This window comes from Caballeronia udeis, from assembly GCF_044909315.1.
GTDB lineage: Bacteria > Pseudomonadota > Gammaproteobacteria > Burkholderiales > Burkholderiaceae > Caballeronia > Caballeronia udeis_A.
Window position 1 is genome coordinate 1 of the sequence record NZ_JBIYEB010000034.1, and the last position, 108,980, is coordinate 108,980.

Annotated in this window: 98 protein-coding genes, 1 other RNA gene and 3 pseudogenes; 70 read left to right on the plus strand and 32 right to left on the minus strand. The window is 60.3% G+C overall.

Annotated elements, in window-relative coordinates:
* Nucleotides 1-760 precede the first annotated feature (760 nt).
* Together ABH944_RS36845 and ABH944_RS36850 are read left to right on the plus strand one after the other, a co-directional pair.
* On the plus strand, nt 761-1,069 hold the full coding sequence (locus tag ABH944_RS36845; RefSeq protein WP_404614351.1) for a MarR family transcriptional regulator: 309 nt from the start codon (nt 761-763) through the stop codon (nt 1,067-1,069).
* A 94-nt stretch (nt 1,070-1,163) separates the two neighbouring features.
* Nucleotides 1,164-2,102 carry an alpha/beta fold hydrolase gene (locus ABH944_RS36850; RefSeq protein ID WP_404614353.1) on the plus strand — a complete coding sequence of 313 codons (939 nt, stop codon included), beginning with the start codon at nt 1,164-1,166 and terminating at the stop codon, nt 2,100-2,102.
* Between the two features lie 615 nt (nt 2,103-2,717).
* Here the strand turns inward: ABH944_RS36850 and ABH944_RS36855 are convergent.
* Nucleotides 2,718-3,023: a hypothetical protein gene (locus ABH944_RS36855; protein ID WP_062086657.1), complete on the minus strand. Its 306-nt coding sequence runs from the start codon at nt 3,021-3,023 to the stop codon at nt 2,718-2,720.
* Nucleotides 3,024-3,542: 519 nt separating this feature from the next.
* Nucleotides 3,543-3,932: a hypothetical protein gene (locus ABH944_RS36860; protein ID WP_062086659.1), complete on the minus strand. Its 390-nt coding sequence runs from the start codon at nt 3,930-3,932 to the stop codon at nt 3,543-3,545.
* Nucleotides 3,933-4,664: 732 nt separating this feature from the next.
* Here ABH944_RS36860 and ABH944_RS36865 point away from each other — a divergent pair.
* Nucleotides 4,665-7,328 carry a DEAD/DEAH box helicase gene (locus tag ABH944_RS36865; protein WP_062086663.1) on the plus strand — a complete coding sequence of 888 codons (2,664 nt, stop codon included), beginning with the start codon at nt 4,665-4,667 and terminating at the stop codon, nt 7,326-7,328.
* A gap of 18 nt (nt 7,329-7,346) precedes the next feature.
* Entirely contained in the window at nt 7,347-8,363 is a 1,017-nt protein-coding gene (locus ABH944_RS36870) for a hypothetical protein (RefSeq protein ID WP_404614356.1), read from the plus strand.
* A gap of 629 nt (nt 8,364-8,992) precedes the next feature.
* Here the strand turns inward: ABH944_RS36870 and ABH944_RS36875 are convergent.
* Both ABH944_RS36875 and ABH944_RS36880 read right to left on the minus strand, forming a co-directional pair.
* On the minus strand, nt 8,993-10,174 hold the full coding sequence (locus tag ABH944_RS36875; protein ID WP_404614413.1) for a multidrug effflux MFS transporter: 1,182 nt from the start codon (nt 10,172-10,174) through the stop codon (nt 8,993-8,995).
* A 141-nt stretch (nt 10,175-10,315) separates the two neighbouring features.
* Entirely contained in the window at nt 10,316-11,995 is a 1,680-nt protein-coding gene (locus ABH944_RS36880; RefSeq protein ID WP_404614357.1) for a 2-isopropylmalate synthase, read from the minus strand.
* Nucleotides 11,996-12,266: 271 nt separating this feature from the next.
* On the opposite strand from ABH944_RS36880, the gene ABH944_RS36885 reads away from it, so the two are divergent.
* Nucleotides 12,267-13,076 (plus strand): AraC family transcriptional regulator, encoded by an 810-nt coding sequence (locus tag ABH944_RS36885; protein WP_404614359.1) that lies wholly within the window; start codon nt 12,267-12,269, stop codon nt 13,074-13,076.
* Nucleotides 13,077-13,374: 298 nt separating this feature from the next.
* Here ABH944_RS36885 and ABH944_RS36890 read toward each other — a convergent pair.
* Nucleotides 13,375-13,721: pseudogene (locus tag ABH944_RS36890) on the minus strand (LysR family transcriptional regulator substrate-binding protein); the annotation flags it as partial.
* A gap of 163 nt (nt 13,722-13,884) precedes the next feature.
* Between ABH944_RS36890 and argC the strand changes: the two are divergent.
* The 27 genes and pseudogenes from argC (at nt 13,885) to ABH944_RS37025 (ending at nt 38,157) form a co-directional block, all read left to right on the plus strand.
* Entirely contained in the window at nt 13,885-14,811 is a 927-nt protein-coding gene (gene argC, locus ABH944_RS36895) for an N-acetyl-gamma-glutamyl-phosphate reductase (RefSeq protein ID WP_404614361.1), read from the plus strand.
* 156 nt (nt 14,812-14,967) lie between these two features.
* Nucleotides 14,968-16,347: pseudogene (locus tag ABH944_RS36900) on the plus strand (IS1182 family transposase); the annotation flags it as partial.
* A gap of 721 nt (nt 16,348-17,068) precedes the next feature.
* Nucleotides 17,069-17,365 carry a type II toxin-antitoxin system Phd/YefM family antitoxin gene (locus ABH944_RS36905; RefSeq protein WP_404614363.1) on the plus strand — a complete coding sequence of 99 codons (297 nt, stop codon included), beginning with the start codon at nt 17,069-17,071 and terminating at the stop codon, nt 17,363-17,365.
* Entirely contained in the window at nt 17,365-17,733 is a 369-nt protein-coding gene (locus ABH944_RS36910) for a type II toxin-antitoxin system RelE/ParE family toxin (protein ID WP_404614415.1), read from the plus strand. The genes ABH944_RS36905 and ABH944_RS36910 overlap by 1 nt, the downstream gene beginning before the upstream one ends.
* 493 nt (nt 17,734-18,226) lie before the next feature.
* The gene (locus tag ABH944_RS36915; RefSeq protein WP_404614365.1) at nt 18,227-18,469 is read left to right on the plus strand and encodes a helix-turn-helix transcriptional regulator; all 243 of its coding nucleotides are present in this window, start codon (nt 18,227-18,229) and stop codon (nt 18,467-18,469) included.
* Nucleotides 18,466-18,792 (plus strand): hypothetical protein, encoded by a 327-nt coding sequence (locus tag ABH944_RS36920; protein ID WP_404614367.1) that lies wholly within the window; start codon nt 18,466-18,468, stop codon nt 18,790-18,792. Before ABH944_RS36915 ends, ABH944_RS36920 begins: the two co-directional genes overlap by 4 nt.
* A gap of 474 nt (nt 18,793-19,266) precedes the next feature.
* Nucleotides 19,267-20,145, plus strand: a complete 879-nt coding sequence (locus ABH944_RS36925) for a ParA family protein (RefSeq protein WP_404614369.1) — start codon at nt 19,267-19,269, stop codon at nt 20,143-20,145.
* A 31-nt stretch (nt 20,146-20,176) separates the two neighbouring features.
* Nucleotides 20,177-20,704, plus strand: coding sequence for a hypothetical protein (locus ABH944_RS36930; RefSeq protein WP_404614417.1), 528 nt, complete (start codon nt 20,177-20,179; stop codon nt 20,702-20,704).
* A gap of 2 nt (nt 20,705-20,706) precedes the next feature.
* Nucleotides 20,707-21,405: a lytic transglycosylase domain-containing protein gene (locus tag ABH944_RS36935; protein ID WP_404614419.1), complete on the plus strand. Its 699-nt coding sequence runs from the start codon at nt 20,707-20,709 to the stop codon at nt 21,403-21,405.
* Nucleotides 21,406-21,453: 48 nt separating this feature from the next.
* Nucleotides 21,454-21,795 carry a TrbC/VirB2 family protein gene (locus ABH944_RS36940; protein WP_404614371.1) on the plus strand — a complete coding sequence of 114 codons (342 nt, stop codon included), beginning with the start codon at nt 21,454-21,456 and terminating at the stop codon, nt 21,793-21,795.
* A 23-nt stretch (nt 21,796-21,818) separates the two neighbouring features.
* Nucleotides 21,819-22,139 (plus strand): VirB3 family type IV secretion system protein, encoded by a 321-nt coding sequence (locus ABH944_RS36945; protein ID WP_404614373.1) that lies wholly within the window; start codon nt 21,819-21,821, stop codon nt 22,137-22,139.
* A 1-nt stretch (nt 22,140) separates the two neighbouring features.
* Nucleotides 22,141-24,609, plus strand: coding sequence for a VirB4 family type IV secretion/conjugal transfer ATPase (locus ABH944_RS36950; RefSeq protein ID WP_404614375.1), 2,469 nt, complete (start codon nt 22,141-22,143; stop codon nt 24,607-24,609).
* Nucleotides 24,606-25,787 carry a TrbL/VirB6 family protein gene (locus tag ABH944_RS36955; protein WP_404614377.1) on the plus strand — a complete coding sequence of 394 codons (1,182 nt, stop codon included), beginning with the start codon at nt 24,606-24,608 and terminating at the stop codon, nt 25,785-25,787. The genes ABH944_RS36950 and ABH944_RS36955 overlap by 4 nt, the downstream gene beginning before the upstream one ends.
* Nucleotides 25,788-25,803: 16 nt before the next feature.
* A complete protein-coding gene (gene virB5 / locus ABH944_RS36960) occupies nt 25,804-26,508 on the plus strand; it encodes a P-type DNA transfer protein VirB5 (RefSeq protein ID WP_404614379.1) in 705 nt (234 codons plus the stop codon).
* A gap of 11 nt (nt 26,509-26,519) precedes the next feature.
* The gene (locus tag ABH944_RS36965; RefSeq protein WP_404614381.1) at nt 26,520-26,696 is read left to right on the plus strand and encodes a hypothetical protein; all 177 of its coding nucleotides are present in this window, start codon (nt 26,520-26,522) and stop codon (nt 26,694-26,696) included.
* Complete coding sequence (locus tag ABH944_RS36970; protein WP_404614383.1) at nt 26,693-27,406, plus strand: VirB8 family type IV secretion system protein; 714 nt, start codon at nt 26,693-26,695, stop codon at nt 27,404-27,406. The genes ABH944_RS36965 and ABH944_RS36970 overlap by 4 nt, the downstream gene beginning before the upstream one ends.
* Complete coding sequence (virB9, locus tag ABH944_RS36975) at nt 27,403-28,227, plus strand: P-type conjugative transfer protein VirB9 (RefSeq protein ID WP_404614385.1); 825 nt, start codon at nt 27,403-27,405, stop codon at nt 28,225-28,227. Before ABH944_RS36970 ends, virB9 begins: the two co-directional genes overlap by 4 nt.
* Nucleotides 28,220-29,488, plus strand: a complete 1,269-nt coding sequence (gene virB10, locus ABH944_RS36980) for a type IV secretion system protein VirB10 (protein WP_404614387.1) — start codon at nt 28,220-28,222, stop codon at nt 29,486-29,488. Before virB9 ends, virB10 begins: the two co-directional genes overlap by 8 nt.
* Complete coding sequence (gene virB11, locus ABH944_RS36985) at nt 29,485-30,606, plus strand: P-type DNA transfer ATPase VirB11 (RefSeq protein WP_404614388.1); 1,122 nt, start codon at nt 29,485-29,487, stop codon at nt 30,604-30,606. Before virB10 ends, virB11 begins: the two co-directional genes overlap by 4 nt.
* A 25-nt stretch (nt 30,607-30,631) precedes the next feature.
* Nucleotides 30,632-31,120, plus strand: coding sequence for a hypothetical protein (locus ABH944_RS36990; protein WP_404614390.1), 489 nt, complete (start codon nt 30,632-30,634; stop codon nt 31,118-31,120).
* On the plus strand, nt 31,117-32,934 hold the full coding sequence (locus ABH944_RS36995; protein ID WP_404614392.1) for a type IV secretory system conjugative DNA transfer family protein: 1,818 nt from the start codon (nt 31,117-31,119) through the stop codon (nt 32,932-32,934). The genes ABH944_RS36990 and ABH944_RS36995 overlap by 4 nt, the downstream gene beginning before the upstream one ends.
* Complete coding sequence (locus ABH944_RS37000; RefSeq protein ID WP_404614394.1) at nt 32,934-34,922, plus strand: PriCT-2 domain-containing protein; 1,989 nt, start codon at nt 32,934-32,936, stop codon at nt 34,920-34,922. Before ABH944_RS36995 ends, ABH944_RS37000 begins: the two co-directional genes overlap by 1 nt.
* A 59-nt stretch (nt 34,923-34,981) precedes the next feature.
* Nucleotides 34,982-36,028 (plus strand): LPD7 domain-containing protein, encoded by a 1,047-nt coding sequence (locus tag ABH944_RS37005; RefSeq protein WP_404614396.1) that lies wholly within the window; start codon nt 34,982-34,984, stop codon nt 36,026-36,028.
* 8 nt (nt 36,029-36,036) lie between these two features.
* Nucleotides 36,037-36,579, plus strand: a complete 543-nt coding sequence (locus tag ABH944_RS37010) for a plasmid stabilization protein (protein ID WP_404614398.1) — start codon at nt 36,037-36,039, stop codon at nt 36,577-36,579.
* 1 nt (nt 36,580) lies between these two features.
* Nucleotides 36,581-37,594, plus strand: coding sequence for a relaxase/mobilization nuclease domain-containing protein (locus ABH944_RS37015; RefSeq protein WP_404614400.1), 1,014 nt, complete (start codon nt 36,581-36,583; stop codon nt 37,592-37,594).
* Nucleotides 37,595-37,611: 17 nt separating this feature from the next.
* Nucleotides 37,612-37,769 (plus strand): annotated as a pseudogene (locus tag ABH944_RS37020) (DNA adenine methylase); the annotation flags it as partial.
* Between the two features lie 100 nt (nt 37,770-37,869).
* Complete coding sequence (locus ABH944_RS37025) at nt 37,870-38,157, plus strand: hypothetical protein (protein WP_404614401.1); 288 nt, start codon at nt 37,870-37,872, stop codon at nt 38,155-38,157.
* Nucleotides 38,158-38,288: 131 nt separating this feature from the next.
* On the opposite strand, the gene ABH944_RS37030 is transcribed toward ABH944_RS37025, so the two are convergent.
* Nucleotides 38,289-38,603, minus strand: a complete 315-nt coding sequence (locus ABH944_RS37030; RefSeq protein ID WP_404614421.1) for a GIY-YIG nuclease family protein — start codon at nt 38,601-38,603, stop codon at nt 38,289-38,291.
* A gap of 166 nt (nt 38,604-38,769) precedes the next feature.
* On the opposite strand from ABH944_RS37030, the gene ABH944_RS37035 reads away from it, so the two are divergent.
* The 5 genes from ABH944_RS37035 to ABH944_RS37055 all read left to right on the plus strand — a co-directional run bounded on the left by ABH944_RS37035 (nt 38,770) and on the right by ABH944_RS37055 (nt 46,264).
* On the plus strand, nt 38,770-39,909 hold the full coding sequence (locus ABH944_RS37035) for a GNAT family N-acetyltransferase (RefSeq protein WP_404614403.1): 1,140 nt from the start codon (nt 38,770-38,772) through the stop codon (nt 39,907-39,909).
* 185 nt (nt 39,910-40,094) lie between these two features.
* Nucleotides 40,095-42,146 (plus strand): NAD(+) synthase, encoded by a 2,052-nt coding sequence (locus ABH944_RS37040; RefSeq protein WP_404614423.1) that lies wholly within the window; start codon nt 40,095-40,097, stop codon nt 42,144-42,146.
* A gap of 163 nt (nt 42,147-42,309) precedes the next feature.
* Nucleotides 42,310-42,648, plus strand: a complete 339-nt coding sequence (locus ABH944_RS37045) for a P-II family nitrogen regulator (protein WP_031361078.1) — start codon at nt 42,310-42,312, stop codon at nt 42,646-42,648.
* 212 nt (nt 42,649-42,860) lie between these two features.
* Nucleotides 42,861-44,621 carry a cation:proton antiporter gene (locus ABH944_RS37050; RefSeq protein WP_404614405.1) on the plus strand — a complete coding sequence of 587 codons (1,761 nt, stop codon included), beginning with the start codon at nt 42,861-42,863 and terminating at the stop codon, nt 44,619-44,621.
* Nucleotides 44,622-44,740: 119 nt separating this feature from the next.
* Nucleotides 44,741-46,264: a gamma-glutamyl-gamma-aminobutyrate hydrolase family protein gene (locus tag ABH944_RS37055; protein WP_404614407.1), complete on the plus strand. Its 1,524-nt coding sequence runs from the start codon at nt 44,741-44,743 to the stop codon at nt 46,262-46,264.
* Nucleotides 46,265-46,446: 182 nt separating this feature from the next.
* Here ABH944_RS37055 and ABH944_RS37060 read toward each other — a convergent pair whose 3' ends face one another.
* Nucleotides 46,447-47,724, minus strand: coding sequence for a hypothetical protein (locus tag ABH944_RS37060; protein ID WP_404614409.1), 1,278 nt, complete (start codon nt 47,722-47,724; stop codon nt 46,447-46,449).
* 356 nt (nt 47,725-48,080) lie between these two features.
* Complete coding sequence (locus ABH944_RS37065) at nt 48,081-48,623, minus strand: GNAT family N-acetyltransferase (protein ID WP_404614411.1); 543 nt, start codon at nt 48,621-48,623, stop codon at nt 48,081-48,083.
* 292 nt (nt 48,624-48,915) lie between these two features.
* Between ABH944_RS37065 and tcuC the strand changes: the two genes are divergently transcribed.
* Nucleotides 48,916-50,214, plus strand: coding sequence for an MFS transporter (gene tcuC, locus ABH944_RS37070; protein ID WP_404659654.1), 1,299 nt, complete (start codon nt 48,916-48,918; stop codon nt 50,212-50,214).
* An 87-nt stretch (nt 50,215-50,301) separates the two neighbouring features.
* On the opposite strand, the gene ABH944_RS37075 is transcribed toward tcuC, so the two are convergent.
* Nucleotides 50,302-52,161, minus strand: coding sequence for a tetratricopeptide repeat protein (locus ABH944_RS37075; protein ID WP_404614081.1), 1,860 nt, complete (start codon nt 52,159-52,161; stop codon nt 50,302-50,304).
* Nucleotides 52,162-52,288: 127 nt separating this feature from the next.
* On the opposite strand from ABH944_RS37075, the gene ABH944_RS37080 reads away from it, so the two are divergent.
* The 3 genes from ABH944_RS37080 to ABH944_RS37090 all read left to right on the plus strand — a co-directional run bounded on the left by ABH944_RS37080 (nt 52,289) and on the right by ABH944_RS37090 (nt 55,483).
* Nucleotides 52,289-52,618, plus strand: coding sequence for an ArsR/SmtB family transcription factor (locus ABH944_RS37080; protein ID WP_062091205.1), 330 nt, complete (start codon nt 52,289-52,291; stop codon nt 52,616-52,618).
* Nucleotides 52,619-53,677 (plus strand): cation diffusion facilitator family transporter, encoded by a 1,059-nt coding sequence (locus ABH944_RS37085; protein WP_404614078.1) that lies wholly within the window; start codon nt 52,619-52,621, stop codon nt 53,675-53,677.
* A gap of 78 nt (nt 53,678-53,755) precedes the next feature.
* A complete protein-coding gene (locus ABH944_RS37090) occupies nt 53,756-55,483 on the plus strand; it encodes an FAD-dependent monooxygenase (RefSeq protein ID WP_404614076.1) in 1,728 nt (575 codons plus the stop codon).
* Between the two features lie 234 nt (nt 55,484-55,717).
* Here the strand turns inward: ABH944_RS37090 and ABH944_RS37095 are convergent, their stop codons facing one another.
* The 4 genes from ABH944_RS37095 to ABH944_RS37110 are packed head-to-tail and all read right to left on the minus strand — an operon-like array spanning nt 55,718 to nt 60,960.
* The gene (locus ABH944_RS37095; RefSeq protein WP_404614074.1) at nt 55,718-55,969 is read right to left on the minus strand and encodes a formate dehydrogenase subunit delta; all 252 of its coding nucleotides are present in this window, start codon (nt 55,967-55,969) and stop codon (nt 55,718-55,720) included.
* A gap of 2 nt (nt 55,970-55,971) precedes the next feature.
* Nucleotides 55,972-58,893, minus strand: coding sequence for a formate dehydrogenase subunit alpha (gene fdhF, locus ABH944_RS37100; RefSeq protein ID WP_404614072.1), 2,922 nt, complete (start codon nt 58,891-58,893; stop codon nt 55,972-55,974).
* Between the two features lie 16 nt (nt 58,894-58,909).
* Complete coding sequence (locus tag ABH944_RS37105) at nt 58,910-60,466, minus strand: formate dehydrogenase beta subunit (RefSeq protein ID WP_404614070.1); 1,557 nt, start codon at nt 60,464-60,466, stop codon at nt 58,910-58,912.
* Nucleotides 60,463-60,960: an NAD(P)H-dependent oxidoreductase subunit E gene (locus ABH944_RS37110; RefSeq protein ID WP_404614089.1), complete on the minus strand. Its 498-nt coding sequence runs from the start codon at nt 60,958-60,960 to the stop codon at nt 60,463-60,465. The genes ABH944_RS37105 and ABH944_RS37110 overlap by 4 nt, the downstream gene beginning before the upstream one ends.
* Before the next feature lie 139 nt (nt 60,961-61,099).
* Between ABH944_RS37110 and ABH944_RS37115 the strand changes: the two genes are divergently transcribed.
* The 3 genes from ABH944_RS37115 (at nt 61,100) to ABH944_RS37125 (ending at nt 64,192) form a co-directional block, all read left to right on the plus strand.
* Nucleotides 61,100-62,188 carry a substrate-binding domain-containing protein gene (locus ABH944_RS37115; protein WP_404614068.1) on the plus strand — a complete coding sequence of 363 codons (1,089 nt, stop codon included), beginning with the start codon at nt 61,100-61,102 and terminating at the stop codon, nt 62,186-62,188.
* 179 nt (nt 62,189-62,367) lie between these two features.
* Complete coding sequence (locus ABH944_RS37120; RefSeq protein WP_404614087.1) at nt 62,368-62,631, plus strand: hypothetical protein; 264 nt, start codon at nt 62,368-62,370, stop codon at nt 62,629-62,631.
* A 484-nt stretch (nt 62,632-63,115) separates the two neighbouring features.
* On the plus strand, nt 63,116-64,192 hold the full coding sequence (locus tag ABH944_RS37125; RefSeq protein WP_404614066.1) for a glycosyltransferase family 4 protein: 1,077 nt from the start codon (nt 63,116-63,118) through the stop codon (nt 64,190-64,192).
* 98 nt (nt 64,193-64,290) lie between these two features.
* Here ABH944_RS37125 and ABH944_RS37130 read toward each other — a convergent pair whose 3' ends face one another.
* On the minus strand, nt 64,291-64,881 hold the full coding sequence (locus tag ABH944_RS37130) for a phosphatase PAP2 family protein (protein ID WP_404614064.1): 591 nt from the start codon (nt 64,879-64,881) through the stop codon (nt 64,291-64,293).
* Between the two features lie 647 nt (nt 64,882-65,528).
* Here ABH944_RS37130 and ABH944_RS37135 point away from each other — a divergent pair.
* Nucleotides 65,529-65,726 carry a hypothetical protein gene (locus ABH944_RS37135; RefSeq protein WP_404614062.1) on the plus strand — a complete coding sequence of 66 codons (198 nt, stop codon included), beginning with the start codon at nt 65,529-65,531 and terminating at the stop codon, nt 65,724-65,726.
* 119 nt (nt 65,727-65,845) lie between these two features.
* Here the strand turns inward: ABH944_RS37135 and ABH944_RS37140 are convergent, their stop codons facing one another.
* The 5 genes from ABH944_RS37140 to ABH944_RS37165 form a co-directional block, all read right to left on the minus strand.
* A complete protein-coding gene (locus ABH944_RS37140; RefSeq protein ID WP_404614061.1) occupies nt 65,846-66,244 on the minus strand; it encodes a hypothetical protein in 399 nt (132 codons plus the stop codon).
* A 673-nt stretch (nt 66,245-66,917) separates the two neighbouring features.
* A complete protein-coding gene (locus ABH944_RS37145; RefSeq protein WP_404614059.1) occupies nt 66,918-67,130 on the minus strand; it encodes a helix-turn-helix transcriptional regulator in 213 nt (70 codons plus the stop codon).
* A gap of 250 nt (nt 67,131-67,380) precedes the next feature.
* On the minus strand, nt 67,381-67,827 hold the full coding sequence (locus ABH944_RS37150) for a hypothetical protein (protein WP_404614057.1): 447 nt from the start codon (nt 67,825-67,827) through the stop codon (nt 67,381-67,383).
* Nucleotides 67,824-69,020: a transcriptional regulator gene (locus ABH944_RS37155; RefSeq protein ID WP_472975144.1), complete on the minus strand. Its 1,197-nt coding sequence runs from the start codon at nt 69,018-69,020 to the stop codon at nt 67,824-67,826. The genes ABH944_RS37150 and ABH944_RS37155 overlap by 4 nt, the downstream gene beginning before the upstream one ends.
* Nucleotides 69,021-69,169: 149 nt before the next feature.
* Nucleotides 69,170-69,415 (minus strand): hypothetical protein, encoded by a 246-nt coding sequence (locus tag ABH944_RS37165; RefSeq protein ID WP_404614051.1) that lies wholly within the window; start codon nt 69,413-69,415, stop codon nt 69,170-69,172.
* Nucleotides 69,416-69,616: 201 nt separating this feature from the next.
* Between ABH944_RS37165 and ABH944_RS37170 the strand changes: the two genes are divergently transcribed.
* The 5 genes from ABH944_RS37170 (at nt 69,617) to ABH944_RS37190 (ending at nt 73,162) form a co-directional block, all read left to right on the plus strand.
* Nucleotides 69,617-70,018 (plus strand): nuclear transport factor 2 family protein, encoded by a 402-nt coding sequence (locus ABH944_RS37170; RefSeq protein WP_404614049.1) that lies wholly within the window; start codon nt 69,617-69,619, stop codon nt 70,016-70,018.
* A gap of 176 nt (nt 70,019-70,194) precedes the next feature.
* Nucleotides 70,195-70,566 (plus strand): hypothetical protein, encoded by a 372-nt coding sequence (locus tag ABH944_RS37175; RefSeq protein ID WP_404614048.1) that lies wholly within the window; start codon nt 70,195-70,197, stop codon nt 70,564-70,566.
* A gap of 24 nt (nt 70,567-70,590) precedes the next feature.
* Nucleotides 70,591-70,980, plus strand: coding sequence for a hypothetical protein (locus tag ABH944_RS37180; RefSeq protein ID WP_404614046.1), 390 nt, complete (start codon nt 70,591-70,593; stop codon nt 70,978-70,980).
* A gap of 82 nt (nt 70,981-71,062) precedes the next feature.
* The gene (locus ABH944_RS37185; RefSeq protein WP_404614044.1) at nt 71,063-72,013 is read left to right on the plus strand and encodes an endonuclease domain-containing protein; all 951 of its coding nucleotides are present in this window, start codon (nt 71,063-71,065) and stop codon (nt 72,011-72,013) included.
* A 468-nt stretch (nt 72,014-72,481) separates the two neighbouring features.
* Nucleotides 72,482-73,162 (plus strand): hypothetical protein, encoded by a 681-nt coding sequence (locus ABH944_RS37190; protein ID WP_404614042.1) that lies wholly within the window; start codon nt 72,482-72,484, stop codon nt 73,160-73,162.
* A 434-nt stretch (nt 73,163-73,596) separates the two neighbouring features.
* Here the strand turns inward: ABH944_RS37190 and ABH944_RS37195 are convergent, their stop codons facing one another.
* From ABH944_RS37195 to ABH944_RS37220, 6 genes are all read right to left on the minus strand, one after another.
* On the minus strand, nt 73,597-73,791 hold the full coding sequence (locus ABH944_RS37195) for a hypothetical protein (protein WP_031361403.1): 195 nt from the start codon (nt 73,789-73,791) through the stop codon (nt 73,597-73,599).
* A 51-nt stretch (nt 73,792-73,842) separates the two neighbouring features.
* On the minus strand, nt 73,843-74,106 hold the full coding sequence (gene flhD / locus ABH944_RS37200; protein WP_404614085.1) for a flagellar transcriptional regulator FlhD: 264 nt from the start codon (nt 74,104-74,106) through the stop codon (nt 73,843-73,845).
* Nucleotides 74,107-74,921: 815 nt separating this feature from the next.
* Nucleotides 74,922-75,806: an NmrA family NAD(P)-binding protein gene (locus tag ABH944_RS37205; RefSeq protein ID WP_404614040.1), complete on the minus strand. Its 885-nt coding sequence runs from the start codon at nt 75,804-75,806 to the stop codon at nt 74,922-74,924.
* A 148-nt stretch (nt 75,807-75,954) separates the two neighbouring features.
* Entirely contained in the window at nt 75,955-77,124 is a 1,170-nt protein-coding gene (locus ABH944_RS37210; protein ID WP_404659656.1) for an alpha/beta fold hydrolase, read from the minus strand.
* Nucleotides 77,117-77,953 carry an aldo/keto reductase gene (locus tag ABH944_RS37215; RefSeq protein WP_472975145.1) on the minus strand — a complete coding sequence of 279 codons (837 nt, stop codon included), beginning with the start codon at nt 77,951-77,953 and terminating at the stop codon, nt 77,117-77,119. The genes ABH944_RS37210 and ABH944_RS37215 overlap by 8 nt, the downstream gene beginning before the upstream one ends.
* A gap of 186 nt (nt 77,954-78,139) precedes the next feature.
* Nucleotides 78,140-79,234: an alpha/beta fold hydrolase gene (locus ABH944_RS37220; protein ID WP_404614034.1), complete on the minus strand. Its 1,095-nt coding sequence runs from the start codon at nt 79,232-79,234 to the stop codon at nt 78,140-78,142.
* 228 nt (nt 79,235-79,462) lie between these two features.
* On the opposite strand from ABH944_RS37220, the gene ABH944_RS37225 reads away from it, so the two are divergent.
* A complete protein-coding gene (locus tag ABH944_RS37225; RefSeq protein WP_404614033.1) occupies nt 79,463-80,410 on the plus strand; it encodes a GlxA family transcriptional regulator in 948 nt (315 codons plus the stop codon).
* A gap of 266 nt (nt 80,411-80,676) precedes the next feature.
* Here ABH944_RS37225 and ABH944_RS37230 read toward each other — a convergent pair whose 3' ends face one another.
* The 5 genes from ABH944_RS37230 to ompA form a co-directional block, all read right to left on the minus strand.
* The gene (locus tag ABH944_RS37230; RefSeq protein ID WP_404614031.1) at nt 80,677-81,888 is read right to left on the minus strand and encodes a tyrosine-type recombinase/integrase; all 1,212 of its coding nucleotides are present in this window, start codon (nt 81,886-81,888) and stop codon (nt 80,677-80,679) included.
* Between the two features lie 196 nt (nt 81,889-82,084).
* Nucleotides 82,085-82,453: a transfer-messenger RNA gene (ssrA, locus tag ABH944_RS37235) on the minus strand.
* A 92-nt stretch (nt 82,454-82,545) separates the two neighbouring features.
* Nucleotides 82,546-83,262: a phosphoglycolate phosphatase gene (gph, locus tag ABH944_RS37240; RefSeq protein ID WP_404614083.1), complete on the minus strand. Its 717-nt coding sequence runs from the start codon at nt 83,260-83,262 to the stop codon at nt 82,546-82,548.
* A 77-nt stretch (nt 83,263-83,339) separates the two neighbouring features.
* Nucleotides 83,340-84,038, minus strand: coding sequence for a bifunctional 2-polyprenyl-6-hydroxyphenol methylase/3-demethylubiquinol 3-O-methyltransferase UbiG (gene ubiG / locus ABH944_RS37245; RefSeq protein ID WP_404614029.1), 699 nt, complete (start codon nt 84,036-84,038; stop codon nt 83,340-83,342).
* 195 nt (nt 84,039-84,233) lie between these two features.
* Nucleotides 84,234-84,887: an outer membrane protein OmpA gene (ompA, locus tag ABH944_RS37250; RefSeq protein ID WP_062091216.1), complete on the minus strand. Its 654-nt coding sequence runs from the start codon at nt 84,885-84,887 to the stop codon at nt 84,234-84,236.
* A gap of 711 nt (nt 84,888-85,598) precedes the next feature.
* Here ompA and gyrA point away from each other — a divergent pair.
* The 17 genes from gyrA (at nt 85,599) to cysM (ending at nt 104,909) form a co-directional block, all read left to right on the plus strand.
* A complete protein-coding gene (gene gyrA / locus ABH944_RS37255; RefSeq protein ID WP_404614027.1) occupies nt 85,599-88,295 on the plus strand; it encodes a DNA gyrase subunit A in 2,697 nt (898 codons plus the stop codon).
* 118 nt (nt 88,296-88,413) lie between these two features.
* Entirely contained in the window at nt 88,414-89,019 is a 606-nt protein-coding gene (locus ABH944_RS37260) for a DUF2059 domain-containing protein (protein ID WP_404614025.1), read from the plus strand.
* 204 nt (nt 89,020-89,223) lie between these two features.
* A complete protein-coding gene (gene serC, locus ABH944_RS37265; protein WP_404614023.1) occupies nt 89,224-90,306 on the plus strand; it encodes a 3-phosphoserine/phosphohydroxythreonine transaminase in 1,083 nt (360 codons plus the stop codon).
* 65 nt (nt 90,307-90,371) lie between these two features.
* Nucleotides 90,372-91,454: a prephenate dehydratase gene (gene pheA / locus ABH944_RS37270; protein WP_404614021.1), complete on the plus strand. Its 1,083-nt coding sequence runs from the start codon at nt 90,372-90,374 to the stop codon at nt 91,452-91,454.
* 26 nt (nt 91,455-91,480) lie between these two features.
* Entirely contained in the window at nt 91,481-92,596 is a 1,116-nt protein-coding gene (gene hisC, locus ABH944_RS37275) for a histidinol-phosphate transaminase (RefSeq protein ID WP_404614019.1), read from the plus strand.
* 87 nt (nt 92,597-92,683) lie between these two features.
* Nucleotides 92,684-93,607, plus strand: a complete 924-nt coding sequence (locus ABH944_RS37280; protein WP_404614017.1) for a prephenate dehydrogenase — start codon at nt 92,684-92,686, stop codon at nt 93,605-93,607.
* A 42-nt stretch (nt 93,608-93,649) separates the two neighbouring features.
* Complete coding sequence (gene aroA / locus ABH944_RS37285; protein WP_404614015.1) at nt 93,650-94,954, plus strand: 3-phosphoshikimate 1-carboxyvinyltransferase; 1,305 nt, start codon at nt 93,650-93,652, stop codon at nt 94,952-94,954.
* A 76-nt stretch (nt 94,955-95,030) separates the two neighbouring features.
* A complete protein-coding gene (gene cmk, locus ABH944_RS37290; protein WP_404614013.1) occupies nt 95,031-95,711 on the plus strand; it encodes a (d)CMP kinase in 681 nt (226 codons plus the stop codon).
* A 183-nt stretch (nt 95,712-95,894) separates the two neighbouring features.
* Nucleotides 95,895-97,610: a 30S ribosomal protein S1 gene (gene rpsA, locus ABH944_RS37295; RefSeq protein ID WP_062091223.1), complete on the plus strand. Its 1,716-nt coding sequence runs from the start codon at nt 95,895-95,897 to the stop codon at nt 97,608-97,610.
* Between the two features lie 21 nt (nt 97,611-97,631).
* Nucleotides 97,632-97,970, plus strand: a complete 339-nt coding sequence (locus tag ABH944_RS37300) for an integration host factor subunit beta (protein ID WP_062091224.1) — start codon at nt 97,632-97,634, stop codon at nt 97,968-97,970.
* A gap of 369 nt (nt 97,971-98,339) precedes the next feature.
* Nucleotides 98,340-98,633, plus strand: a complete 294-nt coding sequence (locus ABH944_RS37305) for a LapA family protein (protein WP_404614010.1) — start codon at nt 98,340-98,342, stop codon at nt 98,631-98,633.
* 91 nt (nt 98,634-98,724) lie between these two features.
* Nucleotides 98,725-99,900 (plus strand): lipopolysaccharide assembly protein LapB, encoded by a 1,176-nt coding sequence (gene lapB / locus ABH944_RS37310; protein WP_404614008.1) that lies wholly within the window; start codon nt 98,725-98,727, stop codon nt 99,898-99,900.
* 138 nt (nt 99,901-100,038) lie between these two features.
* Nucleotides 100,039-101,430 (plus strand): UDP-glucose dehydrogenase family protein, encoded by a 1,392-nt coding sequence (locus tag ABH944_RS37315; RefSeq protein WP_404614006.1) that lies wholly within the window; start codon nt 100,039-100,041, stop codon nt 101,428-101,430.
* Nucleotides 101,408-102,397 (plus strand): D-glycero-beta-D-manno-heptose-7-phosphate kinase, encoded by a 990-nt coding sequence (gene rfaE1 / locus ABH944_RS37320; protein WP_404614004.1) that lies wholly within the window; start codon nt 101,408-101,410, stop codon nt 102,395-102,397. Before ABH944_RS37315 ends, rfaE1 begins: the two co-directional genes overlap by 23 nt.
* Before the next feature lie 31 nt (nt 102,398-102,428).
* Nucleotides 102,429-103,421, plus strand: coding sequence for an ADP-glyceromanno-heptose 6-epimerase (gene rfaD / locus ABH944_RS37325; RefSeq protein WP_404614002.1), 993 nt, complete (start codon nt 102,429-102,431; stop codon nt 103,419-103,421).
* 74 nt (nt 103,422-103,495) lie between these two features.
* Nucleotides 103,496-103,825: a ComEA family DNA-binding protein gene (locus tag ABH944_RS37330; RefSeq protein ID WP_404614000.1), complete on the plus strand. Its 330-nt coding sequence runs from the start codon at nt 103,496-103,498 to the stop codon at nt 103,823-103,825.
* A 181-nt stretch (nt 103,826-104,006) separates the two neighbouring features.
* Nucleotides 104,007-104,909: a cysteine synthase CysM gene (cysM, locus tag ABH944_RS37335; RefSeq protein ID WP_404613998.1), complete on the plus strand. Its 903-nt coding sequence runs from the start codon at nt 104,007-104,009 to the stop codon at nt 104,907-104,909.
* Between the two features lie 93 nt (nt 104,910-105,002).
* On the opposite strand, the gene mltB is transcribed toward cysM, so the two are convergent.
* Nucleotides 105,003-106,175 carry a lytic murein transglycosylase B gene (gene mltB / locus ABH944_RS37340; RefSeq protein WP_404613996.1) on the minus strand — a complete coding sequence of 391 codons (1,173 nt, stop codon included), beginning with the start codon at nt 106,173-106,175 and terminating at the stop codon, nt 105,003-105,005.
* A 305-nt stretch (nt 106,176-106,480) separates the two neighbouring features.
* On the opposite strand from mltB, the gene ABH944_RS37345 reads away from it, so the two are divergent.
* Nucleotides 106,481-107,404: a histone deacetylase family protein gene (locus ABH944_RS37345; RefSeq protein WP_404613994.1), complete on the plus strand. Its 924-nt coding sequence runs from the start codon at nt 106,481-106,483 to the stop codon at nt 107,402-107,404.
* A 35-nt stretch (nt 107,405-107,439) separates the two neighbouring features.
* Here the strand turns inward: ABH944_RS37345 and ABH944_RS37350 are convergent, their stop codons facing one another.
* Nucleotides 107,440-108,336 carry an alpha/beta hydrolase gene (locus tag ABH944_RS37350; RefSeq protein WP_404613992.1) on the minus strand — a complete coding sequence of 299 codons (897 nt, stop codon included), beginning with the start codon at nt 108,334-108,336 and terminating at the stop codon, nt 107,440-107,442.
* A 312-nt stretch (nt 108,337-108,648) separates the two neighbouring features.
* Between ABH944_RS37350 and ABH944_RS37355 the strand changes: the two genes are divergently transcribed.
* A partial coding sequence (locus ABH944_RS37355; RefSeq protein ID WP_404659658.1) for an electron transfer flavoprotein subunit beta/FixA family protein occupies nt 108,649-108,980 on the plus strand: 332 nt, incomplete at its 3' end.

Sequence of the window (108,980 nt, forward strand, 5' to 3'; positions counted from 1 at the left end):
GCAGCAGATGAGCCTCGGCCAGCGCCTCATAGGCGCCGATGTGATAGGCGCCGAGGCCGCCCCCTCCTTGCAAGGCGAGCGCGATGGCAGGTGTCGTGTCAGGTGAAGCCGACCCGTTAGTCGTGGCCATACGGGACCTCCGGTCTCCGATTACGAACGTGTATTCCCTATGATGGCTCATGATACGGCGATTGGCGTCGTCGCGGACGGACGCTGCCCGGGACGCGCAGCCTCACTGCTGCGGTTCCCGCGGTGCATTGCGCCCCGGCCAACAGAAACGTGCACCGAGAGGGCAAGCGCGCCCCGCGGGGATGTGCAGCGCCCCGAGCGCAATCGAAACCCGAGCGTTCCGGCGTGCGCAGCCGGATTCCTGACGCAGACCCGGGAAACACGGCAGCGGCATCCGGGTGCGCCCACAACATTTCCGAACGGTTGCGCGACCGCTGATGCGCGAAACGACCGATCGGTGTCTGATGCAATTTGTATACGCATGTCCCCGCACGGCGAAACAGCGATTGGCACTGACCGCCCCTCAACTGCCTATCAAAAGAGGCTTCGGAAGGTCTCAACCTCGGAATAATGCGGACGGTCGCGAGGGGTGACTACGGTGTTTTCGTCAGCCGCGCTTGTCGGGAGGCTCCCTAACTCCTCGCGCGCGGATCGACCCGGCGCAGAGCTTACGCGCCCCGTACTGTTCGCCAGATGGGCGGCTTGGAATGTTTCGTCCGCAAAAATAAGCTAGGATTTGCAGTAACTGGTCATGTCGCTGCTGTGGGAGCACGATGGCATAACGTTGAGGGCGGTCGCCGAGCGAGTGTTCCTGGACTCCGCCACGCTTACCCCACTTCTTAAACGTCTGGAAGCGGCCGGGCGCGTCAATCGTTCAGGCGAATCCACTGACGAACGTCGGGTGCTGATTACCCGGGACGAAGATGGGAGAGCGCTCAAAGCAGCGGCCGCAATCATTTCGACGACTGCCCTGAGAGCTACCGGCATCAACCGTCAGTCATTTGGACAATTGCGGGCTGATCTGATTCGATTACGCCGTAGCCTTGATATCGCCAGCTGATGTCGCGCACTGAAGGGCAATGTCGTCTGCTTCGAGGGAATGAAGGGTGCAGACTTAACTTGCCGCTCCAACGTTGCCTAATAACGGAGTCACCATGAATACAAAGAGTCCGCCTACCGATTCCCGCCCACGCAGGACTGATCCGAGCGGATCGTCCTCATCGACCCTCACTTATCACCGAGCGGAAGTTAAAGGTGTTGGCGTCTTCTATCGAGAGGCGGGTCCCAAAGACGCACCAACCATCGTGCTTCTTCACGGGTTTCCGTCGTCGTCGCGGATGTTTGATAGCCTCATTCCGCTGCTCGCGACACACTACCGCCTTATCGCACCGGACTATCCTGGCTTCGGCCACAGCGACGCACCGCCGCCTTCGCAGTTCGCCTACACGTTCGATCACCTCGCCGAGACGATCGATGGCCTACTCGAACAGCTTCGCATCGACCGTTTCAGCTTTTATCTGCAGGACTACGGTGGTCCGATCGGATTCCGAATCATGCTGGCACATCCCGAGCGTCTTGAAGCGCTAGTGATCCAGAACGCCAATAGCCACGAGGAAAGTCTCGGGCAAAAGTGGAAGGCCATCAAGGAGTACTGGGCCGATCCTGCCGCGCGTCCAGAAGTGTTCACCGCGTTCACATCGTTCGAAAGTACAAAATATCGTCACGACGGTGAGAGCCCTAACCCCGAACGCTACAGCCCGGACACCTGGACGGACGAGTACGCGTTTCTCAATCGTCCGGGCCAGTCTGAAATCCAGGCCGCGCTGCTTTATGACTACCGTACGAACGTGGCGGCCTATGGAGCTTGGCAAGAATGGATGAGAACGCAACAGCCTCCCGCGCTCATCCTGTGGGGCCGCTACGACAGATCCTTCATTGCGGCCGGAGCTGCTGCCTACCAGCGTGATTTGCCAAATGCGCAAGTCCATCTGCTCGACGCAGGCCACTTTGCACTTGATGAAAAAGTGGATGACATAGCGGCACTGATGAACGAGTTTCTCGACGCGTTCTATCTGCGACAAGCGGATGAATGACCATCGACTCCGGGCATTGATCGGGCACGCCAGCACCGGCGATTAGTTGCTGACTGACTAACCGCGGGGAGTCGGCGCGGATGCCGGCGGCACGCTTGAGGTGCGCGCCGAGCGTCTAATGCAGCACCAGTGAGAACTCAGTTCAGGGGTATCAGGTAGCTGGACTGGTCCCACCAACGTGGGGGCTTGGCTAAAGAAAGGTCTGCACCCAGCAAACAAGTCCACAAATTATCTGGCGCAAGTCCCGTAGAAGACAGCTTGCAGCTTATCAGCAGACGTTCACAGGCCCAACCCGAAAGGCCCTTCTTGGCCGAACGCGGGCCGACGATGTACCGGTGAGGCGTGCCTGCATTGATCGGTCCGCGTCGGGCAGAACTCGACCCTCTCCGGCCGTTGGAGCCAGCGCGACGTGAACGGCGGCTTCCGAGGTCCAGCGGTCATTCGTGCACGCGTGCTGCCCGTCAAGTCATCGGCCGCCGTTCGGGTAACCACGAATTTTATCTCTCGCGAGTGGCGGCTTACGCGACGACCATATGATTTGCTCGCTTTCGACCCATCTCCGACACTCGAGAATCGAAAACTGGATACCGTAGTGCCGCCCCTTTGAGTGACCGCTTACAGGTGTCGGCACTGTCGTTGGCCCAACGCAGTCTGATCTATGACGCGCGCCAAAGCGCGTGACGGAACCCATTGGCCTCCCTGTGCAATGAATCGGGAGGTTGCGTCGACGACCGTCTGGTTGCTGTCATCATCGAACACGGCAAAGACAGGTGCGACGGCCGACTCCACGAGGGCAAATTGCTGCTTTTCGAATCTACTCGGGTCGATGCGGCCTTCGTCATCGAAAGTGAGAATGGAAAACGTGTTCCGAACGACGCGCACCGGGTTTCTGGCCACAAGCTCGACCACGACGCTGGCCATTCGCGCTCGTTGCCCCGCAAAAACGGGCAGACAGTGGCTTGCCGGATCTCGCAGCATCCGGTCGAACTTAGTACTTGACAGCCGCCAGAGGGTATCGTCTCGAGCGATCAGAAACGTTCGGCAAGAAAAACCCATGGTTCTGCCCCTTGCATTAACGGTGATGCTCACCACGCTCGGCAAGATCCCACAACGTGCCTTCCCAGCAGGAGATTCGCCCCTGTACCTTACACCGCGGGCATGACCAGGCTTCGTGTCGTCTCGGTCGATGTCCGGCTCCGCTAGACCTTTCCTCCACGTGAAGCACGTTGCAGTCATCGCGCTCGTGGAGTCGAAGTCATTCGCGGAGGCGATCACGGTTGCGTGGAACCACGCCACGGGCTTGGCCGCGCCCCGCTGAGCGCCACACGCGACCTTCTCGTCCAGAAAGTGTCCTGCGTTAATGAATGCATGACTAAGGTCGGAATGAGGCGAGTAAGGAACGCCTTGACGCGAGGATAGAAGCGCTTGCCTCTTGACGTCTCACTGGATGATCTCGCCGCTCCACCGATCACGGTTGGCCCAGAACGAACACTGCGTGCATTTTTCGCCTTCCGGGTAGTCAATGCCTTCCTCATGCGGGCAGCCGATGATGCGGTCGACGGCCACCACCGATTTGGCACCATGATGATCGATGAATCGAACGATTGCTTCGGTGACTTCTGGATCGATTCTCGCATCGGTTGTTTCGCAGAACCACCGCTCAACAGGGTCCGCGTCAGCACCTTCGTGCGCGACGATGCAAACAGAGACCTTCGTCGCTCTCGTGTCGTCTGGCCCGTAGAAGGCAACCGTTGCCACCGGATAGCCACAGAAGCCTTTGCCACGTTTTTTCGCAAACTTGCCTTGGTACCACTGAGCCTTGAATGTCATGACCCCTCCCTCGCATTCCTTGCCGGGTGACGTAAGCGGCGTCACCGAAATACACAAAGCGTCCCACTTTTCTACGCCTTCACCGTCCGCCCGACAAGCGGGTTCGGGAAGTAATGGCTGCGTGGGCCGAGCAAGGGGCGTTTGAAGCATAGGCGCGAGCGACCGCGATGGAGTGACTCACACCGGTCGGTGATCGGCGGTAGTCCGCCATGAAGGGACGTCCAAAGGAGCAGCGTTGAACGTCCGTAGGTCGGTCCAACGAGACACTCTGCCATTTAGTCGTTTGCAACAAACGCGCCGACTGATTTTCGCCACGCGGGCGGGAGCCGCCATCGGCATCCCATCTCGTATGACTCAGGTTTTGGTACCCTTTCATGGTGGGTCGTGTTTCTTTTGGCAGAATTCGGAGATTCGCGGGGACGGCCTTGAAGGTTGGCCAGCCGGCGGTAGAGCCGGGGCGAACTTCCGTGAGTTAATACGCAGCAATCAGGTTGTCCTACAGCAGATGAAAAGACAGTTCACAAGACATGCCCAACACAGCGGCCGCGCATACCACGGCAGCTTGGCTCACCCCACAATTCGATCGGATCAGGCGCAAACAGAGCTTCGCCCAGTTCGCACCGGGCCGGTGGGTCTGCTGGTTGATTGCGAAGCCGGGTTCCGTGAAAACAGGCGGCTGCAGCGCTTGCTGCGACCGCGCGACGGGGACGGGCATTCTTGACTGCTCCCGACATGTTCTCGCCACACCTGACGCCTGGTGGTCACCTGCTCGCGGTGCCGGAGGATGCCGCGCCACTATCGGCGGATGAAGTACAACTGGGGCTAGGCAGTTCTTTTACGCTTGGCGCGGGGCATGGCCTGCTGCATTTGGGAACGGCGGAAATCGGCCGCATTCTCCCGCCCGCATGGGCCTGGTGGCGTGATTTTGCCGCACGCTACGTCACCGCCTTGTGCACGACCCCCGAAGGCGGCGAGATCGCGGTCGTCACGCCTGCTGCCGAGGATTTCGATGCCCTGATTGCCGATGCGCCGCCGATGACGGGCGGGGAATATCTGACGCCGGATGTGCTGGCCACGCTGTGGGGCGACATTGATGCCGCCTTGCACCAGGAACTGGCTACCGCAAAGGTCTCGCTGCAGGATTTCCTTAAGTTGCGCCACCCGGCCTGGAATCTTGTCGGCCGCGTGCATTTCAACCTCGCTGAGAACCGCAAGGATCCGGAGTCACCGTTCGCCTTCCTTGCGACTTACACCTCGCGCCTGTCGGCCCATGGCAAGGCGCAGCATCAGCCGCTGTCGCAAGCCCTGGCGGAATTTTCGGGGGCCAGGAGCAAGGCGCAGCTCTTGTCGCTGCTGCTGCCAGTGCAGCGCGCCGCGCAAGACTGCGATTGGCTTCGTGAAATGGTGGATACGGGTGAGATATACCATCCGCTGCGCTGGACGCCGCTTGACGCCTACCGCTTTCTCAAAGACCTGCCCAAACTCGAAACCGCCGGCATTGTCGTTCGCACGCCAAGCGTCTGGCAGGCGGGCCGTCCTGCTCGTCCCGTTGTGAAAGCCAGCGTCGGCGCACGACCGCCTTCGCTCTTGGGCAAGGAGGCGTTGCTCGATTTCAGCATGGAGGTGTCCCTCGACGGCGAGCATCTCAGCGCCTCCGAGGTCAGGGATCTGCTCAAAGGCGCCGACGGCTTGCAACTCATCCGTGGTCGCTGGGTCGAGGTGGACCAAAAAAGGCTCGGTCGCCTCCTGAAGCGATTCGAGGCTATGGAAAAGGCGGCGAAAGCCGGTCTGCCCTTTAACGAGGCCCTACGTCTTCTGGCGGGTGCTTCACTCGACGATAGCGGCGACCCCGCTGACCGCGACTGGTCGCAGCTTGTTGCTGGGCCTTGGCTGGCCGACATCCTGCAGGAGTTGCGTCAGCCGGAGGGGTTGGCGCAGATCAGCCCGGGCGCGGAACTCAAGGCGAGCCTGCGGCCCTACCAGCAGGCAGGCGTGCGGTGGTTGTATCTGCTCACCCGGCTCGGCCTGGGCGCTTGCCTGGCGGACGATATGGGCCTGGGCAAGACCATGCAGGTACTCTCCCTGCTGTTGGTGCTGAAGCGCGAAAGCACCGAGGCGCAACCTAGCCTGCTGGTTGCCCCAGCATCGCTTCTGGCCAACTGGGCGGCAGAGGCCGAGCGCTTCGCCCCCGGCTTGCGCCTGCTGATCGCCCATCCGTCGGCCATGCCGGCGGCCGATCTGCGTGCGCTGGACGCCGCGCGGCTTGCAGACATCGATCTCGTCATCACCAGCTTTGGCACGCTTGTTCGCCAGCCGGTACTGGGGACCATCCAATGGCGCGTTGCCGTCGTTGATGAAGCGCAGGCGATCAAGAATCCGAGCGCCAAGCAAACGCGACAGGTCAAGCAGCTCCATGCACAATCGCGCATCGCGCTAACCGGAACCCCCGTGGAAAACCGCCTGTCCGACCTGTGGTCCATTTTCGATTTTACCCACCCCGGTTTGCTGGGCTCGGACAAAGTTTTCGCCAACTTTACCAAGCGGCTAGCGAAGGCCGAGAACTTCGGCCCGTTGCGTACGCTCGTACGGCCCTACATCCTGCGTCGCCTGAAGACCGACAAGCGGGTCATCAATGACCTTCCGGACAAGACCGAACTCAAGGCCTGGTGTCACCTGAGCCCGAGCCAGGCGGCGCTTTACCAGCGGGCGGTGAAGGAGCTGGCCACCGCGCTCGAGGACGCCGAAGGCATTGGCCGCAAGGGTGTGGTGCTGAGCTTTCTGATGCGCTTCAAACAGATATGCAACCATCCCTCGCAATGGCTGGGCGACGTGGCGTGGAAGGCCGAAGACAGCGGCAAGTTCGCCCGCCTGCGCCAACTCGCCGAAGTCATCGCCGCCAAACAGGAAAAGGTTCTGGTCTTCACCCAGTTCCGCGAGACCACTGAGCCGCTGGCGGCATTTCTGGGTTCAGTCTTTGGTCGCGAAGGCCTGGTGCTCCACGGGGGCACCCCCGTGGTCAAGCGCCGCGAACTGGTCAAGCGATTCCAGGAAGATGAGTTGATACCCTTCTTCGTGCTCTCGCTAAAGGCGGGCGGGACGGGATTGAATCTCACCGCCGCGTCCCATGTGATCCACTACGACCGCTGGTGGAATCCGGCCGTGGAAAATCAGGCGACCGACCGTGCGTTTCGTATCGGTCAGCAGAGGAACGTCCTAGTGCATAAGTTTATCTGCCGTGGCACGATTGAGGACCGAATCGACCAGTTGATCGAAGCGAAGCAGCAATTGGTGAAGGATGTGCTGGAGGGCGGTGCAGAACTCCTGCTCACCGAGATGAGCAATCGCGAATTGCTCGATCTTGTGAAGCTCGACATCCATGCCGCTCAAGAAGACTAATCGTCAAGAGGAAGCGCAATGGATTATGGGGGGTGGAAGCCGTACGTCTCGGTCGCCGAGCGCCGGAAAAAGGCCGAACTGGCCGTCGCCAAGGCAAAGAAGGCTGGTGCGATGCTGTCACCAATCACATCGTATCGCGGCGCCATCGCCAAAACCTTCTGGGGCAAGGCCTGGTGTGACAATCTGGAACGCTACAGCGACTATGCCAGCCGCCTGCCGCGCGGTCGCACCTATGTTCGCAACGGTTCCGTGATCGACCTCCAGATTACGGCAGGCGAAGTCCGCGCGCAGGTAATTGGGTCGAGCCTCTACAAGGTCGCCGTGACCGTCGCGGCGTGTCCTGAAAAGCAATGGCGAGCAATCGGAGCCGATTGCTCGGGGTCGATCGATTCGATTGTGGAACTCTTGCAGGGCAAGCTCTCGACAGCCGTCATGGAACGCATCTGCAAACCTGGTATCGGTCTTTTCCCAGCGCCGAAGGAAATCACGTTCAATTGCAGTTGCCCGGACTGGGCATCAATGTGCAAGCACGTTGCTGCCGTGCTCTACGGCGTCGGCGCACGGCTCGACCAACAGCCGGAATTCCTCTTCGCCTTGCGCCGGGTCGATGCCAATGATCTCGTCCGTCAGGTCAATGCCGGCCTTCCTGAATCGAGAAAACGCCCGGCTACCGGCAAGGTGCTTGACGACGCGCTGCTGGCTGACGTGTTTGGCATCGAGATGGCCGAAGCTTACCCACTGGCCAAGCCTGCTGCCGGACGTAACAAGCCATCGGCAGGTAAGGTGACAGCGAAGAAGGCAGCCAAGCCGGCTGTTTCGACAGCCCGGAAGCCACCCGCGAGCGCGAAGACTGCGGCGGACAACAAAGCAGTAACAAAGAAATCGCCAGTCAAGTCATCTGCTGGGCCACGTAAATCAACATCTGGAGACGTCGTTGCCGGTAAAGCAAAGGTGGCGAACTCGCCTGCAACGCCGAACGAGGCTGCAACAAGGAAGCGCGCCAGTGTTCGAGCGGTGAAGGGTAAGTCCCGCTGAACCCCGATTCCATCTCGCATAGCACGCAGGAAGCGAGTGACGTTGAGGAATGAAATTCTTTTCAGCGGGAAACCTCCGGCGTCTGGTGAGGTCTCCGGGTCATCTTGAACGTTAGTGGACGTATCCGGTGCGGGATTTCACAGACAAGATTGAACCTCTTGAGCATTCGAGTTCGACCTTAACGTCGCGTTGAAGATGCCGGATGATTGACGGGATTTTCAATACTTGAACGGCCGCTTCGTGAACGTTGCGAACGGCCGGAATTGCCGACGACCCCGACTGACATCTTCTGCGCACGAAGGTCCGTTGTCTGGGCGGAACCGACGTTCAAATGTCCGCGCGAAGGCATGAGTCAACGTCCGAAGATGGCCGATGAACGAAACCGCTCGCGCGGAACCGACGGAGCGCTCTGCCCCTGATCCGTTCACGGAAGGCGGGAGTCGACCCTTTGCTGACCTTCGCATATAACCAGTGAGGGTCTGCTCAACACCCTTCAGACGCCCATCCGCGCTACCGTGAACCTTTGCCGCCAAGACATTTTCCGTCTTTGGGCGAAGCCAGGCAGAGTGGTGACATCAGTTCCCATTTCGTGGTTACTGATGGCGGCGAGCAACTGTCGAGCGCACTCGTCAATACCTTCCAGAAACATGCACGTACACTGCGATGGACAGCGCAACTAGTGAAGAAAGCAACATAAGACAAAGCGGCGCACAGACCGCGTTGTTCTCCGTCAGCAGTGCGCCAGTTGCCGAGGAAAGTGCAGAACCGCCTGCTATGGTCATCGCACCAATCAAACCGGAAGCACTGCCCGCCAAATCCGGTCGCAGCGAAATTGCGCCCGCATGGGCGCACGGATTTGAGAGGCCATTGCCAATACCAACGAGCATGCATGGACCGAACAGCGCGATTGCGTGCTTGACCCCGGCCAGGAAGAGGGCCAAGGCGATAAGAGGGCCCGCGCACGCTATGACGCGACCGACTATCAAGATCGCGGTGAGCGGATAACGGGTAGCGTACCGGGCGGAGACGAAGCTGCCGAGTACGAATCCGGCCGTGATGGTGCCCATATAAAAACCGAGCTGTGCGGTTGGTAGTTCAAACGCGACCTTTGCGGCCAGTGGTGCACCGGACAGAAAGGCATAGAAGGTACCGGTCGAGAACGCCATGCACAAGGAATAGCCCCAGAAGCGACGCTCGCGAAGAAGCGCCGTATAGGCCAATAGCCGTTGGCGGGAAGTGTCCGACGTCTTCGTGTGAGTTTCTTCCAGATCGAACCAGCATATGACGAGCAGCGTGGTGCCGAGCAGCGCGAGGCTCCAGAAGATCGCGCGCCAGCCAGCAAATCGGTCAAGAGTGCCTCCAAGTGTAGGACCAAGCATTGGCGCAAGCGCGGCTGCCATCACGACATAACCGATCCGGCTCGCTGTTTTCTGCCTGCCAGTCGTATCCCGGATGACAGCCATCGAGAGGGGATAGCAGGATGTGATCGGGGCCTGAAGTGCTCGAAAAACAAGGAACGTCCACGCATTGGTGGAAACTGCGCAGCCGATAGATCCGACAACAAACACCGCGAGACCGGTCAGCAGAAGCGGTCGTCGCCCGAACCTGTCGGATAGCGGCCCCGTCACTAATTCGATACCCGCAGAGATGAGCGCATATCCCGACAACGCTAGAGTTGCGAACGCGTAGTCGGTGTGAAAATCCGCGGCAATATTCGGCAGCGACGGCAGGAATATGCTCAACGGAAGAACTGAGATTGCACACAGCGAGACCAACGTGCAGAGCGCAGGAGGCGATGATGTGGAAGTCATTGACGCTTTGAATGAAGGCAACGTGAGCTGTCCGGCATCGCGTTGCCCGACCTGACGAGCAACGCTGCCGATTCCGGAACGGAGATCAGCGGTCGGCGCCAGTGTTGCAATCGACAGCACTGGGGAAGCTTTCCAGCACGACTATCCAGCCATGGAAGGTTCTGCTAGGGGGAATCTGGCGACAGCACTCAATACGGCCAGAACCGATGCCGTGACAATATTCGGGTGAATTCCCACACCGAAACGTGTACCTGGCAAACCGGACCATGCAGTTTCCACAATGGCCATTGCCGATGCTCCCGCACCGCTGCCAAGGCTGCGCTCCTCATAACTATCTATTCGCAATGGCAAGCCAAGCGCCGCTACGGTTGCAGCAATGGGACCATTCCCCGCACCGCGCAAGGTCTTAACGGAGCCATCAGGCGCCACCAATTCCAGCTCGATGCCTTGTCCTTCGGCCGCGTCGAATAAATGGTGTCGCCGATAGGCGAGACGGGACATTTCTTGATCGTCGGGAAAATAGGTTTTCTCGAAGACAGACCAGAGTTTTTCGCTCGTCAATTCCGTCTCACTGGCCTCCGCAAGCGACTGCACGATGGCACTGAACTCGATCTGCATGCGGCGCGGCATTACCACTCCATGATCCCGCTGGAGAAGAAACGCAATCCCGCCCTTTCCTGACTGGCTATTGACACGCACGATGCTGTCGTAGGTGCGGCCCAGATCATGCGGGTCGATGGGAAGGTAAGGAACCCGCCACAACGCGTGGGGGTTCTGCGTAGCAAAGCCTTTGGCGATGGCGTCCTGATGAGAGCCGGAAAACGCGGTGAAGACCAGATCGCCGACATAGGGATGGCGCGGGTGAATGGGCAATGCCGTGCATTCCTCGGCAATGCGCGCCACGCCGGAAATATCGGAGAAGTCGAGCCCAGGCGCGATGCCCTGCGTGTACAGATTCAGCGCGAGCGTCACGACATCCAGGTTCCCACTGCGTTCGCCATTGCCAAACAGGCAACCCTCGACCCGCTGTGCGCCTGCAAGCAATGCCTGTTCGGCACAGGCCACGCCCGTGCCGCGATCGTTATGCGGGTGTACGGACAGCACGATGTGTTCACGGCGGTCCAGATGGCGATGCATCCATTCGATCTGGTCTGCAAAGACATTGGGAGTGGAGACCTCGACTGTCGTGGGCAAGTTGATGATCATGGATCGTTGTGGTCCCGCATCCCACGCCCGGATCGCTGCGTTGCAGACCGACAGCGAAACGTCCAATTCCGCCATACAGAATGTCTCGGGGGAGTATTGGAGCACCCACTCCGTTTCGGGATGTTGTGCTGTGAGTTTCCTGAGCAAACCAATATGGTGCTCAACCATTTCGATAATCTGCGGCACGCTAAGACCGAACACGATCTCACGCCAAGCTGGCGCGATTGCATTGTAGAAATGCACGGTGACGCGCCGCGCCCCCTGTACGCTGCGCACCGTTTCCTCGATCAGATCATCGCGTAGTTGCGTGATGACCATAGGCGTCACGTCTTTGGGTATCAGGTCGGCATCGATGAGATGGCGCACGATCTCGAAATCGGTCCGCGACGCAGACGGGAATCCAACTTCGATCTCCTTGAACCCGATACGTACCAGCTCATGAAACAGCCGAAGCTTGCGCTCCCTGTTCATCGGTTCAAAGAGCGCCTGGTTTCCGTCGCGCAGGTCAGTGGATAACCAGATCGGCGCCTGGTTCAACGTTCGCGAGGGCCACTGGCGATCCGGCATGTCGACGACCGGGGACGCGCGATACTTTTTGGAAGGCATTGTCAGCATTACGACCTCGAAAAGGGAATCAACGGTGTTCTGATTCCCCTGCTCCAAGGGATCTGACTGAGGTCGGGGTCAGGGGGAATCAGAGTGGATCGTGACGCGGGCGAACGCGTACCGACCCCGACCGGAGGTCAGGCCTAGTAGCAGTCGCGAGGCAGAAGAAGCGGTACGCATGAATAGGTCGAACAGAGCAGTGGCGACGGGTCCACTATAAGGTTGACCCGCTCTGTCCTTCTACATAAAAATGGACATACTTTTTATCCAGACAGACACCATGAATTCGACTCCCGCCGCGACAGAACGCAAGTTGTTCGATCTGGCCGACCTCGAGTCATCTGCATTGGCCGTTGTGGGCGTCGTTGCCCGCTACGAGGCTGGTCAGGTTGTGCCGGAGCACCGGCACCGTCGAGGGCACCTGATCTATGCCGCCGAAGGCATTCTGCGGATCGAAGCCGCAACGGGCCGTTGGTTGGTACCGCCAACGGCGGCAGTCTGGCTGCGGCCCGAGACCCCTCATCGGCTGATGACGCCCGTTACGGTTCAGGCGCAGGGCATCTATATCCGCGAAGACGTCGCAGTAGATCTGCCCTTCGAGGACTGTGTCCTCCATGTTTCGCCGTTGCTCCGGGAATTGATCAACGCCATTGCGCATCTTGAGGACCAACACACACAATCGAGACGCACGACGCTGCTGGGCGATCTACTCGTGGAGGAACTGCGCTCCAAGCCCCGTCTTCCTTTCCATCTGCCCTGGCCTGTCGACCCCGAGATGCAGCAGGTTTGCCAGGCGTTGGCTCACGACCCAAGCGACTCCACCACTGCCGATATGTGGGCTGGCCGACTGGCTATGAGCACGAAGACGTTTTATCGCCGCTTTCAGAGGAGCACCGGCGTGACATTCGGAAAGTGGCGTCAGCAGATGCGCTTGATGTCTTCGCTGGCGATGCTGCTACAGGGAACGCCGATCACCCGGGTCGCTTTAAGTAGCGGCTATGAAAGCCACAGTGCATATGCCACATCGTTCAGGAAGCAGTTTGGATGCTCGCCCTCGGCCTTCGTCGCTGCAAGTGAAACGGAACTGTAGTTCCCGCCAGGGAAATTGATTGCCGGGTTTGGCGCCGAAGCGTCTACTGCGCAGCGTATTACGGACACTCGAGGACTCGTCTTGAAGGTCGCTTCATGGCCGGTTGCCGAAGATCGCAGTACGAGGTCCCCGCATCCCCGGGGACCTCGGCCCGAACTTCCGGACCCGACCCTCAGGGGTCTGTCAAATTTCTACGAACCGGTCATTCGTTCGTTGTGGCGTGCAATAGGCTACTGTCCCATCGCGAGAACGAACCGAAGCAACAAATGGCAAAATCCTACGCCAATCGCAGATCCCACTACGCATCGAGTACATGTTGCGTGGAACGCTCGACGTGCCCCGCATGATGCGCAATGCCGAGCCGACGCCACAACGCCGCACGCAGCGGACGCATGACAATGCGCCTGTCGGGTAATGACGTAGTGGCCTCATGAGGCAACAGCGCCGTGCCATAACCTGCCGCTACCAGACTCTTGATCGCATCGTTGTATTGAGCTGAGTGCGCGGCGCGGGATGGTGCCCTCCGGTCGCAAACCACTCCACAGTCAGACACGAGAGGCGCGTGGTCGCATCATTAAGAATGAGAGGTTGAGCGGCGAACCATTCAGGCGTAATGCGAGCCGGACACCGCCAATGCACCGGCACAGGGTGCGCAAGCGGTCCGGGCTGATCTCTCGCGTGTCGGCGTCCAGATTCAGAAAAACTGAATGTCCAGGTTATAAAATTCAACTTTCGCTATTCTAGTGGTGCGCGGAAGATGGCAGGCTCGTTCTACTTGCTATTACCCAGTTACCGGAGTATTCCGCGCATGAGCTCTCCCCTTGTTTTCATCGACGGCGACCAGGGCACCACCGGGTTGCAAATTCACGAACGGCTTCGCGACCGGACCGATCTGAAACTGGTCACGCTTCCCCCGGCGGAACGCAAGGATTCCAGGCGTCGCGCCGAAGCCATCAACGCCTGCGACATCGCCATCCTCTGCCTGCCCGATGCCGCCGCGCGCCAGGCAGTGGACGCCATTGTCAATCCTGCCGTCAGAGTAGTCGACGCAAGTTCCGCCCATCGCACACGGCCGGACTGGACATACGGCTTTCCGGAAATGACTCTGGGACAGGCTGAGCGCATTGCGAACGCGCGTCGGGTCACCAATCCAGGTTGCTATCCGACCGGTGCAATTGGCTTGCTGCGGCCCCTGCTGCAGGCCGGGCTCATACCAGGCAACTACCCGGTCAGCATTTACGCGGTGTCTGGTTACTCCGGACGCGGGCGTGTCGGCGTCGAAGAACACGAGGGGCCGGGTGCTGTCAACGCACCGTCGTATCAGGTATATGGTCTGGAGCTTGCGCACAAGCACGCCCCGGAGATCCAGCAGCACGCCGGACTCGCGCAGCGTCCGATCTTCGTCCCTGCGTATGGTGCGTTCCGCCAGGGCATCGTGCTGACGGTGCCCTTGGATGTGCGGCTGCTGGCACCCTACGTAGACGGCGCCACGTTACATGCGTGCCTCGCGCGCCACTATGCCGAGGCGGCCCACGTACATGTCTTGCCGCTACACGAATCGTGCGTCTTAAAGCGGCTGGATCCGCAAGTACTGAACGGTACGGACGATATGCGCTTAAGTGTGTTTCCTAACATGGAACACGGGCACGTTCTGCTATCCGCGGTTTTCGATAATCTCGGCAAAGGCGCAGCCGGCGCTGCGGTTCAGAACCTGAACCTGATGCTCGCGCAGTAATGGTGGCCGATGGCTTACGCTAATGTTCGGCTGCACCTATATGCCAATGATTGTTGGCAATCTGGTTGTGGCCCTCGAATGTCTCAAACTGGCCGAGCCTGTGTGAAAACGCATTGATCGCCTAAACTGAATCAACGCACTGAGATTGGGTGACTCATGAAGCGATTCGTTGAAGGCGATGACCGCAAGCAGGTCGCACTACTTCCCGAATGTGTTGATGACTACATCGAACAGGACAATCCAGTCAAGGTCATAGATGCCTTCGTCGACGAGTTGGACCTTGCGGAACTTGGTTTCAACGGTACCACGCCGGCGCTCACGGGCCGCCCGTCCTATCATCCGGGCGTGATGCTCGAGATCTATATCTACGGGTATCTGAACCGTGTGCCCTCCAGCCGGCGTCTTGAGCGCGAATGCCAACGCAACGTCGAACTGATGTGGCTGACAGGACGTCTGGCACCAGACTTCAAGACGATCGCTGACTTTCGCCGCGACAACGGCCCGGCCATTCGCAATGTATGCCATCGTTTCGTTGAACTGTGTCGCGGACTGAAGCTACTATCCAGCGACATGGTGGCCATCGATGGCAGCAAGTTCAAGGCTGTGAACAGCCGTGACAGGAACTACACGGCCGGCAAGATCGACAAGCGTCAGCAGCAGATTGAGGAAAGCGTTCAGCGATATCTCGACATGATTGAAACCGCGGATCGGACCAGTCCGAAAGGTTTCGATGTGAAGACTGTGCGTCTGTACGAGAAGATCGCCCGCTTGCGCCAGCGGATGCGTGAGCTCGAACAAATCAAAAGGCAGTTGAAGAAGCAACCGGACGGACAGTTATCGCTTACGGATCCGGACTCCCGTTCCATGACCAGTGGTGGCAAAAGAACCGGAACGGTTGGCTACAACGTTCAGGCCGCCGTGGACACGAAGCATCATCTGATCGTCGAACACGACGTGACGAATGTCGGAAGCGATCAAGGCCAACTCAGCAGGATAGCTTTGTCGGCGAAGAACGCGATGGGCAAGCCGAAGCTGAAGGTGCTGGCTGACCGGGGCTACTTCAGCGGTCCAGATATCCGCGCGTGCGAACTGGCCGGGATCAAAGCGTATGTCCCGAAACCACTTACCTCGGCATCAAGGAAGAAAGGGCTCTTTACCAAGCGCGATTTCGTCTACGTTGCAAGGAACGATGAGTATCAATGCCCCGCAGGCGAGCGCGCAATTCATCGATTCACGACAGTTGAGCATGACATGAATCTGCGGGTGTACTGGCCCAGTGCCTGCCCGCATTGCCATCTCAAGGAGCGATGTTCGCCCAGCGCCTATCGACGCATCCGACGCTGGGAGCACGAACATATACTGGAAGCCATGCAGCGTCGGCTCGACCGGAAGCCTGATGCAATGACCATCCGCAGAAGTACTGTCGAGCATGTATTCGGTACGCTCAAGCAATGGATGGGTGCCACACACTTTCTGACCCGGACGCTCGGACGGGTGAGCACCGAAATGAGTCTTCAGGTATTGGCCTACAACCTGTAGCGTGTCATGAATATACTTGGGGTTGCCAGGACGATGAAGGCCATGAAGATGGATGGAAGCTGAGGCCCTGAGGGGCTTTTTTGCGCCCCAGACGTTACGTTAACGCGACTCGACCTACCAAACTCGATTGGTCAGGCTGCCGCCGCTCGCATCCACCGATAAAAAACAGTTTCCACACGCTCTCGGCCGCACGCAGCCTTTCGAACCGGCGCAACGCGGGCCGCTCTCACACTCCGGCAAATCCAACGAATTCGCGTCACAAATCCGGTGAGTCCAGTTTATTCGGTTCCGCGTCATCTGGCGCGTGACCGAATTTGTTGCCAAGTCCTTGATTTTTGATGACGCTCAGTCCAACGAATTCCGTATCCCTGCAGTTTCCTGACGGCACCCCAGGGTTGGATTTGTAGCGGTGCACTTCGGCGCTGATGCGTGAACTGGCGAGAACAGCGTTATTTCGCATGCGAAACGGGGGCGATCATGGCTGCGCAAAAGAAAAACCGAGTGGCAGCGGCGTTTGAATATTGTCGACCATCATGGCCGGGATCATCTGTCAGGAGCCGGTTGACTTGGTGGCATGGCTCGCGCCGAAGAGGCTCAACTTCAACTTCGACGACGAATGAACCAAAGACCTGATGGAGCAGCGCGCGGACGGGTTGGGTTGACTGCTTGCCCGAATGTTTGTACATTTATGTTAACGAATTTCGTACGGGATTCAACTATGTCATTCCGAACCCATGATGTGGTACCAATTAGTGAAGCCCGGTCACGCCTGACGGAGCTGGCGGAGGATGTGGTCGCAGGTGCCGAGAAGGTTCTGACGAAGAACGGCTCAGCGTACGTGGCGATTGTCGACGCACGGAAGCTGGATTATTACCACGCCCTCGAAGCAGAACACGGCCGACTGGTCATGCTGGATGACGCCGAGAGGGGTCTCCGGGACGCACTTGCTGGCCGGACCAAACCTCTGGCTGAACTGCGCGACACAATGCGGCGTCGTGCTCCGTCCAAGAAATGATGCGTGTTGATTTTGCGGAGACCCTGGAAGAACGGCTGGAGACGATTCAAGAGTTCTTGTTGGTGCAAGACGTGAGTTCAGCAGCAAGCAGGATGGAGGACTTGATGAGCGAGATCTACCGGTTCGGCGATCTCGTGGCAACCCATCCGAATATTGGCCGTCCAGCAGGCGTACTTGCCGCGAATTCGGTCGAGGGTCAGAGCCGGTTGGAACGCGTGCTGCGACTGGCCAGTGAAGCAAACCTGCCTGAACTGCGGGAATACATCATGCGCTCCTATCTGATTTTGTACGCACACTCGGACACGCGTGTGTTGTTGCTGTCCATTCGCCACCAGCGAGAGCTGGGATATGCGCCGGAAACAGAATAGGAATCAGAGCAACCCAGCCAGGATATCCCCTGAACGAGAAGCCGACCTTTAGCCGGACCTTTAGCCGGCGGTTTTCAGCAAAATTAATCCCGAGTCCGCCCAGCAGCTCCGCACGGCCTCATTCTGCCTTGTTTTCCGGTCTACTACGCCTCACGCCCGATAGGGGCCGGACGTCTGGCGTACGGTTTTCGGTGAAAGCTCGGGTTGTTCGGGTTGTAATACCCGGATTCGCCAGGCTGTGTGATATGGCTTTGAGGCTGTTGCGCCGGGTCGGGCACTGATCATCGCGGTTCTCCCTTCACCAGGCTCGATGCTGGACTTTTCTATAACAAATACGCAGTTGCGTGGTCAGTGCACTACCTCTCGCGACGCCTGCCCCACCGGCTTGTCGGGAGATCCCGTCGATAAGACGGGTTTGGTTGACGGGCGACATCGCTGCTTGAATACCCCCGTGTTCCGGCCGTCTTGAGCCGGCGCCTTCTGGGGGCAAGCCATGTCCAACAAACAAAACGAACCGCTCGTCATCCTGCGTCGGTGGCAGGTCGAGGCGAAGACGGGGCTGTCACGCTCGACCATCTACCGGCGCATGCGCGCGGGCACGTTTCCACTGCCGATACAGTTGGGTGGCCGGATTGTCGGATGGTATGCCGCCGAGATGGAACGGTTCCTCACGAACCCCGCCCGCTACCGGGCTCCGGTGCCGCAATGTCCGGACAATGCGGAGCCGAGGTCATGAGTCGCGACCTTGCTGCTACCACACTTGCCAGTCGCCTCGAGAACTGGGGAAACACGTCGCGCGGCACCTACGATCCGGTGGATGCGGCTCGGGTGACGAAAGCCTGGCAGACGTTGCATCCGAGGCATCGGGAGATGCTGAGGATGGTCTATCTCTGGCATGCCTGTAGCGAGGTTGTCTGCCGGCGACTGCGCATACCCCGGCGACCGGCGAAGCGCTTCGAACTGGAACTCGCGGCGGCGAGCCTGGCACTGGCGCAGGCTCTTGCCGGCAATAACCAGGAAGTCGGTACCAGAGGTCTACCTCCAGCCGGCGAAAAATGAGGCGCGCGACCCTCCTTGCGGACGATCGTGGCTCGGCTCACCAGCCGGCATTTCGGTGGTTGATGTCGTCAGCCTATGCCAACGTGGGTATGGACGCTCATGCACGTGAGATTTATTTTAGGAACACGTAGGAATACCTGGGAACATGTAGGTAAATGGAAAGAGCGCGAGGCGTCGGAGGGCTCTTGCATTGCACCGTGCGCTCGCCTAGAGTGAAGTCAACAATCTGATCCGGTCAACGTGCGAAGCACGACCGAGTACGCGTTAGCGGCCCCGAAGTACCGAAGTCACTGCGACGACGTGGTGTGCCGTAAGACAACCCAAAGCCTGCATCCGCAGGCTTTTCTGTTTTCTGGCCCCGATGGAACGATCCCCCGTTGAGCCTGCGGCCAGTCCCCAGGCGTCGCGGATTTTTTTCCATCGCCTGTGACTTCCTGGTGTCTCGGCCGGCCTGTCGATTGGGGATGACGGACCATGAAGACACTTCTGATTGCAGCGGAAAAAGGCGGTACCGGCAGGAGCGCACTGCTGTGCCAGCTCGCGCATTATCTGCGCCGGGTGCGTGGAGCCAGGGTACTGGTGCTTGATCTGGCGGAGCCCGCCTGCAGCGCAGCGTCGCTCACACGCACCGCCCAGGCGGTGATGCCTAGCGGCGAGCGTGTGCCCGTGAAGCCGCACGCGCAGACAGGCAGAGCGCGCGCACCTCGCATCCAGGTACTGCCGGCGCGCACAGTCCACGGACTCCGGTCGGCGGCGGGCGAGAGCAGCGCACGCTACTACGCAAACATGCGACACCTGCTGCGCGTGGTGGCGCCTTTCGTGGACGTCTGCCTGATCGACTGTCCGCCACTGCCCGACCCGCGCGCCGTGTGCGCTGAGGCAAACGCGGATGCGATGCTGAGTCCGATCGTGCTGTCAAGGGAAGCATTCGACAGTACACACGATCTGATGAATGGTCCGCACGGCGTGCGGAATGTTCGAGCGAGGCTCAATCCCGCGCTGCGTTTCTTCGGACTGTTGCCGAACATGGTGGAAGATACGCCGCTTCAGCGGGCGCAGGCGCGGGCGCTTCAGGCGCAAATGGGCGCGTGGCTGATACCGGATCCCCGCGACCCTGATGGCTATCTTCGGATGCCCCGCCTGGATGCGATTGCACAGGCACAGGCCGCAGGGGTGTCGGTGCTCGATATCGCCTGGAGCGACGCGGCAGCACGCCCCGCGTGGCGCGCGGTGCGCCACTGCTTTGATGAGATCGCGCTTCGGCTGGACTGCGTCGCAGCGTGCGGGCCGGGCACCGGCCCGGAGGGTGAATCTGCTGCTAACCCCGGTCCAACGGAGATGGCCCATGCGTAACGTATCGATTCGTTCATGGGCATCACGCCTCATGCGTTGCCTGGCTCCGGGATTTGCCTGCTTCATCGGCACCTGCGTGATCGCACCCAAGCTTGCCCTTGCCGACGACTGGGGCTGCCAGGTGATCCTCTGCCTCGCCAATCCGGGTGGCCCCGAACAGTACACCGAATGCGTGCCGCCGATCGAGAAACTCTGGCGAGCGTTGCGACATGGCGATCCGTTCCCGACGTGCGACTTCGGCGCAGGTGGCTCGCAGGGTACATCCGCGTCGAACACCTTCGCCAGTGCTGCGTATTGCCGCGAGGATCTTCTTTACTGGGGGGGACCGGAGAAGAGCGAGCTGCTCTGTGGTGCGCGCGGCGCGATCAACGTCGACATCGACGGCGAGCTCTATACGCGGGTCTGGTGGGACGCGGCTGGCGAGGACCGGACTATTACGGAATTCTACGGTGCCGGAAGTACCGAGGCACCCTACGACCCGACGCGGTCGGCCCGCCTGTTGATGGAGCGCATGCAACGCGAAGAGGGTGGTGAGGACGACGAGGCAGGGGGCCACTGATGATGGCCTTCGACTTCATCACGCTCGCGCAGCAGTGTGCCCCCCAGGTTTCGCCGGCAACAATGGCGGCGATCGTGCGCACCGAGTCCTCGTTTAACCCCTACGCCATCGGCGTGGTGCACGCCCGGCTGCTGCGCCAGCCAGCCAGCCTCGAGGAAGCCACGGCCACCGTGCGGGCACTCGAGGCGAGCGGGTGGGACTACAGCGTGGGCCTCGCACAGGTGAACCGGGCAAACTGGTCGCGCTATGGCATGAGTGTGCAGAACGCATTTGATCCCTGCCTCAACCTGGCCGCTGGTGCCGCAATTCTGCAGGACTGTTACGCACAGGCGCGCAAGTCGTGCTTCGACGTCCAGGGCGCACTGCGAGCGAGCCTGTCCTGTTACGCGAGCGGCGATTTCACGACGGGATACAGGACGGGATATGTGCAGCGCGTGGTCCAGAACGTGGCTGATAGCGTGTCCGCGCATCTGGTCCCCAGCGTACCGGCGATCGACCCGGCAGTGAGCCTGATCCCGGCGATCCCGGCGATTCCGGTCGTCCCGCTGGGTCGCGGTGGTTTTCCGCAGCGGGCGCAGCGCCCGATCCTGCTCCCGGCGCAACCGGCTTCTGCTGGTGGTCCGGGGCCACAGGTACCCCAGGGCAGTCCGCCGAGGTACCCGCAGGGCGATCCCGCGGACATCAGCGCGGTGGTGTTCTGAAGCATAGGTGAAGGCAAGAATCTCGTCATCGGCGTACAGGAGACTGTCATGAATTTAGTTATCCATATTGAAAATAATTCCGAAAAACGGATCTGCAGGATCCGGGATTTCGCCCGCTGGTTGGGAAAGCCTCTCACCGGCGCCGTCCTGGCAGCGCTGCTGGTCTCACCGGCCTACGCACAGCTCTCCCAGGTCAACACGCTGTTGACGACGATCCAGACGACGCTGCTCGGGGTGGGTGGCGTGGTGTGCTCGATATCGATCATCTGGGCCGGTTTCAAGATGATGTTCCAGCACGCCCGGTTCGGTGACATCGCGAATGTCTTCATCGGGGGTCTGTTCGTCGGCTGTGCGACGGTGATCGCCGCGATGCTGATCCCGACTTCCTGATCCTCGAGAAACGGAGCAGAACCATGAATGCGCTCAACGATCCCGTATTCAAGGGCTGCACCCGCCCCGCGACGCTCTGGGGCGTGCCACTCGTGTCCGCGCTGATGGTCGGAGGCGGCATGTTGATCCCGGCCATCTGGGCGCTGCTGGCGAGTCCCCCGGTCGGCGTGGGCATTCTGCTGCTGATGATCCCGGTATTCGTCGCGATGCGGGTGATTACGCGCAACGACGACCAGCGGCTCGCGCAACTGGCCTTGCTTCTGCGCATCGGCCTGCGGCAGCGCAACCGCCGGTTCTGGGGTGCGCATGCCTATGTGCCGGTGCGCCTGAAGAGGAGGGCATGAGATGCATGCCGATCCGAAGCTCTTGGCCGTGGCGAACCGGGAAGTGGTGCTTGCTAACTTCATTCCGTATTCGACGCATGTGACCGATCAGGTCATCCGCACCCGTGAGGGGGACTACCTGCGTGTCTGGAAGATCGCTGGCATTGCGTTCGAGGCGGCCGACCCTGCCGACATCCTCGCGCGCCATGAGGGATTCAACCAGTTGGTCCGGGGGCTGGCGGGCGGGCACGTGGGCCTTTGGGCACACCGGCTGCGCCGGCGCGTCACGGATCACTTCGCGACGCCGTACGCCAACCGGTTCTGCCAGGAATTGGCGACACGCTATTACGCGAGCTTTACCGGGTACCGGATGATGGCCAACGAGCTGTACCTGAGCGTCGTCTACCGGCCGAACCGGACGCGACTCGGGCGCCTCTTCAGCCAGGCCGCCCGGCGCACGCTGGACGACATCCGGCGTGACCAGCACGAGGCACTCAAGGTGATGGCCGACATCGCCGCACAGGTTGAATCGAGCCTCAAACCGTACGACCCGGTGGCGCTCGGGGTCAATACGAAGCAGATGCAGTACACCGGGCGAGCGCGCCGTTTTTCCACAGCGCTGGAATTTCTAGGCTATCTGGTCAATGCCGTGTGGGAGCCCGTGCCGGTGCCTTCCGGCATGATCCGCGAGGCGTTGCCGACCTCGAGGCTCTTCTTCCGTACTGAGAAAGTCGAAATTCGCATGCCGTCGGCAACCCGTTACGCCGCGTTGCTGGACCTGAAGGATTATCCACAGGAGACCGAGCCCGGCATGCTCAACGGGATGCTGTATGGGGACTTCGAATACATCGAGACCCAGAGCTTCACGATCCTTGATCGGCCCGCCGCCAAAGAGGCGCTTGAGCGGCAGCGCAACCAGCTCATGGCGGCCGAGGATGTGGCGGTGTCGCAAGTTGTTGCGATGGACCGGGCGCTCGACGAGCTGATCAATGGCGAGTTCGTCCTGGGCGAATATCACTATTCGCTCGCGGTGCTGGGCGAGACGCCGCATGAGGTGGCCAAGCACGTGGCAAAGGCCCGCACGCAACTGGCCGACGCGGGCTTTCAGGCTGCGCTGGTCGACCTGGTGGCGGACGCCGCGTGGTTCGCGCAACTGCCGGGTAACTGGCGCTACCGCCCACGTGAGGCGAAGCTGACCTCGCGCAACTTCTGCGGGCTTGCGAGCCTGCACAACTTCGCAACGGGCAAGCGCGAGGGCAATCCGTGGGGCGAGGCGATCACGATCGTCAAGACGCCAAGCGGCCAGCCGCTCTATCTCAATTTTCACGCGACACCCGGGAAGAAGAACTCGACCGATGAGAAGGCACTCGCCAATGTCCAGATCATCGGGCAGGCGGGCGCTGGCAAGACGGTGCTACAACTGATGCTGCTCGCGATGGCGATGAAGTTCGGCATTACTGCGGTGCTCTACGACAAGGACCGGGGCACCGAGATCGCGATCCGCGCGATGGGCGGCATCTATACCGTGTTCCGCCGGGGGGAGCCAACAGGGCTCAATCCCTTCCAGCTCGAGCCGGACGAATTCGTGATCGACTTCTGGGAGCGGCTCGTGCGCAAGCTGGTGGATCACGGGGTGCTGTTGCCGGCGAAGGACGAGATGGATATTTCGCGGGCCGTGCGTGAGGTGGCCCGCATGGAGAAGCCGCTGCGGCGTCTGTCGGTGGTGCGCCAACTGCTGCCCAACGTCGGGGAGAACAGCCTGCATGCGCGGCTCGCGAAATGGTGCGCGGGGGGCCGCTTGGGCTGGCTGCTCGACAATCCTCTGGACCGACTCGATTTTACCCGTGCGCGTCTCTTCGGCTTTGACGACACTGAGCTGCTCGACGATCCCGAAGTGTCGACGCCCCTCACGATGTACCTGCTGCATCTGACGCAAAGCCTCATCGATGGCCGGCGCTTCGTCTATGTGATGACGGAGTTCTGGAAGCGGCTCGGCGACCCGGTTTTCACGGACTTCGCGAAGAACAAGCAGAAGACGATCCGCAAGCAAAACGGACTGGGTATTTTTGATACCCAGTCACCGGCAGATGTGCTGCGCAGCGACATTGCGCGCGCGCTCATCGAGCAGACCGCGACGTTCTTCTTCCTGCCGAACCCGCGCGCCGATTATGACGATTATGTGCGCGGCTTCAAGCTGACCGAAGCCGAGTTCAACATCGTACGCAACCTCGGAGAAAACAGCCGGCTCTTTCTCTTCAAGCAGGGTCACCGCTCGGCGATCGGCCGCCTGGATCTTGCCAGTCTTGGCGATGTGCTCGATGTGCTCTCGGGCACGACCGATAACGTCGAGCTGCTCGACACCATCCGCGCCGAGGTGGGTGACGACCCGGATGACTGGTTGCCGGTCTTTCACGAGCGGCTTGCGAAGCGTCGGACAGCCGACGCACAGGTGTTCCCCGGTCTGTCGCCGCGCAAAGGGGGTGTGCGATGAGCGGGCTCTTTACCGCGGTCGGCGGCACGCTGGACAACGGCATGGGCACGTATGTGACGAATGTTTCGTCGGCGCTCTCCAGTGCACTCGTGCCGGCGGTCACCACGGCGGTCACGATCTGGGTTCTCGCATATGGTCTTGCGGTGGTGCGGGGTGAAGCGCATGAGTCGGTGCCCGCGTTTGCCTGGCGTGGCCTGAAACTGGCAATCATCCTCGCCTTCGCGCTCGGCACGGGCATCTACCAGGCGCAGGTCGTCACCGCCGTCAATGATGTCACGGCGGGACTCGCGCAGACGATCCAGAGTGCGGCCGCCAATACCGGAGCAGGCAACCCCGGATGCGGTTCGGTCAGCGGCAGCAGCGTGACTGGCTCGAGTGCGGCGGCCATCTATCAGACGCTCGACTGCTACGACCAGCAGATCGATCTTGTGATGGACGCCTACTTCGACCAGGCGATGCACGAAGGCTTCAGCGTAAGCGGCATCGTCGCGGGTGTTGGGGACTTCCTGTGCGGGCTTGTGGCGGCGCTCGGCGGTTCCATCTTCCTGATGGTCCTCGCATTCGAAGTCGTGATGGCGAGGATGCTGCTCGATCTAGTGCTTGGGCTTGGGCCGGCGTTCATCGCCTGCGGCGCGTTCGGCCCGACTGCACGCTTTTTCGAGGCGTGGACGGCGAAGCTCGCCAACTATGCGTTGCTGCAGGTACTGGTCGCCGCCTTTCTGGGCATGGCACTGACCGCTTTTTCGAGCGATCTCGCGACATTTCACGTGACCACGTCGGCACCTGACGCGAACGCGGCCAGCCTGGTTGCGAACGCCCAGCAGCGCCTGACCGGTGTGGCCACGCTTGCCTCGGCACTGGGCCTTTTCGTGACCGGTGCGTTCCTCGCCATGGTGGGCTGGCAACTGCCGGCGGTCGCCTCGGGCCTCGCTGGCGGCGCAACGCTGTCGGGTTTTGGGGCATTCGTCGCCGGTCTTGCCTCGCGCCAGGTGGTCGGGGGCTTCATGTCCGCGCTGCGCTGGGGACATGGCGAGCGGCGCCCGGGCGGCGCGATCGACAACCGTGGCGGCTTCGGCGGTGGTCCCGGGGGTAGCACCGGTGGTGCCCCGGGCGCCAGCGCTGAAGTGCCGGCGTATCAACGTGCGGCCCGTGAACATCTGGGTGGCCAGGGTGAGTGAAGCGAGGGCAAACATCATGAGCAAACCATACACACTGGTGCGCATTGCCGCAGCGGCGGTCCTCGCTGCTGCCTTCGTGGGGCCGGTTCATGCGCAGGGCATTCCGGTTTTCGACGCGCAGAACGTCGCGCAGGCCATCTCGACGGTCGCCCAGCTCGAACAGCAAGTCCAGCAGGAGATCCAGCTCTACCAGTCGATGAACGGGTCCCGCGGATTCGGCGCACTGCTCAGCAATCCGGTGCTGGCGAATTCCCTGCCGTCGAACTGGACGAGTGTCTATACGGCGATCCAGAACGGCGGCTATGCGGGTCTCACTGGCGGCGCGCAGGCGCTGCGCTCAGCAGGCGAGATCTACAACTGCGAGGACCAGAGCGGGATCGACCAGCAGGTCTGTCAGCGCGCGCTCAACAAGCCTTTCCAGGACAAGGCGTTCGGCATGCAGGCGTACCAGACCGAGCTTCAGGAACTGAACCAGATCCAGAGCCTGATGCAGCAGATCGATGTCACGCAGGATCCCAAAGGCGTTGCCGAACTGCAGGCCCGCATCCAGTCGGAGAGTACCGCGGTGGGTAACGAGATGACGAAGCTGCAGCTTTTCAGGATGCTCTCGGATACCGAGGATCGGCTGATCGCCGAGCAGCAGGGTGAGCTCGTGATGAGCCGGGCTGGCAACACGGCACGGTTGCAGGACCAGATGGTCCCGGCCACGTTCGGCAACTGAAGGAGCGCAGCATGAAGAATCTGATGGTAACCATGCTGATTTTCTGTTTAGTTATCCCTATCGAATCGTGTAGCGAGAATCCACCGAAACCGGTGTTGCCCGACGGCGCGCATCGTGTGCCGGTGAATCGTGTGCCACCGGTGCCGCCCGCGCCACCGGTGACATCGACGGATGGGGCGAGCTCATGAAAACCAGCCATGACTACCGGCGCGTGCTGGACATCGAGGCTTCGCTCACGGATATGCAGGCACGTTCCGAGCAGCGGGCATGGCATGTGGCCTACGCGGCAGTGGGCGTGGCCGCACTCAGCGCCGTGGCACTCGCGGTAATGGTCCCGTTCTACCGGGTGGTGCCGCTACCCATCGAGGTCGACCGTCTGACGGGCGAGTCACAGGTGATCGATGTGCTCGATGCGAAGCACGTGCATACGAGCGAGATCCAGGACAAGCACTGGGTCGACGTCTATGTGCGCTCGCGCGAGCGCTATGACTGGGGCCTGCTGCAGATGGACTACGACCGGGTGCTCGACATGAGCGCGGATACGGTCGCACGGGATTACCGCCAGATCTACAGCGGCCCGGATGCACTTGACCGGCGACTCGGTGCCGGCACCGAGCGCCGCATCCGGATCCTGTCGACCACGCTGCCACCGGACGAACCCGGGCGGGCGGTGGTGCATATCGAGTGCACCACGCGCAAACATGGCGAGGACAACGCCGAACCGGCACAGCGCTTCGTGGTCACGCTCGCCTACACCTACCGGCCGCCGGTGTTCACGCGGGAGAGAACGGCGGTCGAAAACCCGTTTGGCTTCACGGTGACGGCCTACAGCCGCGATCCCGAATACACACCACCCACGCCACCGGCCTCGTCATCTGCACAGGGAGGTGCCCGATGAATCCGCGCTTGCTGATTGTGGCGATATTCGCCTCGCTGGCGACCCAGCTTGCACACGCCTACGACGTGCCCGGCTGGTCACGCGATTCGCGTGTGCGCCAGGTGCTGTACCGCGCGGATGAGGTGGTGCGCATCGACGCACAGCGCGGCTTTGCCACCCATATCGCGCTCGATGCGCATGAACGGATTCTGGTGGTCGCCCCAGGAGACCGCGACGGCTGGCAGGTCGTGGCGAACCGGGGCGATCACGACGTGTGGCTCAAGCCCCAGCTTGCCGCACACGACACGAATCTGGAAATTCGTACCGACCAGCGCAGCTACAGCTTCGATCTCGTGGTGCTGCCCCTGAAGGCGAAGTTTGCCAATGACGAGGAGGTGTACCGCGTCACGTTCAGCTATCCGGATGAGGTACAGGAAAAAGCCCGCACCGATGCGGATCGGGCACTTGTGCAGCAGCGCCTTGCACAGCCGCCGGTTGTGCGCAATGCCCGCTACTCGATGCAGGTCATGCCGCACTCGGACGACATTGCGCCGGTTGCCGCATGGGACGACGGACGGTTCACGTATCTGCGCATCCCCAACAACCGCCGCATTCCCGCGATCTTCCGGGTCGCGGAGGATGGCAGCGAGAGCGTGGTGGACCGGCACATGGAGGGCGACGTCATCGTCGTGCATGAGCTTGCACAGCGCTTCGTGCTGCGGCTCGCTGATGAGGCGGTGGGCATCTGGAACGACGCCTACGACATGGATGGCGTTCCACCGGAGGATGGAACGACGGTTCGCGGCGTGAATCGCGTCTTGCGGAGTGACGGCCATGAGTGACGATACCCCGCGCAACCTGATCGAGCCGGACGCTCCCGCTGAGCGCAGCCGCAATCCTGATAATCCGGGCAACCTGGAGCATCCGGCCATTGCCGAATGGACTGACCACACTCCGCCCGAGCGCGGCATGCCGCAACTGGGGCAACACGGCAGTGGTCGTCCACGTGCGTGGTGGCTGACGCCGCTCGCCATCGTGGCGATCGTAGTCGCCGGGGCGGTCTGGAGTGTGCACGGCTTTCTGGCACGGCACGACGCGGCGGCCCAGGCCCGACGCAATGCCGCCCTCGACCAGCCGGTGCAGGGAAGGATCTTCGGCGACCAGCCGGCGTCGGCCACCGCAATCCCGGCATCGGCTGCGCACCTCGCGAGCATACCTGTGGGTCGGGACACACCCGCTTCCGCGGTGGTGGTCATGCGCTCGCCGGCGAATTCCGCGCGCGTGCCGACCGGGCGCAGCTACTACGACGCGCCGTTACTGGCGACAGGCGGCTCAAGCAGTTCCGGGACACTGGAGAGCGCCATGGCCGGCACGCCGCAGAGCGGTGCCGGCACGCTTGCGCCGGCGTCCGTGTCGAGCAGCGTGAGTACACCCATTGCCGAGCATGGGCAAGCCGGCAGTCCGCTTGGACAGGCGCTGACGCCCACGTTGACACCCCGGGTCACGGCGGGGCTCCTCGGCAATCGCAGCCTGGTTCTGGCCCAGGGCGCGAAGATCGACTGTGTGGGGGATACCGCCTTCGATTCGACGGAAGCCGGCATCTCCACTTGCACGGTCACCCGGAACGTGTATTCGGATAACGGGCGCGTGGTGCTCATCGAGCGTGGCTCGCAGATCAACAGCGAATACCGCTCCAATGTGGCGCCGGGGCACACGCGTGTATTCGTCCTCTCAGCCAGGATCAGGACACCCCATGGCGTGACGGTCGAGATTGACTCGCCGGCTGCTGACGCGCTGGGACGCATGGGTGTTGGTGGTTACGTGAACAATCATTGGGGCGAGCGCATTGGCGCGGCGATGCTGCTCGGGATGACCCAGGATGCAATCGGTTACCTCGCGACGCGGGGCGGCAACAGCAATGGATCCGTCGTCTTCGAGAACACGCAGCAGCAGGGCAACGACATGGCCACGCGCGTACTCGACAGCACGATCAACATCCCGCCGACGCTCACGCAGAACCAGGGTGCGGAATTCACGATCATCGTCGCACGGGATTTGGATTTCAGCACGGTTTATGCGTTGCAGCCGGAGGCGCTCCGATGAACACGCGCGCATCCATACCAGAGCGGCCTGACGAAGTGCTGCTCGCGCGCCTGCCCGACGATGCGTCGGTGCGTGAGCTGATGCGCCCGTTTGCGCCGCTGCTCGATGACACAGATGTGACCGAGCTGGTGATCAATCGCCCTCAGCGCGTGTTGACCGAGACGCATCTCGGCTGGCGTGCGCACGACTATCCCGATCTCGACTTCGAGAGGCTAATGTCGTTCGCGGTGGCCATTGCGACGCTTACCAGCCAGGCAGTGTCGGCCGAGCACCCGTTGCTTTCGGCGCTGCTGCCAGGCGACGCACGCATCCAGATCGTGGTGCCGCCAGTGGTGCCGCCGCGCACCGTGTCGATCACGATCCGCCGGCCCTCTTCAAAAGCGAAGACGCTCAGCAGCTATCGCGCCGAGGGCCTGTTTGACGACACGTCGTGGCTTCGTCCGGCGGCGCTCGATGACGACGCCGTCGGATTGCTGCGGACATCGGACCGGCATCTCGTACACCGGCTCGACGAGCATGACTTTGCGGCCTTCTTCGAGCGCGCGGTCACAGATCGGCTGAACATCGTGATCGTCGGCAGTACGGGATCGGGCAAGACCAGCTTCATGAAGACACTGTGCCAGCACATCCCTGCGGGCGAACGCATCGTGACCATCGAGGATGTCCGGGAGCTACTCATCCGTCATATCGAGAACTGCGTGCATCTCGTCTACAGCAAGGGTGGCCACGGTCAGGCGCGGGTGACGCCCGCGGCCCTGATCGCCAGCACGATGCGCATGCGTCCTGACCGCGTACTGCTGGCCGAGTTGCGCGGGGCGGAAGCGTACGACTTCCTCAAGCTGCTGACGACTGGACATTCCGGTTCCATCACGAGCTACCACGCCTCCAGCGCAGCGGTTGCCATCGAGCGGTTTGCGCTGATGGCGAAGGAACATCCCGAAGCGAGTGCCTACGACGATGCGGCGCTCAAGCGCTTGCTGTTTCTCACGATCGATGTAGTGGCGCACATGGAGGCGCAGCCGGTGTTCGACGAGACCGGCACGCAGACCGCAAAGCGCTGGGCGATGACCGAGATCTGGTTCGATCCGGTGCGCCGATACCGAGCCGCGCTCGGGTAACCGGAGATTGAAAGGAGGATTCCCGATGAAAGCATCAATGCCGAATCCCGCTGGACAGTCCGTCGTGCAGCCTGGCGTGCAGGGCCGCGCCACGTCTGCCACAACAGCGATGATGATGCCGGCCGAGCGGTCTGAAAGTCAGTCACCAGGTCGGCATGAACTCTGGTATCACGCCCGCCGCGGCGCGATCACGCTGATGGTAGTGGCCGTATTCGTCGCCGGTCTCGCGGCCGCCATGTGGTTCGCCTCGTTTTTCCTGTACGCGAGCCTGCGGGTCAATCCGTTGCATGCGGGGATGTGGGGCTGGTTCGACGCAGCGCGGGCCTGGTGCGCGGGTGGCCTGCCGAAGGAAGGCCGGCGGATCGCCGGTTCCGCGCTGTTCGGGCTGCTTCTGGGGTATGGTGCGCCAGGTGCCGCTGCATACGCCCTCTGGGGTCCCTCCGGCCGACGGCATCTGTATGGCAGTGCGCGCTTTGCGAGCGAAGCGGAAATCCGCGCGGCGGGGCTGTTGTGAACACGCCCACGATTCGCAATGCCGGTCCCGCGCTCGTTGTCGGCGTGTGGCGAGGACGTTATCTGCGCTTTGCCGGACAGCAGTTCGTGCTGCTCTCCGCGCCGGCGCGCTCGGGCAAGGGCGTGGGCATCGTGATCCCAAACCTGCTCAGCTACCCCGACTCGGTTGTCGTGCTCGATATCAAGCAGGAGAACTACAGGGTCACCGCCGGGTTCCGGCGTGCACACGGTCAGGCGGTCTATCTGTTCAATCCGTTCGCCGAGGATGGCCGCACGCACCGGTACAACCCGCTGTCGGCGATCTCGGGCGGCTTATTTCGCGTGGGAGACATCCTCGCCATCGGCTACGCACTGTATCCGGTCGGCGGTCACGACGACTTCTGGAAGGACCAGGCGCGCAATCTCTTTCTCGGTATTGTGCTGCTCCTGTGCGAGTGGCGAGAGGCGCGCCGCGCAGGCAACATGGATGTGCCGGACCATCCGGTCACCATGGGTGAGGTTCTGCGGCAGTCCTCGGGCAACGGCATGCCGATGAAGGCGTACCTGCAGAGTGCGCTGCTGCAGCACCGCAGCCTCCTGAGTGGCCCCTGTGTCGATGCACTGAACCGATTTCTCGCGAACGACGACAAGGTGCTCGCGAGCATCCTAGCGACCTTCAACGCGCCGCTCACGATCTGGGCCAACCCCATTGTCGATGCGGCGACGAGCGCCAACGACTTCGATCTGCGCGACGTGAGAAAGCGTCGCATGTCCGTCTATATCGGCATCACGCCGGATCACCTAAGCGAGGCGGCGCTGCTGGTCAACCTCGTGTTCTCGCAACTGGTCAATCTCAATACGAAGGAGTTGCCGGAAGGCAATCCCGCGCTGAAATTCCAGTGCCTGCTGCTGATGGACGAATTCACCTCGATCGGCAAGATCCAGATCATCGCGCGGGCCGTCCCTTACATGGCGGGGTTCAACCTGCGCATGCTGTCGATCGTGCAGTCGGTCTCGCAGCTTGAGTCGGTGTACGGGCGAGCCGATGCGCGCACGTTCGTGACGAACCACGCGATGCAGATCCTCTATGCGCCGCGCGAGCAGAAGGATGCAAACGAATATTCGGAAATGCTCGGCACCTTCACCGACAAGTCGCGCAGCGTGAGCCGCTCGAATGCGATCTTCGGTGGCCGGGGCGGCTCGAGCGAGAGCATCTCCGAGCAGCGCCGGCCGCTGCTTCTGCCACAGGAGCTCAAGGAGCTCGGGCGCGGCAAGCAAATCATCGTGCTCGAGAACACCAAGCCCATCCTCGCCGATAAGATCTGCTACTGGCGTGATCCTGCCTTTACCGCCCGCCTTGCGGCGCCACCGAAGGTCGCGGCGATGGATCTCGTGCACTTTGCCGCGCAGACCGAACGGCGCCTGCGCGACCTTGATCCGTCAGAGCTCGATGCTGCCGGAACGGGACTCATCAGTGTGCCCGTCGAACATCTGGAGGTGCTGCAGGCCTGGGATCCACGCGACCTGCCAGCGCATCTGGCCGAGCTCAGCGAGGACGACGTGAGTGCCTATGTCGAGCGGCATTTCATGCTGCTGGGTGTGCCACGCGATCGCATTGTGGCGGCGAGGCACACGCTTTCGCTGTCCAAGCTGGACGTGGCGGAATTGCGCGCGGCTTCGGCTGTCGGGAAACGGCGCACGGGCGGCAACGCGAGCGGGCTAAAGGACGAGGCCGGCCCGGCAGCGCGAGCGGATCGCAAGGCGGGGCGCAGGCGTGAGTCCGGGCATGAGTCGATGCATGAGTCGAACGTTGGGTCGACCACGGGAGACCGTTGATGAACGCACCCTACGTCGATGAAACGAATCGTGTTCGTGCCGCGCTCGCGATGATCCCGGCCGATGACTACGCCACTTGGGTGGACATGGCGTTCGCCGTCAGGCAGGGGCCGGGTAATGCGGGCTTTGAAATCTGGGATGAATGGAGTCGCAGCGCGCAAAACTACAACGAGCGTGCGGCGCGCACGACTTGGCGCTCGGCCCGCGCGTCGGGTGGCAAGACGCTCGCTTCCCTTTTCTGGCTCGCTCAGCAGCACGGCGTTGATGTCAAGGCCTCGCGTGTGCTGGGCACTGTCCCTACGGCCTCGCCGGGTCCGGACCGCGAGGAATTCGCACGTCGCAGCCGGGAGGCGGCACAGGAGGTGGCACGCGAAGAGGCCCGTGTGCGCGCGCGCCACGCGGCTGTGGCCCAGATCGCGGTGTCGATCTGGGAATGGGCGCGGCCCGTTGCGCCCGAGCATCCGTACCTCGTGCGCAAGCAGCTCGAACCGGTTGCAGCGTTGCGCGAACTCGAGGCACTCGAGCTGAAGGCGCTGCTTGGCTACATGCCGCTGAGTGCAGAAGAACCGCTCGCGGGCCGTGTGCTTATTGTGCCGGCGCGGGTTGGGGATGCGATGACGACGCTCGAGTTGATCGACGGTACGGGACGTAAATCGTCACTGGCCGGTGGTGCAAAAAAGGGCGGCTACTGGGTGAGCGGACCTTTGACGGCAGACGCGGGCAGCACGCCGATCCTGATCGCGGAGGGCATGGCGACGGCACTGTCAGCACATCGGGCGACCGACTGGGTTGCGGTGGCGGCGCTGTCGGCCGGCAACCTGCCACGAGTTGCGTCAGACCTGCGTGAGCGATACCCGCGTGCCCCGCTCATCGTCCTTGGAGAACCCGGCAAGGCAGAGAGCTTTGCGCGCCAAGCCGCGCAGGCCGGGCAGGCGTCTCTCGAATTGCCGTTGTTTGCCCCGGATGCGCGAATCGACGGCATGCTGCCGACTGATTTCAACGACATGGCGGTGTTATCTGGTCTGGATGTCGTCGGTGATCTTTTACGCGACGCCGCAGGCAGGATCAATAGGGACCCCCCCGCGGTGACCGGTGCAGCACCCGGTGCCGATGCAGGGTGGGCGGCTCGCGGTACAGCGGTTGAATCGATGGAGGACGCAGACATGGGACGCGTGAAAGAGGAACTGACTGACGCAATGACGGATGAAGTCGCAGGCACTAAGCGGCGCAGGACGCACCGTAGGCAGCACACACGTGATGCGCCGGTGCAGAACGCGCCGCTGGAGGCGGGGTCGTCCGGTGTGCCGCAGCGGGATGCCGGTCGCGCAGGCGCGGACACGGACAGCGGGCTTGCATTCGCACAGGACGCGCAGGACGCACAGGACGCACAGGACGCACAGGACGCACAGGACGCACAGGACGCACAGGACGCGGGCCACCCGGATCAGGCGCAATCCCGCGCGGCACCGCGCCGCGGGATTGGGCAGGCGTTGTACGGCTTGGATGATGTGCCTGGCGAAATCCGGGCGCTGGCGCAGCACCGGTTCGGCGCACAGATCCGGATGGCGACGCCGCGTGAGAACGGCGGCCCCTATCGCGGCGAGGTGTTGAACACCGAACACTACGTGATCCAGGAGGTGGCGACGCGAAGCGTGGTGTTCCACCGAAAGGACCACATGGAATTCGTCTCGGATCGGCTGAAGTGGATGGACCAGAATCACCGGATGAATGGCGCGGAGGTGCAGATTGGCTACGACGGTGACCGGCCGAAGGTCTATCCGTGGGACCGTGCGCGCGAGCAGCTTGAACGCGTGGTGGCGTCGCTGAAGAAATCGGCGCGCGAGGCAGGTTTCGGCATGGACCTCGATCCGACGCTCGAGCAGTTGCAGGCGGTCTCGTGGACACGGTTTCGTGAGGCGCGTGCCGTAGCGCTCGCGCAAGCCCGTGAGCGTGCGGGCCGCGAGCCTGGTGGAAATCCCGACCGGTAGGCGTGTCTTCAATCGGGCAGGGTCCGGGCAAGCGGGAACGGACCATACGAGGGTAGATCATGAGCGAAACGAGTTTGACTGAGAGCGTAGCGCACGACCCACTGATCAACGTGATCGAGCGGGCACCGTTGCCAAAAGAGGGCGGCGCGGGTGGAACGGGTGAAAGCCTGGACCGCGCGGCGGCAGAGGCAATGGATGCGCGCCTGCGCCGCGAATTCGATGCGTTGCGGGCGCGTCTGCGTGAGCAGGCGATGCGCAACGATCCTGGGCAGACGCAACCCGCAGATTGCCGGACCCAAGCCGCAGATCGGGCCTCGGCACCGCTTGGAGAGGTACCGGTGCGTGTGCGCAAGCGTTATCTGCGGGTGGGCAACCAGTATTTCCTGAAGGATGCACCGTATCAGATGGCATTCGAGGATCTCGGGCCGTACCTGGTGAGCCAGCACAGCCGGCCCGACGTGGTCGAGTCGTTGGTGGAAATGGTCAAGGCGAAATCGTGGAAGCGGATCCTCGTTTCTGGACACGAGGCGTTCCGGCGCGAAGTCTGGCTGCAGGCGACGCTGCTTGGTCTTCAGGTGAGTGGTTACCAGCCGAAGGCGGCCGATCTCGCACACCCTAGCGAGAGTCGGCGCGAACTCATGAGCAGCCGTGTCGCGTATGCCGGGGAGATTCTCCCGCGCGCGAATGGCACGCGTCGGCCGACGTCCGGGCCCCAGTCGGAGCGTCAGTTGGGGCGCGGGGCGGGGCGTGATTCCGAGCGTGAATCGCCTGCCGATGCGCGAGCCGGTAGCCCTGCGGTTTCTCGAACGCCGCATCCGGGCCGTTTCGGGGATGCTGTCGATGCTCAGCGGGCAATGCAGATGGCAGTCATCGTCGCGGCCATGCGTGCACAGGGGTTCAGTGACCGGTCAATCGGGCGGGTGGAACTGCACGCCGGGAAGCTCTACGACACGTTTCGCGCCGAGGGCATACGTGTACCCATACCGAGGGTGTTTGATCCGAAGGCACCGTCCATGCGTTTGCGCGCACCGCGACCGGCGCCTGGGCGGCCGGCCGAGCGTGAGATCAAGCGTACGCCGTCCGGGCCTGAGCAGCCGTCGCTGTAGGAGAATTCGTGAACGCTCGTGCACGTCTGTCCATTGAACTCGGCGAGTTAATGCCGCGCTGGGATGACTGGTGCGCCCTGCATCACGTCACGCGAGCCGAAGGCGTGCGGCAACTGATACTCGATGCAGTTGCCGCAGATGAGCCGGAGTGTCGGGTCAACTTCACCGACGTCATGCGCTCGTTCCCCGTTGGCGAGCATCGCGAACGCCTCAAGATCGGCCTGAGCGCATCCGAATTGCACGCGATCAGGCGGCAGGCAACGAGATGCGGGTTCACCGCGAATCGCTGGGTCGTTGCACTGATCCGCGCGCAGTTGACGCATGCCCCCCAGTTTGGCGAGCAGGAGATGGCGCTGCTCGCCGCCTCGAACCACGCGCTCGCGAGGATCAGCCGCTCACTGGGACCGGTGATTCGCGAAGTCGACCGGGATGGGGCGGCTGCCGTTGCGGGTAACGCTCACCTGCTTGTGGAGCTGAAGGCGCAGATCGATACCCATTTGCGCGCGGTGTCGGATCTGCTTCGCGCGAACATTGATCGCTGGAGTCGCTAGCATGCCTTTTCCGAAGATCTACATCGACACGATGCTCCTGAACTGGGGCGACCGGCTGTTCCACGATCCGTTGCGGCACGTCGGGGCGCCCCGGCTCTCGCGTGTCCAGATCGGGAGCCAGGCGGCGCGTGTACGCGAGCAGCTGGCGCGCACGCTGAAACATACGCCCGAGGTGATGGTGAAAATCACCAACAGGGCAGCCAGTTCGCAGGGCATGGGTGCGGTGCGCCGGCATCTGCGCTACATCTCCCGCAACGGCAGGGTCGAACTCGAGGACCAGGACGGGCAGACCATTGCGGGCGCAGCCGCTCTGCAGGATCTGGCCGATGCGTGGCAGTTCGGCGGCTGGGGCATACCGGAGACCAGCACGCGTCGCGAGGTGTTCAACATCCTGCTGTCGATGCCGCCGGGTACGGCCCGTCGGGCGGTACGTGATGCGGCGCGCGATTTTGCGGCGCTCGAATTCGGCGATGGTCGCGACTACGTCTTCGCCGCGCATGACGACGAGGCGCATCCGCATGTGCATCTGTGCGTGCAGGTGAGGGGCCTGGATGGGCGACGGCTCAATCCGGGAAAGCGTGACCTGCAGCGCTGGCGGGAGCGGTTTGCGCAGCAGCTCCAGGCACACGGTGTCGAGGCGAATGCAACGTCACGGCGCACGCGCGGGGCGACGCGCCGTTATCCGAAGCAGGCCGTCGTGTACATGCTGGACCGCGGAGAAACGCCGCGGTACTGGCGCGCGATAGCGACGGACACGCAGCGGCGCGCGGGCTGGGAGGCACATTACGGCGTGTTCGCGGCGTGGCGCGAGATGGCGCTGGCGATGGCCGCGTCACGGGAGGCAGATGATCGGCGCTTGGCCGTGGAGATTGTCGACTTCGTACGCAATATGCCGGTGCAGCAGGATGGGCCGTTGGTGGCGCCCATGGCGCCGGCTCGACGCGAGCGCTCAGACCGGCCCCTGCCGGATCGTGGCAGTCAGCCAAACGCAGGTGGTCCGGCCGTGTGCCGCTGATACGCGAGGTGATGACCATGACGATACCGATTGTTCCATGGGTTGGTGGCAAGCGACGTCTCGCCGAGGTCCTGACTCCGCGATTTTTCTGCGCGCACAGAGCTGCTACGTTGAGGTCTTCGCGGGCGCCGCGGTGCTCTTCTTTATGCGGCCACCAGCGGAGGTCGAAGTCTTGGGAAAACGTCCGTTTGAGTGTACCCCTCGAAGGGCGATGCATCCGAGCGGTCCAATTTGTTGGTCAAAACGGATGGATTGTTAGTGCCGCTGGGACTGTGGTGAACACGATCGACGGCGGTAAAACATGCAGTTTCCAAGCGGATACCCTGATGGACGCCCGACGCATGCAATTGATGCGCGCAACGGGTGGATTTTGGGCACCGACCTCGTTCGAGATGTTCGGTGACGTCTACGACACAAAGGACGGTGGACTGAACTACGCAAAAATTGGCATGGCCAGTTCAGAGTTCGGATGCACCTCATTTGCACGCGGCAACGGCGGGAAATTACGGAAAAGTTCTGCTTTGGCAGTCGGCGGTGGAATTTTGACGATGACTCCGCTCTAAAAACAGAAAGACGGTGCTGCGCCAACGGGTTTCGATCGTTGGCGCAGGAGCTGATTGTGTTGATCGTGAGTCAGCGCTCTGAATGCTGCCGCTTGTTACTCGCAACGTGCTGAGCGCCCGGGGTGCATCGCTTATCGCGCTTCGGAGTGAGTGCTGGAGTCGGCTTTCACTTCCACAGTCGGCATTACTGCTGCCAATTCCAGATCTCCCCGTACCAACTTCCATTTCCGCGCCGCCGGTAATCGCTTCACCCAGTACTCGGCACGCGACGCTTCTGCCCGGCCGCTCAGCTCAAACGAAGCGCGCACGGCCACGGCCTTACGCGATCGGGTATATCTTGCGCCATCGCCACTGACATGTTTCGCGAACCGCGCCTCGACATCGGTGGCAATCCCCGTATAGAGACTGCCGTCGGCGCATTCTATGAGGTACAGAAACCAGGGCATGGAGAAAAGTGAAAAGGGTGGATAACGGATGCCGCGCATTATCCCCCAAGCTTGCGCGCTAGACCCCGTCCGGACAAAATCCTGCGACTTCGGCGAGAATAACTGTTCCGCGCTGCACCAAGCGCCCGGCAGTCAGCCCGAACAAGCCCCAAGCGAGGTAAGCCTGTTGAACCGCAAGGTCGAAATACATGTGGTCGATTCGCTCGACTCCGTGACCCCGGAGGAATGGAACCGTCTCGCCGGCGACAACCCGTTCGTTCGGTACGAATTCCTCTCGGCGTTGCAGGACACGGGCTGCGCGGTCGCTCGTACCGGCTGGCGGCCGCACTTCCTGCTGCTCAAGCGGGACGGCAAGCTAACCGGCGCTATGCCGCTTTACCTCAAGAAGCACTCTCGCGGCGAGTACGTCTTCGACCACGCCTGGGCCGACGCCTTCGAGCGAAATGGCCTCAAATACTATCCGAAGGGGTTATCGGCGGTACCGTTTTCACCGGTGACCGGGCCGCGCCTGATCGCCGCCACGCACGAGGAGCGCGTGATGCTCGCCCGCGGCGCGATCGAGTTGACCAAGCAGCTGGAGCTCTCGTCGCTACACGTGCTGTTTCCGCAAGAACAGGATCTCGAAGCGCTGACTGAAGCCGGCTACATGCTGCGCGAAGGCGTGCAGTTTCACTGGGAAAATGCCCCCGGCGGTTACGACAGCTTCGACGCATTCCTCGCGACCATGAGCCACGACAAGCGCAAGAAGGTGAAGCAGGATCGTCGACGCGTGGTCGATGCCGGCGTCACCTACACGTGGCTGCGCGGCGCGCAAATAGACGAGGAAGCCCTCGATTTCTTCTACGCGTGTTATGAAAATACTTATCGCGAGCACTGGAATCCGCCTTATCTGTCGCGCGAATTCTTCAGCAGGATCCACGCGGCTGCGCCCGAGAGCGTCTTGCTCGTGATTGCCGAAGCGGACGGCCAGCGGCTTGCATGCGCACTGAACATGATTGGCGGCGACGTGATGTTCGGCCGCTACTGGGGCACCAAGGAATTCATCTCGGGCCTGCACTTTGAAACCTGCTACATGCAGGGAATCCAATACTGCATCGAGAATGGGCTGGCTCGTTTCGAAGGCGGCGCGCAGGGTGTGCACAAGATGTCACGCGGCATGTTGCCCACGCCCACGTGGTCCGCGCATTGGGTCGCGGACCCGCGGTTCGCGCACGCGATCAGTGAGTTCCTCGATGAAGAAACGACGGCGATGGACCAGCATATCCAGGAGCTGGAAGCGCATACGCCCTTCAGGAAGAAGGCATAGCGCCGGGCGTTTGGCACACTCGAAACCTGATCGGATGGCGAACGCCTGATCCAATAGACGCGCGGAAACTGCAACTCGACTTATCATCATGTCGAAATGCTTTCGCTTTCATAGCGATAACCCTTAACTCGTTATGCGCCGCAACAGGATCCCCGAATGAGGGGCATCGTATGGACAAGCTCAAGATGAAAAACCGATTCTTCAATCTCTACAGCCACGATTTCGCTCGCGTGGCGGTAGGCGTGCCCCGTTGCCGCGTAGCCGATCCGGCGTTCAATGCAGCCGAAACCATCGACCTGGCAAAGCAGGCGGCGGCGAACGGCGCGGTGCTGGTCGCGTTCCCGGAGCTTGGGCTGCCGGCCTATACCTGCGACGACCTGTTCCACCAGCGGGCCTTGCTCGATGCCTGCGAAGAGGCGCTGGCGTCCGTCGTGGCGGCGTCGAAGAACCTCTCCATCGCCATGATCGTGGGCATGCCGCTGCGTGTCGACCACACGCTCTTCAACTGCGCGGTGGTCGTCGCGGGCGGGCAGGTCCAGGGCGTCGTGCCGAAAAGTTATCTGCCGAACTACGGCGAGTTCTACGAAGCGCGCCAGTTCAGCGCGGCTGAGAACGCATCGACTGACCGGGTCACTTTGCTGGGCGCTGAAGTGCCGTTCGGATCGTCTCTGCTGTTCGAAATTGCCGACATGCCGCTGTTCCGCTTTCACGTGGAAATTTGCGAAGACGTGTGGGTGCCGGTGCCGCCTTCGTCGTTCGCGGCGCTCGCAGGCGCGACGGTGCTGGTGAACTTGTCGGCATCGAACGTGGTGGTCGGGAAGTCGAGTTACCGGCATCAACTGGTCGGCCAGCAGTCCGCCCGGTGCCTTTCGGCGTATTTGTACACATCGGCGGGAAGGGGCGAGTCGACCACGGACCTGGCGTGGGACGGGCAAGCGGTAATCTACGAAAACGGCGAACTGCTCGCGGAATCCGAGCGTTTCCTGGACACGTCGCATCTTGTTTTCGCCGACGTCGATCTCGAACGGCTCTCGCGCGAACGCATGCACCAGACCACGTTCGGCCAGTCGGTGCGCCGACATGCCGACGAGGTATCGAAGTTCGAAACGGTGCGCTTCAATCTCGATCTGCCGATCAACCGCGCATTGCCGCTGGACCGCGTCGTGGAGCGTTTCCCTTACGTTCCGTCCGACCCAAAGCTGCGCGACGAACGTTGCAACGAGGTCTACAACATCCAGGTGCAGGCGCTGGTGCAACGGCTCTCGGCCAGCCGCATATCGAAGGTCGTGATCGGCATTTCGGGTGGCCTGGATTCAACCCATGCGCTGCTTGTCTGCGCGAAGGCCATGGACCGGCTGAAGCTGCCGCGCACGAACATTCTCGGCGTCACCATGCCCGGTTTTGCCACCAGCGACCGGACGCTCCTGCAGGCGCGCCAACTGATGGAGATTGTCGGCTGTTCAGCAAGCGAGATCGATATCCGGCCAAGCTGCGAGCAGATGCTAAAAGATCTCGGCCACCCGTATGCGTCGGGCAAGGAGGAATACGACATCACGTTCGAGAACGTGCAGGCCGGCGAGCGCACCAACCATCTGTTCCGGCTCGCGAACTTCAAGGGTGCAATCGTGATCGGTACCGGCGACCTGAGCGAACTCGCGCTTGGTTGGTGCACGTACGGCGTGGGCGATCACATGTCGCACTACAACGTCAACGCCAGCGTCCCGAAAACGCTGATCACGCATCTGGTCCGATGGGTCGCGGAAACCGGGCAGATCGGCAATTCGGGTTCGGATGTTCTCATCAACATCCTGAATACGGACATCAGCCCGGAACTCGTTCCCGGTAAATCAAACGGTAATCCGGAGCAAAAAACCGAAAGCGTCATCGGACCGTACGAGCTGCAGGATTTCAACCTGTACTACACGCTGCGTTTTGGGTTTGCACCGTCGAAAGTCGCGTTCCTGGCGTACACCGCCTGGAAAGACCGCGACGCGGGCGACTGGCCGGAAGGCGCGCATGTTGCGCGCAACGAGTACGCGTTGCCGGCCATCAAGCACAACCTGGGGATTTTCCTCGACCGGTTTTTCCGGACCAGTCAATTCAAGCGGTCCTGCGTGCCGAATGCGCCGAAAGTCGGGTCCGGCGGTTCGTTGTCGCCGCGTGGCGACTGGCGCGCGCCGAGCGATTCGGAATCGGTCGTCTGGATGAACGATTTGAAGAATATTCCGGCGGAATGAGGGGTTTGCACCATATCTGCGCGTAAATGCGCCGATAACGGCGTGATCCCGATGCTATGGCGCGAGTTCTCTGCGGTTAACTGTGAAAACGCAGCTAGAATCAAACTATCGATTCCTAAATCCGTTTTCTTGCTTATCCGCACAATTTCCAAAGAGGCGCGCCATGAAACGCATCACCGCAGTCATCAAACCGTTCAAGCTCGACGAAGTCCGTGAAGCACTCGCCGGCGCCGGGCTCACCGGTCTGACCGTAACCGAAGTCAAGGGTTTCGGGCGGCAGAAGGGCCACACGGAGCTGTATCGCGGCGCGGAATACGTGGTCGACTTCCTGCCGAAGGTGAAGATCGAAGTGGTCGTGGCCGACTCACAGACGGATCAGGTTATTGACGCCATCATCGGAGCGGCTCGCACCGGCAAGATTGGTGACGGAAAGATCTTCGTGACCGACGTCGAACGCGTCATCCGCATTCGCACGGGCGAAGAAGACGAAGCGGCTGTCTAAGCCCGTTTAAGCCCATTTGTCAGAAGCCGGCCTGATCCCGTGTCAGGCCGGCAGGTGGTTTCGCGGTGCCTGACGACCGCGTGTTTTACCGTGACCAGCGCTGTCTGGTGACCTCTCCCGCTCTGCCCCTCGTCTGACCGTTTCCGTCACCAATGTAAAAAACCGTTGCGGTACTATCAGCATCCCTGTGTGCTTTTTGTAAGGATTTGTGGATGCATCACGCGATCGGCTTTATTCAGGATCTGGCGGTAATCATGGCGATTGCGGGCGTCGTCACGGTGTTGTTTCACCGTCTGAAGCAGCCGGTCGTGCTGGGGTACATAGTGGCGGGCGTGATTATCGGGCCGTACACGCCGCCCTTCCAGCTTATCCACGACGAAGCCACCATCCAGACGCTCGGCGAGCTCGGCGTGGTATTCCTGATGTTTTCCCTCGGGCTCGAATTTAGCCTGAAGAAGCTGTTCAAGGTCGGCGCGACGGCGTTTGTCGCCGCGGCGTCAGAGATCGTGCTGATGATCTGGATCGGCTATGAAATCGGGCAGTGGTTCGGCTGGAACGCAATGGACTCGCTGTTCCTCGGCGCCATGCTCGCTATTTCGTCGACAACGATCATCGTCAAGGCGCTGTCCGAACTCGGCATGAAGGGCGAGCCGTTCGCGCAACTGATCTTCGGCATTTTGATCGTCGAGGACATTCTGGCCATTGCCATGCTCGTGCTGCTCTCGGGTATTGCGCAGACGGGCTCCGTCTCGGCGGGTGTGGCGTTTATCACGCTGGGCAAGTTGCTGCTGTTCATGACCGTGTCGATGGTGCTCGGCATCCTGACCGTGCCGCGCGCGCTCGACTATGTGGCAAAGGCCAAAAGCGACGAAATGCTGCTCGTCACCGTACTCGGCTTTTGTTTCGGCTTCTGCCTGCTGGTCGTGAAGCTCGACTACAGCATCGCGCTGGGTGCGTTCCTGATTGGCGCGATCATGGCCGAATCGCGCAACCTGCAGCGCATCGAGCACCTGATCGCACCGGTGCGCGACATGTTCTCCGCGATCTTCTTCGTGACCATCGGCCTGATGCTGAACCCGGCGGTGCTGGTGGATTACTGGTGGCCGATCGCGGTGATCACGGTCGCGGTCGTGGCCGGCAAGATCGTGTCGTGCGGGCTCGGCACCTTCCTCGCGGGCAGGGACGGGCGCACCTCAATGCGTGTTGGCATGAGCGTCGCGCAGATCGGCGAGTTCTCGTTCATCATCGCTTCGCTTGGGTTGTCGCTGAAAGTAACCAGCAGCTTCCTGTACCCGATCGCCGTCGCGGTTTCCGCGTTGACCACGCTGTTCACGCCGTACCTGATCAAGGCCGCCGATCCGATCACACGCCGCATCGCCCGCTCAATGCCTGTTCCTGTCGCGAACACCTTCGGCCTGTATTCGCAATGGCTCGCGAGCCTTTCGCCCGACACCGGCGGTCCGACGTTGTTCAGCATGACGCGGCGCATCGTGGTGCAGATCGCGGTGAATCTTGCGCTGGTGGCCGCCATCTTTCTTGCTGCGTCCTACACGGCGCCGTTTGCCACCGAATATCTGTCGCGCTGGCTGCCCACCAACGACGCCCAGCGCGTTGCGCTCTGGAGCGCGGCATTGCTGGTGTCCATGCCGTTCCTGGTTGCGGTGTATCGCAAACTGGGGTCGCTCGCCTTGATGCTCGCGGAAGTGAGCGTGCAGCCCGCGAAGGCGGGACGTTTCACGCGCGCATTGCGATCCGCCATTTCCGGGCTGATCCCGATTCTTGCGATGTTCGGCGTTTTCCTGCTGGTGACGGTGCTCTCGGGCGGCATCCTGCCGCCGTTTGGCTTGATGATCGCGGTACTCGTCTGCGCTGCGTTATTGCTCACGGTATTGTGGCGCTGGTGCGTCAAAATCCACGCAACGATGCAGATCGCCTTGCGAGAAACATTCGAAGAGCCAAGAGATCATCCCTGAGCATGAAACCTTTGTTTTCCCCGATAATGTGAGCAATTGTTTGATGGTTTGCCGCCCCCGGACCAGAGGCGGATAATTAAACTCTGACCATTCTCACAGCGCCTGGCGCCTATATCGGAATGAGCGAAAACAAGTCAAACGAGTCGAACGAGTCACTGACGCCGGGCACGCCCGGCACTGATTCTCCCGCAGCGGGTTCCGCGGGTTCCATTCCGGCCAGCCCTACGCCGGCCGTGCCGCCCGCGTCATCCCCAAAGAGTTCTGATATTCCCGCTGCCGCTGCGCAACCGAGCGCGAAGGCCACTGCGGCTGAACAGGTATCCACGGACGCGCCTGCGAGCCCGTCGACGGTAGAACCTGTCGATACCGCCAAAGCGCAACGTGACGACGCCGCTGAAGCCCGGGCATCGGCGGCAAAGGCGACGTTGCAGCAGGAATCGGCGGCGCGTGCAACCGCGCCGCCGGCATCCGCTGCGAACAAAACGCTCGATGCAAAGGCGAGCCTCGCGGCGCAGGTCGAGACTGCGACGCAGGCGCAAGCCAGTCTCGCGGCGGAGGTTGAGAACGCCACCGAAGCGCAAGCCGCTGAAGCCGAAGCTACGAGCGCGACAGAAACCGCAACAGAAAGCACCATAGAAAGCGCAGCGGAAAGCGTCGCGGCGAAGCCGGCTGCCAGTTTGCCGCCGGAGTTTACGAGCGCGCCGGACTTCGGCACATTCCGTCCGCCGCCCATCCCGCCCGACTCGCCGGATATGAAGGCCCCGCCTGCCTATCTGCGCCACAGCGATTCCGCGTGGTCGGTATTCGGCCGGGTGATCAAGGCGCGTGCGCGTCAGATCTTCGACCGTGCCGGTCAGAGGATCACGCAGCGGACATTGAGAATTGGCGTGTCGGCGCGGATTTTTCATCCTGAACCGGGTGCGAAAGGACTGCGCGGCAAGACGTTGCAGTATCTGGAGGAATCGATCGCGCATTGGGTGATGTCGCGCGACGTGCTCGTCTTCATGATTCCGACGGTCGGTCATCAGGGCATGCTGCATCCGAGCAACATTCGTCTGCGCGATTATGCGAAGCAACTCGATGGCCTGCTGCTGCAAGGTGGAGCTGACGTCTCGCCGCAATCCTATACGGAAGCGGCCACGCGCCACGAATGGCCCGGTGACCGTGTACGGGACATGTACGAGCTCGAGCTGTTGCATGAATTCATCGAGGCGGGCAAGCCGGTGCTTGGCGTGTGCCGCGGTTGCCAGTTGATCAACGTCGCGTTCGGCGGGACGCTCTATCAGGACATTGCAACCGATGTCCCCACGGCCGGCGAGCATGTGAACGACCAATACGATCAGCATCGCCACCCGATTCGTTTTCCCGATGGATCAACGCTCGTCAACATGTTTCCGGGCCACCGTGAAGCGCTCGTCAACTCGATCCACCATCAGGCGGTGAAGACGATTGGCCGGGACCTGAACATCGAGGCTGTGTCCGCGCACGACGGCATTATTGAAGCGGTGCGTTATCGGCGCGCGCCGTTCGTGATGGGCGTGCAATGGCACCCGGAATTCCATCGTGCGGGCGGCGACGAGTTGCTCGATTGCACGCCTTTACTCGATACCTTCCTGCGCGTGGCACGCGAAACGCGTTTCTAGGAGCACGTGCTTTGAACACCCCGTGATGAACCGCTAAAAGACCAAAGGCCGTTCCAGCGTGAAAGTTGGAACGGCCTTTTTGAGGCTTCAGGATTGGGTAAGTGCCGGCTACCGGTTGACGATGCATCGTGCCGCGCGCGGGTAGAAAACGCGTTGCACGATGCAGCCATCAGGGCTGCCGTTCACTTGGAAAATTGCGAGGGCGTGTCAGTGACGCGGCTTTGGTTCAGGCTGGAATTCCAGCCGGGGGTATCGCTGGCGCCGGAGCGCGATGACGGCAAGACAGCCGCTTCTCTGGGTGCTACGCGGGCCGGCTGGCGAGGCACGCCGCTGTTGTCATCCAGCACGGCGCAGTGCGCGAGCATGTTGTACATATCGGTGACGCTAAGCGATGAGCTTGCCGTGTTCGCGCGCGTGTCATTACGCGTGAGCGTACGACGCCCCGGCGCCGCGAGCGGGGCTTCATGCCCGATGCTGCGATAAACCGGCTCACCTTGATACTCATGGCCATGACGCCAATGAACCATCTCGTACCGATGCGCCTCGCGCCGGCTTTTCGCCTTGGCCTTCCCGCCACGGCGTTCAGGTGTTTGCGCAACTGGCCGAGATTTGGTTGCACGCTCTGACACGGTATGGGGTGCGGCCGTCCGGTCATTGCTGGCGATGGTGATGGTGCTTGGACTTGTCGCCGCGCTTGTGCCCACAGGCGAATGGCCAGCATTGGCGCCACTGATAACGACAGGTTTTTGCGCCAATGGCAAAGCGGCAATCGCGGCGGCTGCCGACCGGGAAGCAGAAGCCTCCACCGAAGCCGCAGTCTTGACCGCCGCGCCATTCGTAGCCTGCGTCGAGGCCGAAGCAACCGCCACCGTTGCGTCTGACGCACCCGATGCATGAACCGTTTCAGAATCGGGTGCGGGCTTGATAGTTGGAGTAACGCTCAGCACAACCTTTGGCTTTTGTGTTTCGGCATCCTGATGGCCGATTTTCGTACCGAACAATGCCCACGCAATAAACGCGGCGCACGCCAGCGCAATCGCGCCGCCGGCAAGCTGTTTGCGATGATCGTGATTAGCCGCCGGCGCATTCACATGGCGGTCATCGGGCGCGGTGAACGGCTCGAACGCGAAAGGAGCCGGTTCGGCGGCTTGCGGTGCTGTATTGACGGGGATCGGGGGAACGCCATCGCCTTGCCTGGCGTGATCAACTTCGTCGTTGCGCTTGAACTTGCCCCAGAGACTGGCGGGCGTGTAGGGGAAGCGATCGTTGCGAAGAGAAAATGCACTGATATACGCGGTCAGGAAACGAGCCGCGTAAAACGGTATTTCATATTCGGTCAAGGCGGGACGCGTGCTGGTGAGCGTCCACTCTTCGCCGTAAATGGCGTTGGGCATACCGGCAAGCGGGAACAGCGTCGGCAGAAGCAGATCGCCTTGTACAACGACCGGAGGAGCATTCATCTTTTCTCATTTCCGAAAGCGGGCGTCAGGACTGCTCAACGAACGAACAAGCGGGGCAGCCGCGTGGACGTCGCCCGGTTGTTGCCGCAAAGGTGTTGAAAAATTCACCTTGCCCGGACCCGCCACAGAACAGCCCACGATCATACCCAGCGCCAGCTTGGGCGGCGCTCAGAACCTTCTTAGTTCGTCGATTAAGGGCGTTCGGAGTGAAAAAAATTTGCTTATGCGACACCGATGCAACGGACGTTTCAGCGGACGACGCATGACTCCCCGGATAAGTATTGTTATAGCCTGTATACAGGCGTTGAACGAGACTACCCTGACTAATCTGCGAAGGCAAAAGAAACGCCGGGTCGTCAGCTGATCGGCATGACATAACGCAGCGCGATGATATGAATGCCGCCCATTGTGTCGTCTTCGCGCCCGGCCAGCCGCCATCCGCGAGACTCGTAGAAACCGATGGCCGCAACGTTCGGCTCGAGCACAAACAAATGCATGCTGGCCGCACCTCGATCGCGCGCCCATTGCGCGGCGATGCTGAGCATTGCCGTGCCCAAGCCGCTGCCTTTCGCACCAGGCAGCGCGTGCAGATTGTCGACCAACACGCTGCCGTTTTCATCCGGGGCGACGAGGCAGACAAAACCGATCGGCCGATCATCCTGTATGGCGATAAAGACTTCGCCCGCGCCCGCTGCCAGTTCGTCAAATCGCGTATGCCAATGCGTTTCGCGTTCCGCCGACATCTCGCGATCGAGAAAATCGTCCGGCAGGATTCCGCGATACGCCGACGCCCAACTTTGGGCGTGCATGGCCGCGATGAGTTGAGCGTCGGCAGACGTCGCTGGCCGCAGCGTAAAGGGCCATGACGGATTATGAAATGTAGGCTGATAGATAGACATATGTAATGAAATTTTAAGGTGCTTTTACACGCACATACGCGATGTTCCGAGTAGGCGGATTTCACTTTCCCGCTGTAACATTGGCTTCGTGCATGGTTTTAGCGCAGTCATGGTTAACCCTGGTACACGGTTATCCCACGCGCTTTCGCATCATCTTGAGCATTTTTCGCCGGTTTGAGCACGGCGAAGCTTACACAGGCATCCGGTGCAGTGCTATCGGGCCGTCGTCAACATCGGGTCGATCCGCGGCGCATCAGCCACCGGAATCCGGCCACCGTTTTTAGAGATAGTCATGTCCAGCCCGTCACATGCAACGCCCGCGAACGAGTCGAAGGCGAAGTCCGTGTTCCGCGTTGTCAGCGGCAATTTCCTCGAAATGTACGACTTCATGGTCTATGGCTATTACGCCTCGGCCATTGCCAAGACCTACTTCCCGAGCGGTAACGAATTTGCATCGCTGATGCTGGCGCTGTCCGTGTTCGGCGCCGGTTTCCTGATGCGGCCGATCGGTGCAATCGTGCTTGGTGCATACATCGATCATCACGGAAGGCGCAAGGGCCTGATCCTCACGCTGACCATGATGGCTATCGGCACCTTGCTGGTTGCGGTGATTCCGGGCTACGCGACTATCGGTGTGTTGGCTCCGATCATCGTGTTGCTCGGGCGTCTGCTGCAAGGCTTCTCGGCCGGGGTGGAACTCGGCGGCGTCTCGGTGTATCTCTCCGAAATCGCGACCAAGGGCAACAAGGGCTTCTACTGTTCGTGGCAATCCGGCAGCCAGCAAGTGGCCGTGGTGTTCGCTGCGCTGATCGGCGTGGGCATGAGCCGCATCCTGCCGCCTGACCAGATGACGTCGTGGGGATGGCGCGTGCCGTTCATCATCGGCTGCCTGATCGTGCCGTTCCTGTTCATCATTCGCCGTTCGCTGCAGGAAACTGAGGAGTTCCTTGCCCGCAAACACCGTCCGGAGATGGGCGAGATCATGAAGTCGATGATCTCGAACTGGGGCGTCGTGCTTGCCGGCATGGGCATGGTCATCATGACCACCGTGTCGTTCTACATGATCACGGCCTACACGCCGACCTTCGGTAAAGAAGTGCTGAAGCTTTCCTCCATTGATGCGCTGGTGGTGACGGTGTTCATCGGCTTGTCCAATCTTGTATGGCTGCCGCTTTCCGGCGCGATTTCCGACCGCGTCGGACGCCGTCCGGTACTGCTGTTCTTCACGGTCCTGACCATCCTCACGTCGTATCCGGCCGTGCAGTGGCTGGTTGCCGATCCGTCGTTCCTGCGCTTGCTCGGCGTGGAACTGTGGCTCTCGTTCCTGTACGGCAGCTACAACGGCGCAATGGTTGTCGCGCTCACCGAAGTCATGCCGGTCGAAGTACGGACGACAGGCTTTTCGCTGGCGTATAGCCTGGCGACGACGATCGGCGGCTTCACGCCGGCTATCTCCACGTACCTGATTCATGTGACCGGCAACAAGGCGGCGCCGGGTGCGTGGATGGCTGTTGCCGCGGTCTGCGGATTGATCGCAACGCTTGTGTTGTATCGATCCACGGAAGCGCGCAGCCAGTACAAGACCGCTTGATATTGCGGGCTTTGAAACTAAAAATCCCTCGCGAATGGCGAGGGATTTTTGCTTGTGCGCTCAATGTGTTTTGAAACTGCTCGCGCTTTACGAAGCACCTATTGCGCTCGCCACGCGCCCAATCACGTCGTCCCATGCACCGGGTTTCGGTTGCCGGAACAAGCGCGCTTTCGGATACCACGGGGTTGATGGGGTATCGATACCCCAGCGCCAGTCCGCGGCGAACGGCAACATCAACCATAACGGTTTTCCCAGCGCGCCGGTCAGGTGGGCGAGGGCGGTGTCGACGGACACCACGCCGTCCAGCCGATCCACGATCGCGGCGGTATCGGCGAAATTCTCAAGCTTGCCTTCGAGCCGCTGAATGAAGCGCGCGCGCGGATGGGTATCGAGCAACGCACGCTCTTCGTCTGTCAGCGCGGGCTGCAGCACAATCCAGTCGATGCCTTCCAGCCTGAACAACGGTTCAAGCACGCCAAGTGGCGCCGAGCGGGTTTCGCCCGGCTGAATGCGCCCGGACCATGCAATACCGAGCTTGCGTTTCGACTGACCGCCGAGCGAGCCGCGCCACTTCTTCCGGTATGCGGTCGGTACCACGAGATACGGCGTGCGTGCCGGCACCTCCTCGACATTCGACACACCGAGCGCCAGCGGCAAGCTTAGCAACGGCGAGAACGCGTCTGCATCGACGGGCGTGGTTGCATTAGCCCGGCTCCTCAGCAAGACGCCTGCCGTGTGCGCCGCCGGCTCCAGCAGCGCGACGAGTTCGGGCTGCACTTCCAGCACGATCTGTCCGACGAGCTTGGCCGCGAAGGGAATGAAACGGACGAACTGCAAGGTATCGCCAAAACCCTGTTCCGCGCGAATCCACAGCGTCCGGCGCGGCAGCGGTTCGCCCTTCCAGCTAGGCGTTGAAGAGGGCAGCCTGATGCTGCCCGGCGTGCGCAGGCGCCATTCGTAGGCGGCGAGGCCACGCGTGTAATCGCCCAGTGCCAGCAGCGTCAGCGCCCGGTTCAGATTTGCCGCGACAAGGCTGGGATCGAGGCGCAAAGCCTGGTCGAAGGCACGCAGCGCGGGTTTGTGTGCACCGAGCGCCAGATGCGCATTGCCGAGGCCAAGCCATGCAACGCCGTATTTCGGATCGAGCCCGACCGCGCGCTCGAATTGCGGCAATGCTGCCTCGTGCGAGCCGATAGCGGCAAGCGCATGACCCAGGCCGAAATGCGCCGGCGCGAATTGCGGTTGCATGCGCAGCACTTTCTGGAGCACCGGCACGGCTTCGTGCGGATGGCCGACGGCATCGAGGAGATTGCCCAGGTTGAAATGCGCTGCGACATAGTTCGGTTCGGCGGCAATCGCGGCGCGGAATTGCTCGATTGCACCGTGGGTGTCGCCAAGCGTATTGAGCGCCATGCCGAGATTGTTGTGAGCGCCCGCGTGGCCGGGACGGATCTGCAGCGCCCGGCGAAAAGCCTTCGCGCCTTCTTCATAGCGGCGCATGCCAAGCAGCGCATTGCCGAAGTTGTTCCAGATAGCCGCGTCCAGGGGCTGCAGGCGCAGCGCCTTTTCGAAGGCGTCGGCGGCGTCTTCGTGGCGGCCCGCCGCCGCGTACGCGTTGCCCAGGTTGTACTGCGCAAGCGAAAAATCGGGTTGCAGATGCAGCGCGTTGCGGAATCGCTCAATGGCGTCGTCGATCCGGCCCAGCGCTTTCAGCGCGTTGCCAAGGTTGAGCTGCAGACCGGCGTCGGCGGGGCGCAGGTCTACCGCGCGACGCACCAGTTCGGCTGCTTCCGCGTGCTGGCCCTGTTGATGGCGCAGCACGCCGAGCAGATGAAGTGCGTCGACGTGGGAGGGCTCAGCGGCAAGCGCGGCCTGATAGTCGCGTTCCGCTTCGGTGAGGCGGCCATCGCGATGCGCCGCGAAGCCACGCGCAAAAACTGTATCCATTGAGGAAAATCGAATGCAAACGCCGCATTTTTACACACGTTCGCCGCTGATCACGAATTTTGCGTTGACGCACCCGGATTCATTTCTGTAACATGTGAACACCTGTTCAAGTGTTGGTTGATCTATTTTGTCCTCTCCCTTTGTAGCAACGGATGAGCGGGTTGTTCCTCTCGCTGACCTGTTCCGCCTGCTGGGCGATCCCACGCGCTTGCGCATTGTGCTGACGTGCGTCGACCGGCGCTGCGCGGTGGGGGCAATTGCGGAATCGCTGGGATTGTCGGCGTCGCTGGTCAGCCATCACCTGCGTCTATTGCGGGCGGCGCGGATCGTACGTGCCGAGCGTGAAGGCAAGCAGGTTTTCTATCTCGCCGCGGATAACCACATCAGCGGCATGCTGGCCGAATTGCTCGAGCACGTCGCCGAGCCGCAGGCCGACTTCCGACCGGATAACGAATAAATGGAACCTCAATCGAAGCACCCGCACGAGCACGCGGAGGGTCATGAGCACGACCATGACCACGACCACGCTCATGACCATGATGACCACGGCCACAAGCATGAGCCGAGTCACGCGCATAACCACGGCGCTGGCGGACACCATCACCATCACGCGCCGCAGACAGGACAGGGCCGTGTGTTCGCGATCGCGGTCGGGCTGAACATGCTGATCGTGGTGGTGCAAGCCGTCTACGGTTTCCTCGCTCATTCCACCGCGCTGCTTGCTGACGCGGGCCACAATCTCTCCGATGTCCTCGGCCTGCTGCTTGCCTGGGGCGCGGTCTGGCTCGGCACGCGCAAACCATCGGAGCGATACACCTTCGGACTAGGCAGCTCGTCAATCCTTGCATCGCTCGCCAACGCCGCGCTGCTGCTGTTCGCGTGCGGCGCGATCGTGCTCGAAGCCGTGCAGCGCCTGCTGAATCCCGCGCCTGTCGCGGGCCTGGACGTGTTTATCGTCGCAACGCTCGGCATGATCGTGAACGGTTTCTCGGCATGGCTCTTCATGCGCGGCAGCAAGGAGGACCTGAACGTTCGCGGCGCTTTCCTGCACATGGCTGCCGACGCCGGTATCTCCGCGGCGGTTGCCATCAGCGGCCTCGTGATCCTGTTCACCGGCGCGAACTGGCTCGATCCGGTCATGAGCATCGTGGTGGTCGGCGTGATCGTGGTGGGCACGTGGGGCCTCGGCCGCGATGCCATGCGCCTCGCGATGGGCGCGGTTCCGCCGGGCGTGGATAAGCCAGGTATCGAACGGTATCTGGCGGGTGTGCAGGGCGTCACCGACGTCCACGATCTCCACGTCTGGGCGCTGTCCACCACGGAGAACGCAATGACGGCGCATCTGGTGATGCCGGACGGCCATCCCGGCGATGTTTTCGTGGACAGCATCGTGGCGACCCTGCGCCGCGATCACGCGATGAATCACGCCACGCTGCAGGTCGAGCGGGGCACGACGGAGCATCGTTGCGCGCTGCACGAACGTTCGCCGACGCAGCCTCGGGCCCATACGCATTGAGTGAGTGATTGAGCGAGCGGTCGTTCGGACGAGGCGACCGGCGTACACTTGGCGGTGTGCAGTTTGAGGGAGACGCGCATGCTCGCGCAGACGCCGAATCGACACAAAGTCCTCGACGTGCCGCCGGTTCTGATCGCCGGCGCCGGCCCGACGGGCCTCGCCGCCGCGATGAGTTTGTCCCGTGCCGGCATTCCGGTGCGTCTCATCGACAAAGCGCCCGAACCTTCGCCGTGGTCGCGCGCCATCGGCATCCAGGCACGTACGCTTGAGCTCTTCGAGCAGCATCGGCTGGTTGAGCCGTTTCTCGAACTCGGGCATCGGGCGCGTGTCGCGAACCTCTATTCGAACGGTCAGCGCCTCGCGCGGCTCGACTTCGATCCCTTGCAAACGCGGTATCCGTATCTGCTGTTCCTCGATCAATCCGTCACCGAACGCCTGATGACGGAGCACCTTGCGTCGTTCGGCGTGCGCGTTGAACGAGGCGTGGAACTGACGCGTTTCCGGCAAGGGTCGGCGGGGCTGGAGGCGGCCCTGCGGCATCGGAACGGCGCTGAAGAATCCATTCGCCCGTCTTATCTGATCGGCGCGGATGGTGCGCACAGCACGGTGCGCCATGGTCTGGACATCGAGTTCATCGGCAAGACTTTCGAGCAAACTTTCCTGCTCGCCGATCTTCAGGTCGACACCGAATGGCCCGACGACGAATTCCATATCTTCGCGTCCAGCGAGGGAATTGCGACCTTGTTTCCGATGGGCGGTGGCCGCGCGCGCCTGATCGCGGACAAGCGCGCGACGGCGACGTCCGGCGCGACTGCGAATGACGCCGCGAAAAGTCCGGAAGAAATCACGGCGCCTACGCTCGACGATTGCCGCGCGATTATCGAGCGTCGCATTCATCATCGTGTGACGGCGACGAGCCTCCAGTGGTCGTCATGTTTTCATCTGAATAACCGGATGGCCGACCGGTTGCGTTCGGGCCGCATTTTTCTCGCCGGCGATGCCGCGCATGTCCATAGTCCGGCCGGCGCGCAGGGCATGAACACGGGCATTCAGGAGGCGTTCAACCTCGGCTGGAAGATTGCGCGGATGCTGGCCGGGGTCGCGCCCGACCGTTTGCTGGATACGTACCACGACGAGCGTCATCCGATCGAGCGCGAAGTGCTGCGGCAATCCAGTTTCATGACGCAAATGGCCGCGGCGGAGCATGGGCCGATGAAGCTGATCCGCGATCACGTGATGCCTGCGTTATCGGCGATCGGCCCGTTGCGCGATGCCGCGCGGCGCACGGTCAGCGAGTTGTCGATCCAATACCGGCGCAGTCCGCTTACGCTGGATCGCTCGCTCGACGGCGGTCCGCGAGCGGGCGACCGTGCGCCGGACGCGTGGGTGCATGTATTGGATGGTCCGCTCGGACGGGCGCCGGGCGTGGGCTGTCTGTTCGATCTCCACGATCCGGCGTGTTTCTCCTTGTTCCTGCTGGTGAGCCCGTCGCCGGAAGACGATATTGCGCTGGCGCCCGCGACGCTCACCATCGCGCATGCTGTACGCGACAAGGATCTGGACGAGCTCGCGGTGTTGGTGGAAGAAGTGTTGCCGAATACCGTGCGCGTGTGGCGTATCACCGATAACGACAGCGACAGCGCACGCTCGCTCACCGACGCGTACGGGCGCACGCGGCCGTGCTTTTATCTCGTGCGCCCGGATGGATATGTTGCCGCGAGAGGGCGTGCGCCGTCGGATACGCAGGCGCTGCTGCGGCATTGCGAAACGTGGTTTGGTTCGACGCAGCCGCGAGGGGAGGATTAGCGTGGTTTCGGCAGCGGGAGAGGGGCCACCGTGTTCAAGCTTTCGGCCCACTTCAGTACCTCGGCGTGCGGAACGCGAAACCCAGCGCGCAAGCTCGCCAGTGCCTCGCGTGTCAAGCGGTCATGCACATTGTCATCTTCCATCAATTGTTGCAAATGCTTCGTCATCCCGCGTCGGCCTCCGCTGGCGTCTTCCGAATCATAAGAGCCAGCAAATCGCTTGATTCTATCTCGTTCAACTCGCCAGATTTTCCGCCGCCGGCGTCAACGCCACCCGATGTTTCGTCAGCGCTTCCAGCACGATCGGTTCAAGCTCGGAAGCAATGCACGGATCATCCAGCCCGTTAAGCAGCGCAATCCGCATCCGCGGCGCCCAGAAGCGGTGAATGTGATCGGCGACGCCATCCACCGCTTCTGCACGATCCGGCATCGAATCGAAGAATTGGCCGATCTGGTTCGCCATTTCGACCAGGCTGTTCACATCCATGACTATTTCCCTGACGACGTAACCGTCGCTTCTGTCGAATCACGCAACTGGAGAAATTCCAGCTGCTGCGTATTGAAGCGCGAATAGTCCTTCTGCCATTGCGACGGCTGTTCCACCGGCATGACCTGCACGGCCGTCACTTTGTACTCGGGACAATTCGTGGCCCAATCGGAGGAGTCGGTCGTGATCACGTTCGCGCCGGATTCAGGGAAGTGGAACGTCGTGTACACCACGCCCGGCTGCATCCGCTCAGTGATCTTCGCGCGCAGCACGGTCTGCCCGGCACGCGATTCAATCCCGACCCAGTCGTCCGCCTTGATACCTCGCTCTTCAGCATCGTGCGGATGAATCTCCAGCCGGTCCTCTTCGTGCCAGCGTGAGTTCTCCGTACGCCGCGTCTGCGCGCCCACGTTGTACTGCGACAGGATGCGGCCCGTCGTCAGCAGCAGCGGATACTTGCGCGTGACCTTCTCCGGCGTCGCGATGAACTTCGTGATGACGAAGCGGCCCTTGCCGCGCACGAATTCATCGATATGCATGGTCGGCGTGCCGTCCGGCGCTTGCGCATTGCACGGCCACTGGATGCTGCCGAGTTCATCGAGACGTTTGTACGACACGCCGGTGAACGTGGGCGTGAGGCGCGCGATCTCGTCCATGATCTGCGACGGATGCGTGTAGTTCATTTCATACCCGAGCGCGCCGGCGAGCTTGATCGTGACTTCCCAGTCGGCCAGCCCGGGCAGCGGCGGCATGACCTTGCGCACGCGCGAGATACGGCGTTCAGCGTTGGTGAACGTGCCATCCTTTTCGAGGAACGACGAGCCCGGCAGGAATACGTGCGCGTACTTGGCGGTCTCGTTCAGGAAGATGTCCTGCACGACGATGCATTCCATCGACGACAAAGCCTTCGCCACGTGCTGCGTATTCGGATCGGATTGAACGATGTCCTCGCCCTGGCAGTAAAGGCCAAGGAAGCTGCCGTGAACGGCGGCATCGAACATGTTCGGGATACGCAGGCCCGGCTCCGATTGCAGCTTGACGCTCCATGCGTCTTCGAACAACGCGCGCACTGCCGCGTCGCTGATATGACGATAACCCGGCAGCTCATGCGGGAACGAACCCATGTCGCACGAACCCTGCACGTTGTTCTGGCCACGCAGCGGATTCACGCCCACGCCTTCACGGCCGACGTTGCCCGTTGCCATCGCAAGGTTCGCGATCCCCATGACCATCGTCGAGCCTTGCGCGTGCTCCGTCACACCCAGGCCGTAGTAGATCGCGCCGTTGCCGGCGTTGGCATAAATGCGCGCGGCTTCGCGCACCGATTGCGCCGGCACGCCGGTAACGGCTTCCATGGCTTCGGGCGAATTTTCTTCGAGGGCGATGAAGTCGCGCCATTGCTGGAACGCACGCGGTTCGCAGCGCTCGGCGACGAAATCTTCCTTCACCAGGCCTTCGGTCACGACCACGTGCGCGAGTGCGTTGACCATGGCGACGTTCGTGCCGGGCCGCAACGCCAGGTGATGGGACGCCTTCACGTGCGGGTTATTCACGATATCGATCCGGCGCGGGTCGACCACGATCAGTTGCGCGCCTTCACGCACACGCCGCTTCAGCCGCGATGCAAACACCGGGTGGCCATCGGTCGGATTCGCGCCGATCACGACAATCACATCAGCTTTTTCGACGGACGCGAAGGTCTGCGTCCCGGCCGATTCACCCAGCGTGGTCTTCAGGCCATAACCGGTCGGCGAGTGACAAACACGGGCACAGGTATCGACATTGTTGTTGCCGAACGCCGCGCGCACGAGCTTCTGCACGAGGTAGGTTTCCTCGTTCGTGCATCTCGACGATGTAATCCCGCCAATCGAATCCACGCCATGCTTGTCCTGGATGCGACGGAATTCGCTGGCCGCGTACGAGAGCGCTTCGTCCCAGCTTACTTCGCGCCACGGGTCGGTGATCTTTGCGCGGATCATCGGCTTGGTGATGCGGTCCTTGTGTGTGGCGTAACCCCATGCAAAGCGGCCCTTGACGCACGCGTGACCGTCGTTTGCCTGGCCGTTCTTGTTCGGCACCATGCGCACGACTTCGCTGCCCTTCATCTCGGCTTTCAGCGAACAGCCAACGCCGCAATACGCGCACGTTGTCACGACCGAATGCTCGGGCTGGCCGAGCATGATCACGGTTTTTTCCTGCAGCGTCGCGGTCGGGCAAGCCGCCACGCACGCACCGCACGACACGCATTCGGATTCCATGAACGGCTGGTTTTCACTCGCGGCCACGCGCGATTCGAAACCCCGTCCCGCGATAGTCAGCGCGAACGTACCCTGCGTTTCCTCGCACGCGCGCACGCATCGATTGCAGACGATGCACTTCGATGCGTCGTACGTGAAATACGGATTCGATTCGTCCTTCTTGTCCTTTAGGTGATTCGCACCTTCGTAGCCGTAGCGGACTTCGCGCAAGCCCACCACGCCCGCCATGTCCTGCAACTCGCAGTCGCCGTTGGCGGGGCAGGTGAGGCAGTCGAGCGGATGATCGGAGATATACAACTCCATCACGTTCTTGCGCAGCGACTGCAGCTTGTTGGTCTGCGTGCGCACTTTCATGCCCGCTTCCACGGGCGTGGTGCACGACGCCGGATACCCGCGCTTGCCTTCAATTTCAACCAGGCACAGACGGCACGAACCGAACGGCTCAAGCGAATCCGTCGCGCAGAGTTTCGGGACGTTGACGCCGGCTTCGATCGCCGCGCGCATCACCGACGTCCCGGCCGGCACCGTGACGGACGTACCGTCGATGTCGAGCGTCACGTCGATATCCGCATGACGCAGCGGCGTGCCGTAGTCGGTATCGTCGAAGGGGTCGCGCAGTTTCGTCTTGCACGCGCAATTGCCAGAACCGCAGGATGAGTTGGACATGCTAAAGCTCCTTCTTTTAAGCCGCTTTCTGCGACGGCTTTTGGGAGAGACCGAAGTCTTCAGGGAAATGGTCGAGTGCCGAGAGCACCGGATACGGCGTCATGCCGCCCATTGCGCAGAGCGAGCCGGACACCATGGTGTCGCAGAGATCGCGCAGCAAGGTGACCTGTTTCGGCGAGGTGTCTCCTGCACGGATCTTCGCGATGACTTCAACACCGCGCGTTGAACCGATTCGGCAAGGCGTGCATTTGCCGCACGATTCGACGGCGCAAAAGTGCATGGCGTACTGGGCGAGATCGGCGAGATTCGACGTATCGTCATGAATCACGATACCGCCGTGTCCGACCACCGCGCCGACCGCCGCATAAGCTTCGTAGTCCATGGGAATATCCCACTGGCTTTCCGGAAGATACGTGCCGAGCGGACCACCGACTTGCGCGGCGCGCGCCGGCCGGCCGCTTGCCGTACCGCCGCCGTATTCATAGATCAGCTCCCGCAAGGTCACGCCGAACGCCAGCTCCACCAGGCCGCCTTGCTTCACATTGCCGGCAATCTGGAACGGCAGCGTACCGCGTGAGCGGCCCATGCCGAAGTCGCGATAGAACGCCGCGCCCTTGGCGAAAATGATGGGTACGGTCGCCAGGGTGATGACGTTATTGATCACCGTCGGCTGGCCGAACAAGCCGACGAGCGCAGGCACCGGCGGCTTCGCGCGGACCACACCGCGCTTGCCTTCCAGCGATTCCAGCAACGCGGTTTCTTCGCCGCAGACGTACGAACCGGCGCCCTTGGCCACTTCCAGTTCGAAGACCTTGCCGCTGCCAAGCACATTGGCGCCGAGCCAACCGGCGTCGCGGGCTTTATCGATAGCGCGGTTCAGCGTCGCGATTGCATGCGGATATTCGCTGCGCACATAGACGTATCCCTTAGTCGCCCCGGTCACGATCCCCGCGATGATCATCCCTTCGATCAACATGTACGGATCGCTTTCCATGACCAGCCGGTCCGAGAACGTGCCGGAATCGCCTTCGTCGGCGTTGCAGACGATGTATTTCTGCGGCGCCAACGCGGCCCGCACCGTGCGCCATTTGATACCGGCCGGGAACGCTGCGCCGCCGCGTCCGCGCAGGCCTGACTCGAGCAACGCCTCGCAGGCGGCGTCGCCGTCGGTTTCGAGCGCCTTGCGCAAACCTTCGAGGCCGCCGTGCTTCACGTAGTCATCGGTGGAAAGCGGGTCCGTGATGCCGATACGCGCGAACGTCAGGCGTTGCTGTCTGGCGAGCCATGGCAAGGTGTCGACTATGCCAAGACGCTTTTCATGCGCGCCGCCGTGTATCACGTCCGCATCGAAGAGCGCGCCGACATCGTCTTCATCGACATTCGAATAGCCGATACGGCCGTCCGCCGTCTCCACTTCAATCAGCGGTTCGAGCCACAGCATGCCGCGCGAGCCGTTCCGCACGACTTCGACTTCACAGCCGCGTTTTTGGGCTTCAGCCGCAACGGCCAGGGCGACGCGATCAGCTCCGAGCGCGAGTGCCGACGAATCGCAAGGGACGTAGATGCGCGTCATACGAGGGCCTCCGCGGTCGACTGGACGCGCGCCGCCTCGTACAGCCGCTCGAACTTCTGCGGCGTGACGCGGGCGTACAGCTCGCCGTTGATGGTCATCGCTGGTGACAGCGCGCATTGCCCGAGGCAATACACGGTCTCGAGCTCGGTATCGAGGTGATGACCGGAATCGAACTTGCACCCGGTATGCCCTTCGATATGCGCCGCCAGCGCCTCTGTCCCCATGCTCCGGCAAGCCTCGGCGCGGCACAACTGCACCGTCACGCGCGCAGGCGGCTCCGAGCGGAAATGGTGGTAATACGTGATCACGCCGTGCACTTCCGCGCGCGACAGCGACATGGCCTGAGCGAGCGGAGCGATGACATCGGCGGGAATGTAGCCGGCTTCGTCCTGGATGGCGTGCAACACGGCGAGCAACGACGCACCTTTTTTCAGATGGCGCGCAACGCGCTCATCGGGCGTGACGGCCGGCTGGTTCTGGTGCTGCTGAGGCATTTGGGTCATGTGGGGAGTCTCCATGGCTCGGTATATGTTTTATTGCTGCATATATCGGTCTTATAATCTGTTGCACCGAGCCCGTGATATGCAAGATACGAGGCTAACCGGTCGATGGCAATAGGAACTGAAGGTACATATGATCGATGTCGAATGCCGTACCGAACTCGTCCTGCGCGACGCGGCAGGCCGCGAAGCCAGTCTCAGCGCGGCCGTGCCGCTTTTGTTGCTGGTTTCCCAGACCGGCAGCATTGCGCAGGCCGCGTCGGCTAAGGGTTTGTCCTATCGGCACGCGTGGGGTCTTTTGCGCGACATAGAGACGCGGCTGGGCGGCGCGCTGATTACGAAGTCACGGGGGCGCGGGTCGGTGCTGTCGGACTTGGGCGAGGCCGTGCTGCGGGCGCAGCGGTTGTCCAACGAGCGGCTCGACGGGCCTCTTCAGGCGTTGGCGAGCGAAGTGGCCGGCGAGTTGAACCGGCGGCTGTCGCGCCCGGTGAGCGAGATCCGGATTCACGCGTCGCACGGGTATGCGGTCGCGGCGCTGGTGGGTGCGCTGGCCGCGAAGCACCTCCCCGCCGACATCAAATACCGCGAGAGCGCCGAAGCCGTGAGCGCGCTCGCGCGCGGTGAGTGCGAGCTGGCCGGTTTCCATTTGCCGATCGGCGAATTCCGCGCGAGTTGCGCCGAGATATACCGCCCTTGGCTGGACGCGGGGCGGCATCGGCTGATTCACCTGACGCGGCGCACGCAGGGCTTGTTTCTGCCGAAGGGCAATCCCAAAGGCATACGCGGTCTGCACGATCTCGCCCGCGACGACATCCGCTTCGTCAACCGTCAGCCCGGCTCGGGCACGCGCATGCTGCTGGATCTGGCGCTGCGCAAGATTGGCGTGGACCCCGCAACAATCAACGGCTACGCCACGGCGGAACTGACCCATTCGGCCATCGCCGCGTTCGTCGCGAGCGGCATGGCTGATCTTGGTTTCGGTGTGCAGCCAGCCGCGCAGCAGTTTGCGCTGGACTTTATCCCGGTGATCGACGAGGACTATCTGTTCGCGTGCGACCGCGACAAGCTCAACGACGCGGGGCTGGGCGGCGTGCTGGAGGTGCTGCGCAGCGACGCGTTCCGTAACAGCGTGTCGCATCTTGAGGGGTATGACCCGATTTTTTGCGGGCAACTGGTGGAGCTCGAGGCGGCGCTCAGCGGGGCAACTGGAAACGCGTGGTAACCATTTGGACCGCGCCTGTCCGGCCGATCTGAAGCCTTACGTTTAGAATTACGTTAACCTGATGGTTAGCGGGGAATGCCGGTGGTGTTGAGCGGAACGTTTTGTCGCCATTCAGCCTCCCGCATATGCCGCTGATCAAACGTTTAACCGCGTCCGTTTTACTCACTGTTACTGCCGCCATGAAATTGCTTTTGAGCGTTACCGCGTTGATCGCGTTCGTTGTTAGCGCCGTTGCCTTTGTGCCCGTCGCTTTTGCCCAGAATTCCCCTGGCGTTCCGGGTGGCATCCTGCAGGACCAGTTTCGCCTGAAAGAGCACCCTCAGTTGCAGTTTGCTGCTTCAGCGCCGACGGACAAGTATCAGAACAGCGTGTCGGCAAAGCGCAAGCGCGGCGACCTGGGTGATCCGAACGGCTGTAACCTGCAGTGTCCGCCGGATCAATAAGCCGGCAGGTCTGCTGACAACGTAGTCCAGACTCGCGCACCGCGGCTTGCGTCGAAGCCGTCGGTTTGCCGTGTGTCATCGGCGCAAAATCGTCACATCAGTACAGCCTGAAATAGCCATCTGATAATAGGGCTTGTCTTTGTCTTAGTTCTACCAAACAGCGTTAACCCTGCCTTTCAGCCTCCGTTTTCTGCCATGCCGGCGTCTTTTAAACGACTTCCCCGGCTTAACGTTTGTTACCGCTCATTACCGACCGAATAATGCTACTTGATGGCGGCGTGCAGGGGATGCGCTCGGGTATCTTATTGGTGCGTGCATTGAGTGGAACTCGATGACAACGTATTCATAATTTCATTAAAAAGAATGAGCGAGCCGGTCGACGTCCACGCCAGAGAACGGTGGACGAGGGGATGCGGATAAGCACTTATCCGTAGGACGGCATGGCCGCAATGGGACATTCGGATCGCCGAGGGGAAGACAACAAATGAGAATTCTTCAGGTCATTCTTGCACCTCGATTGTCTGGTGCGGAAGTGCTTGCAAAGGGTGTGGCCATTGGGCACCAGCAGGGCGGTCACGATGTTTGCATCACTTCGCTGATGCCCGAGCACGACGATTTCCAGCACATCAGCGCCGAATTGCGCGCAAACAATGTCCTATGTTTTTTCCCGCAGCGCTCGCTTGGCAAAGTAGGGCGGCTGTTGTTCCTGCATCGTGCCATTCGCCGGTTCAAACCCGACATCATCTTTGCGCACGCCACCATTCCGGCCTTGTATGTGCGCGCGTTGCCCACGCGTGTGCCGATCGTCTGGGTCATGCATTCAGGCGCCAATGACTTCGCGAACAACGCGCTGCTATTTGCCGAGCGTTTGCTGTCGGGGCGAGCAAAAGCGGTGATCGGTGTCTCGCAGAAGAACATTGACGACTACGTGAAGGAAGTCGGTTCGCATCCCTCCATGATCGTGGTGCCGAACGGCGTCGATATCTCGCGTTTCGAGCAGGCGAGCGAACCGTTGCCATCGACCGGTTTCAGGCAGATCGTCCAGATTGGCCGGTATATCCCCGAGAAGAATCAACTGCAGACAGTGCAGGCGTTCGCACGGGTTGCCGCTGCCGAACCCGATGTGCGTTTGCTGCTGTGCGGCGTGATTGAAAACCTCGAGTACCACGCGGCCATCCTGAAACTGGTGGACGACCTGGCGTTGACGGATCGCGTGATGGTGGTCGGGCCGCAATCGAATGTCGCGGAGATTTTGCGTGGGTCGCACGCGTTCGCGATGCCGTCGAGTTTCGAAGCGCACAGCATCGGATTCCTGGAGGCGCTGGCGTCGGGAATTCCTGTGGTGGGCAATGCGATTCCCTCGTTTGCTTTCGCCAATGAGTTCCCGGGAGTCGAACTACTCGATACCAGCGACGCCGACGCTTATGGCCGCGCGTTGCTCAATGCGTTGTCGCAGCCTAGAGCCACGCGGCCGCTTAATGGCTTGACGTTGCAAAGCACGGCGGACCGTTACCTGGCAATTGCCTGCGATGTGCTCAATCCGCGGGTGGGGCTGAGTTGATTTAGTTGAATCGAATAGATTCGACGTGAAATGCGTCGCCGGATTTTCGGCGGCGCATTTTTGTTTTTGGGCATCCCTTGACGACCAGCATGATGTGTTCAGAGAACGGCTGAAATGCCAGCCCACAGGCGGGAACAAACACCGGGAGAGTAGTTGTCGATCATTGCCTGAATAGGTGCGTGATGCCCGTACGCTACCGTGGTCACGAGCAGGAGCCCCGCAGCAGCGGCAATTGGCCGGAACAGCTTCACTTTGGAACGAGCCAGGGGATGCACGAAAAGCGCAGGGACCACCGCTCCGAGCAGCCAGCCGGCAATGACTTCGGGAACGGTGTGGGCATAGTCGAAGACGCGGGCGAACGCCGTCAGCACTCCGATCAGTAGTCCTGCCATGGCACCCACCCACGCACTGCCGCCCGCACTTCGCCAGAGGAGGGCGATGGCGACCGTCCAAACGGCCGTCGACAAGGTCGTATGGCCGCTGATCACGCGAAACCCGATCGCGGAAATCTCGACTCCGCACCCGGCATACAGGATCTTGGTGATGCCGACTAACGCCATCCCGGCCGCTAAAAGCGTCACCCAGCGCGCGGCCAGTGTCTTATCGGAAAGCCTGAGCCAGATCGCGCATGTAAGGGCGACGGGTAGTGTCAACGCGGCATCGCCGACATTGCTGATTGCGGTCCACATGAATTCTGTCAGATCAAAAGAGAGCGCCGCAGTTTAGCGCATCGCAAGAGAAAGCTTGGCGCGCGTGCTGACGCTCGAGTCAGGCAATAAAAAACCCCGCGAAGCCTTGCGGCCCACGGGGTTTCAAATAATCCGGCACAAGTCCGGATGCGATATTGGTGGAGGCGGCGGAAACCGAATATATGGCTACGATCCTTTATAGCGAAGGATTGGTGCGTATCACGGTCTAGAGATACCCCCAAAGATACCCCTGGATTTAGATAGAGCCATTCTCGAAACCGGAGCGATATAGCGACTGCCTCCCTCTTTGCTACGCACCGTTGTTTGCGCGGCGTCTATCGTCATACAACAGTAACGAGACGTTACAAGCAAACGTTACCCAGGTCGTTTAGACACAACCAGTAGCAACTCATCCGTCAAAACACCCAATATTTTGTGTTTTTTTCATCGGACCATTGGAGTTTACGGTAATGTCGACCTGCAAAGAAAAGGCCGTACCTAGCAAAAGGTACAGCCTCGTTGCACAGCCAGCCGCGAACACTTCCCCAAGCGCAAAGCGGCTGTTTTTGAATCGTGTACGGGCGGGAGTATAGCTACCTAGGAGGTAGTGTCAAGTTTCGTCAGGCACATGTTGGAGCTACACCTATATGGCAACAAACCTCAAACCAGGTGAAATCGCGCCGCGGTCAGGCGAATACGAGATCAAAGGCCCTCGTGGCGGCGATACCGGCCAAGAGCGAACAGGCGTGAAAGGCAAACCCTTGCCGCCGACCCCGAAGGCGGGGCAGACCTACGAAATGCACCGTCCGGCACATAATGGGGCAGGGAAGGCGCCAAAAAAATAAATTTATAGGTTGAGATCGGTTTCGTGACCGAAGAAGGGCTCGTGTGGTTGTTCCTCGCGGCCCTTCGCCCAAATGAAAAAGCCCGCTGTTAGCGGGCTCTTACAAAGTTGCAGGGGTATCTAGGCAACCTTTTTTTCTTTGGGTCGATGATCGACGGGCGCATGACCCGCAGCTGCTTTTTCCGCTGCGCGCGCAGCACGATCAGCCTCTCGTTGCCGCTGATTTTTGATGTGTTCGCTTGCAGTCGCCTGCAATAACATCTTCTTTTCGCCTTCTGCAAAGCGATGCAACGCCTGCCGCATCAACGGCTGGTAGCCCAAGCCATGGATTTGAGCGATGTTCTTGAAGTCTTCGATCAGACTCTTTGACAGCCGAATGGAAATCATCTGCAAGTCCAGGCCGGCGTCGAGGTCTGCCAAGTCCGCGCCTTCGTCAACTGCAACAAATTCTTCTTCGCGACCCAGCAGACCCTCGTCCCATCCTTCGTCGCTACCTGGGATTTTATGGGCTTTGCTCATGTCGATACTCCTTATCTAGTTTGTTCCGAGGCCGTATTTACTGTAGATCCGCATCTCATCCTCATTGGGGTCATATGCCGTCCTTATTGCGACAACTGACCCACGGGCGATAAAAGCGATCTTCAATTTCCGGCCAAAATTGGTCTCCGCGATGAACCATCGCGTAGGAGGATCAGACTTGTGATCCTCCCGAGTATCCAACAGAAATTTTCCCTCTCTGTTCGCAAAGCACTGCAAGATCTCGTCCTGCTTCACGGGAGGTGTCTTTCCGGCAAGCTTCTGTTGGACGCTTGGCGAAATTTGTAGGTTTGGGGTTGGGGACGAGGCCACAACTTCTCCGCATCAACGTTAGATGCGCGATTGTATATACGGTTCTCATATGCGTCCATTGTATTTAGTTTCAATAAAAAGAACATAAAACTACAAAAGAGGCAAATATCAGAATAAAATTCTATCGGGTCAGTCTTATGACCCATTCCGTACAAGAGGTTTGTATATACAGAGTAGCGCGCCGATTGTCCGATGGGAAGCTTCTCCCCACAAGTTTAGGGTCTATCTGTGGGGAGACACGCAGAGCAGCGGTGCTAGTGAGATAACGGCCAAAATCACGAGGAACTTGAAATCGATAGGGACCTCTCCTCGTACTTGCCGCGAAAAGATGCCGTCCTTCTATCTATGTACCCTTGGTTGCTCGGCTGTACTCAATTCGTTCGGCAATCCAGCCGTGCACCTCCGACTCAATCCAGCGACTTGCATACCCCATCTTTATGGGCTGAGGAAAACGTCCCTCTTTTATAAGCGCGTACACGACGGTGCGACTGAGCGCGACCTTATGGCACACCTCGGGTAGGCGCATGAAGCGCAGCGATTCAGTTGTGTCGTTCATATTTGGCCCCTCGCCAGAATCCGCTATCCGGATGGCGGTGACAATTGTTTCGAATGTTCTCGTCATTTGATCGACTTGCCTTGCTTTCCTGCAGCATGGTCGAGGCGCTCTATCTCAGAGATGATGAGCGCGGCGGCCTGAGGCGTGAGGGTGCGATCAAACTTCACCACCGCCGTGCAGTCCACGACGCGAATTGCGCCTCTCAGTTTCTGCGGACGCGTTGTTAGCGTTTTTGATCATCTCGATGTCCTCAGATCTGTGACGGCCGCAACGCACGGTCGAGCATCATCAAACCGGTTTCGAGTTGGATGCCGGCGGTGCCAGCCCATGTGCGCGCCTCCTGCGCCGCTTTGTGCCGGCTATAGCTGCCTAGTTCATCGCGCATGAGGTCGAGCAGCTCGATGTCGGCCGCGAGGGCGACGTCTTCCGCCAGCTTGCGGATCTCGATGCGAAGGGCATCGATGCGCGCAGACATGGCGAGTCGGGTTTTCGACTCGCCTTCGTTCGTCTGGATAGCTGTGCGCCGCGCGAGCGGCGCATCGTCTTTCTGGATGGCTTTGGCGGGCGTCAGCCCGTTGCCGTTCGGGTTCGGGCTGTGCGCCGGAACGGCGCGCAGCTTTCCGAGCGCAACGCGCTTTTTCGCGTGTTCCCGCTCTTGCGGCAGCGGGCGTGGGGTAGAAATGGCCGGGCGAATCATGAAACCCCCTTCGCGGCGTCGACCATCTCCTCGCTCCAGTCCGGATCTGGCATGGCGTACAGCTTGTCCAGCCACTCGTGCACGCCCTTGGCTTCCTTTGCAGCCCGTGTCTTCGGGTTATCCATCAGCCGAGTGATTTCGGAAACCGCAGCCCGGAGGGCTTGCCCTCGCGTCGGGAACGTGGCTGTGAATTCGTGCAACGATGGAAGGGATCCGGTGTAGACGCTGCCAATGCTCAGCGACGTGGAGAAAATCCATGTGCCTTGCTCCGGCTGCGCAAGGCAAATTTCAGCGGGAGATGATCCTGAGCGATTGCGCGGTGCTTGCGCGCGAATCACCTCGCTGTCCGTGAAAACGCCATGCTTATTTGCCGTGTGAACAGGGTGCTTAAGCTTCTTCGGGGCGGCATCGAGCAGATCTGCGAGCGGAGTGAGGGCGGTATGGACGCCCGCGATCGTTCCCGGCGAGAGCTTGCCGAACAAGGGGTCATGTAGGACGCTCTGTAACGCCTGCAAAAGTTGCTTTGCGTGCACGGCACTAATCTTGTCGCTCGTGGATTTCGCCAGCGCTTTCTTGGTGACTTTCGTCTTGCCGCTTGCCTTCGCTTCCGTCGCAGCGGACGTGAGCCGCCCCAGAGCTTTTTCGCCACCATGTCGACGGATTTCCTGAATCGCAAGCGTGCCGGCGATAACCTTCGTGCGCACGAGCTCGTGAATGCCTGCTGGAGCTGACTCCAGCAGCAGCGCGCAGTCACGAACGGTTTGATCGGTGATGCTGAGCTGCTCGCAGATCGTTGCCTGATCGAGTCCCTCTCGACGCAGATCGGCGATTGCGCCGGCGAGTTCAAGCGGCGAAAGGTTCTCGCCGTCATTGCTAAGAACGCCAGCGATGATCAGATTGGTCCTGCTTACTGACTTCGCTTCATCAATGATGATCGGTACTCGAGGAATGTCAGCGCCCTCGCTCACGGCGAGCATGACAGTGTGATACCGATGTTGGCCGATATACACGTAGATCCCAGGCAAAACGGTGTGGATAGAACGGGCCTGGGATTGGGACTTTCGATTGCGCGCCGGAGTGTAGAGGCAAGCGAGGGAGTTCTCAGCGTTCGAGACATCCCTGACACCGGTTGTGTTTTTACTATAAGCCTTCCGCGACATGCGATGGTTGAACAGTGACGCGCTCGTTACCACCCTCCGCTCGCTGCCAATCAACTACGGTTGAGACCGACTGAACTTGCACACTGCAACTAAGGTAACAGGATCCGGCCGACGCACGTAACCCACGGGTGGACATCACTCTGCAGCCAACCCTTTCCAGCTAGACTCGTTGTGCATTCTTCTCAAAGCACCTTGAAATGCGGATTGGATAACCAACTGTGCAACTCGGTATACCACTGATAGAACAACCTTTCATCGAGCTCGAATTCACTATCTAAGCGTCCAGTTCCGTCATGCCTGAGATAGGCATAGATTACTTTATGCCCGTTCCAATAAGCGATTGCTGAATCGGTGAGATCGGCTGCTATGCCTGGGATGTGATCGTGAAGTGCGATCGCGAGGTCCGTTTTGAATTGTTCGTATGTCATTAGATCGTTCATATGAACGATTTAGCACGATCGATACCTGAACCGTCACATGTATCGAAACGATGAAAAGAAGACCAATTTTCATGGATCGGAGCGAGATTTCGACGGACAAAAATCGGCCACTTTGAGACGTTCGACACAGGTGGCAGAATCGCTAACAATCCGTTCCCAACCACGTTCGCTTCAGGTAAGACAAAAACTATGACAGCGCTCACTACTGATACTGACATTGCGCGGCTCGTTGAGACGTTCTGGTCACTCATGGGCTCCAACGATTTCGCGTCGGTGGAATCAGTGCTAGGTGAGCGGTTCGTCCTTGAGTGGCCTCAGTCAAACGAGCGCATTCGAGGGGGGGCGAGGTTTGCTCAAATGAACACGGAGTATCCGGCGCAGGGTCTATGGCACTTCACCGTGAACCGGGTTGTCGTCAGCAACAATTATGAAGCGGTATCCGACGTGAGCGTTACGGATGGCTTCCTGAAGGCACGAGCCATATCGTTTTTCTCGGTTGAGGGCGGGAAGATTGCCAAAATAGTGGAATATTGGCCCGAGCCGTATGCTGCGCCCGCCCATCGAGCCCATCTGGTCGAGCCTATCGATTAAGAAAATCTGCGCTCGCTGGCATCTATAGGGCTGATTGTTGGGCTTAGGTCGGCCATGTTCTGTCATTCGACACCGGCGCAAAGATCAGCGACAATCGTCCGGCGAAGCGCTATTGCACGCTGCATCTCCGTCGTCCCAACCGGTGGGTTCGCACGAGCGCTGATTCGGCAAGGCCGATGCGGACGAAAATCAAAAATATGCTTAACCTCACTATCAATCAAGCTTCCAAGCGCATCGCCCTCGCATGGTTTATTGCGCATTTGTCATCGCATGCTGAATTCGTCAATGCAAAAGCGCCGGCAGTAGACTGTGAGGCGCTGGGTCGATTCGCCAATCTCTCGCTTACGAACAGACTGATCGGTGTTCCCTATCAACCCACTGCCGTAAACATTTATATTGATACTCCATACTCCCCAGACAGAACGACTCAGTCTTCGAAAGGAGCAATTTTCCATGAAGCGTACGAGGAAAATTCGTTGCATAAGACCCCTCAGGCATTCGGCGCGGAAATCAAACAACATTGTTTGCGTGGCGAATTTTTGAAATAACCAAAACGTAACCTGACATCTACTATGGCCGACGTAATCTCGACAATTCAGTTCTCGCTGGAAATAGTAAAGAAGCTGCGCAATCTCAACGAGACGATCAAGGACGCTGATATTAAGACGCTGCTTGCCGAGTTGCAAAGTGAGCTAGTGGATGCAAAGCTAGAGGTGGTCGGGCTCAAGGAGAAAATGGCCGAGATAATGACGAAAAACGCCGAATTGACTAGGCAGCTCGAAGCTCGAACATCCGAGCAACCGGAACCCATGGACGGCGGCTACAAATTTGGGGATAAAGGGCCCTACTGCATCAAATGTTTTGAGACCTCGAGTAGGAAGATTTTATTGCCGCGCGCCACAGGGATATTGCATACGCAGTTCGGGCAGTACCACTGTCCGGTTTGCGGCAACCATAGTTAATCGCCAACGAGAGCCGTGAGAGGCTTGCTTCGGGTAGGTAGAGGGAATTGAGCGCGAACACCAAATATAACGACGAGGATTTATGAATTATCCGGGGCAACCAGAAGCACCGCCAGCTTGGTGGAGACGTCGCAATCCGTCTTTTATTGAGGCCATATTTGAAAAAGAGCTAGGCGATTTAGCGGATGCGATCGAAAGTGAAATGTGGTTTGGAGATCCACTAAAACATAGCCGATATCGAGTCGATTTTCTTTTGAAAGATGCACGACTGATCGTTGAGTTGGACGGGCACGAATATCACTCTACAAAAGAGCACCTGGAGAAAGACGCTGTCCGACAGCGATATTTGACCCGCGCGGGTTACAGTGTTGTCCGCTTTACTGGTCGAGAGGTGAATAGGAGCCCGACCTCGTGCGTCGCGGAGGTTCGCGAGATGTACGAGGAGCGCGTTCAGCGATCACCTGGGAAATACCGGGTGATGTACATCGACTACTCCTTTTTTTGTCTTGAAAGTTATAAGGCTCTCGCGTTCTATCGGGATTTACATCCCCATAAAAATCTCACAAAGACACCAATTGACAAATTCATTCCTCACGCGATTGAATGGTTGAAAGAAAAATCATTCATTACTGTCTTCTTGTTTTATCGCCCCGATGACCGTAACGAGCTACTACACCTTGACAATTCAGTACAAGAGTATGAAAAAGGAGAGGTAAGAATAAACTGCGTACCTTCAGAATTCTATTCAATAGAACTTGGGGAGCATATGCGCAACTTTTCACATCTCTTCGATGACTTCTATCTTGTCGCAGATGATCCTGTATACATAGATCCTCTAAGGTCAGTATTGCCCGAGACTTATTCGAAAGAAGATATGGGGGGCTGGGAGTTTGAGTACCTCGCCAATGGGAAACTGTTGCGGAGAGGAAATGATGAAACCAGCTTTGTGGGATCAGACCTTGTGATGGTTCGTTGGCAGGATATATGGTATGCGTTGGGGACTTCGATGGGTCTTCAGCTTTTTGAACTTTAAAAAACCTGAACCTAGAATTCACTCATCATTGTGTCTTTATCTGCGACAAGCTCATTCGAATTAAGCGGCAAAGGGCGCATTCTCCCTGTATTGGATCATGGCTCGGAGTGTCCGCTTTCGAGACATCGGACCGTCGCTTGTGGGTCGGCTACGGAAGTTCGGTGCTGGTCGACGGCCGGCGTCGTGGGGCGTTGGTTATTCGTCCCTGTGCGGCCAGTTTGAGATGTTCGACGGCGTCACTTGAATTGTTGACAATCAATCAGGCACGGCCTTGAATCTCCGATATCATTTTCGGCTGAGATGTCTTGATACTACGGACCCCGGAACTCGTTGAAGACCAAAAGTGAAAAATTCTCAGTCATGTTGGACGCATGGATCGTTCACGACAGAAATTACGACGCCTTTAGAGTTGGTGATTTGTGGCCCTGATTCGCGAACCTGGTAACGTATATGGTAGAAAAACACGCAATGTTCGACATCACGCTACCGATTGCGAATTTAATCTTCAACCTTGCCAACATGGCGCTGATCGTCGGAGCGATCCTAGTCGCCATCGGTACTATCGCCGCGATTTGGACTAGCGGCATCCGCGATCGTTTTGCCGATGAAAGAATCCAAGTGAACGAAGCGCAAACCGCCACTGCCCGAGAGGAGGCGGCCCGCGCGAATGAAAACACTGAGAAGTTGAAAGAGTCCAACCTGATACTTCAAGCTGCCGCCGATCATGAACGTGCGGAACGGCTAAAGCTAGAGGCTCGGATGGCGCCGAGACGGTTGTCCGCCGGAGCGACAGCGGCCATGAGCGCCAAGGCGCGTGAGCTATGTCCACGTATCGGGAACATTCCTGTCACAGCCGCAGGTGGCAACAACGAAGCACAGACCTATGCAACGGACTTCGTGACGATCTTTCGAGGCGCGGGCTGTGCGTCCGATCTAGCCTTACCCATCCCAGGACTGCGACCAGAAGTCGAGGGAGTTCACATCGGCGTTAGGGACATCGCCAACATTCCGCCCGAAGCGCGCTTGCTTGGCGAGATACTGACGGCTGGTGGCGTCGCCTACAGCATAGGCCCGCTAACACCGGAATTCTTTGCTGGCGAGCGCTTGGTTCTAATCGTCGGCGCGAAGGCGAACGACGTACGCCCATAGATGTTGCACCCTGAAAAAGTCGCATGAAATTCAACACGAGACGGCTTTGAAGTTGCGCGCCGTTCGGCCGGAGTCGGCAGCTCTACTTCGGAATGAATCCTCGAAGCCGTTCACCGGAGCGCGGAGCTCCCTTTGGGCGTCCGCTTTCAAGAGAGTCGACTGCCCCTTACGGGTCGCGCACGGTATTTCGACGGAAACAAGCGCCCTTGGCTACGATTGTTGAGCGGTTAATATGGTTGGTCAGTCGAAATAAGTTATTGAATTAAATAGAATAACTACGGCCTGCAAAGCCGTTTTGGTGAGTACAGGAAGGCTGTCACGGATGGATCGCGATATTGGCCTTCGCCGGTGGGGAAAAGTAACTTTGGACGTCCCAGTTCGATTCACGCCGGTTCTTCAACTTCCTCCAAAACGGGTGGGTACGCGTCCATCATTTATCGCACTAACACGCGGTCGATGTCCTGAACAAATTCGAGTGCCGTTGCTTGCCACTCTGGGGAACCGTGAGGAAAATCACTCGGCACGTTCTTGCCTTGCGCCGTGCGAATCGTAACGATGCTCTGGCTTAGCGCCTTTGCTTCTTCGAAAGGAGGGATGCTATCGTCGGAGGAGCAATCATCTTCGTCCATAAAACTCTCTTGAGCTCGCGTTGCACAAACATCTGGACCTTTGTTGCACCCTTATGCAAATTGCACGGCTTGCTGCCGGACCATTGATACTGCGGCGGGTTCCTCAGCGATGTCGGCTCTATGCGTCGAATCTGTCAACGCCGATAGCATCGCGTGATCGTTGAAGCGAAACGAACAAAGCAGATGATTCGACGCCGCAAATTTCACCACCTGAACCAAGGTAAGAGCAGCCAAAATATCCGCGACTTCCTTGGAGAGCCCAAGGCGCAGCATCCCGGCGGAGCGATCCTTTTGCAGCAGCCGCTGTACAAGCATGATGTACGAGAGGTTAATTTCCCGAATCGATTCCGACGAGTCATTGAAAGTTATCACAGCGCCCTCTGCAATCAGATCCAGACGCGCCACGCTGCCAGGCAAATTGCGAGAGGAAGCGTAACGTTTGGTTACATAATGTAACATTTGAGTGATTCTGCGGTTACGATCAACGTTCAGCAAGGGTTTTTTTCAGTGATTTCCCCAATGTTGCTAGAGAATCACGGCAAAAATTACGTATTTGTCTAACCGTTAACGGTCATGTCGCTTTACTGGATTGCCGGTGGTGACCGTTGGCATGAAGGACGCTGAGAACAGAACGTCAGCTTCGCCCACGTTGGTCCCGATCTGACACGCATCGGTATGGAGTACGAGCCGATCCAAGTAGGGGCGTTTGGGCAATAAGTCGAATCGGATTTGCTACAGAATCCCTATAACAAGGCGGGGAAGACAGGTTGGGCTGCGCTGGAACTCGTCATTCCATCCCCTGACCTATCGCCGACGTAGAGCAGCCGGCCAAAGTGACTTTGATCGTCTCAGTTCGACCCGTTACCGTCAGTCGGCGCCGCCACAGGAACGACTCCTTTGCATTCGGTAGCGGCCGTATGCAAGACCCGTTCTCTCGGGTCAAAGTTTCAGATCCGATTCCGAATCAACTACGTCATATATCGCGGGTATTGGAGCCGAAAGGGTTCGCACTTTGCGGTCAGTGCCAACTACTTCATGCGTTCTCTGGTGATCGGGATACCTGCTCACGAAGCGTCCTACGCAAGTCCAGACAATCGCGAGCAACTTCTGTCGAGGGCAGGACTAGACCGTCAGTCTGCGAAGACCGCCACGTGCTTCCGGATGAACGCCTCGACGGTCATGGGCGGGGTACCCGTTAGTTCCTCGACCAGCGTATTGGTACCGGCGAAAACGCCATTTTGATAGTCGACAGCGACAGACAGGAGATGCTGTGAAAATGCATCGCTAAATTTCGAATCGGTATGCAAACGCTTTTCGAACATATCGAGGTCAATCGGCTGGTACTTCACTTCCCGGCCCAGAGCCTTGCTCATTTCATCAGCAATCTGATGGTGGTTCATCTCGATAGGGCCGTATAGCGGGTAGACCTTGCCGGCGTGCGGAGCTGGATCGCGAAGAATCGCAGCGATGACGCGCCCCTGGTCTTCTGCTGCAATCGGTGCATGACGCCCGTTACCAAAGGGCAACCTCAACGTTCCGTCCTTTTTGACGTTTGCAACCTGGCCGGGATAAGTTAACCATTGTGCGAAGAACGTCGGGCGAATGTGGGTGACCGGGATTCCCGACCAGTCAAATACCCTCTCCGAGATCCAGTGGTCGCGTGCGGCGTGACTCGTTGCGTTCCTGCGAGCGGAAATTTGCGACATGTTCACGATCCCGCTGATTCCAGCCTCCCGGGCCGCCTGAGCAAAATAGACGCTCGCCTGTATTCCCCCTGCTTCGATTGGATAGACAAAGTACGCCGAAAAAATGCCCTCGAGAGCTTGTGCCACGTCGTCCAGACTGGAAAGGTCACCGACCAAAACTTCGACTCCACGTGACTTCAGTCGTTCCGAACGTTGGTCCTCCTTCCGCACCAGTGTGCGTACCTTTTCACCGGCCGCTAGAAGTGCTTCGGTCGCTGCTCTACCGGTATCGCCTGTCGCTCCGGAAACAAAAATTTTCTGATCAGACATTTCGAACACTCCACGCTGTAGGGAAAGGGCTGTTGGATCTGTGGCATGTCGGGGTGCTTGATTAACCTCATGCGAGGAAGCTTTGCCTCAGCCAATCGACGCACTGGTTCACTTCGACCGGGAAACGTTCACCCGGCCGGTCCACCCGCTACAACCCGTTCGTCTTAAGCCACGAACGAATCGCTTGGACAAGCTCAGCCTTGCGCTCAAGCGGAAGCCAGTGGCCAGCGGGCAGGTTCGTTACGGAAAGGTCGGCGCAGGCGCTGCGCATGGGTTCTCCGAGGCGACTGCGGTTGATGTCGCAGATTGCGTCCCAATCACCGTTGACGAACAAAACGGGCTGGCGTAGTTGGCCGCCGTCGAGCGCTGTGTGCGCGTAGGCAATGTTGGCGGTGTCGTTCAGGTACCAGGCATTGACTGAACGGAAACCACTGACATCGAACGCATCGACCAGCGCGTTAAAGTCGGTGGGCGTCCAGAGCGCTGGATCAGGCGGCGTCGCCGGGGCGCGATGCGTCGAGCCATAACGCCCGCCGTTTTTTGTGATCAAGGCGGACGGAGAGACCTGGCCGACAGACGCAGGATTGCCGCGCTGAAAGAGCGACGCGAGCGTTGCCGGGGTGTCCGCCTCGAAATCGCTAACCGTCTGACTGAAGTGCGTCAGGTAAAAGCGGAAGTAATCCCACTGCCCATCCGGATATTGATCCGCAGGGTACAACTGACGGTCGATCAGCGGCACGAGATTGGGCAGCGCGAAGCCCTCCGGAAAGTAAGGGACTGAGATCAGCACCACGCCACGATTGCGCGCCCCGTGGTGCGCAGCGAGCGCTCCGGCCACCGGGCTTCCCCAGTCGTGGCCAACCCAGATTGCCGGGCGTGCCCCCAAATGGTCGTGCAGTTCGACCATGTCGTGGACGATCTCGTTCAAGGCATAGGCCTCGGAAGCGGCCGGCGCCGATGAGCCGCCATAGCCACGCATATCCGGTGCAACGCAGCGCCAGCCTTCGGATGCGAACGCCTCGATCTGCGCGCGCCACATCAGGCCGATCTCGGGCCAGCCATGGAGGAAGATCATCAACGGCCCATCGGCCGGGCCAGCCTCCAGGTAGCGCGTTGTGTGACGCGGCGAGCTGAAGGTATGCACGGTCAGGTTAGGGACGTTATCTGAACTGGCACCGACGACTACCGTGCCGCCGGCAGCGCCAGACCCAGCCCCAAAAGCTGCCTTACTCATCAACAGGCTTGCACCAAAGGCGGTTCCATTGGCGAGCAGAGTGCGGCGCGACATGGCTGGCATAAAGAGGTCTGGTTTAGTCACGATTGATTATAGGAAAGGTTTGCGGACTCACCTGCTCCGGGTCCGGTCCGCCACGTTCGCCGGTGTCGAGCGCGCTGATTGCCTGAACTTCCTCCGACGTAAGTGCGAAGCCGAAGATATCGATGTTCTCGGCAATCCGTTCCGGGCGCACGGACTTCGGGATGGGAGACGTGCCCAACTGGATCTGCCAGCGCAGGATAATCTGCGCCGAGGTCTTTCCATATTTCCTGGCGAGCAGCACCACTGCGGGATGCGAGAGAGGGTCGTGCACCTCCTGCGAGGCCTTCGCCTTATCTCCGTCGCGTTTGATACCGCCAATCGGAGACCACGCCTGGGTGATGATTCCGTGCTTCTCATTAGCTTCGCGAAGTTCACGCTGAATGAAGAAGGGATGCAGTTCTACCTGATTCACTGCGGGAATGTGACCCGTTTTCTCAATCAGCCTGTTGAGATGGCTGGAGCTGAAGTTGCACACGCCGATCGCTCGAACGCGCCCCTCCTCAAGGAGCTTCAGCGCAGCCCTGTAAGCGTCGATAGTTGCCTCGAAGGCCGAAGGAACCGGCCAATGAATCAGATAAAGATCCAGGACATCCAATCCCAGCTTCAGAAGACTTCGGTCGAAAGCACGAAGGGTCTGGTCGTAGCCGTAGTCGGTGATCCAGACCTTGGTCGTCACGAAGACGTCCTCGCGAGGGACGCCAGACGAGCGGATACCTTCTCCAACCTGCTGCTCGTTCATATAGGCCGCAGCGGTGTCGATCAGCTGGTATCCATTTGCGACTGCCGATCTGACCGCAGCTACGGTTTTCTCAGGCTCGCTGCGAAACACCCCAAGTCCGAATGCGGGCATCTCAATTCCATTGTTCAACCTGTACACGGGGCTTTTGCCTGTCACCATCGTTAAATCCGTTTCTCAGTTGGATGTCTCTTGCCGGCGCGGCTTCTGCAAGGTGCGTGGGTGTGGGGGCGGTGACGGCGGATAGGTGCCCTTTACGCGTATCAATCCCATAGCGGGTCAGGTGGGCGTTACGGTTTGCAGGAACTTCACGAGTTGCTCATTGACCACATCAGAGGCTTCGTGTTGTACCCAGTGGCCCACATTGTCGAGTTCGAGACCGCCAATGAGACTGGGAACGCCGGAGCGCATCTGGTCCACGGTCAGCGGATAAAGCTCTTTCAAGCCATCCGCCTTCCCCCAGATGAAAAATGAAGGCTGGGTAATCCTGGCGCCCTTCCAAGGAGCGGACAGGCAGAAGTACGGTTCCGCGGCCCGATAGTAGTTCAGGGCACCGTGAAAGCCGGTGCGCTGAAATTCCGCCACGTTATGAGCGACGTAATCAGGGTCCACCCATGACGGTAACGGTCCGGGGGCCGCACGGTGAAGGCTGCGTGCCGGATCCATCGGACTCCACCGCTTGTCTGCGGGAGCGGAGCCCGATGCCCAGTACAGCATTCCTGGAATGGTCACCGTGGCGTCGGCCCAGATCTGATCGGCGTCAGGCCGGATCTGTTCGAACATGTAGAAATCATCCTGGTGGCCGGACTTGCGCATCTTCTCGAAGACGCTGACATCCCCACGAGGAACGAATGGCACGCTCAGACAGAACACGGCCTTGAATCGATCGGGACGCATCAACGCTGCTTGCCACACATGCGTCGCACCCCAGTCATGACCCACGAGGACAGCGCTTGGAATCTTCAACGCGTCGAGCAGGCCAACGAGGTCGCCGACCGTTTGCAATGGCGTGTACAAGGTTGGGTCTGTCGGCGCCGAACTGCGTCCGCAGCCGCGCATATCGGGAGCAATGGCCCGATAACCGGCAGACGCCACGGCTTTCATCTGCTGGCGCCACGTGTAGGAAGTGTCCGGAAACCCGTGGCAGAAGAGTACGGCTGGCCCATCTCCCTGTTCGGTTACGTGCAGGATGATGCCATTGGTATTGACGTCGTACTCCTTGATACCTGATACGCCGCCGGTTCCAGGGCTTTGCGCCTGCGCCCCGCGATCCAGCAGCAGGCTTGCACCAAAGGCCGTCCCGCTCGCGAGGAACGCGCGGCGCGATATAGAGGGTGCAGGAATAGACACTGTTACAGAGAGGTTGCTTTCCATAGGGGTTTCTCGATTGGCCCGGTGTGAGACTCGGGAATCCGCTAATGGTAGAAGCCCTCAACGAGGCGGGAGGGACGTATTTCCGACAATTCTGGCCATGCTGGCGCGGCCACTCTTATCGGCATCAGGATCGCTGGTTAGAATCACGGCTCAGCAGGCGACGGCTCTCGCGCCAGGCGCCAGCGTGCAGGACGTAACGTTATGTCCTGCTATTTTCCGGGACCTATCATGCTGCGCATTGGCTATATCGTCGTTCCAGGCTTCCAGGTCATGGTTTTCGGCGGACTAACCGTGTTTGAGCTCGCAAACCGACTGACCACTGAGCCGTACTACGAGATACGTCTGATATCTGAAAGCGGTGGGCCGGTTCAAAGTTCTCTCGGATACTCCGTCATGACGGATAGTTTCGCTGAAGGTGGGTTCGATACGGTGATCATCGGCGGCGTCATCACTGGCGCGCACTTGGCGAGCGCCGCACTGATTGAATATTTGAGAGGCGCGGTGAAAAACACCCGGCGCGTTGCCTCAATGTGCACGGGCGCGTTCTTTTTGGCGCAAGCCGGCGTTCTGGACGATCGACGCGCCACGACTCACTGGGCACACGCGCGCGAATTGCAAACGACGTATCCGAAAGTCAAAGTCGAAGAAGATCGGATATTTATCGTGGATGGTCCGGTATGGACATCCGCGGGCATGACAGCGGGGACCGATCTTGCGGTTTCGATGGTGGAAAGAGATCTTGGTGCAAAGGTAGCGCGAATTGTCGCCAAGCGAATGGTCATGTTCCACCGACGGGCCGGCGGACAGTTACAGCACTCCACACTGCTGGACCTCGATGCAAAAACTGACCGGATACAAACCGCGCTGGTCTACGCGAAAAGCAATTTGCACACCCCACTGACGGTTGACAGACTCGCTGAAGCCGCCAATCTGAGTGTGCGGCAATTCACCCGGGCGTTCCGTGAGGAGACCGGGCAATCACCTGCGAAAGCTGTCGAGAACTTGCGGTTGGAAGCAGCGCGTCTCATGGTCGAGCAGGGCAGGCTGCCGATTGACGTCATTGCGCGAGAAACTGGTTTTGTTGATCCAGACAGAATGCGCCGTGCGTTTCTGCGAGCTTTCGGTGAACCACCTCAGGCTATTCGCCGCAACGCGCGTGAGCACGCCGACAATTGAGGCATCAACTACCTGTCGTGGGCACGGCGCGCGGTCCAGATTTCGCATCAATCGAATGACCGGTAACGTCGAAGCTGCGGTCGTCGCTCGCACATTCGCGACTGGCTCTTAGTGGCCGATTGTCGCCGAATGAGCGTGCGCAACGCCGGGCCGGACTAATAGTTCGCTGATGCTTTGGGGGAATTTTTTGCGTGCTACAGATTTGCTATAGCAGCGAGCAGAGGTCTTTTCTGACAAGGCTCTTGCCTGTCATTCCATCCCCTGAACTACGGAGTGATCCGCAACCCGTCCAGATAGTCAGACCACCGCTGCATCAGCTCGTGGCGCTCGTTGAGCCACTCCGTTCGGTTGTAAGCGCGTCCATGCGTGTCACGGACCTCGTGTGAAAGTTGCATTTCCACGATCTCGTCGCGAATTCCAAGTTTCTCAACGGCCAGTGTGCGAGCCGTTGCGCGCCACCCGTGAGGCGTAGCAGTACTGGAATCAATTCCCATCCGCCGAAATGCGGCACCAATTGCCATGTCACTCATGGGACGGGCTTTTCCTCGCATGCTGGGGAAAACGTAGCGGCCTTGGCCGGTCAAAAGCTTGAGGTCTCGAAGGATTGAGATTGCCTGGGTGGACAGCGGCACCAAATGATCCGGTCCAAACTGTTTACCATCTTTCCTCCGTTTCATTCGGCTGGCCGGCACGGTCCAAAGCCGATCGTCGAAATCGAATTCGGTCCATTCGGCAAGTCGCAGCTCGCCTGGTCGCTGAAAGACGAGTGGCGCGAGCTTTAAGGCGGCACTGACAGTTGGGGTGCCGGTGTACCCATAGATCTCGCGCAGGAAGTCGGCAAGTGGCTCAGGTTTGGTAATGGCGGCATGGTGCCGCGTCGGTGCCGGCGGGATAGCACCTCGAAGGTCGGCTGACGGATCGCGAAGGGCGCGGCTGGTGACGACCGCATAGCGCATGACCTGTCCGATGAGAGAGCGCACACGATGCGCGGTTTCAAGCGTACCTTTCCGCTCGATTCGCTGCAGCACATCGAGTATCGAAGGAGCGTCGAGCTCCATCGTCGGACGTTTGCCGATGTACGGGAACACGTGTAATTCGAGGCGCCTCAAATTCCGTATCGCGTGTGATTCGGAAAGGTCGCCAGAAAATTTCGCGTGCCATTCACGCGCAACGGCTTCGAACGAATTTTCCGCATTAGTAAACTGTGTTCGTTTCTCTGCCTTGCGAGCTTCGCCGGGGTCGACGCCGGCTGCAAGTTTTTTCTTCGCCGCCTCTCGCTTCTCGCGCGCTTCTTTGAGCGTCACCCCGGGATACACACCGAGCGCAAGCAATTTCTCCTTGCCGGCATAGCGGTACTTCAACCGCCAGTAGCGCGCACCATTTGGCCGCACTTCCAAAAACATACCGCCCCCATCGAACAGCTTGTACAGCGTTTCGCGTGGGGCGCTTTTGCGAATCTCTGTATCTGTAAGTGCCATACGGTGTATTGTCCGCCCATGATTTTTTGTTCTGGGGGTACAAGTCAAAGCCACCACACGGAGTACCCCCGGAAGTACCCCCAAGTACTCCTTGATTCAGCCGGACAATTATAGACGACTTCGGAAATGAAAAACCCCGCTGAGCCTTATGGCACGAGGGGTTTTGGATGATCCGGCACTTGTCCGGATCGGCTATTGGTGGAGGCGGCGGGAATCGAACCCGCGTCCAGTAGCGCTCTACGACCAGTTCTACATACTTAGTTCTATCATTTGATTTAACCTGGCGACGCGGACGAACACGCTTCGCTTCGGCGATTCACTAAATTTTCGACCTTGGCGTCGTGACGCCGACAAGGCTTATCTGACGTATATGACCTCTCGCGGTATTGCTACCGGTCTTGCGACTCTAGTCCGTCAGTAAACTAGGGAGAGGCAGGCGGCCCTTAGGCTGCCAGTGCGAACGTTTCGTCGTTTGCAGTTACGTTTTTCCCATTGATTTACGAGGTGACGGGTCCTCGGTATGCCCTAGCCGCTTCGCAACCCCTGTCGAAACCAGGTCGCCCCCGAAGCATCAACCATTATCTCACAGTTTCGTCCGCATTCTCGCCGGAGAGCGCGACCGGATGGTCGCGTCCGTCACTAGGCTCCTGATGCAAGCTACTGCACGTCGCGTAGCAGATGTTGCAATTCGATTGTCGTTTCCACCACATGATCCGCATGCCACCGGGTGGGCGGCAAATCCGTCCCGCAGTACCCGTAGGCGGCTGCGACCGTGACCATGCCTGCCGCGAAACCCGCCTGGACGTCACGCAGGTCGTCACCCACATACACCACGCGCTCAGGCGCCTCCTCCATCAGTTCTGCGGCATGCAGCAACGGCGCCGGGTGCGGCTTGGAGTGCGGCGTGGTATCGCCGCAAACGAGACAGGCCGCACGCTCAGCCAGTCCGAGCAGCGCCACCAGCGGTTCGGCCAGCCGCGTCACCTTGTTGGTCACAATGCCCCAGCGCACGCCGCGTGCATCGAGCTGATCGAGCAATTCGTCGATACCCGGAAACAGCGTCGTCTCGATGCACAAATCCGCTTCATAGTTGGCGAGAAACTCCTCGCGCATGGACGCGTAGTCGGGATGCTCAGGCCCGATCTCGAATGCGCCTGCGAGCAAACCGCGCGCACCCGCGGACGCCAACGGCCGCAAGGTCTCGAGCGGCCGCATTTCCAGCCCGCGGTCATGCCGCATCTTGTTGACCGCGGCGACCAGGTCGGGCGCGGTATCGGCGATGGTACCGTCGAGGTCGAACAGGACCGCGTGGCAGAGCTTGAGCCGCCTCTTGTCGATCTGACGCTGGGGCAGGGGCGTCGGATCGTCGCTCATGAAAGTCCGTACTGGTTCGATGACGCTCGGAGGCGTGGGGTCGGCGTCACTTGGGTGTTCGTTCATGTCTGTTCCCGTCAGGCCACGCGACGGCAAGCCATCAGATAGTTGATGCTGGAGTCGTCGGAGAGAGCGAAGCGCTTGCTGAGCGGCCGGTACGTAATCCCCTTGATCTCGACGATATCAAGTTGCGCAGAACGCACGTATTGCGCAAGTTCCGACGGCTTGATGAAACGCGCGTAATCGTGGGTGCCCCGCGGCAGCATCCGGGCAATGTATTCCGCGCCGATCACCGCGAACAAATACGCCTTGGCATTGCGGTTGAGCGTGGAGAAAAACACCCAGCCGCCAGGTTCGACGAGCGTTGCGCATGCCTGAACGATCGCCGCCGGATCCGGTACATGCTCAAGCATTTCCATGCAGGTCACCACGTCATAGCTGCCGGGTTCCCGCGCCGCCAGAGCTTCGGCCGCAATCTCTTCGTATTCGACCTCAACGCCGCTCTCCAGGCTATGCAGGTCGGCCACGCCCAGCGCGCTCGACGACAGATCCACGCCTTTCACCTTCGCGCCGCGCACCGCCATCGATTCAGACAGGATGCCGCCGCCGCAACCAATATCCAGTGCGCGTTTGCCCGGCAGATGGGCAAGAGCGTCGATCCAGTCCAGCCGCACGGGGTTGAGTTCGTGCAGCGGCTTGAATTCCGCATTCGGGTCCCACCAGCGATGAGCCAGCTCGCTGAATTTTTGAAGCTCGTGGGGATCGGCATTGATCATGTGCGGATAGCCTTGAAACATAAGGTCGGAAACGGTCAAGCACCAAGTATATAGGCGGTGGCGAGAGCCGGTAAAACACGGCAAAGGCGCAGCCCACCCGGGCAGGGTGCGCTCCAGGCGTCCAACGAGGACGCCCGGCGCATAAAAAAAGCCCCGCCGAAGCGGGGCTTTGATCCTGCGGCAATCTGTCGCGTATTACTGCGGCTGACGCGAGGTTCCAACAACTTCGACTTCCACGCGACGATCCGGTGCGAGGCAGGCGATAAGTTGCTTGCGGTTCTTCTGGTTGCAACCCGTGGTAACCGGGTTGCGCTTGCCCTTGCCTTCCGTATAGATACGGTTGGCTTCGATGCCCTTGCTGACCAAGTATGCCTTGACAGCTTGTGCACGGCGCAGGGACAGGCGATCGTTGTACTTGTCCGAACCGATACGGTCCGTGTAGCCGGTTGCGACCACGACTTCCAGGTTCAGGTCGCCAATCTTCGATGCGAGGTCGTCAAGCTTTTCCTTGCCGCCCGGCTTCAGGATAGCCTTGTCGAAGTCGAACAGAGCGTCGGCTTGGTACGTAACCTTCTGGCTTTGAATAACCGGAGCCGGTGCCGGTGCGACCGGCGGTTGCGGTGCCTGGGCTACCAGCGCGCCATCGCACTTTGCGTTGGCCGTTGCCGGGGTCCAGAACGCGTCACGCCAGCAAAGCTCGTTCGTGCCGTTCATCCACACGTATTCGCCCGTGCCGTTCACCCAGTTGTCATTCACTGCCTGACGCGAAGCCGGGACCGATTGCGCCATAGCCGATGCAGCCATAACTGCGGTAGCTGCAATGAACGCGAGCTTTGAAAGTTTATTCATATTTCTCCTCTCGAAATTGAGATTACCGCAGGTTTACTGCGAGCCTTGTTGACAAAGACAAGTCATACATTGCTCGAAGTATAACATTACCGCGGAACAAAACGCTGTGTGTAGACTTCGAGCAGTGTCTAACTTTGTGCGTTCGCATTTTGCCATATCGTTCCCTTGCAACGAAAAAAATATCCCTGGCCTCCACTTCCCGCAACCTTATGTGGTGCATGCGCAACAAGACGGGGCATAGGAATCGCAGGGTTTGATACGTGCGGAACCTGCGCACAATGCGTGCCACCCCGGAACTTTTTCCAAAAACCTCAATACATTTTTTTCCACGGTTTTTCGCGCGTTAATTGGCGGCGTCAAAACCCGTGAGGGCGAATGATAGCGGGTTAGTCTGACGTTTTCACTTTGTTCCGTGTGGGAATTTGTAAGCTTTCGCTACTGGGTGCTTCAGTGGCCCGCTCCATGCTGGTCATCGCCCGGCCTCGTGTCCGGCGTCCCCCTGACCACCCTGTTTTGTCCCCCAATTTCCCGATCCGTATCCTGCTTGCTCTATGTATACGCGCCAGCCTCGGGCGCGGATGTCGCGCATGTTAGAATCGCGTGATGCGTTGCGTTCGCAATGCCGATGCTAAACGACGGTGAATCCGGGTAAAACGCCGCAAAAGAGGCTTTTATTCCGCGCCGGCGCCGCACAGTTCAAGACACGGATAAATGGATCAATTCGCTAAAGAGACCCTGCCAATCTCCCTTGAGGAGGAAATGCGCCGCTCATATCTCAGTTACGCGATGAGCGTGATCGTGGGTCGGGCGCTCCCGGATGTCCGCGACGGCCTCAAGCCAGTCCACCGTCGCGCGCTGTATTCCATGCACGAACTGAACAACGACTGGAATCGGGCCTACAAGAAGTCGGCGCGTATTGTGGGCGACGTCATCGGTAAATATCACCCGCACGGAGACCAGTCCGTCTACGACACCATCGTGCGGATGGCGCAGCATTTTTCGTTGCGCTACATGCTGGTCGACGGCCAGGGGAATTTCGGTTCGGTCGACGGCGACAACGCCGCCGCCATGCGCTACACCGAAATCCGCATGGCGAAGATCGGTCATGAACTGCTGGCGGACATCGACAAGGAAACGGTCGACTTCGGCCCGAACTACGACGGCAGCGAAAGCGAGCCGCTGGTTCTGCCGGCGCGCATCCCTAATCTTCTGATCAATGGCTCGGCCGGCATCGCCGTGGGCATGGCGACGAACATTCCGCCGCACAACCTGCGCGAAATCGTCGACGCCTGCATGCACCTGCTGAACAACCCCGAAACGACCATCGACGAACTGATGGAAATCGTTCCGGGACCGGATTTTCCGACGTACGGCGTGATTTACGGCGTCTCGGGCGTAAGGGACGGCTATCGAACGGGTCGCGGACGCGTGGTGATGCGCGCGACCACGCACTTCGAGGAGATCGACCGCGGTCAGCGGATGGCGATCATCGTCGACGAAATTCCGTATCAGGTGAACAAGCGCACGTTGCTCGAGCGCATTGCCGAGCTGGTGAACGAGAAGAAGATCGAAGGCATCTCGGACATCCGCGACGAATCGGACAAGAGCGGCATGCGCGTGGTGATCGAGCTGAAGCGCGGCGAAGTCCCGGAAGTGGTGCTGAACAATCTGTACAAGCTGACGCAGCTTCAGGACACGTTCGGCATCAACATGGTTGCGCTGGTCGACGGTCAGCCGCGCCTCCTGAATCTGAAGCAGATGCTGGAGTGTTTCCTGTCGCATCGGCGGGAAGTGCTGACGCGGCGCACTGTATACGAACTGCGCAAGGCGCGGGACCGTGGCCACGTGCTGGAAGGCCTGGCGGTGGCGCTGGCGAATATCGACGAATTCATCCGCATCATCAAGGCCGCGCCGACTCCGCCGATCGCGAAACAGGACTTGATGAATAACGCCTGGGACTCGGAAATCGTGCGCGAAATGCTGTCGCGCGCCGAAACCGAGGAATCGGGCGGCCGTCAGGCATACCGGCCGGAAGGGCTGAATCCGGCGTACGGCATGCAGGCCGACGGTTTGTACAGGCTGTCCGACGTCCAGGCGCAGGAAATTCTGCAAATGCGCCTGCAACGCCTGACCGGGCTCGAGCAGGACAAGATCGTCGGCGAGTACAAGGAAGTGATGGCGCAAATCGCCGACTTGCTCGACATCCTCGCAAAGCCGGCGCGGATTCGCGCGATCATCGTCGAAGAACTGGCGTCCATTCGTGCTGAATTCGGCGACGACCGCCGTTCGCGTATCGAACTGAATGCGACCGAACTGAACACCGAAGATCTGATCACGCCGCAGGAAATGGTCGTGACCATGTCGCACACCGGCTATGTGAAGTCGCAGCCGCTGTCCGAGTACCGTGCGCAAAAGCGTGGCGGCCGCGGCAAGCAGGCCACGCAGATGAAGGAAGACGACTGGATCGACACGCTCTTCATCGCGAATACGCACGACCACATGCTGTGTTTCTCGAACCGTGGCCGTGTTTACTGGATCAAGGTCTACGAAGTACCGCAGGGCTCGCGGAATTCGCGCGGCCGGCCGATCGTGAACATGTTCCCGCTGCAGGACGGCGAGAAGATCAACGTCGTGTTGCCGATCAAGGAATTCTCCGCTGACAAATATGTCTTCATGGCGACCTCGCTGGGTACGGTCAAGAAGACGCCGCTGGAAGCCTTTAGCCGGCCGCTGCGCAAGGGCATCATTGCCGTCGGCCTGGACGACGGTGATTTCCTGATCGGCGCGGCGATTACCGACGGCGAGCATGACGTGATGCTGTTCTCGGATTCCGGCAAGGCGGTGCGTTTCGACGAGAACGACGTGCGGGCAATGGGCCGCGAAGCCCGTGGCGTGCGCGGCATGCAACTAGAAGAAGGGCAGCAGGTCATTGCGTTGCTCGTCGCAGGCGGCGAGAACCAGTCAGTGCTGACGGCGACCGAAAACGGCTTTGGCAAGCGCACACCGATCGAGGAATACACCCGTCACGGCCGTGGGACCAAGGGAATGATCGCTATCCAGACGTCAGAACGTAACGGCAAGGTGGTCGCCGCGACGCTCGTCGAACCGGAAAGCGAGATCATGCTGATCACCAATACCGGCGTGCTGATCCGCACTCGGGTGTCGGAGATCCGTGAAATGGGCCGTGCGACCCAAGGTGTTACACTCATCAGTCTTGACGACGGCACCAAGCTGTCCGGCTTGCAGCATATCGCCGAGGCGGAAGTGGCAGTCGAACTCGACGCCGATCTGGAAGGTGACGCAGGCGAACCATCGGCCAGCGCCGCAGGTGACGCTGACACAGGTGACGCTGACGCAGGTGACACACCGGGCGACTCGTCGGAAGGTGATGAGGACAGCACGTCCTGACCCAATGTTCGCGACCGTGCCTGTTCTGTTTCTGAAAGCTTGAATGGATAAGCTGCGCGACTTGAGCACATGCCGAGTCGCGCTGCGACGGAAACAAAAATTTTTTAAGGGAGTAATGATGCAAAAACAGTTTAAACAATGGATGTTGCTGGCTGCTTTGGTACCGGCTTTCGCATCGGCTCAATCGCTCCAGAGCCAAGCGACGACGCCGGCTGCAGACGCAGCTACAGCGGCACCGGATCCGGCGAAGCAAGCTGCGATCAAGGACCTGCTGGACGCAATCGACGCGCAAAAGCTCGTCGGCGCCATTGGTAACAGCGCGCAAATGCAGTCGAAGCAACTGGTTCCGGCCATCCTGTCCGACGCTTTGAGCGAAAACAAGACGATGAACGACAAGCAGAAGCAAGCTGCCGTTCCTCAGCTCCAGAAGGACACGGTACCGAAGCTGGTTGATTCGGCAGGTCAGGTCTTCGCGACCGACTCGTTCCGTCAGGACGCCATGCAGGCTCAGTACGACGCGTATGCGAAGTACTACACGACGGCCGAAATCAAGGACCTGACGACGTTCTACAAGAGCCCGACGGGTCGCAAGTTCATCCAGGTTCAGGACCAGGTCGGTCGTGACGTGGTGAACGGTCTGATGCAGAAGTACATGCCGCAATCGATCAAGGCCACCCGCGCGCAAGCGGACAAGGAAGTGGCTGCCGTCAAGCCGATCAAGTAAGACAGGCTGCCGAAACCCGCCGCCGCCCACGCGGCTGTAGTTTGGCGGGTTTTCGGGACGGTGCGATAATGGCTGTTTGCGTTCAGACGCAAACAGCCATTTCTTTTTCGTGGCGCGGTTCAGACGTTATTCAGCGGTTTGTCGCTGGCGTTTGCCTCGCTGGCGTTCTCTTTATTGCGTCCGGTTTTTCGGGGTATTTATCAGATGCGCGTCTTCAATTTCTCCGCTGGTCCTGCAGCAATGCCCGAGGAAGTACTCCGTCAAGCCGCCGACGAAATGCTCGATTGGCACGGTAGCGGCATGAGCGTGATGGAAATGAGTCATCGCGGCGCTGAGTTCATGTCGATTCATGAGGCCGCGCTCACCGATCTCCGCGATCTGCTCAAAGTGCCCGCGTCGCACAGGATCCTGTTCCTGCAGGGCGGCGGCATAGGTGAGAACGCGATCGTCCCGCTGAACATGCTCGGAGCGCGTAAAACCGCGGACTTTGTCGTGACCGGCTCGTGGTCACAGAAATCGTTCAAGGAAGCGCAGAAGTACGGCACGCCGCACATTGCTGCAAACGGCAAGACGGAGCAAGGTTTCACGCACGTGCCGAAGATCGCCGAATGGCATCTTTCCGACGACCCGGCTTATGTCCATATCTGCACGAACGAAACTATCGACGGTGTCGAGACCTTCGAGATTCCCGATCTCGGTTCGGTCCCGCTGGTCGCGGACGCGTCGTCGCACATTCTTTCCCGCCCAATGGACATCGCGAAATACGGTGTGCTGTTTGGCGGCGCGCAGAAGAACATTGGCATGGCGGGCGTGACGGTCGTGATCGTGCGCGAGGACCTGCTCGATCGCGCGTTGGCTATTTGCCCGTCGGCGTTCGAATGGAAGACCGTCGCCGCGAACAATTCCATGTACAACACGCCGCCCACCTACGCCATTTACATTGCCGGCCTGGTGTTCCAGTGGCTGAAAAAGCAGGGTGGCCTGGAAGCCATGGAAGCCCGCAGTATCGAAAAGTCGACGCTGCTGTACAACACTATCGACGCCAGCAGTTTCTATCTGAACAAAGTCGAGCGTCAGTCGCGCTCGAGGATGAACGTACCGTTCTTTCTCGCCGACGAATCCCGTAACGAAGCATTCCTGGCCGGCGCAAAAGCGCGCGGCCTGCTGCAGCTGAAAGGCCACAAGTCGGTCGGCGGCATGCGCGCGTCCATCTATAACGCGGTGCCGCTCGAAGCGGTGAAAACGCTCGTCGAGTATATGAAGGAATTCGAGCAGGCCGGCGCCTGAAACAAGGACCGGCCTCCCATCCGATACTTGGCGCGCCAAGCCGGATCGACTCATCTCAACAACGCATGGACGACGACCTTAATTCACGACTCATACCGCTGCGCGAACGCATCGACGCGCTCGACGCGCAGCTCATCGCGCTGCTGAACCAGCGCGCCGCCGTGGCGCTTGAAGTGGGCGAGGTGAAGAAGCATTTCAACGCACCGGTGTTTCGCCCCGAGCGCGAGATGCAGGTGATCGCGCGGCTCCAGGAAATGAGCGAAGGGCCGCTTGGCCGAGATCACATCAGCTCGATCTGGCGCGAGATCATGGCCGCGAGCCGTGCGCTCGAAAAGACGCTGCGCACGGCTTATCTCGGTCCGGTCGGGACCTACAGCGAGCAGGCAATGTTCGAGTATTTCGGACATTCCATTGAAGGTGTGCCGTGTCCTTCCATCGACGAGGTGTTTCGCTCGGTTGAAGCCGGCGCGGCCGAATTCGGCGTGGTGCCGGTTGAGAACTCCGCGGAAGGTGCGGTCTCGCGCACGCTCGATCTGTTGCTGCAAACTTCGCTCGTGATCAGCGGCGAACTGGCTTTGCCGATTCACCACAACCTGTTGACGGTGTCCGGCACGCTGAATGGCGTCACGCGCGTGTTCGCGCATCCGCAAGCGCTCGCGCAATGCCAGCACTGGCTCACGGCGAACGCACCCACGCTCGCGCGTCAGGCGGTATCGAGCAATGCGGAAGCGGCCCGGCTGGCAGTGGGCGATCCGACCATTGCGGCCATTGCGGGCGATCGGGCGGCCACGCATTACGGACTCGGCGTGGTCAGCGCGATGATCCAGGACGATCCGCACAACCGCACGCGCTTCGTGATGATCGGCAAGGAACGCACGGGCGTGAGCGGGTACGACCAGACGTCGCTGATCGTGTCGGTGGCGAACGAGCCCGGCGCGTTGCTGAAATTACTGGAACCGCTGGCGCGTCATGGCGTATCCATGACGCGTTTCGAGTCACGCCCTGCGCGTGTAGGCACGTGGGAGTACTACTTTTATATCGACGTGGAAGGACATCGCGACGACGCGCCGGTTGCCGCCGCGCTCCACGAACTGGGCGAAAAGGCCGAGTTCCTGAAGATCCTCGGGTCGTACCCGCGCGCTCGTTGAGCCCTTTAAAAACCGTTGGAGACACTATGACATCGCAATTCGGCCCTTCCTACGTGCGCGCGATCGCGCCTTATATTGCCGGCAAACCGATCTCGGAAGTGGCGCGTGAATTCGGACTGAACGAAGCGGATATCGTGAAGCTCGCGTCGAACGAAAACCCGCTCGGCATGCCCGAGTCGGCGAAGCTCGCCATGGCGCAAGCGATCGAGGAGCTCGGCCGTTATCCGGACTCGAACGGTTTCGACCTGAAGGCCGCGTTGAGCGAACGTTACGGCGTACCGCCGGAATGGATCACGCTCGGCAACGGCAGCAACGACATCCTTGAAATCGCAGCGCATGCGTTTGTCGAGAAGGGTCAGTCGATTGTCTATGCGCAGTACTCGTTCGCGGTGTATGCGCTTGCCACGCAAGGTCTGGGCGCGCGTGCGATCGTCGTGCCGGCCGTGAAGTACGGTCATGATCTCGAGGCAATGCTCGCCGCTATTGCCGACGACACGCGTCTCGTGTTCGTCGCGAATCCGAACAATCCGACCGGTACGTTTATCGATGGCCGGACGCTCGAAGCGTTCATTGCACGCGTGCCGCGTCACGTGGCAATCGTGCTGGACGAGGCGTACACGGAATACCTCGCGAAGGACAAGCGCTACGATTCCATCGAATGGGTGCGTCGTTATCCGAACCTGCTCGTGTCGCGGACGTTTTCAAAGGCGTTCGGACTGGCCGGATTACGCGTAGGTTTCGCCATCGCGCAACCGGAGCAGACCGATTTGCTGAATCGTCTGCGCCAGCCGTTCAACGTGAATTCGATGGCGCAAGCCGCCGCGATCGCCGCTTTGAAGGACACCGCGTTCCTGGCGAAGAGCGCCGAGATCAACGCGGCGGGTTATCGCCGGCTGACGGAAGCCTTCGACAAACTCGGCCTGGAATACGTCCCGTCCGACGGCAACTTCGTGATGGTGCGCGTGGGTAATGACGACGCCGCCGGACAGCGTGTGAATCTCGCCTTGCTCAAGCAGGGCGTAATCGTGCGGCCGGTCGCCAACTACGGTTTGTTGCCGTGGCTGCGTGTCACGATCGGCTTGCCGGAAGAGAACGAAGCGTTTATCGCGGCGCTTGAAAAGTCGTTGGCGGCCGCTGCCTGATGGTTTCGGTCCGTGACTTTTAACGAAGCACGGGCTTGTCTGATTGCTCACCCCTCGCGCCGAAAGGCGCGTTTTTATCGATGTCTCGTGGCCGCGTTCTCCTTCAATAAAATCGTCATTTTTGGTGTCGGTCTGATCGGCGGATCGCTCGCGCGCGCTTTGCGCGAACGCGCCGGCGCGACGGGCGAAGTCGTAGGCGTAGGGCGCTCGATCAAGTCCGTCGAGCGTGCGCTGGAACTCGGCCTGATCGATTCGGCTGTGTCTCTCGAGGACGACCGTGCGTTCGAACTCGCGCTGCGTGACGCCGACTTCGTGCTGGTTGCCGCGCCGGTTGCGCAAACCGAGCCGCTGCTGCGGCGGATTGCGCCGTTCCTGGACGCGCGCACCATCCTGACCGATGTCGGCAGCACAAAAAATGACGTGGTTGCCGCGGCACGTGCTGCCCTGGGCGACCGCGTTGGGCAATTCGTGCCGGGCCATCCGATCGCCGGCCGGGAATCAAGTGGTCCCGATGCCGCCATTCCCGATCTCTATGTCGATCGCAATGTCGTGCTGTGCCCGTTGCCGGAGAATTCGCCGGAGGTCGTGGAGCGTGTCGCCGATATGTGGCTCGCGACCGGCGCGAGCGTGCATCGAATGACTGCCGAACAGCACGACAGCGTGCTCGCGTCGGTGAGCCATTTGCCTCACGTGTTGTCGTTCGCGCTGGTCGAGATGATTCTGCAGGCGCCCGATGCCGCGCTGAAGTTTTCGTTCGCCGCCGGCGGGTTCCGCGATTTCACGCGAATCGCGGCGTCAAGTCCGGAAATGTGGCGCGACGTGTGCATCGCGAACCGGGCGGCGCTGCTGACCGAAATCGATGCCTATACCAACGTGCTGGCGCGTTTTCGCCAGGCCATCGAGACTTCCGACGGCGCCGCGCTCGAAGCGGCGTTCGAGCGCTCGCGCACGGCGCGAACCGAATGGCAACAAGGCGGCGCGATCAAAGCCGCCGACGAATCCGCACAATAATCCGCACAATAGCTAGCTGGACCTGACTAACTGGACTTAATCATGGAACACCTCGATCTCGGACCTTTTTCGCGTGCGTCCGGCACGGTCCGGCTGCCCGGATCGAAGAGCATTTCTAACCGTGTCCTGCTGCTCGCCGCGCTGGCTGAGGGCGAAACGGTGATTACCAATCTGCTCGATTCCGACGACACCCGCGTGATGCTCGCCGCGCTCAATACGTTGGGCGTCGAGGTGACAAACGATGGCGAGCGCTGCATCGTGAAAGGCACCGGCGGGGGTTTTCCGGTGAAATCGGCTGAGCTTTTTCTCGGCAATGCGGGCACCGCGGTGCGTCCGCTCACGGCCGCGCTGGCGCTGAACGGCGGTGAATATCGCGTGCATGGCGTGCCGCGCATGCACGAACGGCCGATCGGCGATCTCGTCGACGGCTTGCGGCAGATTGGCGCGAAGATCGATTACGAAGCGAACGACGGTTTCCCGCCGCTGCGGATTCATCCGGCCGACATTGCCGTCGACCAGCCGATTCGCGTGCGTGGCGACGTTTCCAGCCAGTTCCTGACTGCGTTGCTGATGAGCTTGCCGCTCGCGCAGAACACGCGCGGGCCGATTGTCGTGGAAGTGGATGGCGAGCTGATTTCGAAGCCGTATATCGACATCACGATCAAGCTGATGGAGCGTTTCGGCATGAGTGTCGAACGCAATGGCTGGAAGAGTTTTACCTTGCCGCCCGGCGCGCGCTACGCATCGCCGGGCACGGTCGCGGTGGAAGGCGATGCGTCGTCGGCGTCATATTTCCTCGCGGCCGGTGCGCTGGGCGGCGGTCCGCTGCGTGTGGAAGGCGTAGGCCGCGCGAGCATCCAGGGTGACGTGAATTTCGCCGATGCGCTGATCCGCATGGGCGCGAACGTCATGCTGGGCGACGACTGGATCGAAGTGCGCGGCGTGGAATCGGACGATGGCAAGCTGATGGCGATCGACATGGATTTCAACCTGATCCCCGACGCCGCCATGACCATTGCCGTGGCCGCGCTGTTCGCCACCGGCACGACCACTCTGCGCAATATCGCGAGCTGGCGCGTGAAGGAGACAGACCGGATTGCCGCCATGGCCACCGAGCTTCGCAAGGTCGGCGCGACGGTCGAGGAAGGCGCGGATTACCTCGTGGTGACGCCGCCGGCTGCATTGACGCCGAATGCGGCTATTGACACCTACGACGACCACCGCATGGCAATGTGTTTTTCGCTCGTAAGCCTGGGTGGCGTTCCGGTGCGCATTAACGACCCGAAATGCGTCGGCAAGACCTTCCCGGATTACTTCGATCAATTCGCCAAGCTCGCGAAGGCCTGATGACCATGACTAATATGAATACAGCAATGACAGCCGCGACCTCGCGCGCAACCGCTCGCCGATCCGGACGTCTGCGATGAAACCCACTCGTCCGTTTCACCAGACTCCGGTCATCACGATCGACGGCCCGACGGCTTCGGGCAAAGGCACGGTCGCCGCGCTGGTCGCCGCCACCCTCGGCTTCCATTTACTCGACAGCGGCGCGTTATACCGGCTCACCGCGCTCGCGAGCGCCCGCTACAACATAGAGCCCGAGAACGGCGACGCGCTCGCTGAACTCGTCGCAGACCTCCACATCACGTTCCGCGAAGGCTGTGCGCAGCTCGACGGAGTGGATGTGTCGACGGAAATTCGTGCCGAGGAAATCGGCAACCGCGCCTCGGCGATCGCCGTTCACGGCCAGGTCAGGACGGCGCTGATTGCGCGCCAGCGGGCGTTTCGCAAGCCTCCGGGGCTGGTTGCCGACGGCCGCGACATGGGCACCGTTATTTTCCCCGATGCAACGCTCAAGGTGTTTCTCACTGCCAGCGTCGAAGCGCGGGCCGCGCGGCGGCATAAGCAATTGATACAAAAAGGCTTTTCTGCTAATATGGAAGACTTGCTACGAGATTTGCGCGAGCGGGACGCACGGGACAGTAACCGTGTAGCCGCACCGCTCAAGCCCGCAGTGGACGCGAAGACGCTGGACACCTCCGGGTTATCCGTCGACCAGGCGGTCGATCAGATCATCGGTTGGTTTAATGCAATTCACGTGTAGTTAGCGGTAAAAGGCAGAAAATTGTTGGAAAAAGCCGACATTTCGAAGGCTTTGCTTTGGAGTTCCATGAGAAACATGGAGCGTGTTTTAACCCCTCAACCCCGTGTGGCGCTCGTCTTTTTTGTCATCGGCCCGAACAGTTCGGGCAGGCATTGCGAAGCAGCTGCGCAACTATAGATTTTTATGTCCGACCTGCAAACATCTACCCCGAATACCGAATCTTTTGCGGCTCTGTTCGAAGAGTCGCTGACCAAGCAGGACATGCGTGCGGGTGAAGTCATTTCCGCCGAAGTCGTGCGCGTCGACCACAATTTCGTGGTCGTCAACGCTGGTCTCAAGTCCGAAGCCTACATTCCGCTCGAAGAATTCCTGAACGACGCGGGCGAGGTAGAAGTGCAGGCGGGCGACTTTGTTTCCGTGGCTATCGACGCCCTGGAAAATGGTTATGGCGACACGATCCTGTCGCGCGACAAGGCGAAGCGTCTGGCTTCGTGGCTGTCGCTGGAAAAGGCGCTGGACAACAACGAACTCGTGACCGGCACGATCACGGGCAAGGTCAAGGGCGGCATGACCGTCATGGTCAACGGCATCCGCGCGTTCCTGCCGGGTTCGCTGGTTGACACGCGTCCGGTCAAGGACACGACCCCGTACGAGGGCAAGACCCTCGAATTCCGCGTGATCAAGCTCGACCGCAAGCGTAACAACGTCGTGTTGTCGCGCCGCGCCGTGATCGAAGCGACCCAAGGCGAAGAGCGCGCAAAGCTGCTCGAAACGCTGAAGGAAGGCGCGATCGTGGAAGGCGTGGTCAAGAACATCACGGACTACGGCGCATTCGTGGACCTCGGCGGTATCGACGGCCTGCTGCACATCACGGACATCGCATGGCGCCGCGTGCGTCACCCGAGCGAAGTTCTGTCGGTTGGCCAGGAAGTCACCGCGAAGATCCTCAAGTTCGACCAAGAGAAGAACCGCGTTTCGCTGGGTATCAAGCAACTCGGCGACGATCCGTGGGAAGGCATTTCCCGCCGTTACCCGTCGGGCACGCGCCTGTTCGGTAAGGTGACGAACATCACCGACTACGGCGCATTCGTCGAAGTGGAATCGGGCATCGAAGGCCTGGTTCACGTGTCGGAAATGGACTGGACGAACAAGAACGTTGCACCGTCGAAGGTTGTGCAACTGGGCGACGAAGTCGAAGTCATGGTTCTCGAGATCGACGAAGACCGCCGCCGTATCAGCCTCGGCATGAAGCAGTGCAAGCCGAACCCGTGGGACGACTTCAGCCGCAATTTCAAGAAGGGCGACAAGCTGGAAGGCGCGATCAAGTCGATCACCGACTTCGGCGTGTTCATCGGTTTGCCGGGCGGCATCGACGGTCTGGTTCACCTCTCGGACCTGTCGTGGAGCGAAACGGGCGAGGAAGCTGTTCGCAAGTACAAGAAGGGCGACGAAGTCCAGGCTATCGTTCTGGGCATCGATGTCGAGAAGGAACGCATCTCGCTGGGTATCAAGCAACTCGAAGGCGATCCGTTCAGCAACTTCGTGGCAATGAACGACAAGGGCGCAACGGTTGACGGCGTGGTCAAGTCGGTTGACGCGAAGGGCGCAGTCGTGACGTTGACGGCAGACGTGGAAGGTTATCTCCGCGCGTCGGAAATCGCTCAGGACCGCGTGGAAGATGCTCGCAACGTGCTGAAGGAAGGCGACAAGGTCAACGCGATGATCATCAACATCGATCGCAAGTCGCGTGGCATCAACCTGTCGATCAAGGCCAAGGATTCGGCTGAGCAACAGGAAGCAATCCGTGGTCTGGCTTCGGCTGAATCGAGCACGGCTGCTACCGGCACGACGAACCTTGGCGCGCTGTTGAAAGCCAAGCTCGACGGCCAGAACGGCTAAGCCGCAAGGTACTGCTGCAGTATGACCAAATCGGAATTGGTCGCCCAACTGGCGCTGCGATTTCCGCAACTTGTTCTTAAAGATGCGGATTTCGCGGTGAAGACGATGCTCGATGCGATGTCGGACGCTTTGGCGAATGGCCATCGCATCGAAATCCGCGGCTTCGGCAGTTTCGGCCTCAACCGTCGTCCATCGCGCGTTGGACGCAATCCCAAGTCGGGGGAGAAGGTGCTGGTACCGGAGAAATTCGTGCCGCACTTCAAGCCGGGCAAGGAATTGCGCGAACGAGTAGATGGCCGCGCGGGCGAGCCGCTGAAACAGTCGAACGAAGCAGACAGTGACGAAGACGACGATGTTTGACCGGCGTCCGGGTTCATCCTGCATCAAACCGCTGTCAGCCAGAGGCAAATGACCGGAAGAAGCACCCGCAAGGGTGCTTTTTTTATGCCTCAACCGAAAGCATGCAAATGGCGCTGCCGTTCCGCACGTTCGTTCTCTATTGCCATTTTTGGCGTCGCCGTAAGGCGGTAAACTCCCGCGGACGTCCTGCCGACCGGCCTATCGTCCAAGCCGTTGCGCATTGCCTCATACGCTTCAATTACAATACCGGACGCCAACAACCAAGGGCAGCGTGGCCCGAGCTTTGCGTCCCTCGTGAATATCGGTGTTTGTATCCGCCGCCCGGGTTGCTCGCTCTGTTGTCCCGCTATTGCCGTCAAAGAGACCCTTATGAAATTTTTTGTCTGGCTGATCCGTGTACTGGTTTTCGTGCTCCTGCTTGTGCTGGCATTGGCCAACACACAAAGTGCGACGCTCAATTTTCTCGCCGGCTACTTCTGGCAAGCACCGCTGATCCTGATCGGCCTGGCGTTTTTTGTCGTCGGCCTAGTTGCAGGACTGCTCTCGTCGCTGCCGTCGTTATTTCGCCTGCGGATGGAAAATGCCCGGCTCAAGCGTGAATTGCGCGTGGCGCGCGACGTACCCGTCGTGCCAATGGACCCGCCTATGCCACCGCTGATCTGACGGGTCGCGCGCTGTCTGGCCCCGCGCCGGTGCGGGAGGGTGCCCGCTTCCGGCACCCCGCGCCAGCTCTTAACCCTTTCCAAGAATTCGCATGGATCTAGACTTCTGGTGGCTGCTTGTCATTCCGGTCGCGTTTGCTCTCGGCTGGATCGCATCCCGCTATGACCTGAAAACGCTGCTGTCTGAAAACGCGAATCTGCCGCGCTCGTATTTTCGCGGCCTCAATTTCCTGCTGAACGAGCAACACGACAAGGCTATCGACGCCTTTATCGAAGTTGCGAAGCTTGACCCTGAAACCATCGAATTACACTTTGCGCTCGGTAACCTGTTTCGTCGCCGCGGTGAGACGGACCGCGCTATTCGCGTGCATCAGAACCTGCTGAGCCGCCCTGATCTGCCCGTCGCCGAACGCGATCACGCGTTGTTCGAACTTGGCCAGGATTTCCTGAAGGCGGGTTTGCTGGATCGCGCCGAGGAAACCTTCCGGTCGCTCGAAGCCGGCGAATATGCGCTCGGCGCGCAGCGGGCGTTGCTGACCATCTACGAGATCGAGAAGGATTGGAAGAAGTCGATTGCAACCGCGGGCCGGATCGAAGAAATGGGTGCGGCGACGCTCGAGAAGGAAGTCGCCCAGTTTCATTGCGAGCTCGCGCAGGAAGCGCTGCAGCGCAAGAACCCGGCAGACGCCCGCGCGGAACTGAAGCTCGCGCTCGCTGCAAACCCCGACAATGTGCGCGCGACGATCCTGGTTGGCGACGTGGATGCCGCCGGAGGCGAGCTGGAAGCCGCAATTGCATGCTGGCGCCGCGTGGAAGAGCAGAATGCGGCTTATCTGCCACTAGTGGCCGAAAAGCTGATGCACGCTTACGAACAACTCGGCCGTACGGTTGAAGGTGTCGATTTGCTGGTCGATTATGTGAATCGATATCCATCCAACGACCTGCTCGACGTGGCGTTCAAGCACGTGTCGCAATTGCGCGGAATGGAAGCGGCCCATGCGCTCGCCCGGCACCAGATGCAGACGTCGCCGAATGTAGCGGGCATGACGCGGCTGCTGGAGGCGCAAGTTGCCACGGCCGAGGAACCGCGTCGCAGCGAACTCGAACTGATGCGCACGCTCGTCAAGCAGCGGACCAAGAACCTGCCGCGCTACACGTGCCAGAATTGCGGTTTCCGCGCGCGTCTTTTTTACTGGCAATGTCCTGGCTGCAGCGGCTGGGAAACCTATGCGCCACGCCGCGTCGAGCCGATCACCGCATCCGCCTGAGCGCGGTTTGCGTGACCACCGACTGACGCGCGTCTCGCGTGGTGCGGCCCGCTCAGGACGCGCAACGTTTGAAACGATCGGACTCCGCGGCCGTTTTGGCCTGATCCTTCGACAATCACCGGTCTCTCCGGAACGCTTATGAAAATATCCATCATCGGGACGGGCTACGTCGGACTAGTCACCGGCGCGTGCCTCGCTGAAATTGGCAACGACGTGCTGTGCCTGGACGTCGATGCACGCAAGATCGACATCCTCAATAACGGGGGCGTGCCGATCCACGAACCGGGCTTGCACGAGATACTGAAACGGACGCGTGCTGCCGGCCGCATCCGCTTTTCCACGGATATCAAGGAAAGCGTCGAGCACGGCGAGATCCAGTTCATCGCGGTGGGAACGCCGCCGGACGAGGACGGTTCTGCGGATTTGCAGTATGTGCTCGAGGCAGCGCGCAACATCGGGCGTTATGCAAACGGCTTCAAGGTGATCGTCGATAAATCGACGGTGCCGGTCGGCACAGCCCAGCACGTACGCAACGTGGTCGTAGAAGAATTGAAGGCACGCGGGATTGAACCGACGGGGAAGAACGCCTTTTCGGTTTTATCGAATCCGGAGTTCCTGAAGGAGGGCGCGGCTGTCGACGACTTCATGCGCCCCGACCGCATCGTGCTCGGCGTGGACGACGACGAAGCCGGGCAGATCGCGCGCGAGAAGATCAAGCGCCTCTATGCTCCGTTCAACCGCAATCACGATCGCACGCTCTATATGGATGTGCGCTCGGCGGAGTTCACGAAGTACGCGGCGAACGCCATGCTCGCCACGCGCATCTCGTTCATGAACGATTTGTCGAATCTCGCCGATGCCGTGGGTGCCGATATTGAAGCGGTGCGTCGTGGCATTGGATCGGACCCGCGTATCGGCTATCACTTCCTGTATGCGGGTTGCGGTTACGGTGGTTCGTGTTTCCCGAAGGACGTGCAGGCGCTGGCGCAGACGGCACGTGAAAACGGGCATCGGTTGCGGATTCTCGAAGCCGTGGAAGAAGTGAACGATCTGCAAAAGGAAGTGCTCGTCGGCAAGATCATGAAGCGCATGGGCGAAGACCTGCGCGGCCGCACGTTCGCCGTATGGGGCCTCGCGTTCAAGCCGAATACCGACGACATGCGCGAGGCGTCGAGCCGCCGCCTGATTGGCGCGCTGCTCGAGCGCGGTGCGACGGTTCGCGCTTATGATCCGGTCGCGCTGGCGGAAAGCCGCCGCGTATTCGCGCTCGATCTCGCTAATAAACCGCAGCAACTGGAACGCCTGCATTTCGTCGAGGCACAAAAAGACGCGTTGCCCGGCGCGGATGCTCTTGTGATAGTGACCGAATGGAAGGAGTTCAAGAGCCCGGACTTTGCCCATCTGAAGAGCGAGCTCAAGATGCCGGTCATCTTCGATGGCCGCAACCTGTACGAACCCGAAGCGATGGCGGAACTCGGCATCGACTATTTTGCAATAGGACGTCCCCATGTCGAACTCCCTGCCGCCTGATGCAGCGGTGCCCGCTGTCGCTTTGAGCGCTCCCGTTCCACCGGTTCCGCGTGCGCGCATCGCGGCGGCGCGTGTGCTAGTCGTCGGTGACGTGATGCTTGACCGCTATTGGTTCGGCGATGTGAACCGGATATCCCCGGAAGCGCCTGTACCGGTCGTGCATGTACAACGCAAGGAAGACCGGCTTGGCGGCGCGGCGAACGTGGCGCGCAACGCGGCTGCGCTGGGCGCGCAGGCGGGCTTGTTGTGTGTGGTCGGGCATGATGAACCGGGCGAACGCATTGTGGAATTGCTGGGCGAGAGCCGGGTTACCGCATTCCTCGAACGCGACCCCGAATTGCTCACGACCATCAAGCTGCGCGTGTTGTCGCGGCAGCAGCAACTCCTGCGGGTCGATTTCGAAAATTCGCCGACACACGAAGTCCTGAGCGCGTGTCTTGCCCGGTTCGAAACGCTCTTGCCGCAACACGATGTGATCCTGATGTCGGATTACGCGAAGGGCGGCTTGACGCATGTGACGCAAATGATCGCGAACGCGAAGCGGGCCGGCAAGCCGGTGCTGGTCGACCCGAAGGGCGACGACTGGGACCGGTATCGCGGCGCCACGCTGATCACGCCGAACCGCGCGGAATTGCGCGAGGTGGTCGGGCGCTGGAGCTCGGAAGAAGATTTGCTCGCACGCGTCACGACGCTGCGCGAATCGCTCGATCTCAGCGCGTTGCTGCTGACGAGATCAGAGGAGGGCATGACGCTCTTCACCGCCGGCCGGGTGGTCCACACGCAGGCCGATGCACGCGAAGTGTATGATGTTTCGGGTGCCGGCGACACGGTCATTGCAACCGTCGCAACCATGCTGGGCGCGGGTGTGCCGCTGGTGGACTCGATCGCTTACGCTAACCGCGCCGCGGGAATCGTCGTCGGCAAGCTGGGTACGGCGACCGTCGACTACAACGAACTTTTCGCCTGACATTTCGGCTGACTTAGCGGCTAAAACCACCATGACAATCATTGTTACCGGCGCGGCCGGGTTTATCGGCAGCAACATCGTCAAGGCGCTCAACGAGCGAGGCGAGCAGCGGGTGATCGCGGTCGACAACCTCACGCGCGCCGACAAATTCAAGAACCTGGTCGATTGCGAAGTCGACGATTATCTCGACAAGACCGAATTCGTCGCACGCTTCAAGCGTGGCGATTTCGGCAAGGTCAGGGCCATTTTCCATGAGGGCGCGTGTTCCGACACGATGGAAACCGACGGCCGCTACATGATGGACAACAACTTCCGCTATAGCCGCGATGTGCTGGATACGTGCCTCGAGCAGGGGGTGCAGTTCCTGTATGCATCGTCGGCGGCGGTTTATGGCGGATCGAGTGAATTCGTTGAGCGTCGCGACGTCGAGAAGCCGTTGAACGTGTACGGTTATTCGAAATTTCTCTTCGACCAGATCGTGCGCCAGATCCTGCCGAAAGCGCGTTCCCAGATTGCCGGCTTCCGTTATTTCAACGTGTACGGGCAGCGCGAGAATCACAAGGGGCGCATGGCGTCCGTCGCGTTCCACAACTTCAATCAGTTCCGCGCCGAGGGCAAGGTCAAGCTGTTTGGCGAGTACAACGGGTATGGCGCGGGTGAGCAGACGCGCGATTTCGTGTCGGTGGAAGACGTGACGAAGGTCAATCTGCACTTCTTCGATCATCCGGAGACATCGGGTATTTTCAACCTTGGCACAGGGCGCGCGCAGCCGTTCAACGACATTGCGTCGACGGTAGTGAACTCGCTGCGGGCAATGGATGGTGAAGCGCCGTTGTCGCTGGCGGAGCTGGTGCAGCGTGGCTTGATTGAGTACATTCCGTTCCCCGATGCGTTGCGCGGCAAGTACCAATGCTTCACGCAGGCCGATCAGTCGAAGCTGCGCACGGCGGGGTATGACGCACCGTTCCTGACGGTTCAGGAAGGCGTCGACAGGTACGTGCGTTGGCTGTTCGGTCAGCTATAAAAGCATTCGCTATCTTCATCCACTGGGTCTCCCGGTCAGCGATCATCGCGGACCGGTTTTCAAGGGAGACTCACATGATCAAGAAACTTCTCGCGGCGTTCACACTGGCTGTATCCATTGGTTCGGCGTTCGCTGCCATGGATATCAACAATGCCAATTCCGACGCGTTACGCGGCATCAAGGGCATTGGGCCCGCCAAGGCGAAAGCCATTCTCGATGAACGCGAAGCGCGTGGTCCGTTTAAGGACGCGGCCGAGTTGAGCAAGCGTGTCAAGGGCATGGGTGGCAAGACGGTCGAGCGCTTGCAGGCCGAAGGGCTGACCATTGGACCGGCCGGGGCGCCAGTGGCGGCTGCCGGTGCCGCCGGCAAACCGCCTGCCGCTGCGGTTACGGTCAAAAAGTAACGCGCTGTGGCGCATCGGTCGGCGCGCCGGTCGACCTGATGCGCCTTCGTTCGCCGGCAGCCTGCAGACGCTTCCAACGCACCAGGAAATCAGCCCCTCCGTCCAATAGGGCCGCCCGGCACCCGAAAACCCCCTGGGCTACAATCAACAGCTTATCGACTGCAGCAACCCCACGACCGCTATGGCTTACAAGACTATCGAAGACACCATTGGCAATACACCGCTGGTGCAACTGGTCCGCATCCCGGACGACGAAATCCGCAGCCGCAATAACGTGATCCTCGGCAAGCTCGAGGGCAACAACCCGGCGGGTTCGGTGAAGGACCGCCCGGCGCTGTCGATGATCAAGAAGGCGGAAGAGCGCGGCCGCATCAAGCCCGGCGACACGCTGATCGAGTCCACAAGCGGCAACACCGGTATCGCGCTCGCCATGGCCGCAGCCATTCGCGGTTACAAAATGGTGCTCCTCATGCCGGAGGACCTGTCGATCGAACGTCGCCAAAGCATGGCGGCTTACGGCGCGCAAATCGTACTCACGCCGGTTACCGGCGGCATGGAATACGCCCGCGATCTCGCCGAGCAAATGCAGCGCGACGGCAAGGGCATCATCCTCGACCAGTTCGCGAATCCGGATAACCCGCTCGCCCACTACGAGACCACCGGCCCGGAACTCTGGCGTGACACCGAAGGCCGTATCACGCATTTTGTGTCCGCCATGGGTACGACCGGCACCATCATGGGCGTGTCGCAATACCTGAAAGAAAAGAACGAGAACATCGAGATCATCGGGGCGCAGCCGGAAGAAGGCTCGCGCATCCCCGGCATCCGCAAGTGGCCCGAAGCGTATCTGCCGAAAATTTTCGATCGCAGCCGCGTGGACCGCACGGAAAACGTCAGTCAGGCAGCATCCGAGGCAATGGCCCGGCGGCTGGCATCGGTGGAAGGCATTTTTTGCGGGATTTCAGCCGCCGGCGCGTGCGAAGTGGCGTTGCGCGTGGCCCGTCAGGTCGAGAACGCGACCATCGTGTTTGTTGTTTGCGACCGCGGTGACCGCTACTTGTCCACGGGTGTGTTCCCGGCCTGACATTGGCTTGGTCATTCGCTAAGGCCCAAGCGCAAAAAAGCCCGGTATCGACCGGGCTTTTTTCATGGGGGTCAAAGACCCTCGCCGTCTACGTCATTGTGATGCTGAACCGCCCGCATTTCCCGCCGCCATCTGCGCCTTCACCGCTTCGCCGAGCTGATATACGGCGAGTGCATAGAAGAAGCTGCGGTTGTAGCGCGTGAGCACGTAGAAGTTCTTCAGGCCAAGTGTGTATTCAGTCGCGCGGCCTGGCGTCGGCAAGTCGACGACCGTCAGCGGCGTGCCCGCTTCCGCTGCGGTGTTAAGCCCCGGTTCGCTCGTCAGCAGGCCAGCTTTCGTGAGTTGCGCGAGCGACCAGTGCGGCTCGGGCTGACCATCGGCGGCTGCTTGCGCAATGCCTTGACTGCCTACGTCGCCGGCTATCTTCCAGACCACCGGCCGTCCCGATTCCCAACCGTGCTGCTTCAGATAGTTCGCGACGCTGCCGATGGCGTCGGCGGGACTGGTCCGCAAATCGATGTGCCCATTGCCCTCGAAATCCACCGCGTACTGCACGATGCTGCTCGGCAGGAATTGCGGAATGCCGATCGCGCCCGTGTACGAACCGAGCACGGTAGTCGGGTCGATCTGCTGATCGTGCGTCCAGACCAGCAAATCTTCGAGATTCTTGCGGAACGTTGCTTGCCGTTCGGCGCGGTTCGGCGTGTTCGGGTAATCGAAGGTCAGCGTGGTGAGTGCATCGAGCGCGCGGAAGTTACCCATGTAGCGGCCATAGATGGTTTCCACGCCGATGATCCCGACAATCGCTTCAGGTGGCACGCCGTATTGATCCGATGCGCGCTGCAGCGCAGCCTGGTTCGCGCGCCAGAATTTCACGCCGGCTGCAATCCGTATCGGCTCCACGAAACGTGCCTGGTACGCGCGCCAGTTCTTGGTGGCGGGAGTGGGCGAGGGCAGCACCAGCTTCACGGCAGTCGCCGAATAGCTCACGTGATTGAACAGGTCGTGCAGGGCGGCGGAATCGAAGTCGTAGCGTGCAACGAGATCGTTGATGAACGCGTCCACATTGGGATTGTTCGCGTAACGCTGCGGCACGATCTCCTCTTCGAACACTTGTCCTTGCGGTGTGGCGGGTTGGGGCTGCGATTGCGCGACTGCCTGGCCTGTACCGAGTGTGCCAAGTGCGCAAACCAGGCTGGCGACTGAGGCGAGGCGCGCGGTTTGCGCCGAAAGAGGCAAGACGGTCGAAGCAAACTTGAAGTTCATAGTGTGCGTAATTGTGGCGATGTAACGCGAGGCGCGCCGGAAATGCGCGCAGGGCATACGAGAGTCGGATCAGTATAACCGACGCGTTTTCGGGACCATCCCGAAAGCCTTTGGAGCGTGCGCGGACGCCGCAAGAGCGGTGCTGTACAGCCGTGTCATTTCCAGTGTGGTAACTTAACAAGAACCCGCGCGGTGCGGCGTTCGGCCGCTGACAGTGGTGCGGCAGGAAGGGTGGCATCGCGACCGACAAAAACATCTGAACGACACGAGACACGCGGCACGGCACGCCCGGCTGCGCATACATCATGGCTACCGGCTTTTATACCCATCCAGATTGCCTTCTTCATGACATGGGGCCGTGGCATCCCGAGTGCCCCGCGCGTCTTCAGGCGATCGAGGATCAGTTGATTGCAAGCCGTATCGACACCCTGATCGAACGCGAAGAAGCACCGCTCGCGAGTGAAGAGGACCTGGCGCGGGTTCATACGCAGGCGCATATCGATTTCGTCAAGGAGACGGCGCCCTCTGTGGGCCGGGCGGAAATCGACCCCGATACGCTGATGTCGCCCGGCTCCTACCGCGCGGCTTTACGCGCTGCGGGCGCAGCGGTAGCCGCGACCGACGCCGTAATTGCCGGCACCTACGACAACGCGTTCTGCAGCGTACGGCCGCCGGGACATCACGCGGAACCGGCGCGCGCGATGGGCTTTTGCTTCTTCAACAACATTGCAATCGCTGCGCGTCACGCGCTTGAAGTGCACGGGCTGGAGCGCGTGGCGGTCATCGATTTCGACGTGCATCACGGCAACGGCACAGAGGCCGCGTTCTCGGGCGATCCGCGCGTGCTGATGTGCAGCTTTTTCCAGCACCCGTTCTATCCGTACAGCGGTGCCGACAATCACGCATCGAACATGGTCAATCTGCCCATGCCCGCGCGTACGAAAGGCATGGCTGTGCGCGAAGCGGTCGACATGATGTGGTTGCCGAGACTCGATGAATTCAAGCCGCAGATGATCTTCGTCTCCGCAGGTTTCGACGCGCATCGCGAGGACGATCTCGGCAACATGGGTCTGGTCGAGGACGACTATACGTGGCTGACCGAGCAAATCCGCGCGGTGGCGAAGCGGCATGCGAAGGGCCGGATAGTGAGCAGTCTGGAGGGCGGCTACAACCTGTCGGCGCTCGGGCGAAGCGTGGTCGCGCATGTGCGTGCGCTGGCCGATATCTGACGCTTCAGGCCAAGACTCGCGGCGGACCCGAAACCCTATATGCGCGAACGCTCAAGCTCCGCGCGCACGAGCGTCCAGTCGATCAGCGCCTTGATCACGCGATCCCGGTCGAGGTCGTTGAGCGTCTCGTGATAACTGCCTTCCAGCATCATCAGGGTGCTATCCATCGAACCGGTGTTGGCTTCGAATTCGCGGCTTCCGTCGGGGTTGGTGAGTGCATCCTGCGTGCCGTGGAACACGAACAGCGGCAATTCGATCGACGCGCGTTGAGCAGCAATGCGGTGCATGGTGGCCACGATCTGCGCCGCCGTGCGGGCGGGTATTGCCCGATGATGGACCAACGGATCGCACCGGTTCGCCTCGACCACGCCGTGTGCACGGGACAAGGTGGCGGGATCGATGGTCAGCGCGGGAAAGTGCGGCATCAGGCGGCTGATCAGGCCACCCAGCTTGAGTTTCCAGCGCGGCGCGTTGGCCGGCGGTTTGAGCGCGGCGCTCGACAGGATCAGTCCGGCCAGTTTCCGGCCATTTGCAGGCAGACGCTCGGCGGCATAAAGCGCGGCGATGGCGCCACCCATGCTATGTCCCATCAGGAACAGCGGGATGTCCTGCGGCGCGGTAGTGTCCGCGACGTCAAGCAGGGCGTCGGTGTCGAGCAAATAATCGTCGAAGGATTCGATCCACACGCGCTCGCCGGGCGATTTGCCATGCCCACGCAGATCCACGGCAATCAATTCGATGCCCGCCGCGTTCAGGCGCAGCGCCAACGCGTCGTAGCGGCGCGCATGTTCCGCCAGACCGTGCACCAGCGCGATTCGCGCCAGCGCTTCAGAGAACGTGGCAGCGGCTTGCCATCGATGAAGATGAAGGTCGATGCCATCGCTGGTGGCGACGCTGCTGGTCGAATATGTGCTGTGCGCGGTTTTTTGCATGGCCTGTCGGCAAAATCGGGATTCCGCAGATGATAGTCCCCACATACCTGACTGGCCCGCTGCTCGTCTGGAGTAAAAGGCTCATAAAAAACGCTGGCGGCAAAACGGCAAATGTGCCGTTTAGAACGCATCCCTGATTGCCATCCATGCCGTTTTACGCGTAAAATAGAACGATCGTGCTGTAAAAATAAGCGTCTACTGATTGTGCCAAGCCTGTCGGACTCATCGCGAGCCGGCCGTAAGCATTCGGCGGCGGGAGTCACTCGTTATAATGGGCTTGGGATGATGTATTCGTAACTTAGGAGCGTGTGCATGAAAATCTTGGTGCCAGTCAAACGCGTGGTCGACTACAACGTGAAAGTCCGGGTAAAGCCGGATGGCAGCGCAGTGGACATCGCGAACGTGAAGATGTCGATGAATCCGTTCGATGAAATCGCCGTGGAAGAAGCGGTGCGCCTGCGTGAAGCGGGCGTGGCGACCGAAGTGATCGCCGTGTCGTGCGGCGTGACGCAATGCCAGGAAACGCTGCGTACGGCGCTGGCGATCGGAGCGGATCGCGCGATCCTGGTCGAATCGACTGAGGAATTGCAGCCGCTGGCAGTTGCCAAGATTTTGAAGGCGCTGGTCGATAAAGAGCAGCCGCA

Excerpts from the sequence above, each read along its gene's own strand:
- ABH944_RS36845 (WP_404614351.1), top strand. The coding sequence starts at position 761 with ATGTCGCTGCTGTGGGAGCACGATGGCATAACGTTGAGGGCGGTCGCC.
- ABH944_RS36850 (WP_404614353.1), top strand. The coding sequence starts at position 1,164 with ATGAATACAAAGAGTCCGCCTACCGATTCCCGCCCACGCAGGACTGAT.
- ABH944_RS36855 (WP_062086657.1), bottom strand. The coding sequence starts at position 3,023 with ATGGCCAGCGTCGTGGTCGAGCTTGTGGCCAGAAACCCGGTGCGCGTC.
- ABH944_RS36860 (WP_062086659.1), bottom strand. The coding sequence starts at position 3,932 with ATGACATTCAAGGCTCAGTGGTACCAAGGCAAGTTTGCGAAAAAACGT.
- ABH944_RS36865 (WP_062086663.1), top strand. The coding sequence starts at position 4,665 with ATGTTCTCGCCACACCTGACGCCTGGTGGTCACCTGCTCGCGGTGCCG.
- ABH944_RS36870 (WP_404614356.1), top strand. The coding sequence starts at position 7,347 with ATGGATTATGGGGGGTGGAAGCCGTACGTCTCGGTCGCCGAGCGCCGG.
- ABH944_RS36875 (WP_404614413.1), bottom strand. The coding sequence starts at position 10,174 with ATGACTTCCACATCATCGCCTCCTGCGCTCTGCACGTTGGTCTCGCTG.
- ABH944_RS36880 (WP_404614357.1), bottom strand. The coding sequence starts at position 11,995 with ATGCTGACAATGCCTTCCAAAAAGTATCGCGCGTCCCCGGTCGTCGAC.
- ABH944_RS36885 (WP_404614359.1), top strand. The coding sequence starts at position 12,267 with ATGAATTCGACTCCCGCCGCGACAGAACGCAAGTTGTTCGATCTGGCC.
- argC (WP_404614361.1), top strand. The coding sequence starts at position 13,885 with ATGAGCTCTCCCCTTGTTTTCATCGACGGCGACCAGGGCACCACCGGG.
- ABH944_RS36905 (WP_404614363.1), top strand. The coding sequence starts at position 17,069 with ATGTCATTCCGAACCCATGATGTGGTACCAATTAGTGAAGCCCGGTCA.
- ABH944_RS36910 (WP_404614415.1), top strand. The coding sequence starts at position 17,365 with ATGCGTGTTGATTTTGCGGAGACCCTGGAAGAACGGCTGGAGACGATT.
- ABH944_RS36915 (WP_404614365.1), top strand. The coding sequence starts at position 18,227 with ATGTCCAACAAACAAAACGAACCGCTCGTCATCCTGCGTCGGTGGCAG.
- ABH944_RS36920 (WP_404614367.1), top strand. The coding sequence starts at position 18,466 with ATGAGTCGCGACCTTGCTGCTACCACACTTGCCAGTCGCCTCGAGAAC.
- ABH944_RS36925 (WP_404614369.1), top strand. The coding sequence starts at position 19,267 with ATGAAGACACTTCTGATTGCAGCGGAAAAAGGCGGTACCGGCAGGAGC.
- ABH944_RS36930 (WP_404614417.1), top strand. The coding sequence starts at position 20,177 with ATGCGTTGCCTGGCTCCGGGATTTGCCTGCTTCATCGGCACCTGCGTG.
- ABH944_RS36935 (WP_404614419.1), top strand. The coding sequence starts at position 20,707 with ATGGCCTTCGACTTCATCACGCTCGCGCAGCAGTGTGCCCCCCAGGTT.
- ABH944_RS36940 (WP_404614371.1), top strand. The coding sequence starts at position 21,454 with ATGAATTTAGTTATCCATATTGAAAATAATTCCGAAAAACGGATCTGC.
- ABH944_RS36945 (WP_404614373.1), top strand. The coding sequence starts at position 21,819 with ATGAATGCGCTCAACGATCCCGTATTCAAGGGCTGCACCCGCCCCGCG.
- ABH944_RS36950 (WP_404614375.1), top strand. The coding sequence starts at position 22,141 with ATGCATGCCGATCCGAAGCTCTTGGCCGTGGCGAACCGGGAAGTGGTG.
- ABH944_RS36955 (WP_404614377.1), top strand. The coding sequence starts at position 24,606 with ATGAGCGGGCTCTTTACCGCGGTCGGCGGCACGCTGGACAACGGCATG.
- virB5 (WP_404614379.1), top strand. The coding sequence starts at position 25,804 with ATGAGCAAACCATACACACTGGTGCGCATTGCCGCAGCGGCGGTCCTC.
- ABH944_RS36965 (WP_404614381.1), top strand. The coding sequence starts at position 26,520 with ATGAAGAATCTGATGGTAACCATGCTGATTTTCTGTTTAGTTATCCCT.
- ABH944_RS36970 (WP_404614383.1), top strand. The coding sequence starts at position 26,693 with ATGAAAACCAGCCATGACTACCGGCGCGTGCTGGACATCGAGGCTTCG.
- virB9 (WP_404614385.1), top strand. The coding sequence starts at position 27,403 with ATGAATCCGCGCTTGCTGATTGTGGCGATATTCGCCTCGCTGGCGACC.
- virB10 (WP_404614387.1), top strand. The coding sequence starts at position 28,220 with ATGAGTGACGATACCCCGCGCAACCTGATCGAGCCGGACGCTCCCGCT.
- virB11 (WP_404614388.1), top strand. The coding sequence starts at position 29,485 with ATGAACACGCGCGCATCCATACCAGAGCGGCCTGACGAAGTGCTGCTC.
- ABH944_RS36990 (WP_404614390.1), top strand. The coding sequence starts at position 30,632 with ATGAAAGCATCAATGCCGAATCCCGCTGGACAGTCCGTCGTGCAGCCT.
- ABH944_RS37000 (WP_404614394.1), top strand. The coding sequence starts at position 32,934 with ATGAACGCACCCTACGTCGATGAAACGAATCGTGTTCGTGCCGCGCTC.
- ABH944_RS37005 (WP_404614396.1), top strand. The coding sequence starts at position 34,982 with ATGAGCGAAACGAGTTTGACTGAGAGCGTAGCGCACGACCCACTGATC.
- ABH944_RS37015 (WP_404614400.1), top strand. The coding sequence starts at position 36,581 with ATGCCTTTTCCGAAGATCTACATCGACACGATGCTCCTGAACTGGGGC.
- ABH944_RS37030 (WP_404614421.1), bottom strand. The coding sequence starts at position 38,603 with ATGCCCTGGTTTCTGTACCTCATAGAATGCGCCGACGGCAGTCTCTAT.
- ABH944_RS37040 (WP_404614423.1), top strand. The coding sequence starts at position 40,095 with ATGAAAAACCGATTCTTCAATCTCTACAGCCACGATTTCGCTCGCGTG.
- ABH944_RS37045 (WP_031361078.1), top strand. The coding sequence starts at position 42,310 with ATGAAACGCATCACCGCAGTCATCAAACCGTTCAAGCTCGACGAAGTC.
- ABH944_RS37050 (WP_404614405.1), top strand. The coding sequence starts at position 42,861 with ATGCATCACGCGATCGGCTTTATTCAGGATCTGGCGGTAATCATGGCG.
- ABH944_RS37055 (WP_404614407.1), top strand. The coding sequence starts at position 44,741 with ATGAGCGAAAACAAGTCAAACGAGTCGAACGAGTCACTGACGCCGGGC.
- ABH944_RS37060 (WP_404614409.1), bottom strand. The coding sequence starts at position 47,724 with ATGAATGCTCCTCCGGTCGTTGTACAAGGCGATCTGCTTCTGCCGACG.
- ABH944_RS37065 (WP_404614411.1), bottom strand. The coding sequence starts at position 48,623 with ATGTCTATCTATCAGCCTACATTTCATAATCCGTCATGGCCCTTTACG.
- tcuC (WP_404659654.1), top strand. The coding sequence starts at position 48,916 with ATGTCCAGCCCGTCACATGCAACGCCCGCGAACGAGTCGAAGGCGAAG.
- ABH944_RS37075 (WP_404614081.1), bottom strand. The coding sequence starts at position 52,161 with ATGGATACAGTTTTTGCGCGTGGCTTCGCGGCGCATCGCGATGGCCGC.
- ABH944_RS37085 (WP_404614078.1), top strand. The coding sequence starts at position 52,619 with ATGGAACCTCAATCGAAGCACCCGCACGAGCACGCGGAGGGTCATGAG.
- ABH944_RS37090 (WP_404614076.1), top strand. The coding sequence starts at position 53,756 with ATGCTCGCGCAGACGCCGAATCGACACAAAGTCCTCGACGTGCCGCCG.
- ABH944_RS37095 (WP_404614074.1), bottom strand. The coding sequence starts at position 55,969 with ATGGATGTGAACAGCCTGGTCGAAATGGCGAACCAGATCGGCCAATTC.
- fdhF (WP_404614072.1), bottom strand. The coding sequence starts at position 58,893 with ATGTCCAACTCATCCTGCGGTTCTGGCAATTGCGCGTGCAAGACGAAA.
- ABH944_RS37105 (WP_404614070.1), bottom strand. The coding sequence starts at position 60,466 with ATGACGCGCATCTACGTCCCTTGCGATTCGTCGGCACTCGCGCTCGGA.
- ABH944_RS37110 (WP_404614089.1), bottom strand. The coding sequence starts at position 60,960 with ATGCCTCAGCAGCACCAGAACCAGCCGGCCGTCACGCCCGATGAGCGC.
- ABH944_RS37115 (WP_404614068.1), top strand. The coding sequence starts at position 61,100 with ATGATCGATGTCGAATGCCGTACCGAACTCGTCCTGCGCGACGCGGCA.
- ABH944_RS37120 (WP_404614087.1), top strand. The coding sequence starts at position 62,368 with ATGAAATTGCTTTTGAGCGTTACCGCGTTGATCGCGTTCGTTGTTAGC.
- ABH944_RS37125 (WP_404614066.1), top strand. The coding sequence starts at position 63,116 with ATGAGAATTCTTCAGGTCATTCTTGCACCTCGATTGTCTGGTGCGGAA.
- ABH944_RS37130 (WP_404614064.1), bottom strand. The coding sequence starts at position 64,881 with ATGTGGACCGCAATCAGCAATGTCGGCGATGCCGCGTTGACACTACCC.
- ABH944_RS37135 (WP_404614062.1), top strand. The coding sequence starts at position 65,529 with ATGGCAACAAACCTCAAACCAGGTGAAATCGCGCCGCGGTCAGGCGAA.
- ABH944_RS37140 (WP_404614061.1), bottom strand. The coding sequence starts at position 66,244 with ATGAGCAAAGCCCATAAAATCCCAGGTAGCGACGAAGGATGGGACGAG.
- ABH944_RS37145 (WP_404614059.1), bottom strand. The coding sequence starts at position 67,130 with ATGAACGACACAACTGAATCGCTGCGCTTCATGCGCCTACCCGAGGTG.
- ABH944_RS37150 (WP_404614057.1), bottom strand. The coding sequence starts at position 67,827 with ATGATTCGCCCGGCCATTTCTACCCCACGCCCGCTGCCGCAAGAGCGG.
- ABH944_RS37165 (WP_404614051.1), bottom strand. The coding sequence starts at position 69,415 with ATGACATACGAACAATTCAAAACGGACCTCGCGATCGCACTTCACGAT.
- ABH944_RS37170 (WP_404614049.1), top strand. The coding sequence starts at position 69,617 with ATGACAGCGCTCACTACTGATACTGACATTGCGCGGCTCGTTGAGACG.
- ABH944_RS37175 (WP_404614048.1), top strand. The coding sequence starts at position 70,195 with ATGCGGACGAAAATCAAAAATATGCTTAACCTCACTATCAATCAAGCT.
- ABH944_RS37180 (WP_404614046.1), top strand. The coding sequence starts at position 70,591 with ATGGCCGACGTAATCTCGACAATTCAGTTCTCGCTGGAAATAGTAAAG.
- ABH944_RS37185 (WP_404614044.1), top strand. The coding sequence starts at position 71,063 with ATGAATTATCCGGGGCAACCAGAAGCACCGCCAGCTTGGTGGAGACGT.
- ABH944_RS37190 (WP_404614042.1), top strand. The coding sequence starts at position 72,482 with ATGTTCGACATCACGCTACCGATTGCGAATTTAATCTTCAACCTTGCC.
- ABH944_RS37195 (WP_031361403.1), bottom strand. The coding sequence starts at position 73,791 with ATGGACGAAGATGATTGCTCCTCCGACGATAGCATCCCTCCTTTCGAA.
- flhD (WP_404614085.1), bottom strand. The coding sequence starts at position 74,106 with ATGCTTGTACAGCGGCTGCTGCAAAAGGATCGCTCCGCCGGGATGCTG.
- ABH944_RS37205 (WP_404614040.1), bottom strand. The coding sequence starts at position 75,806 with ATGTCTGATCAGAAAATTTTTGTTTCCGGAGCGACAGGCGATACCGGT.
- ABH944_RS37220 (WP_404614034.1), bottom strand. The coding sequence starts at position 79,234 with ATGGAAAGCAACCTCTCTGTAACAGTGTCTATTCCTGCACCCTCTATA.
- ABH944_RS37225 (WP_404614033.1), top strand. The coding sequence starts at position 79,463 with ATGCTGCGCATTGGCTATATCGTCGTTCCAGGCTTCCAGGTCATGGTT.
- ABH944_RS37230 (WP_404614031.1), bottom strand. The coding sequence starts at position 81,888 with ATGGCACTTACAGATACAGAGATTCGCAAAAGCGCCCCACGCGAAACG.
- gph (WP_404614083.1), bottom strand. The coding sequence starts at position 83,262 with ATGAGCGACGATCCGACGCCCCTGCCCCAGCGTCAGATCGACAAGAGG.
- ubiG (WP_404614029.1), bottom strand. The coding sequence starts at position 84,038 with ATGATCAATGCCGATCCCCACGAGCTTCAAAAATTCAGCGAGCTGGCT.
- ompA (WP_062091216.1), bottom strand. The coding sequence starts at position 84,887 with ATGAATAAACTTTCAAAGCTCGCGTTCATTGCAGCTACCGCAGTTATG.
- gyrA (WP_404614027.1), top strand. The coding sequence starts at position 85,599 with ATGGATCAATTCGCTAAAGAGACCCTGCCAATCTCCCTTGAGGAGGAA.
- ABH944_RS37260 (WP_404614025.1), top strand. The coding sequence starts at position 88,414 with ATGCAAAAACAGTTTAAACAATGGATGTTGCTGGCTGCTTTGGTACCG.
- serC (WP_404614023.1), top strand. The coding sequence starts at position 89,224 with ATGCGCGTCTTCAATTTCTCCGCTGGTCCTGCAGCAATGCCCGAGGAA.
- pheA (WP_404614021.1), top strand. The coding sequence starts at position 90,372 with ATGGACGACGACCTTAATTCACGACTCATACCGCTGCGCGAACGCATC.
- hisC (WP_404614019.1), top strand. The coding sequence starts at position 91,481 with ATGACATCGCAATTCGGCCCTTCCTACGTGCGCGCGATCGCGCCTTAT.
- aroA (WP_404614015.1), top strand. The coding sequence starts at position 93,650 with ATGGAACACCTCGATCTCGGACCTTTTTCGCGTGCGTCCGGCACGGTC.
- cmk (WP_404614013.1), top strand. The coding sequence starts at position 95,031 with ATGAAACCCACTCGTCCGTTTCACCAGACTCCGGTCATCACGATCGAC.
- rpsA (WP_062091223.1), top strand. The coding sequence starts at position 95,895 with ATGTCCGACCTGCAAACATCTACCCCGAATACCGAATCTTTTGCGGCT.
- ABH944_RS37300 (WP_062091224.1), top strand. The coding sequence starts at position 97,632 with ATGACCAAATCGGAATTGGTCGCCCAACTGGCGCTGCGATTTCCGCAA.
- ABH944_RS37305 (WP_404614010.1), top strand. The coding sequence starts at position 98,340 with ATGAAATTTTTTGTCTGGCTGATCCGTGTACTGGTTTTCGTGCTCCTG.
- lapB (WP_404614008.1), top strand. The coding sequence starts at position 98,725 with ATGGATCTAGACTTCTGGTGGCTGCTTGTCATTCCGGTCGCGTTTGCT.
- ABH944_RS37315 (WP_404614006.1), top strand. The coding sequence starts at position 100,039 with ATGAAAATATCCATCATCGGGACGGGCTACGTCGGACTAGTCACCGGC.
- rfaE1 (WP_404614004.1), top strand. The coding sequence starts at position 101,408 with ATGTCGAACTCCCTGCCGCCTGATGCAGCGGTGCCCGCTGTCGCTTTG.
- rfaD (WP_404614002.1), top strand. The coding sequence starts at position 102,429 with ATGACAATCATTGTTACCGGCGCGGCCGGGTTTATCGGCAGCAACATC.
- ABH944_RS37330 (WP_404614000.1), top strand. The coding sequence starts at position 103,496 with ATGATCAAGAAACTTCTCGCGGCGTTCACACTGGCTGTATCCATTGGT.
- cysM (WP_404613998.1), top strand. The coding sequence starts at position 104,007 with ATGGCTTACAAGACTATCGAAGACACCATTGGCAATACACCGCTGGTG.
- mltB (WP_404613996.1), bottom strand. The coding sequence starts at position 106,175 with ATGAACTTCAAGTTTGCTTCGACCGTCTTGCCTCTTTCGGCGCAAACC.
- ABH944_RS37345 (WP_404613994.1), top strand. The coding sequence starts at position 106,481 with ATGGCTACCGGCTTTTATACCCATCCAGATTGCCTTCTTCATGACATG.
- ABH944_RS37350 (WP_404613992.1), bottom strand. The coding sequence starts at position 108,336 with ATGCAAAAAACCGCGCACAGCACATATTCGACCAGCAGCGTCGCCACC.